The following is a 115,343-nucleotide window of genomic DNA, read 5'->3' as shown; positions in this document are numbered from 1 at the left end:
CCGGATATTGAAGTGCTTGATACGCTCGAATCCATCGAGGAAACGGTATCCTGGCTGAGCAAAAATCCCGAACCTGATTTGTTATTGCTGGATATTCATTTATCAGACGGACTTTGCTTTCGGTTGTTCGAGCGGCTAGCTGTGAAATGTCCAATTATTTTTACTACCGCTTACGATCAATACGCTTTACAGGCCTTTAAACTCAATAGCATCGATTACCTTTTAAAACCGCTGGACAAAACTGAACTTCAGAATGCGCTGATCAAATACCGGAATCTGAACGAAAGCCGCGGGGGGATTTCTCTTGCAGATATCAGACGGATTGAGGAAAACATGCTGTCTTTCAGTAAGAAATATAAACATCGTTTTTTGGTTAAATACGCCGATACCATACTTTATAAAAACATTGATGAGGTAGCTTATTTCTACGCTGACGACAAGGTGGTATATCTGGTGACGTCCGAAGGGCGTAAATATTTGGTAGACTACAATCTGGAAAGCCTTGAAGAGTTGTTAGATCCACACCTTTTTTTTAGAATAAACAGAAAAATCATTGCCAGAATACAATCCATTCAAAAGGTGAAGGCACTGCTATCGAGCCGGCTTCAGGTTTTTTTGAAACCGCCGTTTGAGCAAAATACTTACGTGAGCAGGGAAAGAAGTCCCGAGTTCAAAGTCTGGTTGGACAACTGATTAGCCGTTGCATTAATACCGCCACAACATGAAAAATTCGCTAACACTGACATTGCTATTAATCCTGTTCTTTACCACCTGCACCTTAGGACAAAAAAATCGATATGTCCGGGTTTTTCTAAAAAATGGCTCAATTATGAAAGGTGTGCTATTGGAAGAGCAGCCTACTGTCAGGCTGGAAATGTTTGACAAAAGCATACTTACTTTTCAAACAGATGAAGTTGAAAAAATTGAAAACGAAAAGTATATTAATCCCAATATTCGTTACAAACAAAAGGGGTTTGTGCATTACACAGAGCTTGGGCCGCTGGCGATGAGCAACCGTGCATCCAATGGCGTAACAACATCTGCGTTTTCTTTTCAAACAACAAACGGTTATAAATTCAATCAGTGGCTTTATACCGGACTTGGGCTTGGCGCTGACCTTTATGCAGTGCAAACTTTTGTCCCGGTCGTTTTGAGTATACGCGGTGACCTTCTGCGGACCGGAGACAAGCTGCCTTTCTATTTTATAGAAGGCGGTCACGGATTTAATGCCACTTCAAACGATGTAGACAGCGTTCGTTTTGGCGGCGGACCAACGATGGCAGCAGGGATCGGACTGAAAATTTTGTTCAGCAACAATACAGGATTTACGATCTCGGCAGGATATCGTTTTCAGCGCTCTTCTGTTCAGCAGACGGGGATTGAAACGAAAGAAGATTTCAATCGTCTGACTTTAAGGGCTGGTTTCTCATTTTAGTTTGTTTATAATCCGCTGAAATTGAACGCTATCGGAAGCAAACATAAGGGTCTGCTGGTGAAAGTTTATGTGCCGTAAGTTTGTGTGCAACATTACAATGATATTTAATCATGTGTGATAAAAACATCGTATTATTTTGATTAAGTATAAATATGTACTAATTTTTAATAAATGGTATAATATTGTTATAATTTTGAAGTGATAATTTTAATAAAAATCTAAACCTAAAAAAAATGCCACTGTGAGCGGATTGCCAAAAAATGATCCGAATGTTTTGCCGCAATCTGTTATGAAGACGATGGCGACATACAGGTGCAAACCATCGTCCGATATATCAAACCTAAAAATGAAAGAAAAATTTGATAAGCTCTCCGCCACATGCAGCAGAGAAACAACACGGCTTTACAGTACCAGTTTTTCACTTGGGATATTTTTTTTCAGCAAAGAATTACGCGACCACATCCATGCTATTTACGGTTTTGTAAGGCTGGCAGACGAGATCGTCGATAGTTTTCACGATTACCCAAAATCCATATTGCTTGCCGAGTTTTCTGCCGATTGTTTTAAGGCTATCGAGCGGGGCATCAGTACCAACCCTGTCATCAACTCATTTCAGGAGGTGGTTAATCAATTTAATATAGATCATGATCTGATCCGGCAATTTCTGAAAAGCATGGAAATGGATCTGGATGAGCAGTCTTACACGCATGACAAGTATAATGAATACATCATGGGATCTGCGCAGGTGGTCGGGCTTATGTGCCTGCATGTATTCACAAATGGTGATCAAAAGGAGTTTGACCGGTTGAAAGTTCCGGCTATGAAGTTAGGTTCCGCATTTCAAAAGGTGAATTTTCTCAGGGATTTGCAGGCGGATTACCAGCAGTTGAACCGGAGTTATTTTCCGGACATTAATTTATCTTCATTTTCTGACGAAAATAAGCGAACCATCGAACAGGAGATTATCAACGAGTTTGATGAAGCATTGAGTGGTATCCGGGAATTGCCGGCCTCCTGTCGAAAAGGGGTTTACCTGGCCTATGTTTATTACAGGCAGTTGCTGCTTAAAATAACAAGGATACCGGCGAATCAGGTCATGTCCGAACGCATAAGAGTTTCCAATGGCCAAAAATTTTGGCTGATGTTTGACTCTCTTGTCCGATATAAATTGAATGTAATGTGAAGTAACCGGGATCAATACGAAACAGGGGAAATACCTAATGAAATACCGCATGTAAGCAGATAGATTTACTTAAATTACGTACAACTTCATGTTAAATAACAAAATCATATTTGAACCGAAGATTGATAAAAATGTGCTCGAATATGAGAAAGGGCATCACAGATGGTCTTATGACACGCCCCTGAGAGCCGATGCATTTGAGCTTGACGACAATGCCAAGATAGAGCTGATCGCCGAACATTTTGCCGGTATAATGCAGGTTTTGGGTTTGGATCTGGAAGATGACAGTTTGCAGGATACGCCAAAGCGGGTAGCAAAAATGTATGTCAAAGAAATATTCAGCGGACTTAATCCGGCAAATAAACCGGAGCCTACGCTTTTTAAGAATGCCTATCATTACAATCAAATGCTTGTTGAGCGAAATATTTCGGTTTTCAGCAATTGTGAGCATCATTTCGTGCCGATCGTAGGGAAAGCGCATGTGGCTTATATCAGTAACGGACAGGTGATCGGTTTGTCAAAATTGAACAGAATTGTTCAATACTGCTCCCAAAGACCTCAGGTTCAGGAAAGACTTACGGTTCAAATTGCGAATTTGATGAAGGAAGCACTCGGTACTGAGGATGTAGCGGTAGTCATCGACGCCTATCATCACTGTGTTTCGAGCAGGGGTGTGAAAGATTCCGGCAGTACAACGCTGACCGCTGAATATTGCGGACAATTTTTAAATGCTGAAACCAAAAATGAATTTCTAAAATATATTGGATAATGAATTTTAACGGAAAAAATATACTCGTAGTGGGGGGAAGTTCAGGTATTGGTTTATCGCTTGTTAAATTTTTACACGAAAACAACGCAGTTGTTTATGTCATATCACGTTCTGAAAATGTTGATCTGCCTCAGGGCGTCAAACATCTGCAGGTTGATGTTACCGGTGAACTAGGCCCGGTCACTGAATTTTTACCTGAACAATTGCATGGTCTGGTTTATTCCGTCGGCAGCATCAACCTGAAACCATTTAACAGGCTTTCAGCAGATGACTTTGTAAGTGATTACCGTATCAATGTTCTGGGAGCAGTACAAATAATTCAACAATCGCTGAAGCAGTTGAAAAAAGCTGCTGGCGCTTCAATCGTTCTGATCAGTTCTGTGGCTGCCAAAACCGGATTGCCTTATCATGCCAGTATATCAGCGGCGAAAGGAGGGGTGGAAGGTCTGGCATTGGCACTTGCTGCTGAATTGGCAGTGCAGCAAATAAGGGTGAATGTGGTGGCTCCATCTTTGACCGATACGCCAATGGCCCAAAATTTGCTGAGCACTCCGGAAAAGCGGGAAGCATCTGCCAAAAGGCATCCTTTGGGAAAATACGGTCAGCCGGAAGATATCAGCCAGGCGATAGCATTTTTGCTTTCCGAAAATAGCGGCTGGGTTACCGGACAGGTCATCGGAATCGATGGAGGTATGGGTAAACTGAAAACAGCTTAATATCCTAAGTGTTAAAAGTTCAGGAATATCCCTATCGAATTAAACTTTTGCCTTCATGAATAATTATAAAACGGACGTGATCATTATCGGCGCAGGGCTGGCGGGATTAACGGCAGCCAAAGTGTTGAAATCAGCTGGTAAGTCTATAAAAATACTGGAGGCGTCTGATCAGGTTGGTGGCAGGGTTCGTACGGATGAGGTGGATGGTTTTTTGCTTGATCGCGGCTTCCAGGTATTGCTAACCGCCTATCCCGAGACGAAGAGATTTCTGGATTATGATGCATTGGATCTGTGCAAATTTGACCCGGGCGCTTTAATATTGAACGAAAACGGCAGCACGCGGATAGGTGATCCTTTAAGACAACCAGGTACTTTGATGAGTACTTTGCGCTCTCCCGCAGGTACGCTTGGTGATAAAATGCGGATGCTTGGGCTAAAAATAAAGCTTGCTGGAAAAAACATTGACGAGATTTTTTCGGAAGATCAAACCACTACACTGGCATATTTGGAAAATGCAGGGTTTAGTGCCCGGATGATGAATCAGTTCTTCCGTCCTTTCATGTCTGGCATTTTTCTTGAAGATAAACTGAGCACGTCAAGCCGTATGTTTGAGTTTGTGTTCAAGATGTTCAGTGAAGGTGATGCTGCGGTTCCTGCAAAAGGAATGGGAATGATTCCGGTCCAGCTGGCCCGTGACTTGTCAGCTCAGGAATTAATTTTTAATCAAAAAGTTATTGAAATTGACGGTAGCAGGGTTAGTACTTTATCGGGTTCTGTGTATGAAGCTGACACCATCCTCATGGCGACCGATCAGCTTAATTTGCCAAAACCATATCAGCAGCCGGTCAGGTCATATCATTCTGTTACAAATATGTATTTCACCACACCTGAAATACCGTTCTCAAAACCATTAATTGCCTTAAATACCCTGCCCGGAAAATTGGTAAATAATATCGCTGTAATGAATCAGATTTCGCAAGCATATTCAAAAAATGGAGATGCCTTGATTTCTCTTTCATTAATTGGAGATTATGCTGGTTATAACAGTTCTGAACTTCAAAGTAACGCAGTTCATGAAATGAAAAACTGGTTCCCGGAGCCAACTGCCTGGAAACATCTTAAAACCTATCACATTACTTACGCTTTGCCTGATGATGACCAGGTAACCAATGAGCCGGACAGTAAGGTCAAAAAGTTACATCCGAACTGCTTTGTTTGTGGTGATTATTTAATGAATGGTTCGATCAATGCTGCGATGAAAAGTGGAAGACTGGCCGCCGAAGCGATACTAAGCACAACGTTTTAACTTATGGCTGATCACAAAATATACAGTGACGAAATTTTAGACCGAAAAAGATTAATAGGAGATAAGCCGGCGGATGACTTCATAAAAGCTGTTTTTGCTGATCCCGTGAAGAAAATGCAGTTACAAAAGTGGATGAACTCGACGAGTGGAGAGCAAGCCACTGAATCACTAAGTATCATCTTTCCCGGATTTGCATTCATCGACAAAGCGCAAAAATTACCGGCATGGGCGGATCCAGAATTAATGACAGAGGGGTCTGCTTTTTTTACCCGCTATTCGGAAATAATCATGAGCTTGCTCGGGCTGCTGTCACTTCCTTATTGTTATACGGCTGCACACGGCACCATGGTTTTGTACATATCCGAATTGATCAGAAAACAAACTACGAAACGGCTTTATGATACAGCTATATTCGTCTGGGACGTGATGGCACCAGATGCTTTTGCATTAAACGGGAATGCTTATCAGCAAATCTTAAAAGTGCGGATTATGCATGCTGCTGTGCGTTATTATACTTACCAAAGTAGAAAATGGGATGATGCCTGGGGTGTTCCTATTAACCAGGAAGACATGGCGGGCACTAACCTTTCATTTTCCCTTATTGTGATACGCGGTTTACGGCTGCTTGGCTTTAGTATAAGTGAATCAGACCAGGAGGCGTTTTTGCATACCTGGGCCGTGATTGGTTATTTGACAGGTCTGGATGAGGATTTAATTCCTGAAAACCAAAAAATGGGTGATGAACTGGATGCCATAATCAAACGCCGCCAATTCTGCGCTTCACCGCATGGAAAAGAACTCACAGAATCCCTGATCGCGCACATCCTCGCTGTCAATAAAAGCAAAGCTACGGATAATGATATTCTGGGTTTGATGCGTTATTTACTGGGTACTGAAATTTCAGACTTGCTCGCTATAAAAAAGGTTAGACTGCCGCTTTATAAACTTACGCTGATCAAGACATTTAATCTGTTTAAAAGTTTTATTCCACAGCGAAATGTCAATCAAAAATTTCAGAATGCCTATACTACGTTTAAAAAGCAAAGCCTGGAAATCATGGAAAGCATGTAACTTTGAATCATTGTTAGCCGTTATCATTTAATTTGGCATGAAATCATACCAGCTCATTCATGAATTAATCTCGCTCGTAGAACAACTGGAAGAGCAAAGCCCGGGTCGTGAGGTCTCAATGCAGGACTTCGCCGGATTTCTGCTGCATACCGCCAGTGAATCCAAAGAGCACTTTGTGCCAGGGGAAGCCAGATTTGGCAAGTATGAAAATAGTGCACGGCAAATCGCTTTCCAGCTTGATAACAATATTGGAAGATTATTTATACACATGAGCCGGTATGCAAAATCCTATATCAAAAAAGCGCTGGAAGGTACGCCACTGCTGACCGCTGAGGATTTTACGGCACTTTCTATTTTACTGACCCACAAACATCTTTCCAAAAGTGAACTGATCAGTTTTAATTTACAGGAAAAAACATCAGGTATGGAGGTGATCAGAAGGCTTATTGCCACAGGATTGGTCACCCAATGGGATGACGAAAAAGATAAAAGAAGCAAGTTGATCGCGATTACGAATGAAGGAAAAGCGTTACTCTATGAAGTATTTAAGGATATGAGTAACGTTGGCAAAATGATCACCGGCAAACTGACAATTTCCGAGAAGCTGACGCTTCAATATTTACTTCAAAAGTTGGAAGATTTTCATCTTGAACATCATGAAAAAAAAACTATCACAAGCAAAGAGGACCTCAAAACGTTTGTTGCAAAAGATCTGCTTGTCGATCATGAGTAAGCCGGATATTTCAATTGTCGAATAAGGGGTAAGAGCTGATTTAATACCTATCGTACGCTTGCAGTCTTGTAGATACAGTACTAAGTGTCGATATGTAACAATATTCTAGTTCGCCTAATTTTTTTCATCCAACGGTATTATTCGAACTTTATTTATTAGTTCAACCCTCGCATAGGCAACATAGGAATTCTGCTCATGGAGCATTCGTCTTATAATCTGAAAGCCGACATTATAAAGGGACAAATATCGCTGGTGCAATGAGGCTGGATAGGATGGATTTTGAGGTGGGAAACAGCATTTCCTTCAAATGAATAAGGCTTTGGGATTACTTGAAAAAGAGCCTTGCTTTTACCAATCAACGACTTCACAGTTTACTTTTTTGCAGCACGACCTGTTCAGTTTTCAAGATTGTTTTTCCTTTTTTTGTTCTACTTTCCGTTTTTGCCAGCTTAATTACATCTCCTTGGTAACGAATAAGATAAGGTATTTTTTCTTTTTTGAATTTGCCTATATATAGATTGTTTCCTTTCAGAAGGACCGGTAGCTTTTCGGTATGTTTGCCGAAACCTTGTGAGATAGTAACAGAGCCGATTTCACTGAAATCGAAAAACTTCTCATTTGCCTTATATAATTCTTCATCCTGATCGATAAGTTTTCCATCAGCTTTTTGTACTTCAACTTTAGATAATACATCCCATTTGCCTTGCAATGGATAATTTGCAGAACTGTCGGTTGTTTGACAGACGCCGTTCAGACATTGAACCCACAAAAGCAAAACTAAAAACGATTTAATATTTTTTGACATAGTAGCTGAAAAACTTGTTGGCCGAAGCTTGGGATAAAACCGCTTAAAATATAAAAGCATGTTTTGTAAATAAGCTACTACCAGTAAAGCTCGTGCCAGTTGATGAATTGTTGAATTCTGATTCTTTGAAAATTTCTTGAAATAGACAAATTTAATCAACCATATCAGTATTGAAGACTTTTTTTAAAATTATAAAATATTGTGGTACAGATTTTTATGGTAATTAATTGGTTGATATTAAAATAACATTAAACCTTTATAAGGTTTAGCAGTCAAACATACTTAACCATTTGCGAAGCAGTCAACACTGTCCATGCCGCTGGCACAAATCTCACCCCGTTATGAAAAGCTTTCTGATTTACCTGTTTCTGTTTATTGTTCTCTGTACGTATGCAAATGCCCAGCAGCAGTCGCGCATGGCTTTCATTACCGGAAAACTGGAAGATTCAGATAAAAATCCTGTTCCTTTTGCAAATGTGGCCTTGTATCATACTAAAGATTCCACGCTCGTAGGTGGAGCAGTCTCCGATGAAACCGGTAATTTCAAAATCCAGAGCTCTGCCGGACATTATCTTTTAAAAATAACTTTTCTGACACTGAATGAGAAAATTGTTCCCGATGTGAGGCTAGCTGGAAAGGACATCAATCTTGGCGTGATCATAATGACTTCCAATGCGAAAGTTTTAAGCGAAGTAGTGGTAAAAGGTGAGAAGAGTCAGATGGAGCTTCAACTGGATAAACGGGTTTTTAATGTAGGTAAGGATATGAGCAATATTGGTAGCAATGCATCAGATATTCTAAACAATATGCCATCAGTAACAGTCGATGTCGATGGAAATGTGGCCCTACGTGGTAGTGGAAATGTCCGGATTTTAATCGATGGTAAACAGTCCGGGATGGTAGGGATGAACCCGGCAGAAGCTTTGAAGCAGATACCGGGCGATCTTATAGAAAGTATTGAGATCATTACAAATCCCTCTTCCCGCTACGATGCAGAAGGGGAAGTTGGTATACTTAATATTGTTATGAAAAAAAATATCCGGTATGGTTTAAACGGATCCTTTACCGGCACCGCGGGTTATCCCTCAAATTTTGGCGGATCTTTCAATGTCAATTACAGGAAAAAAAAGCTAAACCTGATCGCGAGTTATGGCCATTTATACCGGGAAGGGCCAGGTCGGGGAACTTCGCGGCAAGTCTACAATAGCACCGATACGAGCTTTATTTACGAACAGAAAAATACCAGAACGCGAAGTGGCTTTTCAAACAGTTTTATGGTTGGAATGGATTATTTTCTGGATAAATACAACACGCTGAACGGAACTGTGTCTTACCGCAAATCAAGAAATAAAAATACATCGCTTCTGGAATACCGGGATTTTGATCTTAATAATAACCTGACAAGAACGGTTATCCGAAGTGAACAAGAGACCGAGCCGCGGGCAAATTTTGAAGCCGCCATTAACTACAATAAAACTTTTGAGAAAAAAGGGAAAAGTCTCAGCGTCGTCGGGAAATATATTCTTAGCGATGAGATTGAATCAGCCCTGTTCAATGAAAGTTCTCAAACTGAGGTGGGGAGTCTTGTTCAGCGTTCGTTTAACACCGAAGATGAAAAGAATATTCTTTTTCAGGTCGATTATATCCAGCCGTTTGGCAAAAATGGACAAATAGAGACGGGTCTTAAAAGTTCAATTCGATTGCTGGATAATGATTTTTCAGTTCATCAGCAGAACCAGGCAATGAACTGGGTTATTCTTCCGGATTTCGACAACCGTTTTGCATACGACGAAAAAATCCATGCAGCATATCTGATGGCCAGTAACCAGCTTGGTAAAATCTTTATTCAGGCAGGTCTCCGAGGGGAGTATTCAGATATATTGACTGAATTGAAAAAGACGAATGTCGTAAACCACCGCAAGTATTTTAACTTGTTTCCGAGCCTTCACCTGTCTTACAAACTCAAAGAAAGTCAAACGCTTCAGCTAAGTTACAGCTACCGATTAAGCCGGCCTGAATTCCGAAGCCTTCTACCTTTTTCAAATTTCAGTGATTCAAGGGTATTCAGAGCAGGAAATCCGCTTTTGAATCCGGAATATACCCACTCCTTTGAGGCAGGACATTTAATGAATATGGAGAAAGGGTCGCTCCTTTCGAGTGTTTATTATCGTCACAGACTAGGAGTCGTTGAGAATATTACTTCCGTCGATTCGGCAGGATTTACCACCGTCACACCGATAAACCTTTCAACGGGAGACTCCTATGGTTTCGAATTTAATCTTACCTATGACCCCTTCGAATGGTGGAAGTGGACGGCGAATGCGAATATTTTTCGTGCTGTCAACCAGGGAGTTTATAATGACAAGATTCTCAGAAGCGATACTTACACGTGGACCAGTAGGTTATCGTCGCGATTGACGCTGCTTAAAAATATTGATTTTCAATCGTCTCTGAACTACCGCGCACCACGGAAAACCACACAAGGCAAAGAGTTATCGCAGTATTCGATTGACCTTGGTCTATCCAGGGATCTTTTAAAAGGCAGGGCTACGGTTACCGCAAGTGTCCGCGATTTGTTTAACAGCAGAAAGCGACGGAGTATCGTCGAAAACGCAGGCTATTATTCGCAGTCCGAATTCCAGTGGCGCGCCCGGCAATTTCTGGTCACTTTTTCCTACCGCCTGAACCGCTCAAAAGAGAAAGAAAAAAGAGCAGACGACAGCGACAATGGTGAAGATAGTTAATATTAAAAAGGTATCTGGAGCGCTGCCGGTCAGGAAAATATTTTTTTTCTCAACGAGCGAATAACTTATTAATAATACCGGATTTTAATTTGTCTTAAATACGCTACCTTTCGAAGCAATTTCTAGCTGCCTGTTTCAGTGATTTTCCAGCACTTTTTTGGTATAATGTTTGACAGACCTTGATTTGTACATCATTATCCTTAATTCAGCAATTGACGAGAAGTCAAAATAGTCGGACTTTTGAATATAAATTATTTCAAGATAGGCAGATGCAAATCTTGGTTATCAATAACATTATCAAAAATCCTTACTTATGCCAAAGCTTACTGTAAAAGACGGAACAGAAATTTATTATAAAGACTGGGGAACAGGACAACCCATTGTATTTCATCACGGATGGCCATTGTCTGGCGATGATTGGGATGGTCAGATGATGTTTTTCCTGAGCCAGGGCTACCGGGTTATTGCGCATGACCGCCGTGGACACGGAAGATCGACCCAAGTCTCAGAGGGACATAATATGGATACTTATGCCGCTGACGTTGCAGAACTTACCAAGGCACTAGATTTGAAAGAGGCTATCCATGTTGGCCATTCGACCGGCGGCGGGGAAGCGATACATTATGCTGCAAATTACGGACAGGGCCGTGTAGCCAAAGTGGTGTTGATCAGTGCTGTGACTCCTCTTATGGTTCAGACCGCTGAGAATCCGGATGGAGTACCAATGTCTGTTTTCGACGAAATCCGTGAGGGGACTGCCACAAAACGTGCGCAATATTTCCAGGATTTTACCATTCCCTTCTACGGATATAACCGTGAAGGCGCGGAAATATCGCAAGGAATCCGCGATAACTGGTGGCGTCAGGCAATGATGGGAGGAATCAAAGCGCATTACGACGGAATCAAGGCATTTTCAGAAACAGATTTCACCGAAGATCTTAAAAGTGTAGACTTTCCCGTGCTGGTTTTGCATGGTGAAGATGATCAGATTGTTCCATTTCCAATATCAGGTGCAAAAGCAGTGAAGCTTTTGAAAAATGGGACGTTAATTTCTTACCCCGGCTTCCCGCATGGAATGCCTGCTACGGAAGCTGCGACAATTAATAAAGATCTTTTGGCATTTTTTAAATCCTGATACGCGATAAAAGAGAACATATTGAATTGAAGTGAACGATTTAGAAATGGAAAGTTTAGCCCTGGAAATATTTTTCCAGGGCTAATTTATGATTTAATCAGAGGCACGTCAGCACTGTAAATGGTGGGAAATTCTTGTTCTTCGTATCTGTCGCCCATTAAAGCAGTTTGTATGTCAGTAGCTTTTTTATTTTGGCAGAACTTTGAATTAAACTAACGAACTCTAACCTGATATCTACATCTACCTTGTGCCAATTTGTTCTGCTAATCCAACCAGAATCCCCTCAGCTCCGCGGATGTAGCATAGCCTGTATGAATTCTCATATTGAACTATTTCTCCAACAAGACGAGCACCTTGACTGATCAGTCGCGATACTACTTCATCAATATCCTGGACAGTAAACATAATCCGTAAATATCCAAGGGCATTCACTGGTGCATTGCGATGATCTGAAATAGTTTCAGGTGTGAAGAATTGTGACAGTTCCAAACGGCTGTGTCCATCAGGAGTTACCATCATAGCGATTTCCACGCGCTGAGTACCAAGTCCGGTAACACGGCCAGCCCACTCACCTTCCACTATCATACGCCCTTCGAGCCTAAGACCTATTTCTGTGAAAAATAAAATGGCATTGTCAAGCGATTCGACAACAATGCCGACATTGACCATTCTTAGTAATTTGTTCTCTTCCATTTTATTCTAGTAAGTTCTACTAAATTGAAACCCATTTCATCGAGTCTTCTTTCAGAAAGCCACAGATATTTAGCCAATTGAGGCATTTCTAATTTGAAGTCCACAATGGGTGTTTCCATATTATTTGAGAGAATGAAAAAGGGAAAATATACCTACCATTTCCTTATAAGTCACTTAAATCTATTACTGAAAGATCTATTAACTGACTCGGCAAAAGGAATTATCTATTACTTAGCTATTTTGACCAATAGAGCGCAGAAATTGCATAGAGGGAGCAAAAAAGTATTCTCCACCTTTAAGTGTAACGAATCCATGAAATGGTTTGGCACTTACAAGAGAAGCTTTATTACCATATACAGGCGCATAGCGCTGATTGGAATTTTCAAAATCTCCCTGGCCAATCACTGGATCTTTTCCTTGCGTGTGATCATTTGCAAAAACCTCCTGCTGGTGTTGGAACTGCTGAAAAATACTGGATTGAAAGCTCATAAAAAGTAATCCGACTTCGGTTTGCCTACCTGTCTGTTGTTTATAGCTTATGCCGCGCCGCGCCATCATGTGTCTTTTTTCCTGTTCATTGCCAGCTGTTCTTGGGTTTGTTTTTCTGACATGCGCATGCAAAGGACACCGCGATCCGTCTGCGTCACGGCTGTAGTCAAAATCATTTATTTTTCCTACCGTCTCATTTCGAACAGCAATTCCATCAATTTCCTTATTAGAATTGCTCAGTGTCAAAGGAACTCCATTTTTAAACCGGCCAACAATCATGGCTCCCGCCCAATCCATATCATCGCTGGTCGGATTTGTAAAAAGTTCGCCTGCAAGCTTTATGACTGCTTCTCGAAAAGCCTGCGTGTGCTGCTGTAATTTTCTGAACACAAAATAGCTGCCATATGAAAACAGATTTTCTGAAAGAGGGTCTCTGGTGAGTACAAGGTCAAGAGGCATCAGTGGATTCCAGCGAAGGGTATCGACTCCCTGTTCTTTCAGCTCTGATAACTCTTCATTGAAAAATTTGGGCTGACTGATCCCATCCACATATCCAAAATGTTCGACGTGATCTCCATTCGCATTTTTTTGTCCATCGCCCTTTTCAATGCCAAGAACCGATGCCAGATTGTTTTTTCGTAATCGGGCTGTAATGTTATCTGTTTCAATGTCCAGTTTAGTTCTATCTTCTGCTCCCCATGCAACCAGGATCATCCCGTGAATTTCATTCTGATAGGTAGTTTCCCAAGATTGAGCCGGTCGGTCAAACATCTGGGTGCTGGACAAATTTGCATTTTTCATCCCCGATCTGAAATCCTGCTCAAAACCGGCTAGGTCCAAATTAAGGTATTGATAACCTTCAGCGCTTAGAAGAAGGCTGATGAACATCGTTTGAAGTGCTTCGAGCTTCGGGTTTCTATTTTCCTGAGTGGCAAGTTTTTTTTCCGTTGTTATTTTATCGCTGTCCTGTTTTTGCTTCCAGGCACTAGTTAGCTTTGTTACGGCAAACTCGCTTATAAATGCTTTTGCGTCTTCCTGTTTTTGTGGATTAAAGCGGAATAGAATATGTGACGAATGGTCACGACCATGCGACTTGACAATGTTGCCCTGAATTTCGGAGGCGATTCTCTGAAACGCAGAGCCATTATAACTAATGCCTTTTTGACTCAGATCGGGTGCGCCGTTGTCTTTCGGCTGCTGATTGGCCAATTCGAACGGATTAATATTAATAATGGATTGGCCCTTTGGATAAATCCCGCCCGAGCTGATGATTTTGTTGTTTTCAAATACATAAATCGGCAGGCCTTTATGCAAAAACCTTACTACATGCGGATGCTGCGCAATTAGCCTACCCAAATAACTTTTGCCATTTGCAAAGGTGACGGAGACAAAAGAGTTCAACAGGAGCGGCCCAAGTGCAGGTGTATAAAGTTCATGCGAGGTCAGCAAGGTACCAACCCGAAAAGCACCTGTGGTTTTTAATACAGCCCACGTATTCAGTGAAAAGGTATAACGGCTTTCGGAATGCACAAATCTGCATTCAAAACTTTCAGGTAGTACCTTTAAAACTTCTGCTACATATACTGTTACATCACCATGAAAAGCACAAATTAGAAAATCGTGGGTTTTCATAACAAACTAGAATTAAATGTTTTGTACACACGCATTAAAAAGCTGAAAACCGAGAGGTCAAAAATATTTCTCTCCGGGAATGGGATCAGGTAGTTTGGGGAGTTTTTTGTAAACCACCCCTAATAATAAAAAACTGTCGATGGGCTTGATTGAATTGATGGATAAGGCATTAAGATCCAGATTGCCTGTGAGCACAATATCCCTTTCCAGAATAGAATAACCCTCTTTTCTGACTGTCAAATGATAGGTCCCGGGCTTTAACGTAGGATCCAAAAACATCCCTTTTTCGTCGGTTGGCAACGTTTTGGGAATCGTAAGGGCCGCACTTAAAATATCAATCTGTGCGCCGGCTATGGGCGTGTTTTTTTCGTCAACGATTTTTCCGGAAAGGCGGAATCCAACTGGTGGATGGGCTCTTTTTCTTTCCCAGTGATCGATCACCCAGATGTATCCTTCTCTTTCGAAAGGCTTGGTTAGTCTGCCGCCAGAATTAGAGGTTGGCCGAAAGAGTCGCGGAGACTTTTCAGCATTCAGCATCAAAGAGCTTCTGGCAGAAAGAGCTTTTTGCATGCTGTTGCTATGTACTGTTTTGAGTACGCCCATGGCAGCCTTCTTTGTGCGGCGATCGTGGACGGTTATACTTTGACCGGGCACTCCGGCAAGCACTTTTAACTGCTGCGCTGTGTAATTTTGGACTTGAAGAACGTTGGGGTTTAACTGTGACGCAACCGCGTTTTTCAATAGGAAAGGGCCAAGAAATACAGCGGAACCGGCCAGGAGTTCGCTTTTAATGGTTTCATTACCAGGTGAATTTGCTGCCAGTTCCGGCGTTATATTTCGAACCAGGATAAATTCAGTTGGATAGGCGGGTATTGTCCCTTGAAAAGATTGAGTATCGCTTGTCGAAACTTGTACGCCGGGGTAATCCCAGTATTTGCTGAACAGAAGGTTTTCCTTAAACCAGGCCCGGGAAAGAACAACGCGGCATATATCAAAGGCGATGCTTTCGAGCGTTACAAAATCATCCTGATCGAAGACTGAACGCAAGGCTTCGCTTTCAGGATTATTTTCAAATTCGTCAGTTAGTGCGTCAATCTCATTCCTGTTCAGATGAACTTTTGCCCAAGGCTGCTGATTATATTGGTAGAGGTTATTGGGAATACAACCCATTGGATATATTTCTGCCCCTGAGCTAATGTTTTCTGCTTTTAATGTATTAAAGACTGTTTTCGCTTCCTGCCACTGGACTGCAAATGCGGATCTCTCAGCGTTTTCCTTGGGCTCATCAAAGGCTTTCATAGCATTTTCAATAACTGCTTTTGCACCGAGCGCTTTCCATTCAAGTTCTTTATCTCGCAGCGCATCCTCCAGCTCACTTAATTTTGCCTCCCATAATGCCCGGTCAGAAGGTTCTGATGCCTGGTGTGACTGAACATTTTGAAGTATCTGTTTATATTGTTTTTCAAAAGATTTGTAACGGACAAAAGATTCGGTTGGCAAATCGTCTGCGCCATACAGGATCTTTCGGGCGGATTGCTGCTTTTCAAGTTCGTCTTGATTGAAATCACGATCTTCAATCAGTCTGGCATTATTTAAAATTTCAGCATATCTGTCATACAGGAAGTTGTCTGAATCAATTTCCCAAACACCTGCTTTTTTGACAATAGAATTGGCCTTTTGAGAAAATTCTGATGCCTCATCGTAAAATCTGCCAGGATCCCGCTGATATACTTCTGCGTCAAGAAACAAAAAATCCTCGTTGGTAAAGGGAGTTGCCAGTGGAGCAAAGGCAATCTGCTTTTCACTATTAGTACCAACAATTTTTTTTATGTACTGGAACATCGCAGGAATTAAACTCATGGCTAAGAAATTTTTGGAGTGAACTGATCGTGTAAAAAACCGGATTCCCTGGCCTTTTCGCTTGAAGGCCAGGGAGAATATCGTTAAACCCAATTAGTAATGGAAAGATTTGGATTAGGAGAAAGTGGCATCAAATGGCATTTAAAGCCGATACACTGCAAGCCATCCACACTTATACCTTGGCTGTCACTATGAAACTGTCTTTTTGCTTCTGAAGTAGTTTTTTTCGCATTGCCCCCCATAAAAAAAGGACCAAAACTCAGAGCGCCTCCTGCATTGGCTGCCGATTCCAGGGTTTGTCCGACAGACAGCGAATTTCGAAATTTTAAATTTAGTCCCCGGATAAAGATCATGGAAGTGGCAAAAGCAGGCATAAGAGACTCAATGCTGGGAGGGCGCTTCCCATCACTTAAAAAGTCCCCTTTCGATTCGGGATTTGCTGGGTCAAAACGCCAGGTATTGCTCGTAAGGAAATTTAATTTAAACCAGTTGGAGCGCTGAATGCTCACTTGCGCAATTTCGAATGAAAGCTCAAAGTTGCTCATGTCTGCCTGGGTGTTTACTTTGGTTTTCGTACCGCCGCCCGACCCACCAATGTTGAACAAGCCAAGGCTTAATCCGCCCATACCGCTTGCAGTGGTGGTCGTTTTATTTGAATAGTAACTGTAATCGTTATTGGTAAAGGTAAACCGGGTCCATCCCCTTGATTTTACAAAACCGGCAGGCGCCAGCGAAGTATAATAAAAGTCCCCTCCGCTGGCAATGCCCGTCAGTTTGGCCTTGGCCATTGCGTCTTTGTAAAGCGCTTTTATTATGGTAAGATCCCGCGAGCTCATCTGGTCAATTCTTGCCGCAATGCCTTCGAATTCATTCTTGAAGCCATTGTTTATCCAGTCATTAAGAGCAAAATTGACCCGGCTTCTGTATATGTTGGCATTGATTGCGAAATCGTGAACGTCTCGGGGCGTTGAAGCAGTCAGTGCATTGATTCTTGAATTATTATAGATCAGAGAAGCTTCCTCCCAGGCCGCACGCTTCTCTGCATACGCTTTCACCAGAGGGCTCTCCTCCATCACCTTTATTTTTTCACCGGTCAGGATGTCTTCTTTTTCCCTTTCCACTTGTAGAAGCTGCCGGTATTTTTCAATTTTTGCCTTTTCGTCGGGAGTCAACTCCGTATTGGCGACCTGACTAAAACGCAGAACGAACTCGTAAATATCTGATAGTGTCCCTTCGTCATTTTTGATATTCATTCTGGTCAGCGCATCGTTGATACCGGACGCATCCGGTACAAAGTCAACAAATCGTGCAAAAGACTCGGCTTGCATATACATCTGAGTGGTGTTTGATGCCAGAAGCTCGGCCCGCTCTACGTCTGTCAACTCTCGTCTGGTTTCATTTCCGGCTGCATCTTTCGTTATCAACGATTCTGGTTTTATCACCCCTGTCAGTCCTTGCCGCAAAAAGTCAAATTCATTTTCGTCGAATGGAATACCCGGAGAGCACCAGGTAAAAAAAATATCCTCCGATTTGGGAACGGTCACTCCATCACCATTTGCAATAATGTCGTAGAGTTTAGCCAAAACTGAATTCATCAGGTTATCTGGCATTGGATTGTCAGCCATAAAAATGTATTTTTTAATTGGTACTGATCCTTTTCGTCGAACAGTGTCACGCCTCTGATTTTTGATTCCGGAGGTAAGAATTAAGGCAATACGTTTTCAACCCGACAATAAGTCGGGAAAATAAAAATAGGACTGATTTACAGGAGCAGGCTCAACAGAAGAACCAATACTGGATCAGCAATAAATGATGATAAGTTAAATGCGGTTTAGCTAATGGTTTAAGGTATCGATTTGGAAAGCCCTATAAGATATGCCATTTTTAAAACATATCTCGCCGTTATTCAACGAGTTGCCAGACAAAGATTTGAACGTCGAGTGTTACAGAAGAAGAGGAGATTATCTTTCGAATGACCAAATCTATAAAAATATTTTTGTTGTTCGCCTGTTTTTATGCTGAACTTATTAAGTGGTTTTTCTCTGAAAATTATGATGCATTTATCTGTAAAACAGGGCTTTCAATAAATGTTTATTCAGTGAGAAAGTAACATTTCCTGCTGCTTATTTGGCATAAAGGAAAAAATATTTTCCTGCTGTTTGTGGCATCATAGCCCACTATTTTCGGGAATTGAAATGCATTAGCTCCTTGTTGATCCAGGGCGCACTGTAGACAGGCAGGGTGTTTTCTTCCTCTCAAACAAGTTCTCTACGCCAAAACATTCCATTGTATTGCGACGCGCCTTTCTTAACAAAACATCTTCATGGCAGCTTCCTGATAAGCTATTCTTCACCTTTTCTGGACATGTTGAGCGGAAATTATAAAGGTTGCTGACTTATTTTCTTCGAGGCTGGACTATATCTTGTGGAAGATCGGGTAATCGCCCAAGAAAATAATCCGTAGAAAGATTGGCTGATACAGACCCTCTGGCCGTCACTAATCTTTTCAGCGTTTTAAATTCAATATCCTTTGATTTTGCATGAATCAGCGAATCGGCCTTTATATGGATATGTTTGGTTGCCGACCGGGAAATTGTCCATCCCAAAGGTAATCTCAGGTTTTGACGATTTTTAAAATCGCCGGTGCGATAGTCAATTTTAAAGCTTAAATAACGGACGTTCGGGTTGGTAAATGGTGTTAATGCTTTGTAAAGCGCATCTCTGGTATCGCTGCCTCTATTCCACGGATTGAAAAAACTATTGATCGGAATTCCCAGTCCACGGTTGGTTTTCTGAGCTTCGACCAGCTTTGGATAGCTCAATTCCTCAGACTGCGAATTCTTAAAAAACAAAATATAAGGTATGACTGTGATGTCATCTCTTCGCAGTGAATCAATGCCGGGCAGAAGTCCCGTTAAAAGTTGAACTGCAGTTTCCATACCAGTATTATCAAAATTTCCTCCATCGGTAACATGGCCCGACTGGATTCCGGTGGCGGATTTGCTGCGTGATTTAAAAAGACCGCCCGAGGTCACAAAAGGGAAACGGGAGCACATTGTCGCCGCTGTTTTCAAAGGCATATCGCGTTGTGTCACAGAAAGAATATCGACAACATCTTTGAAGCTTTGTTTGCCGTTAGTTTTTAAATTAGATACTACTGTTTTCTGGCCGGTTTCAGCAAGGGTGCCGTTTAGGATCAGTGAAGGAATTTCACAATTCACCGAATCGCGGAACAGCGCTAAATACTCATTGTTGAACGTATCGACGGTATCAGGTCCGTCAACCTGATTAAACTGATTTTTATAAGCCTGTGCCCAGGCATCTTCCAGTCGTTTCGTTCTGTCCAGCTGCCTAACAGCCCATGGGGAGATCAGTTGCAATGACTCGTTAAAAAAATATCCTCCGATTACTGGCGATACAAAGTCATTTTGCAGGACCGAATCCAAACCGCCTTTACCAAAAGACCGGTTGTTTTTATATTTTAAACTGTCGCTCAGATATGCTAAATAAAAGCATGCACCAACCCCGCCGCCTGAGACACCTGAAATAGCGAAGGTATATCTGTTAAATCCAGGAATCTGCTCATTAATACGAAATTGTAACTGGCTTGTCCATACCGCAGCCCGAATTCCGCCTCCTTCGGTGGCAATGATTATCATAGGTATACTATCGCCTGGGGCTACATGACGTGCTGATAACCATCTTGCAAACTGAGTTTTTATTTCAACCTGACGCGCGTGGATTGTATTAAACTGTCTTATCTGAGAGTTGTCGTTAAACGGAGAAATCAGATAAAAATATAGCGGAAACAACAACGCAATAGGTCTTGTTCTAAAATTTGAAAAATAGGCAATCAGCGTTCCCAGACCCGTATAAAATGAGAATCCTAAAAGCACGATATATATAGCTGAGAAGAATTGGCCGATTTCAACAGAACTTGTAAAAAGGGGAATAAGAAATAGAAAAAAAATTAGTGCCATTAATAGAACTCCTACGTACAAGCTGTAACGAAGCAACCGATTGCTGGTCAGTTCCAGAAAATCTGTTTTTAGCGAAGTCTTTTTCTGTCGTGCTGGAGTCTGGGTTTGTTTAGCTTTTAGATTACTCAGGTAAGTTTTGCGTACAGGTTGGTAAAATGTTGCTTTTTTTTGGCTTAATCGCTCGATCGAAATAAAAAGAATGACGGTAAAGACACTGTAACACACGATAACCAGACTATGCCACCCATGTCCATCCTGATTGAAAGCAAAAGCCAAAATCAACCCTGCGGATAATCCCAGAAGCCGGGGTAGCCATAACATCCAGAATTTACTAGCAATTTTATTCGATAGAATATCAACCTCATTGGGTGAAAGTAGCAAGATCCGTGAGCAGGCAAGGATCGTGATAGTCCATACGCACACTGAAATTGATTTAAACAGAAAATAATCTCTAAATATATTCTGTTGCCCAAACTCGTCAATCATATCCTGAGATTGATCCGGCAGAATAAGAACAGCAGCGCAGGCAGATAACATAAAATAAATAATGCCGACACTTCTGGATACCTGCCAGAGCGCCAGTAGATGCTGACGGAAAATTTTCATATTGTGACATTTTGAAACAGTAAATGAATCCAGGCATTGTCAGGACACATTTAATTGAAAATTGTGTCGTGCTTCCATTATTCTTCAAACATAAGGGATCTGTTATGTTTTTTGTATACCGTTTGATAAGATACAACACAGACTTATGTGTTTGAATTTCAGGCCGTTAAAATGTACTAAAACTGTCGAGTGTCTAGGGGAATGATCAGCTTTCGGAAACTATACATTTAATTTGTGAGCAGAATATTTAAAAGGGGGCGGCTGTTGGGAAGCAGAAAGACGGCATTAAATCTGCAGGTGCTCAGAAAATAGCTCACTATTAAATATTTTACCGGGACAAAAAAAAGCAACGGGCATAATCCAAGAAACTCCACCGAAAAGCCTGGTCGTTGAAGTTTTTTCAGCTCCATTCAATAATCGTCCGAGTTAATTATTCTGGTTTGAGAAATTGAACCGGATCCGGCGGTGCTACACGGATCGTCTGATAACTGACATTGAGTACTGTAATGAAAACCCACCAGGATATTTCAAGTCGATACTGATAGCTAGGAAGCCATCGTGCAATAGATACCAGGCGAGTGGTATAGAAACCGATGCGCAAAAAAACTTTACCAAACTCCAATTTCTTTAATGGGCTGTTCGGCTTTAAAAGAAGCAAATCGAAGAAGCCCAGGGGCAACTGATCATAACCGCCAGAGCAGCAAAAAGAAATGTCAGCCTGGCGGCTCACTTGTTTTGTTGAAAACTGGATTGCAAATTACAGATTGGCAATTTGTAGTCAAACTAGCTTCCAGGATTAATCATGAGAAACGGCTTTACCTTGCTCAGCGACACGCCCACATGTACTGCGGGGTTAAGATGTAAAGTATTACATTTTAAACATATGATTATTATCGCCCATTTAAAAAGGCAGCGGCGATTTTAGATAATTTTTAGTCTTTCTTCTTCGAGATCAATTTGATATAATTGTTGCCGTATCAGCGTTTCGTCGATCAGCGGATCTTTGTTAAGCTCGGTTAGGTACTGCCGCTGCACTTCCAGCAATTCCAGAAAAATAGCTTTCGTATTTTCGCTCATCCAGCTATCGTCGGACGCTTTGGCGCGCTCTTCCCACTGAAAAAGAAGCTTTTCTATGATTGCCTGATCACTGGATGCGGTTACATGCCTGCTTTTTAAAAACTGGTAAATATGTGCTTTCAATCCATGTTTTATTTTTCGCCTCGTGTCTTCTTCGGGTTGTTCTTCCACTACGCCTTCAAACAAACCAGACCGAGTTATTAAAACAGGTAGGGTTAAGCCCTGCAACACCAAAGTCAAAAATATGACGACAAATGTGATAAACAGAATCAGGTTTCGCTGCGGGAAGTCGGAACCATTTTCAAGTGTGATTGGTATTGCAAGGGCTGCTGCCAGCGAGACGACTCCGCGCATCCCTGTCCATCCTAGAAGCAGCGGCATCAGCCAGCGTCTGCGGTTAGATCTTGCATGAGGAATAACGGCGGGACGGAAGATATAAGTAGCCAGTAACGCTGCATAAGAACTGATGATGCGCGAGGCAATAAGCACCCCGGTAACAAGGACTCCCGAGCTGATCGCAGTCGTTAAAGGAATACCTTTCTGGCGCAGACCGTCAACAATTTCGGGAAGCTCGAGTCCTATGATGAGAAATACGATTCCATTCAGGATAAACACAAAACTTTCCCACACACTCGAGCTCTGAATACGGCTGGAACTGTTAAAAAATATCAGGCGCTTGGCTGATAAAAACAGCCCGCCGCTGACTACTGCAAGCACCCCGGAGCAGTGGAGCTGTTCAGCTAGCCAGTACATAAAATATGGTTCAATCAGCGTCAGGGCAATATTGGATGGGGCGTCCAGTGGAAGGCGTTTATGTGCTTGAATAAAAATCCATCCCAGGAACAATCCAATTCCTACGCCTCCGATGACCATCCATAAAAAACTTAGTGCTGCTTGTTGCAAGAAGAACTGGCCTGTTCCAACGGCGATTAACGCAAATCGGAAAATAATCAGTGAAGAGGCATCGTTGAGAAGACTTTCACCTTCCAGAATAGCTGATGTCGTTTTGGGGATTTTTACAAATTTGGTAATCGCGCCTGTACTGACCGCATCGGGCGGCGATACGATCCCACCCAGCAGAAAACCAAGTGCCAGAGTAAATCCGGGAAGAAAATGGTGGGCGACCACAGCAACAGACAAAGCGGAGAAAAAAACGACCAGAAATGCAAAACTTCCGATAATACGCCACCATTTCTTCATCTCTTTAAATGAAATGTTCCAGGAAGCTTCAAACAGAAGTGGAGGCAGGAAAATAAAAAAGATAAGATCCGGATCAATTTTTACCATCGGCAAACCGGGAAAAAAGCCGACTAGCAGCCCAGCTACGATCAAGACGATGGGATAGGCGATGCGAAGTTTACCGGCTAGCGTGTTCAGCAGCACGATCGCGGCAATCATGGCAAGAATAAAGGGTAGATTATTGTGCATCCAAAAGATTCAGTTCAGTTATGTAATGATACGAAAATATCTTTTTTTCAAGGCAATGTTATGGGCCAATTGCCTTTCACCTCTGCAAAATTTATACAAAAGTAATGTTCAAGAGTAACTACCTTTACAGTTTTGGATAACCGTAAATTCTCCGAAACCCGAGCAAGGAATAAGACTTACGTTATATGAAAATCAAGACATGTACTTACATAATTTTAAACGGCATCAAGGAACTTTATCAGCAGTGGTATAATGGGGAAAATATTTTTATGCGAGTCAATTGTCGTGATTTCGCCGATATACTCCCCATGCGCACCCGGAATAATGGTCAGATTGCAATGCGGGATTAATTTGGACATTTGCACGATATGCTCAGAACTCGCTACATCAGCATCTCCGTTGACCAAAAGAACAGGCGCGTTGATAGACTTGATTTTCTCATCACTGAAATCCTGAAAACCAATCATTCTGCTTGCGCACTTTTGATACATATTAAAAAGTTTTATGCTGTCAGGCGTGACCCTGAGAAAGGCATCTTTATACTGCTGAGGCATTTGATCGAAAGTGCCATTTTTCATAAATTCCCAGAATTCAGAGGAGGTACCTTCCCGTTTTAGCAGAATAGATCCGGCTATTATTTTCCTGCACATTTCAGGGTGCCTTATCGCAATCTGCAGGGCCGTATTGCCTCCATTGCTGAATCCGAAAAAATCCGCTTTCTTTACCCGGAGAATATTCAGGATCTGATGCACATCATCGGCATCCTGTTCAAAACTAAGTTCAGAATCTCGGTCGCTCGTTCTTCCGTGGGCCTGTAATTCTACACAGATCAACTGTCGGTATACTGCAAGCTTTGGGATAACACGTCCGAAAGTTGTTTGGATAGTAGAGCCGCCACCGTGGATAAGAACAAGAGGGAACCCCTCACCGTAAATTTCGTAGTACATTTTTATTCCATTCACATCGGCATAACCGCTTTTGTGTTTCATCTCATCAGAATTTGCTGCAGCTTCCATAATTTTTATTGGGCATAACGATTTAGTTGGTCCGGAAGATTTATTATTGAGCTAATAACAATACGAAATAATACCGCTCTCAAATTTTGTAATAAGGGCAAAGTTATGGGAATAACCGCATATGAGATGTGGGCATTTACGCAGATGAAGAGGGTATTTAGGACAAAATACCTTTTGACACACTTTAAGGAATTCTTAAGTCGGGATTATCGGTGCGGTTCAGGTTTTTCATCCTGTACAAAAACGGAGCCTTGTTGGCTGCGCCCGTAAACTTTTTTTCCAGCCTTTCCAAAACGTTAAGATCCAGGATCTTTTTTTGAAAATTGTTGCGGGCAAATGGTTTGTCAAAAATCGCTTCGTAAAGCTGCTGAACCTCTTTCATTGTAAAGGTTTCAGCCAGCAGGTTAAATGCCAGAAGTTTTTCATCAAGATGTTGTCTCAGACATTCAAGCGCCTTTTCCACAATTACATTGTGATCGATGATTAGAGTTGGTATGTTATTGATATCCAGCCAGCTGATGGATTTGTCAAGTTCTGTCTTTTGAGGAACTACTTTCTTTATATCAACCAGCGCATAATATCCGATCGAGATAAATCTCTTTGTAAACCAATCGTACTGCTCCTGGTTTTCCTTCGTTTGAATCTGCATATCGGGATTCTGACTAAGCAACTCATTCATAAAATGCTGGCTATTGCGGGCAGCTTTGCCAAAAACATAAAACTGATCCAGATAAATCTCGCTAAGCCCTGTGCGCTCCTGAAGAATTCTGCTAGCTGCGTCGTCTATGTCCTCAGCCTGATAAACAAAACCGCCGGGAAGAGCCAGGAAGTCCCCATTGAAATTCAGCGTTGAGACCAATACTTTAAGCTGCTTTGCTTCGTAACCGAAAATGACGCAATCGATAGAGAGTTGCTGAATGAAATTCTGTTCACTGATATTGTGCATTCCTGAGTATTTTGATAAGATTACGAAATTACAGTTTTCTGCCAAGCACTGAAAGTAAAAGTATCTGGCACCAGTTGTTGGCAAAGTTTGAAGGGAAGCAGGATATTGATTGGAACTGAGTTGTATAATGTAAATGTAAAACATAAAAATATTTATTGTCTAATTTATAGACAATATTAAAATTAATTATACTTTTGGTTATCGATAACCTAAATGATTTCCGCGATGCATGTAAAACCGATACTAATCAGGCTCATGTGCCTGGGCTTATATCTGTCAACTTCTCTTACCTACGCCCAAACGACTGCTTTCAACATCCTGGTTTTTTCCAAAACAGCGTCGTTCAGACATGCTTCGATCGATGCCGGAAAAAAAGCCTTGTCCAAATTGGCAACAGAGAAAGGTTTTACGACAAGTTTTACGGAAGATGCCGCGCAGTTCTCAGATAAAAATCTTCAAAAATATAATGCCGTTTTATTTTTGAACACAACCGGCGATGTTCTCAGCGACCAGCAGCAGATTGCATTTGAAAGATATATTCAGGCGGGAGGTGGTTATGTAGGTGTTCACGCGGCGACTGATACGGAATATGGCTGGGCATGGTATGGAAAATTGGCAGGAGCTTATTTTCTGGACCATCCGATGACACCCAGCAACGTCCAGAATGGTAAATTTATCGTCACTAAAAAAAATCATTGGGCTACACAGGGCATGCCCGATGAATTTGAACGAAAAGACGAATTTTACAGCTTCAAAGATATTTCTCCCAAAATAAATGTCGTTCTGAAAATTGATGAAAAAAGTTATACAGGCGGTAAAAATCCGGACTTTCACCCAATCAGCTGGTATCAGGAGTTTGATGGTGGAAGATCGTTTTATACAGCGATGGGGCATACAGATGAAACATTTTCAGAGCCATTGTTTTTGAACCACCTTTTCGCAGGTATAAAATACGCAGCTGGTGGTGCTGAGCCCAAACCTTTGGATTACCGGAAAGCAAGGCCGGAAGAAAATCGCTTTGCGAAGGTGATCCTGGAGGAAAAACTTGACGAGCCGATGGAACTCAGCGTTTTGAATGATGGCAGAGTTTTATTTATCCAGCGCAAGGGTGATGTGAGGCTTTATAATTTAAAAACAAAGGAACTCAAGACCATAGCGAAAATACCTGTCAGCCTGAAATACAAAAATAAGCAGGGGAAGGAGTCGATGGGCGAAGACGGGCTTTTGGGGCTGAATAAAGATCCGAATTTTAATGAGAATCACTGGATCTACCTTTATTATTCCGTTCCTGAGGAGCCGAAAAATATATTAGCCCGGTTTGAATTGCGGGGTGATGAGCTGGTAATGGAATCAAAAAAAGTGCTTTTGGACGTACCAACGCAGCGTGAAGAGTGCTGCCATACCGGCGGATCAATTGCCTGGGACAAAGCTGGAAACCTTTATCTATCTACCGGCGATAACACAAATCCACACGGCTCAAATGGTTATAGCCCGAGCGACGAGCAGGAGGGGAGAAGCGCGTGGGACGCACAAAAATCATCTGCGAATACCAACGATCTCCGTGGAAAAATAATACGGATTAAACCGCAGCCGGATGGTACCTACACGATACCCGACGGAAACCTTTTCCCGAAAGGAACAGCAGATACGCGTCCGGAAATTTACACTATGGGCCACCGCAATCCGTTCCGAATTTCGGTGGATCAAAAAACAAATTACGTATATTGGGGAGAGGTTGGACCTGATGCTGCCAAACCTGATTCGAGCAGAGGGCCGGCCGGTCACGATGAAGTGGGGCAGGCGCGGAAGGCTGGTAACTTCGGCTGGCCACATTTTGTAGGTGATAACAAAGCTTATAACAGATACGACTTTGCAAATAAAAAATCGCTGGAGAAGTGGGATGTTAATGCGCCTTCGAACACTTCTCCTAATAATACCGGACTCAAAGTGCTGCCTGCTGCTCAAAAAGCATTTATCTGGTATCCTTATGCGGCTTCTCAGGATTTTCCATTGGTGGGGACCGGCGGAAGAAATGCGATGGCCGGGCCTGTATTTTATGCGGATCATTTTAAAAAGGCGCCCGGCGTCTTTCCGGATTATTATAATGGCAAACTACTGGCTTACGACTGGATGCGTGGCTGGATAATGGCTGTATCTATGGACGGTGAAGGAAACTTTTCTTCCATGGAGCGCTTTATGCCAAGCTATAAATTCTCCAATCCTATGGATATGGAATTTGCAGAAAATGGTGACTTATATATGCTCGAATATGGGACAGGTTGGTTTTCTGCCAATAATGATGCACGCCTGATCCGGATCGAATACAATGGAGGGAACCGTAAACCGCAGCTTCAGATCAGTGCAAACCAAATGGGTGGAGCTGCCCCGATGGCGCTCAGACTTACTGCGAAGGGGACGATGGATGCAGACGATGACCTTCTGAAATATTCCTGGAAAGTTTCCTCGAAAAATGGTTTTCAAAAAGTGATCAATACACCAGATGCAAACTTGATACTTGCTAAAACGGGCGTTTACAAAGCTGTGCTGACGGTAAATGATGGTAAAGGCGGAATCAGTTCGCAGGCTATGGAAATTACGGTAGGCAATGAACCGCCTGTTCTGACGCTGGATATGCCTGGCAGTAACAAGTCGTTTTATGCGGCCAATAAACCATTTCATTACGACATAAATGTTCGGGATAAGGAAGATGGAACGCTGGGGAAAGGCATTGATCCTGAGCAGGTCGCCGTCAGCATTGACTACCTGGCCGAAGGTTTTGATAAAATCGCGATTGCTCAGGGGCACCGTTCCGCGGATGCGAGTGCTTTGTTTGCCAACGGCAAAAAGCTGATCGAAGCAAGCGATTGCAAAGCCTGCCACAGCGTCGACAAGAAGTCGATCGGACCTGCTTATCGGGAAGTGGCCGCAAAATATAAAGGGGATAATTCAGCAGCTGAAAAACTGACTAAAAAGGTGATTTCCGGCGGTGGTGGCGTTTGGGGCGAGACAGCGATGGCAGCACATCCGCAATTAACGGCAGGCGAAGCGTCGGAAATGGTTAAGTATATTTTAAATATCAGCAATGAAAAATCAAAGGTGAAGTCATTGCCTGTAAAAGGTACCTACGTGGCCAAAGTTCCTTCGGGCGATAAAGGGAAAGGGATTTTTATCGTCAGGGCCTCCTATGAAGACAGTGGCGCGAGCGGGCTTCCGTCTGTAAGATCTGAGCAGTCATTTACCCTTAGAAATTCAAAAATAGATGTACATGGTTTCGATGATTACGATAATATGATGAAGGTTTCTAACAATGGTATGAATCTGGCGATAGCTTCAAAGCCGGGCGCTTATATGGTATTGAAACAAATCGATCTGAATGCGATTTCGGAATTACAGATCCAGGCAATGGCTCCCAAGCCGCAGCTAAATGCGGCCGGTGGAAAAATTGAATTGCGAATGGATAGTCCTTCGGGAGCTTTGATTGGGGAATCTGCGCTGCTGGAACCGTCCGAAGCGCTGGACTTTAAGCCAACATTGCTTTCCGTACCCGTTAAGACCCCTTCAAAATCAGATAGCCAACTACACGATGTGTATCTTGTTTTCGTAAATCCCAAAGCAGAAGAGCATTCACTGATGATTGTTATTGGCTCGGAATTTAAACTTTTAGAAAACGCCGAGCAGTAGTTTAACGCTTACAGGCCACACTTTTTTTTAATACAAGAAGATGATAAAAAATAATACAAGCCGCCGTAATTTTCTCCGTCAGTCTACAGCTTTGGCCTTGACACTTCCTTTTTTAGGTGTTGAAACAGTTGGTGCAAAACCACCTAAGGCAGTCGGTCTGCAGCTTTATACCTTACGTAAAGAAATCAGCAAAAGTCCTGAAGAAGTATTAAAGCAGGTGGCGCAAATCGGCTACAAAGAGGTTGAGACTTTCGGGTATGCTTCCGGTAAATATTTTGGCAAAACGCCTAAAGAATTAAAGGATCTGCTTTCAGGACTTGGATTAACAAGTCCAAGCGGTCATTATATGCCCGGTAATTTAAGGAAAGATTGGGACACAATTGTCGGAGAGGCAGCTGAGTTAGGACAAAAATATATGGCTTGTGCTTACCTTTTTCCTAATGAGCGCAAAACGATAGATGACTGGAAAAAGATCGCTGAGATGTTTAACAAAGCCGGAGAAGAGACCAAAAAGTCGGGTATCCAGTTCGCATATCATAACCACGATTTTGAATTTCAACCAATTGATGGGCAGGTTCCCTACGATGTACTTCTAAAAGAAACGGATCCGGAGCTTGTGAAAATGGAACTTGATCTTTACTGGGCATATTATGCGGGAAAAGACCCGGTTGAAATGTTTTTGAATAATCCTGGAAGGTTTCCGCTGATGCATTTTAAAGATATGGCCAAAACTGAAAAAAGAGAATTTGCAGAAGTTGGCACCGGATCTATTGATTTTCAAAAAATATTGAAAAACGCTAAAACGGCCGGTTTAAAACATTTTTACGTCGAGCAGGATGAATGTAAAATTGCACCAATGGATGCCATTACGATCAGTTACCGTAATGTTCTAAAATTGCAGGCCTAATAATAAAAACGGGGATACTGCCTGACTATTCATCTGACTGAGTGAATTAAAATTAAAAAGTATAAACCAATTTAAACAACTGAAACAATGAAAAAACTTAATTTAATTTGCTTGTTTTTGATGCTGGGTATCGTTTTTAACGGCAACTCTCAAACGGCTGTACCGGCTGATTTTTTCGTGGGAAAATGGGAAGTTACCATTATCGGTACGCCAAACGGAGATTCGAAAATGATCATAGACCTGGTCAGAACGGACGGCAAGCTTTCGGGGCAAATGTCGAACCCGGCGGAACCTACTGCTGAAAAGACGCCTGTGACCGTTGATGAAAACGCGGATTTGCTCGATCTGGCATTCAATGCGCAGGGCTATGATGTAACGATCAACCTGAAAAAAGTTGACGAGGATAATTTAAAGGGAAGTTTGATGGGTATGTTCGATACGACTGCGAAACGGGTGAAGTAGAATCGTCCAGCAGTCTGATTTTATAATTTGTTCCCTGTTAAATGGTTTTTTAGAAAAACGATTTGACAGGGAACAAATCAATTTGTCGGATTATTTGGAAAATGTCCAAGCGGCCGCAGGAAATATCGCTGATTAATGCTAACCTGGCAGCGAAGTTAATCTTCTGTAGTTTGATATTGACCGTTAATAAAAAAACTAGTAAGCTCCCGGGCGATACTTTTTAGGTCCTGATAATGTATAGGTTTCGTGTAAAAAGTATTTACACCTGCTCTGTAAGCCGATTCAATCAAAGTGAAATCATTGGTTGTAGACAACATCACAACAGGGATATGGTCAAAACAACGGCTTGATCGAATGTATTGCAGCGTTTCCATTCCATTCATTTTGGGCATATTCATGTCCAGTAAGATTAGGGATGGTTGGTCGCCAGGCGTAAGCTCTATTTTTTCAATCAGTTCCGCACCATTTTCACATGAAATGATTTTTATATCTCGATCAACGGATTTAACAGCTTCTGAAATCAAAAGCATGTCATCAATATCGTCTTCGACAATATAAATTATTTTTTCAATTTTCATAGTCAGAGTGGGTTATTCAACTGCAAAACTACAAAGATTTTGGATTGTGTTCAAATCTAGTTTGACAGCCATTACTATAAGCTGACGGGTCAAATTCTATTTCAAACCAGTGAAGATTCGGGGTGCTGAAACCTCAATGAATGACTCAGCCATTTTTCGAGTCAATATTATTAAGATAAATTGGGAACAAAAATTGTAGTGTGTTGAGCAGAAAATGCTATTTTGCGAGCTGAATGCTTTAAACCAATTTATTTTCACAACAAATATCAAAACCAGTTTATGGAAAAGTACGCACAAATTAAGCAGCTTGTAACTGAAGCAGAGGGAGATTTCAAAGCGTTTTATGAAAAAGGCAACAAAGCTGCCGGAACCCGGGTTCGCGGTGTTATGCAGCAATTAAAAGGACTGGCTCAGGAAATCAGAGCCGAGGTTACCGAGAAAAAAGGAGAAGTGAAATAAGCAGAAAACTTATAGGTTTAAGAGAGGCCGCTGGAAACAGACGGCCTCTTTTGCATTTCATTGGATCTGGTCGGTTATAATTACGCTGTTGCCTGAACAAATTTGCATGGTGTGTAGGTGCAGGCAAAAGTCTACGGCGTCACCCTTTGGAGTGATCTCTTTTACCAAATTTTTTGGTTAGCATAGCCGATACCTGTATGGAATTTAGAATAAAGTTTTTATTAATATGGATCTTGGTCTTCGACGTATCCAGTGCAGTTTATGGACAATACGGACCATCTGATACCGCGAACTCCGTCAATATTCCACCGCTGTTTGATGTCAGAAAGTTCGGTGCGAAAGGGGATTCAGTTACCCTGAATACTAAATCTATACAAAAAGCAATTGATCAGTGTGCCCGCAAAGGGGGAGGCGTTGTCCTTATTTCTGGCGGTGTCTATTCCTCAGGTGCCATTTTTTTAAAAGAAAATGTCCGAATAAGAATAGAAAAGAATGCAAAACTTAGGGCAGTTGACGGAATCGGGAACTACCCTATTATCAAAAACACGCGTATCGCTGGCATTGAAATGGACTGGCCGTCGGCCTTCATCAATGCGGTTAACGTTAAAAACGTGGGCCTTGATGGCGAGGGAATAATCGATGGGTCAGGTTATTATTGGTGGGAACCATACTGGATTAAACGAGATAGTTTGTCAAAAACCGTTCTGCCGGATTTGATTGACTGGTATGTTCCAAGGCCCAGGCTAATATTATTTGATAAGGTGTCTGACGCCCGAATAACGGGTTTGAAGCTTAGGAATTCAGGTTTTTGGACCGTGCATATCTGTTATAGTAAAAGGGTGGAGTTACTCGGGCTGGATATATATAACCCGGTTTTAGAAGACGGCAAGCGGGCCGCGAGCACAGACGGCATTGATCTTGATTCCAGCAGTGATATTATCATTAGAAATTGCAAAATTTCGGTGGACGACGATTGTATCGCAATAAAATCCGGACGAGGTTCAGACGGGCTTCGGGTAAATATTCCCACTCAAAATGTACTTATTGAACATTGTTCATTTTTAAAGGGCCACGGCGGTGTTTCCATAGGCACCGAGACTGCCGGTGGAATTAACAACATTATGATCCGTAACTGCAAAGCTGATGGAAATAACGCGGCAATCAAGTTTAAACCAAGGCCGGGAAGGGGCGGAGTGATTGAAAATATAACCTACCAGGGCTGGGAGATAAAAAACGGAGCTGTTGCTGTGGACTATTCGCTTCGTAAAGTCGATGGCAAGGATTATGTCGATGAGTGGCAAATGATACAGGTGCCGTTTGAAAAAGCAACGCCAAAATATCGTAATATAACGATCCGCGATATCAAGGCAACAAATATGAAAAAAGCAGTTAGTTTTCTTGGCTGGCCCAAAGCGCATGCTGAAAATGTGCTCTTTCAGGATGTTTATCTGCAAGCAGAGCAGGCCGGAATTTTTCAGTACATCGACAATCTTGTGCTAAAAAACGTGACGATAGAATCACCTGGAAATTCTGTTCAGTTTTTAGATATAGTGAATCTGATGCGCTGATGTAACAGGCTGGACTTTTTTATCTGCAAAAAAAGAAATTTCTTAATTTAAAGGGTGGTATAGTTGACCATAAAGTTTCCGTTTTCCCCGATCGCGCACATAGAAATCCTGCTATAAAGATCTCCCGCAGCTGCACATAGATTTAAAGTAGGTTGCACTTTTACCTTTCTCTTTTTATACCAATTTATTATATCCTCAGAACAGAATCCGGCTTTTCGAAGGCGGAAATTCGAATATCCCGTGACGAAGATCAATTTTTCCTGGCCAATACAAGTTATTTAGTTCCATATGCTGTGTTAACTCTTTTTTGAAGATTTTCTGATGTTTTTCAATTCCGGCAATTTTTTTTTGATAAATATTTCGTTTTGTAACAGACTGATATATAGCCACGAATTCAATATTATTTCAAAATCTTATATCATTTCGGAAGGCGTCAGTTGCATTAAAGTAAATTTTTATACCCTACTAAGTCTATATACTTTATAAAAATTTATACATTTGTGCCCATACAAACAAAACATCATTTTATGAAGTCAACTTTCCCATTCAGAATGCTTGGTTGTTGGAAAATCCAGTTACGCAGTCCCCAAGCATATTCAGAAGTTCAATAGGCCAAAAGATGCGCATTTGAGCTTCTATTGGCCCTATTACGATAATAAAACACAGATACCACCAAAAAAAGTAGCATGAAACAATTTTTAAAGTCAGCCACCCTCTTAGTTGCGATCTTTTTCCCTTTATTTTTAGCTGCACAAGACCCAACCATAAACGCAACAGTTTCTGGTAAGATTCTGGATGCGCGTACTGACGAGGCACTCATCGGAGCGACCGTTACAATTAAAGGAACAACAAATGGTGATGTGACCGACGCAAACGGAGAATTCAGTTTGGTGACAGGTCAAAAATTACCATTTACATTGATCGTATCTTACATTGGATATTTGAAGAAAGAAGTACAGATTACCGGCAGTAAGGTTGAAATTAAACTTGAGCCTAATAATACACAGCTAGAAGACGTCGTGATTTCTTCGCGCCGTCGTCAGGAATCTGCTCAGGAAGTACCTATTCCGATTTCCGTTATTGGTGGAACAAGAGCAGAAGATGCAGGTGCATTCAACGTAAATCGCCTTAAAGAATTAGTGCCGACCGTTCAGTTGTATGCTTCAAATGCAAGAAACACGACATTGAATATCCGAGGGTTGGGATCGACTTTCGGTCTGACTAACGACGGTGTTGACCCAGGCGTAGGTTTCTATGTGGACGGGGTTTATTATGCACGTCCTGCCGCTACTGCTCTTGATTTTATTGATATCGAGCGGGTGGAAATACTACGCGGACCGCAAGGGACTCTGTTCGGAAAAAACACAACTGCTGGAGCTTTCAATATCACAACAAGATCGGCCAGCTTTACTCCGGGAGCAAACTTTGAAATGAGCTATGGCAATTTAGGATTTATTCAGGCGAAAGCGTCGGTGACCGGCCCGATCAGCAAGAAATTAGCAGCGCGTGTTTCGTTCACAGGGACACAGCGAAACGGCACATTTTTTAATGTACATACGCAGTTACCAATCAACGATATCAATAATATTGGTGTCAGGGGCCAAATACTTTATACGCCAAACGAAAATGTGAATATTACTGTGATCGGTGATATTTCGGATCAAAAACCTACGGGTTATGGGTGGCCGGTTGCGGGTGTAGTTCCAACCAAAAGAGCTGCTTACCGTCAATTTGATGCCATTATTGCTGATCTGGGTTACACGCTTCCTTACAAAAGTGCATTTGAGCGTAAGCTGGATTTGGACACCCCGTCAAAAGCGGACAACCAGCTGGGCGGTGTCTCCGTTAATGCAGACATTAAAATTGGCAGAGGAACGTTGACCTCAACTTCCGCTTGGCGCTACTGGAAATGGACTCCTCTGAACGATCGAGATTACATCGGATTGCCGGTATTTACGATTTCTTCGGGTAATTCAAAACACGACCAGTGGTCTCAGGAGATACGTTATTCAGGTAAGATATCTCCTAAGTTAAGTGGCGTTGTCGGTGTTTTTGGCCTTTGGCAAGACTTAACCTCGGATCCGGTTCAAACAGAGGAGGCGGGTTCTGCGCAATGGAGATTCGCACAAAGTTCAACGAGTGCTCTATGGAAGACGCCTGGTCTTTTCGACAATTTTGGTATTCGTACAACAAACCGGATCAAGAGTACCAGCTTAGCGGTATTCGCTCAGGCTGACTGGGTTATTACCAATAAATTACACCTTTTACCGGGTATCCGTTACAACTACGACAAGAAGGTTGTTGATTATGACCGGGTTGCTTATGGTGGATTACAGACGACGGACCCAGCTTTGCTTGCGTTAAAAAATGGAGTGTATAGTAATCAGGCATTTAATACTGATTATTCGGAAGGGAATTTCTCAGGGCAGTTGTCGTTACAGTACAAAGCTGCAAGCAATTTAAATGCTTATGCGACCTACTCGATTGGCTATAAGCCAATTGGTGTGAATGTAGGTGGTCTGCCAACTGCCAACGGTCAGGTGCTGATTGATCTTGCTAATGTGAAACCTGAATACGTGGACCACAAAGAAATCGGTTTAAAAACTAAACCTTCAACTAATTCAGTCTTGAATCTTACTGTTTACCGTTCCGATATAAAAGATTATCAAACACAGGTACAAACGCCAGAACCGGGCGTGAACCGCGGTTACCTTGCAAACGCCGAAAAAGTACGCGTACAAGGTGCCGAATTAGACGGAAATATCCGTTTTTCAAATCTGACCTTGAATGCAGCTGTTGCATACACAGACGGTAAATATGTGCGTTTTGAAAATGCACCTGTACCTTTGGAGGAAGTAGGAGGGGCCCAGGCGTTTAAGGATGTATCCGGAGGAAGACTTCCAGGTATTTCGAAATGGTCTGGTTCGATTGGTGGCGAAGTTGTTGTAAAGGGAAGTTTTGTTGGACTAAAAGGAAATTACTTTGCAGCGGTTGATGAGTTCTTGCGTTCGGAATTCTCATCAAGTCCATCTCCGTCGGAATATTTAAATATTGGGGGATATGGCCTTACAAATGCCAGGATAGGTTTTAGAGCCTCTAATGGCCTCTCTTTTTTCCTTTGGGGAAGAAACCTTTTCAACAAAAATTATTACGAACAACTTTTAGCTGCTCCCGGAAGTTACGGACAGTATGCAGGGATTGTAGGAGATCAGCGTACTTATGGCGTAACAGTAAGATTTACTTACTAGCAGCAAACTATATAAAAAGCGGTAGCAAATTTTATTTTTTGCTACCGTTTTTTTTGCGAGGTGCTCTTTAAGTTTTCCCTTGCAATGATTGTGCTGTAAAAAGATTCGGGTACTCTATGCTGCTACATCCAGATAGGTTTTATCCTGATTATTCGCACACCCAGATTATTTATTTTTTACCCTCTTTCGCAGGATCCTGGTTTTTGCACCCGGATGGAAACTGCCCGCGATCCAACGAACGAAGTTCTCGGTATTTTTTATGTAAATTTTCTTCGTCAAGGGCTTTGTCGGTGATGATTCAACTTCTTGTCGGTAGCTGTCCAGCAGGCTTTCAATGACTAACATCATTTCAGGGTTTGTTTTCATATTGGAGGGTTTGATAATTTGAGGGTTTGTTTTGTTGTCAGACCAGGCCAGATGCTGAGCGGACCAGACTAATAAATGCCGCGGGTTCTGAGTGTTTAGATAAAAAAAAGTCTGCGCCTGCCGCCAGTATATCCCTGATACTTTCAGAGTCGTCTCTGCCTGAAAATGCGATAATTTTGGTTAAAGGCCAGTTTTTTTTAAGGATAACAGCAGCTTGAAAGCCGGTCATTATGGGCATTTCCATGTCCAGAACAATAATGTCCGGTTTTTGGGAGGATTGTTGCATTTTCTCGATGCAATCCTGACCATTTTCAGCTTCGAAAGCAATGTTGATATTATTATTGGACAACATGTACCGGGTAGCATGCCGCACCAAGGCGTTGTCGTCTACAATAGCAACTTCAAAAGGAGGAATTTTCATGGGATCGTTGAATTTATATTTCATTGGGGAGTTTGCCTGTGTATCGCTTAAACCATATTGAGAATGTACTTGATTTTTTAAAGCCCAATACGATAGCAAGTTCTTTGATTGTCATCTCCTTACGGTTTAGGACATCATAAGCATATATCATTTGAAGCTTTCTAAAATATACCAATGGCGTGGTATGGTAAATCGTTTTGAAAGTATTTTTCAATTTGCTTGGCGAAATATAAAATGTCGCTGCCAGCGCATTAATACCAGGAAATTTTTCCTGTAAATGGGCTTCAAGTTCATGGATTACCCTGGCTACAAGCTCTTCATCTGCCTTTGGAATTTTTAAAACAGCCGAAACCGGTGCAGATGCTTTGAAAAACAAATTAGTGATTTCAAAAGCGCTCGCTGTAATTGAAAGGAGACTGTTAAAATCCTCCCGTGCATATTTTAACAGGTAATGCAGCTTTTGGATTGCCATGGTTTCAGACTCCGACGTGATGCGAATAATGGGATCGTTGACGTTACCGTCTTCTATCAGAAAAAAAGGAGTGTTATCTGCGGCAAAATTTAGTAGCCTGTTTAGGTAGGTAATAGAAAAAACCAGCCTGTAACATACTACAGGGACCTTTTTCCGGACATATATCTGATAGGTAGTTGATGGTCCACTAAATACGGCAATGTTTTTGGCCCATTTTATTTCATGGTTTATTTGATAGCCAATCGAACTTCGCGTCTCATAATAATTGATGGAATAATAAGAACTCTTGGCAGTTTTTGGTTGGTAAACATAGGAAGAATCAATCTTTTCCTCCGTTTTTAAGGACAGCACCCAGAAGCCACTGTTAATCTGCTCAAAATAAATTTCGGACTGACCATATCGCGTGTCAGACAGGTATAATTTCCTGGCAGAATTGTTATTTACAGGATCATTCTGTAAGCACTTGATATATTGCAAAGGCTCCATCCTCCGGAGGATTACCTCTTGAAATCGTTCTTTCATGAAAAATGTAATGCTTTTAGGAGTGATTTAAAACCAATCCAGGCACTACGTTGACTTTTTTTACAACGCTGAGTTTTAAGACTGGCAATTTTAGTGAATTAAATGGCTTTAAAAAGACTTAAATTGTACCTGATAAGCCAAGATTAAATATCTTACCGCAATTGCGTCCAAAGCCCTCCGGGTTTGGGATAGTTTAGGTGATTTAAATTTGTAAAGCTGAATATTTTCAAGTCGCTGAATCAGAGCTTAGAATAGCATAGATATAGATTAGTTGTTATTTTAGCCATTTAAATTGTTTCTTTTTTTGAGAATGTTATGTAACTTTTTTGAAAAGATCAGTAGACCTGTTAGCAAGCGGGTATGTGTCATGGCCTTAACTTCTAAATGATGCCGATCATTGCAAATTTGCTATTTTTTACAATAACGGAAATTGCACTCAGGCAATTGACCTTTTTTTATTAAACGTATCTGCTTACAGTTTGATGGATGACCAAACCGTCTGTATCTTATTAGTGAATTGAAAAATAGTATCAGCAGAGTTTCAGATATTTTATTTTGCTTTATGATTACACGCAAGAGCCCACCAGGGCGAGAACGCTGCTATGCTCAGGCCTGATCAAAAATATAAGTCCTGGTTGCCTGGTGCTGATTGATGGTTTGTTCGAAGAATAAGTGCGGCGAAAATTAATTGGTTTCAAAACTCTGCCGGGACGCGTCGTTCTCCGATTTGTTGTCGCCACATGGCATAATACAATCCCTTCTGGGCAAGCAGATCTGTGTGTGACCCGTGCTCTACGATTTTGCCTTTTTCAAGGACATAGATCACATCAGCGTGCAGGATTGTGGACAGTCTGTGCGCAATCAGGATTGTCATCTGCTGCCGGTTGGTCGAAATGTCCCGGATAGTTGTTGTAATGTCCTGTTCTGTCAGTGAGTCAAGTGCTGAGGTAGCCTCATCAAAAATAAGTAGTCTGGGTTTTCGTAAAAGTGCTCTTGCGATTGAGATTCTCTGTTTTTCTCCTCCTGATAGTTTCATGCCGTTTTCGCCAAGTACCGTTTGAATTCCCATGGACGCTTTTTCAATCAGCGCTGTTGCAGAAGCTTTGTCAAGCGCTTCGGAAATTTCCCGATCTGTCGCCGAAGGATTAGCATACAGCAAATTTTCTCTGATCGTTCCCGCAAATAACTGGGTATCCTGCGTCACAAAACCGATTTGTCTTCGTAACGGATTATATCTGACTTTTGACGAATCATCATTGTTGAAATAAATTTTTCCATCAATTGGAAGGTACAGGCCAATAAGCAATTTGACGAGCGTTGATTTTCCCGATCCGGATGGTCCGACGAAAGCAATGGTCTGCCCCGATTTTACACTGAATGAAATATTGTCAATAGCATTGAAGTCCGCAGACTGATGTTTAAAAATGACTTGATTGAATTCCAGATTGGTTAAAGGACCTACTTCAACGGAATTTTCCGGGCGTTGTTCAATTGTCTTATGCATCAACTGATCAAAAATCCTGACCGAAGCATCTACCTCTCTATACTGCAAAATCAGATTTCCCAGATCTTGCAAAGGTCCGAAGATGGCCGTTGAGATAAACTGCATCGCAATCAGCTCACCGGTGGTAAGTACCTTTCTAAAAATCAGCCATAGCAAAATAAAAAGTATAGATTGTTTTAAAAGATTAAGGGTTACACCTTGCAGAAAGGTGAGCATACCGACTTTTCTTGCCTTAAACATTTCCAGTTCAAAAATTTCCAATGTCTGTTTGTTGAGTCTTCTGATTTCAGAAAATGTGAGACCAAGGCTTTTTACAAGTTCAATGTTGCGTAGGCTTTCTGTAATGATTCCTGCCTGAGCGTTGGTCTGCTTGTTGATACTTCGCTGGATACTTTTTATTTTTTTTGATAATAATCCTGTCAGCGAACCCAATACCAGCACTCCCACTAGAAAAACTGGAATTAACATTCCGTTTTTGTTAATACTATACCAAAGCAGAAATCCAACGCCGACAATCGAGGAAAAAAGAATGTTGATGAAAGAATTAATAAAACGCTCCGTATCTGTTTTTACCTTTTGAAGAATTGATAAGGTTGTGCCGCTTCGATTTTCTTCAAATTCCTGAAAAGACAGCCGGAGTGTTTGTTTCAGACCGTCGTTGAATATACTCATACCGAAACTTGCCACAGCTTTTCTTGTAAGATATTCCTGGTAAGCTTTTGTAAGCTTGGCAACAATCGCTAACCCTACGGCAATCAGAAGCCAGTATAGAACGCTGTTGACCAGTTCAGATTCTGACAAGTTTTTTGGATTTCCGGCATAGTCATCTACGATGCGCCCAAAGATCAATGGATCCAGCAGTGTTAATAATTGCGCAGTGCCTGCAAGAAACAAGGAGATGCCAATCAGTTTTTGTTGTGGTCTGAGATATTTCCAAAGTGTTTTCATGAAAAATAATAAGGAGATACATTATGCAAAGGTGGTTACAAATGATATTCCAAGAGTCTACCTGTGTTTAAAGATAAAATCACCGCACGTCTGGGCGAACCGCTTCGGGTCACTGAACCACGGATCATGCCCTGCCACCTCGAAGGTATGCAGCTCAGCTGCTGGGAACAGTGCCAAATAATGATCGACCCAATCGAATTTCCGGCTCATTGGTCCATTGAAAAGTATGATTGGCATTCGGATTCTGCTAAGACTGTCTGAAATAGGCGCTGAAATCAAACTCATCATCGTTTCAGTATTTGGGGCACCGGACTGCACTTCAACCAACTTCGAGATACTGATCGTATCCATTCTGGTAGCTCCATCTGCTCCGGAATTTTTGACAAGGCTTTTTTCGTGCATAAGTTGTGTGCGTGGTATTTTATATTTGACCTCACCTTGCCTCGTAAAGGGTATACCTTGCCCGGGCCACCGCACGGTGCCACTTAAAATAAGGCCTTTTACCGCATCAGGATAGGTATAGGAATAAAGTATCGCAAGGAGGCTCCCCCAAGAAGAGCCTGCAAGGAATATTTTCTTTTTGGGGGAAAGCGTATGAATAATTCTTCGTAAATCTTCGACATGGTCTTGCCAGGTATAAGAGTCTGCCCTTTCACTTTTCCCGCAGCCTCTCTGGTCATAATAAATGACAGTCGCGAATTTATCCAATCCGTCAAGCTCGGGACGCAAATACTGGTGATCCACACCCGGCCCGCCATGCAGAACAATCAAAACGTCACTGTGATTGCCAAGTTTCCAATAGGCTAGCTGCGGATGGGATTTCAAAAAACTGGCCTGACTTAGGCAGCATGAACAACTTGCGAAAACAAGAAGAAGAGTGTACTTGAATTTCATAATTCGTTAATTTCTTTATCAGCAGTGTTTGAGGGAGGCATTTACTACGGAAAGATAAACATATTCTGCTAACAGCAGTTTACACTCGGGTTAGTGTTAAAAGTGTGCGGGAAATTATAGAGGCTGGCGATAAATAAAAATGGATTTGTGTTGGAAATTATATTTTAATTTGATTTACTTTGTAATGCAAAGTACTTTTAATCAAAATAACATTTGTAAATGCTTTATGCTATGAAAGAAGAAATTTTATCGAATCTCGCAAACCCGGCGAAGCTTGAACGTTTGTATCGGGCAGACAAGACGACCTTTAAACGAACGTTTAGATCACTTTATCCGGAATTAACGAACAGTAATCTTGCCGATTTTTGGAATGAACGGTTGAGTTTTGCCGGTGAGGATGTATTCTGGGGAAGCAATCGTGAATTACTATTTGTAATCGCCGTTTCACTGTTTGCCGGATTGATAGCCAAGCTACCTGTATTAATACCAGTTAACGAAGATTTTTTCTATCCAAGAAATATTGGATTTGTTGTTTTTCCGGCGTTATGTGCATATTTCGTTTGGAGGAATAATCTCTCGAAAACCAAGATCGCTTTTATCGCTGGAATTATATTGTTTGGTGCGGTATACATTAACCTGCTTCCAGATCTAAAAACCAGCGCTACTTTGATTTTATCATGCATTCACTTGCCGTTAGTTTTATGGGCGACGCTGGGCTTTGCTTTTGTTGGAGAAAAGGGCAATAACACCGCGAGAAGACTAGGGTTTTTACGGTATAGTGGAGACTTGGTTGTTATGACGGCACTTATATTGTTGGCGGGCGCATTGATGAGCGTTATTACCGTCGGTCTTTTTGAATTGATAGGCGTTGATCTTAAAAAGTATTACTTCGATTACGTGGCCATTTTCGGTCTTTCAGCGGCGCCGATTGTCGGCACGCACCTTACACAGACTAACCCACAGTTGGTTGGCAAAGTTTCGCCGGTCATTGCGAAAATATTTAGCCCGCTTGTCTTGATTATGTTAGTTATCTATTTAATAGCGATTGCCTACTCAGGTAAAAATCCTTATAGCGACAGAGAATTCCTGATGGTTTTTAACGCACTGCTGGTTGGAGTTATGGCCATTATATTTTTTTCAGTCGCGGAGACTTCCGAAACAGAGTCCCACCGAGCCGGGGTATGGGTTCTCTTTTTGCTGTCGATTATCACTGCATTAGTTAACGGCATTGCACTTTCAGCGATTTTGTTCAGGATTTCCGCATGGGGAATAACCCCGAACAGAGCAGCGGTACTTGGTGGAAATGTTTTTATTCTGATAAACTTGATTCTGGTCACTGGTCAACTTTACAAAGTATTGTCAAAAAGTGCACCAATATCCGGGGTAGGGAAAGTTATATCGCAGTATCTGCCCGTCTATTTTGTCTGGGCCCTGATCGTCACATTTTTATTTCCGCTTTTGTTCTGGTTTAAATAAAAAACGAAGGCCACTTGGCTGACGTTTTGAAAGCTAAGTGACCTTTGTTATGTCAGAAGTTAATTCAGAAATCCGCTTCCAAACTCAGCAGATGAATAAGCAAAAAGTGATATAAATTGCAATAATCGAAATAGCGCAGATCAGCGCAGAAAAGATTGCTTCCGCTGATCTTTTCCCCTGTTTTATTAGTGCTTTTTTATACATAACTATGCTGTTTTGATTGCAAAAGCTAATGCTATTACCAAACGATTTACACGCATCTATTCCTGACTCTGGATCACATCAAGTATTTCAAATTTTTTCATACCTGCCGGCATTTTCCATTCTACGGTTTCTCCTTTACAAAGACCGATTAAGGCTGCTCCCATCGGGGTCAGAACCGAAATTTTCTTTTGTTTGAAATCGGCAAATGCAGGCATGACAATTGAAAATTCCATTTCCTTATCGGTTGTCAGCTCCCTTACCCTTACGTAGGAATTTAAACGAATACTATCTGCGGGCAATTCATTATTCTCGACGACGATTGCTCTGTTCAGTTCGTAGGAAAGTGACATTTCATTGTCCTTGGAACTGCGCGAAAAACTCTCTGCGTACTGTTTTAGCATGCGAAAATCGTCTTCTCCTAATATGACATTGTTTTTCAGGTTGTTCATAATCAGTTAAATTTAATCTAAACTTGATCAGGCTACTGGTCGCCGCTTGCATTGAATTATGTAAGCCGGCATCATTCTAAATGTGAGCAGGGTACGACAAAGGAAATATCTTGAAGGGCAGGGCCATCTTTTAAATTTTTTGAAAAGCCGACCAGAACTGATAGACAAATAGGCGTTCCTGCCTTGATACTCCTTCATTTCCGTTCGCAACGCGAGACAGGATTTTTAAAAATCGGTTTGTTGCTGCATCGTCAATCAGCAGAGCTTTCGCTGCCTTATCTGAACTTTGGTAGATCCGGGAAATTTGACCTAGTAAATCTGTGTTTTCCAAAATAAAAGTCACATAGACATCGGTTTCTTCAGCAGTTGAATTAATTTTTTTTCTTCCTGATTTCTGGAATACGTTTTCTACTTTTAACAATGCCTTGTGAATGGTGGTCGATTCTGTGGACATGTTGATGCAAGATGGTTTTTAGTTGATGATGATTTATTTTTTTTATGCAAAAGAGCTGGCCGCGATTTGATGAAAAACGCGCTCGTCCAGTTTGTAGCGGTCGTTCAGCGTCAAGCTGCTGCGTGCATTGAAAAGCGCGTGATTGACGGCATTATACATAAGCCAATAAGAAGGATCGGTACCCAACAGCCGCTGCTCTAATCTTAGTCGCTCATGGGCCTGCTTGGCCAACTGAACTGGTATGGGCAATGCCTTTAAAATCTTTTCGTCCGTCTTTTCAACTGTTCGCTGCTGCAAGTGCTCATATATTGTTTCAGTAAGTGTAGAACTCTTCGGGACTTGACTGGCCAGCATCTGATATAATTGCTCTTGAAACAGCTCAGGGCTCAGCCTGCTGTGCTGAATCTTCCGAAGCTGTCCCTTCGCTTGGTGCACTTTTTCAACTGGTTGACCTTTAAGTTTTTTGGGTTTTTCCTTTCCGGATATGTCACGGCTCAGCCAGTTGCGGTAAGAGGACAGCTCTCCAAATGAGTCTGCCCAGCCCATCAGGGCATTCTTACATATATCCCTGTACATACTGCTGCCGACAGCAATGTTGTTATCCATCATAGATGTGAGCGTCTGTCCCTGAATTGTAAACGGCGTTTTTCCATTGTAACTATTGGTCAGAATGATGCTACGCTGAACATTCTCGCCGCCAATGGAAATACTCTGAGGGAAAATTATGCTGATACTAAATTCACCTGTGGATGTATATTTAATTTGAAGCGCGTAGTTCGTGAACAGTTTTTCGACCACCTGTTTAATCAGGGCGTTTGGGATAATGGCGTAGTCGGCGCTTTGGATGCCGAACACCGTTTTTCTGCCTCCGATCGGCTCTCCAACGATGAGCTGCTGACGATCCGTAGCTATAATGTCGTAATCTGGAAGTATATCCGATAGCCATACAGGATTGACAGGATAACAGATATCATTCCAGGAGTCAGTGATATAAGGTTGAGCACTTAAATACGTCATAAACCATTTTTTTTACAGTTGTAAATTTACAATTGTATTTTGTAAAAACAAAATTTTGATTTGACTACATGTTTACATGATCGTTAAAAGCGAGGAAAATACAGATGGTTATATTCCGCGGCAAGCGGCCGGCCTCTGGTTAAAATAATACTTTTACAAAACGTCGATAAAGCAAGATCAACGCACATTCTTCGAACAAAGGTAGCTTATAAATTAACGTTAATTCTTCAAAAAATTCAATTGTCAATTTTACACATGTGATCATTTTTAGGGCAGAAATGTAAATTTAATATAAAAAAGTACTCTAAAATTTAGATTTTTCAGAATTGATAACGTTCCCGATAACGGTTGCATAGAAAAACTTGGTAAGCATCTTGTTTATAGTTCAAAAGCTGTTTTACTTACTTTTAGGCCAATAAAGATGATCGATACTGTTCTGGGAATAGTTCAATTGTTGATCACTTTCTAATTTCACCTCGCAAAGCAAATGAGCATTTTACAATCTTCTGATGAAGTTTTGGTTGAGCGTCTTCGGAAAGGTGATCAGCTTGCCTTTAAGGAGATATATTCCAGATTTTGGAAAAAACTTTTTTCCATTGCCCTCAAAAAGGTCAATGACCGTGCCGTGGTTGAGGGAATCGTTCAGGATATATTTTTGAAACTTTGGGAGCGTAAAGAACTGCTCAATGTTGATAATCTCGAAGCATACCTGGTAACCGCCGTGCGGTATGGTTGCATCAATCACATCCGTCTGTCGATGCTGCATGAAAAGTTTGAGATGCATGTTCACCAATACTATCGACATGAAATCAGCTGCACCGAAGAGCAGGTCGAATTTACCGATTTGATGGCCAGTGTAGAAAAAGTCCTGTGCTCATTTCCGGAAAGCTCGCAGCAAATTTTCCGGATGCACAGAATAGAATGTCACTCCGCGAAAGAAATTTCATGTAAGCTCGGAATTCCCCAGCGAACGGTAGAGCTTCGTTTAAGCAAAGTAGTTCAGACTCTTCGGATCTATCTGGACGATTATCTATAAATTTCCTTATTCTACATCTTGTCCCCTGATAAACTTTTTCGATGTCAAAATAGTAATAATCGAAGAATATTTTAAATCAGTGTGCTTTTTGTTATAAATATTTATTGAATTTATAAAATTATTGCGGTGCATTGACGAATTGTTTGACTGTATAGTTAGAACAAAAATTTCATAGCCAGAACGAATGAGCCGCAAACAGTTTTCAGACCTGCTTCAAAAATACAACAGGGGAGAATGTACTCCGCAGGAAAAACAGTTTGTTGAAAATTGGTTTGGCCTGCTTGGTGATGAACCGCTGGGCAATGAGCAGGAACCAGACTGGCATATGCTGGAAGAGAAAATGTGGGATCAGCTTCACATGAAGATACAGGAATCTGTGAAGCCTTCGCAGGGAGGCGGATCTTCGGGAAATATACGATTGCTATGGATCGGGCTTGCTGCCTCGATCGTAGCAATTGCCACAATCAGTATCTTGTACCGTCATCAGCTGATGTCTGCGTTTTTTGATCAGCAAACAGTGGCTTCCACCTGGCTTGAACGCGAAAATAATTCCACCCAGAATGAAACCATTAACCTTGAAGATGGTAGTGTCGTTAATCTTTCGCCGGGAGGTTGGGTGAAATATCCTGCTCATTTCAGCCAGGGTAAACGGATGGTATTTTTGAAAGGGAAAGCTTTTTTTGATGTAGCCAGAAATCCGGAAAAACCATTTTTTGTTTATTCCGATCATATGATCACCAGAGTTTTGGGAACGCAGTTTTATGTTGAAGAACAAAAAGGTGCTCAAACCCCGCAGGTCGAAGTCGTGTCGGGTGCAGTGGCGGTTTACGAAAATTCAAAGGACCAAAGGGCACCCGCTAACAATGTGGTTTTAAAGCCAAATCAGCAGACTAAATTTTTTCCAGGCGCACACAAATTTGTAACCAGCCTTGTTGAAACGCCCCGAATGATTGCCGACGCAGGAAGCAGCGATCGTTTTAAATTTTACAACACGCCGCTTTCAAAAGTTTTGGAAAATCTGCACACTTCATATGGTATTGAAATTATTCTGCAAAACAGACAAATGGCTGCATGTCCGCTGACAGCGAACCTTACCGGACAGCCACTCTATACGCAGCTGGATATTATCTGTGCGGCGCTAAATGCGAGCTACAAAATAAAGGGAACTTCGATTCTGGTCGCCGGTAAGGGCTGTAAGGATCACCACATTACAACTAAAACTTAACCAGCAAATCTATGTAAGCGCAATTCATCTGAAAAAAAGCTGGCCATGCAGCGAACATGGACCAGCGGTTGAAAACGCTCTGCGAAAGACAGCGAATCGGAACGCAGAGACAAGCTCATTTTATCAAAAAACCATTTAATAAAACTTTTTAAAGGTATGAAAAAAACAGAACCTTTACTTTTGGGAATTTGCCGCAATATTATGCCGCTAAGAAAAGCCTTTGGCATTCTATTTAGTCTGGCAGTTTTGTGCTGCTGTTTGGGCAGCATACAGGCACAGGCGTTTTCCCGGCAGGAAGTTACTGATCGTCTGGTGACGATTAAGGCAGAAAAACAACGTTTCGAGCAGATTTTAAACAGTATCGAAAGTCAGACCGGCGCGAGAATCGTGTACAGTTCTAAAAGAATCAATGTGGATCAGCCCGTTTCTATTTCAGTTGCCGGTAAGAAATTAGGGCAGGTACTCGCGGAGCTTCTCTCTCCCCTGAATCTTACCTATCGTTTAGTAGGAGGCCAGATTGTGCTGGATAACGTTGCTGGTCAAAACCAGGGCGCAGAAAGTGCTCCGAAAGCTTCGGCAGTGAGAAAGGTTTCTGGTGTAGTTACCGATGAAAAGGATGCCACATTACCCGGCGTCAGCGTAGTGATAAAAGGTACACAAAAAGGAACACTTACTGACGTGAACGGTAAATATGAAATTGAAATCGGTGATGATCAGACTACGCTTGTTTTTAGCTTCGTTGGCTATGTTTCGCAGGAAATCGTTGCAGCAAACCAAAGCGAAATTCAGGTAAAACTGCAACCGGAAGATAAATCGCTTGAAGAAGTTGTGGTAGTCGGTTACGGAACGCAGCGTAAGACCGAAGTGGCAACGGCCGTTGGAAGTATCGAAGGAGCTTCTATTGCCGAAAGAGGAACGGTCAGTCCGCTTCAAGGCGCGCAGGGGCAAATTGCCGGGGTGGATATATCGGCAGGTTCAGGCCGCGCCGGGTCTGGATTTGCAGTGCAGATTCGCGGACAGAATTCGCTTGCGGGCGGTCAGCCTTTATTTGTTGTTGATGGAGTAATTGTTTCGGATATCAATTTTTTGAATCCACAGGATATTTCTAAAATGGACGTGCTTAAAGATGCGGCTTCAACGGCGATCTATGGTTCCAGAGGTTCGAACGGGGTAATTTTGATTACTACTAAAAATGGAAAATCTATTAAAGGGGGCGGTGCAACGATTTCGTATGACGGATATATGGGTGTAAAGAAAATCGCCCGATTGCCAAATTTTATGACCGGACCGGAATTTTGGGAGTACCGGCAGAATACGTTCATTTCCCCGGAAATTATTGCGGGACGCGAGAATTATGACAACACAATCGGATCGCTGGGAAATCCGGTGGTGTTGGAAAGAATCAATACGAACAACTACACAGATTGGCCAGCTCTTGTGCTGAAAGACGGTAAGCAGTCCAATCATTGGCTGACAGTTTCCGGAATGAGCGACAACGGATCGATTCAGTATTTGATCGGAGCCGGCTATCAGGGTGAAGACGGTAATTTGTTGAACGAAACGATGGACCGTTACAATTTTAAAGCGAGCGTCGACGGAAAAATCAGCAAAAACTGGTCTGCCGGAATGAGCTTTAATTTTTCATTGACAGATACCGAAAGAGGGAGTGATGATGCGGTAAGAAACGCATTTAATATGGCGCCTTTTTTCAGTCCATACAACCCGGATGGCTCTCTGATGTTCCGTCCCGGACAAATCCCAGTTCCCAATTCAACGGTTGTTTCCAGTTATACAAGTACTGTAAATCCGCTTTTGGAAATCCCTAACTCTGAAAACAATACACGCCGTAGTTTCGGTGTAGGAAATATTTTCCTACAGTATTCTCCGGTAAGCTGGATTGATATCCGTTCGACTTTCTCGCCGAGTTTGAATTTTCAACGCAACGGCCGTTACTGGGGTTCGCTAACAGGTGTAGGCGCAGGACTTCTGGCCGATGCCGAAAGAGGCAATGAGCAGTCTATGAGTTATATTTTTGATAACATCGCAACTATCCGTAAAACGTTTGGTGATCATAATTTTACATTCACTGGCCTTTACAGTATGCAGAAAAACCGGTACGAAAGCGATGGGATGCGTGTGAACGATCTTCCGTTTAATTCATCTTATTATAATCTTGGATCCTCTACGAATCGTCAGTCTGCAACAAGTTCTTTTAGCCAGTTTTCAATTCTTTCATACATGGCAAGGTTGAATTATGTGCTTAAAAACAAGTATTATGTTACAGTGGCAACACGGTGGGATGGATCTTCCAAACTGGCGGAAGGTCAAAAATGGTCAACGTTCCCATCGGCAGCAATCGGATGGCAATTGTCGGAAGAAGATTTCCTGAAACAGGTAAACCAGTTATCAGATCTGAAACTTCGTTTCAGTGCAGGGGTTGCAGGTAATAATAACAATATCAGTGCCTACGAAAGTAACATGACATTGGCTGACCCTTCATTTTATGATTTTGGCGGAAATACAGCATTAGGATACGGTCCAAGCCGCCTTCCCAATCCGGGCCTTACATGGGAGCGGACAACAGAGTTTGACCTTGGGCTTGACTACGGCTTTTTCCGTAACCGAATAAGTGGAACGATTGATATTTACAACAAACTGTCAAAAGGCATTTTGATGAACCGTAACATCCCGCTGGAAACGGGCTGGTCTTCTATTAAAGATAACGTCGGTTCAGTTCGTAACCGCGGGATCGAATTTTCGATCCGGACGCTGAATGTCAGAGCAAAAGATTTCAGCTGGACGACTTCTTTGAATTTTTCAAGAAACCAGAACTCGATCGTCAACCTGCTCGATAAAAAAGAAGATCTGGTAGGGAACTGGTGGTTTATCGGTCAGCCGATCAACGTAAACTACACCTATGTTTTTGATGGAATCTGGCAGGAAAGTGAACGCGCAGACGCTGTAAAATACGGTCAGCTTCCAGGACAGGCAAAAGTGAAGGATTTAAATAATGATGGAAAGATAAGCAGTTCAGATGATCGTCAGATTATCGGGCAAAAAGATCCAAAATGGACTGGTGGATTTTCAACGCAGGTTACTTTTAAAAGTTTTGATCTGTCCGCTTCACTTTTTGCGCGTCAGGGTATGCAGGTGTACAGCGCCTTTCATAGCAACTTCATTAATTACAGTGACCGCGGAACAAACAAAATCTACAACGACTACTACATGCCTGTGAACAAGGTCACACCGGCAAGAAGCTCAAATACTTACCCGCAGCCCAATAACGTCGGGCCATACTGGGCTGGTGTGAATGGCGTAGGATACTACAGGGACATTTCGTTCGTAAAAGTGCAGAACATATCGCTGGGTTACACGCTTCCGTCGGGTATTGTCAAAAAAATTGGTATAAAGGATTTGAGAGCTTATGTCAATGTTCTCAACCCGTTCGTCTGGACAAAATTTGATGGTTTTGATCCTGAATCAGCCAGCGGTATTGATGCATCGAGCAGCACGAACGTAAGTAACACGACAACAGGAAACATCAACAATACAGGCCCATCGACAATAACTTATCAGTTTGGTCTGAATCTTAAATTTTAACCGTTGAGATAAAAATGAAAATATCAAACGTAACCGCATTTGTGCTAGCGCTGTTTTTTCTGAGCGGCTGCAGCGATTTTCTTAAAGAGGAAAATAAATCTAATATCATATCTGATGAATATTATGCGACGGCAGAAGGCTATGAAAAGCTGATCAACGCTGCCTATTCGTCCCTGCGATCTGTTTATGCGGATCCGTGGGTATTTTGTGCAGGAACTGATATGTACGTAGAAGGACGCACGCAGCAGCCGGTTGGTCTGAGCGAATACCGAAATCTGATTGCTGATGACAACGAAGTATTGACTTTTTACACGAGTCTTTACAAAGGAATTCAGTTGATCAATACCGCTATTTATTTCAACGATAAAACGGCTCAGACGGCCACGTTGAATGCAAGGAGAGGTGAAATGAAATTTCTCCGTGCTTACTACTATTTTCTGGCGGTACAGACTTTCGGCGGGGTTGGGATTGTAACAGATCGTTTTACAGAGCCTGTGGATGTATTTAAAAGAGATGAAGCTTCGGTAGTCTATGAATTTGTGATTAATGAAATGAAAGAGGCCATTGACCTGGTTCCCGAAACCGTTTCCAATGCTGAATTCGGACGCGTGACAAAAAGAGCTGTGCGCCATATGCTGGCAAAAGTGTATCTGACGCGTGGCTATGAAGCTTATGCCGGCGCGGATGACTTTAAAACGGCGGCAGCACTTGCTGATGCTGCAATTAATGGGCAGGGACTTACAATATCCTTTGAAGATCTTTTCTATCCCGGAAAAGATATTAATAACGAAGTCTTGTTTTCGATCCAGTTTGCGCCAGGATCTTTGCCGACTGAAACAAGTGGAGGTAATACGCAGGCAGCCTATTTCGGACCATATTTCGGAGGGCAGGGTGCTGTTCTCGGTTATCCTTACCGTACTTATGCGCTGACTCCGACGATGTATACTTTTGATCTTTTCACCAAAGAAGATGCACGTTTTGATGCAACTTTTATGATCAATTTTTATGCGCGTTATTACGATTATTATACAAAAAGCACCGAGCGTAATTCACTTGTTGTTCAGTACTATTACGCACCGAAATGGGTAAACAGCCCCGCTGATATCGCTGCATGGCGAGCAGCAGATCCTGCGCGAAGGGAAAAAACGATCGTGTATCCTTACTCTGGTGAATGGGAGGCCAGTCGCACTGTAGTGCTTGATAATTACACGCCTTCGGTGAAAAAATTTGATGATCCGAATTCTCAGTTTGGAGCTAATACAAGCACACGGGATTTCTTTCTTGCCAGGTTAGGGGAGACGTATCTGATTGCTGCGGAAGCATATTTCAAATCTGGCAACAGTGCTTTAGCTGCCGAGCGAATCAATACGGTAAGAAAACGTGCGGCAAAGCCAGGGGTTGATTTAAGTATTCAGCCAAGCGCGGTTAGTATTAATTTTATTCTGGATGAACGGGGCCGCGAGCTGGTCGGCGAATATCACCGCTGGTTTGACTTGAAAAGAACCGGAACGCTTGTCGAGCGCAGCAAAGTATATAACAAAGATGTAAAAAAGTGGTTTACTTCTGGTATTGATCCTTTTGCAGGAGTTGGCGGCGCACTTAAAATACTCAGGCCTATTCCAAACCGGGCGCTGGATCTGAACCAGGGCGAATTCGGTCAAAATCCAGGTTATTAAGTTTCATGTGCCGGTGCAGTTTTATTTCTGCTCCGGCACATTTTCTTTCCGTTTTTTCTTAAACATGAATTTACTTCGATGAATTATAAACAGAAGATACTTTGGGCCGGTTTGTTTAGCTTTTATGCTTTTGGCGTTAGCGCACAAAATACGGCATATAGCTGGACAAATCTTCCCAAAATCCAGCAGCCGGTTTTCAAAAAAGACACAACCAGTATCGTTTCGTTGGGTGCAAAAGCTGACGGCATAACATTGAATACCAAGGCTATAAATGACGCAATTGAAAAGGTAAGCAAAAAAGGTGGCGGAGTGGTTTTGGTTCCGGCGGGTCTTTGGTTGACCGGGCCAATAGAGATGAAAAGCAACGTAAACCTTCATTTAAAGGAATCGGCAACTTTGCTTTTTACACCAGACAAATCCCAGTATGGACTAACAGAAGGGGTTTATGAAGGTAAAACGGCAGCGAGAAATCAGTCTCCGGTTTCGGGAGTAAATCTTGAAAATATTGCAATCACAGGAAAAGGAGTGCTGGACGGGAATGGAGACGTTTGGCGGGCTGTCAACAAAGGTCAGCTGACCGAAAGCCAGTGGAAGGAAAAAGTGGCCAGCGGTGGTGTATTAAAGGATGACGGAACGGTCTGGTATCCATCCGAACAGTTTAAGACGGCCAGTGTGACGGGCAAAAGTATGCTGATCACGCCAGGAAAAACACCACAGGATTTTGCCGATATGAAAGATTTTCTGCGTCCTAATCTGGTGGTTTTTACCAATTGTAAAAAGATATTACTCGAAGGAGTGACTTTTCAGAATTCTCCTGCATGGTGTCTTCACCCGCTGATGTGCCAGGATTTGACGCTGAAAAATGTTAGAGTGAAAAATCCGGAATATGCCCATAACGGCGATGGAATGGATATCGAATCCTGCAAAAATTTTCTGATCGAAGGCTGCGTGCTGGATGTAGGTGATGATGCGATCTGCATTAAATCAGGTAAAGATGAGGAAGGCAGAAAGCGTGGAATACCAACCGAGAATGGCATTATCCGAAACAATATCGTCTACAACGGGCACGGTGGCTTTGTCGTTGGAAGTGAAATGAGCGGAGGCGCAAGAAATATTTTTGTTGAAAACTGCACGTTCATGGGAACTGACAAGGGGCTTCGTTTCAAATCGGTACGAGGCCGTGGCGGCGTGGTGGAAAACATCTTTGCGCGGAATATTTTTATGAAAGACATCGCGCAGGAAGCCATTTTCTTCGATCTGTATTATTTCGTCAAATTTGCAACTGATGGAGTGCGCGACCAAAGTCCGGTTGTAAGCGAAAGTACGCCGGTTTTTAGAAATATGCGTTTTGAAAACATTGTTTGCAATGGCGCTAAAAAAGGCATTTTTGTTCGCGGCCTTCCTGAAATGCGGGTCAAAAACATTCATATGGAAAATATGGTACTCAAAGCCGATAAGGGAGCCGAGCTTATTGACTCAGACGGCATTGTAGTTAAAAATATAAAATTTATTACCGAAAAGACCAATCCGGTGATTCTTGTCGATAACAGCAGCGCGCTTACCTTAAGTGGCATTGAATATAATTCTGACAGCGAATTATTGGTATCTGTTTCCGGTGATAAAACAGGTACTATTAAAATGGAGCATACCGATGTATCCAAAGCCAGAAAAAAATCTGAATTCAGCAAAGGGGCTGCTGAAAAGAGCCTGGTGATCTCCAAATAGAAAATGCAGTAAATTCATTGACAGTTATCAAAGCATATGAAACAAATAATTCTGGCGGTAATTCTGTTAGCTCCGTCAGTGGCTGTTCTGGCTCAGAATATATCAAAAGTATGGGTAGCCGATCAGGGCGACGGAACTTATAAAAATCCGGTTTTACATGCGGATTATTCAGATCCTGATGTTTGTAGGGTGGGTGATGATTTTTATATGACAGCGTCAAGCTTCGACGCTGTTCCCGGACTTCCTATACTTCATTCAAAAGATCTTGTCAATTGGGAACTGATAGGCCATGCGTTGAAAAGACAAATTCCGATCGAGCATTTCGAAAAAACACAGCACGGTAATGGAGTTTGGGCACCGGCGATCCGTTATCATAAAAATGAGTTTTACATCTACTATCCGGATCCTGATTTTGGAATTTATCTTACAAAAGCCAGCAGCCCGACAGGGCCTTGGAGTTTGCCGGTATTGGTAGAAGAGGGTAAAGGGCTTATTGATCCGTGTCCGCTGTGGGATTCTGATGGAAATGTATATCTCATTCATGGATGGGCAGGCAGCCGCGCCGGAATCAAGAGCATTCTCACCGTGAAAAAGATGAACGATGCAGGTGATAAAGTTCTGGACGAAGGAACGTTGGTTTATGACGGGCACCTGACAGATCCGACAGTAGAGGGGCCAAAGTTTTACAAACGCAATGGTTATTACTACATTTTCGCACCGGCGGGTGGCGTGTCCACCGGCTGGCAATTGGTTTTAAGATCGAAAAATGTATATGGTCCTTACGAGCGCCGCGTGGTCATGGATCAGGGTTCCTCACCAATCAACGGTCCGCATCAGGGGGCATGGGTAGATACCAAAACAGCAGGTGGAAAATCTCAGGACTGGTTTTTGCACTTTCAGGATAAAAATGAATACGGCAGAGTCGTACATCTGCAGCCAATGAAATGGGTCAACGACTGGCCCGTGATTGGCGAAGATAAAGATGGAGATGGTAAAGGCCAGCCGGTGCTTTCCTATAAAAAGCCAGATATCGGAGTGTCGCTGGGTTTAAAGACGCCGGAGGAAACCGACGAATTTAATTCTCTGACCTTAGCGAAACAGTGGCAATGGCAGGCAAATCCGAAGGGAATTTGGTTTACCACGAGCATTAAGGGCTTTCTGAGGTTGTATTCATATAAGCCAGCCTGGGAAACAAAAAATTTATGGAGTACGCCTAATATCCTATTGCAGAAATTTCCTGCCGAAGAATTTGTGGCAACAACGAAGTTGCTGTTTACACCAAATCCAAAGCTTGAAAATGAAAAAACGGGCTTGGTGATCATGGGTCTTGGTTATGCAGGATTGTATATCAAAAGCACAAAAAATGGACCTGAGCTTACGCAGGCTCTTTGTTTGAAAGCATCTGAAGATAAGCCAGAAAAAGAGACAGCAATTGCGAAGCTAAAAACCGGAGAGCCGATTTTTCTTCGTGTGCAGGTCAGCAAAAACGGAATTTGCCAATTCAGTTATAGTACCGATGGGCAGGATTACAAAATAACCGGCGATACTTTCAAAGCAGAGCCCGGCCGGTGGATCGGCGCAAAAGTAGGTATTTTCTGTTCGCGCGATACCCAGACAAACGATTCTGGTTATGCTGATTATGATTGGTTCAGAGTCGAAGCGTCGAAATGATTTTCTGACATTTTAAAACAAGTAAGGATGAAACAGGGCATATGGATTGCGGTTTTAATAGGTCTGAAAAGCGCGTCTGGTTTTAGTCAGATCAAGCCAACCGGGCTTAGCGATACCAGCTTCTCTGTACAAAGCGCTTACCGGAATGATACAAAATATTTTCCGGAGCTGACACTGGCCGATTCTTCGATGCCGCAGAGCGTTAGGGTCTTTAAAAACATTATTTATAAAAAACTGTCGACTGAAAACCTTGCACTGGACGTTTATGCGCCAGCATTAAAACCGAAAAATCCTGTTGGGGCCGTTTTGATGGTGCATGGCGGTGGATGGCGTTCGGGGCACAGGTCGCATAATAATACATTGGCAAGAAGGCTTGCAGCAAAAGGATTTGTCGCCATACCTGTCAGTTACAGTTTGTCTACCCACGCTTTGTATCCGCAAGCTGTTTATGATCTGAAAACCGCGGTAAGATGGATGAGGGCTAACGCGGACAAATTTGATATTGATACTTCGAAAATTGCTATCCTTGGTTTTTCTGCGGGGGGGCAACTTGCCGCTTTAATTGGAACGACCAGCGGAAACAAAATCTTAGATAAACCTGATGAGTTTAACGGTGTTTCCAGCCATGTACAGGCAGTCATTGATATCGATGGCACTCTGGCTTTCATTCATCCTGAATCCGGAGAGGGCGACGATTCAAAGTCAATATCTGCGGCAACATACTGGTTTGGGTATTCTAAAAAAGAAAAACCCGAGCTGTGGCAACAGGCTTCGCCGCTTAATTACGCAGGGAAAAATACGCCACCTTTTCTTTTCATCAATAGCTCAGTCAGCAGAATGCATGCGGGCCGGGATGATATGATCAAAAAGATGGATGCGTTTAATATTTATTCAGAAGTACATTCTTTTCCTCAGGCACCGCATTGTTTTATGTTTTATACCCCCTGGTTCGGGGCGACGCTCGATTATGTAGATTGTTTTTTGAATAAGGTGTTTTACAACAAACAAGTCTTGAAATAGCATGTCTTATATTTCAGGACTTGTTCGTTGTAAATCGTTTCCGTAAAGTTATCGGTAGCTGATTCGTTACCTGACTATCATAATTCTTTGCGTCACAAAAGTGTTATCCTGTTTCTTCAATTTGAAAATGTAACTACCATTTTTGAAAGCCCTAACGTCAATTTTTTCGGAAAGAGTTTTTCCGGATTCGTAGTGAATAACACCATCGGAGCTAAGTAAAGCTATACTGATTACATCAGACCACTTTCCCAGACGGATATTTAGCGTTTCCGCCACGGGGTTCGGATATATTTCCAGTCTAATATTTTGAAAATTCGCCTGACACATATTACTATGTGTAAAAGACTGGTCTTTGTCAACCATTTTCAGCCGGTAATAATTTGTGCCATCTTTAGGACTGGAATCTGTAAAACGATAATTTTGTTTTTCGCTGCTTTCAAAAGCCGAACTTACTGAACCGATTTGTTCCCACTGTTTTCCATCTTGGCTGCGCTCAATGTCAAATCGTTCACTATTTTTTTCCTGGGTTGTCGTCCAGAAAAGATTTGCTTTTAAGTTTTCCGAATATACTTTGAAAGATGACAGTATGACTGGAAGGGGAGAAACCACAACGACCGGTGCAGATGCCAGATCGTTTGTCGGAAGCATATTTCCGGATGGTGGATAACTCAGATTAAAATCAGTCTTCACTGTCGCATAAAGGATCTCGGCACTACCGGAAACTGCCACGACCGGAATGATCACCGTCCCATTGGCCCCTTTGGGAATTCCCTTTGGAGCTGTTAGCACAATGATCGTAGAGCCAAAGGCATTCATCATCTGGCTGACAAGAATTACCGGAAATGGCACAGCTTTCAAGTCGATCTCTCCGGTTACACTGAAAAGCGACGGTATTGTAATTGTAAATATAGCATCATAGGGTTTTAACGCAGTTCCTGAAGAAATCCCTTCCGTATAATTACCGATAAGCACACGGAGCGATCCTTGTTCTTTTACCTGAAATACAGACTTGGAAAATGTGATTCCGGCAGAGCCCGGGTCGGCCTGAGCGGCTGCTTTTGTAAAAGCAAGTATGCAGAAAAGCAACACTAAAAAAGTAGATTTTAATTGCATGGAACGAAATATATGAGGAGGGTGATTGGTATTATTCTGACTTTTGATGGCTTTGACATCGAGGCCCTGGTCAGGACACTATTTTTAACAGTGCAGCAAGTACGCTTCGCCACCGTCACATGAGATGCTCGGAGGAAGTAGTTGAAAATATGCAACAGCTAAAATGAAATGATCCTTACCTCGCCAAAGTACCAGGCGAAAGAGGCAAATGTTCTAAACCTGCTATAAATGAGCCTTTTTAAGGGCACAAATTAATTTCGGTATCTGAAACTTTTTGAGCCAGGAGCGGCAATGGCGTGAGAATATCCGGACAGGCAGTCGAATGACTCGGTAATGATTGATTCAAAGACGTTAAATAATATTTCATATCGTTGAGGAGGATGTTGTACGTTACAAATCAACTTTACATTGATTTATCTACGAAACTAGCGAACACAATTATCATCTGAAAAGAAAACTTATTTAACGGTTTTTAAATCGTTTTTGACCGGAAAGTTTTCCTTTTTCGAACCTGGTATTGGGATGCTGTTATAAATTTTACCGTAAATGCCGTAAATTGTGCGGGCTATACAAAACACCATTTACAATGCATAACGACCTTGCTGGAGAAAACGAGAGTGGAAGATTAGAGGCAATTAAAAGTTATGATATTCTGGACTCTTTACCTGAGCAGGAATACGACGATATTACAAGACTTGCGTCGGAGATCTGTCAAACACCCATTTCACTAATCAGTCTACTGGACGATACCCGGCAGTGGTTTAAGTCAAATCGTGGCTTGCAGGTAAGAGAAACGCCAATTGAATATGCCTTTTGCTCCCATGCGATTTCAAATCCAAACGAGATATTTATAGTCCCCGATTCCAGAAAGGATCCTCGTTTTTCGGAAAATCCTCTTGTGACAGGTGAGCCATATGTCATATTTTATGCCGGCGTTCCATTAGTAGACAGGAATGGATTTCCTCTGGGATCACTTTGTGTTATCGACAATGATACCAAAGAGTTAACAGAAGAACAATTATTGGCACTTCGTGTATTGGCCCGTCATGTTGTAAACCTGCTCGAAATGAGAAAATCCAACAAAGCGTTGAACACAGTCAAATGTCTTTTGGAAAGACATAATGAAGAATTGATTCTCTCAACAAAACAGTTAAGACCTTCATTTATCTCGGTTGCGGACGACTTACGAAATGTCAAAGATCAGCTGTTACTTTATCAAAAAAGCAGAAACGAGGCTTTACTCGAAGAACTTATCTCCAATATCGATTCTTTGCAAATTCGTGTCGAACATGCTTCCAATGCTGCTTGTTAAGTGGCTTTTTTGACAGGATTACGCGTCGAAATTGGCGTCTTTTACCTGGCTCACAAATTCATCAGATGGTTTGAAATAAGGAATAATCTGAGCCGGTACAAGCACCGTAGCCTTGAGTTTAATATTTCTGGCAGTTTTGGCAGCTCTTTGTTTATTAACGAAACTTCCAAAGCCGCGGAAATAAATGTTATCTCCATTACTCATAGAATCTTTTATCGTCAGAAAAAGTGATTCTATAATTTTTTCAACTTCTTCTCGTCTTATGCCTGTCTTTTCTGAAACGCGGGATATAAGCTCTGCTTTTGTCATTGTGATATAAATTTTATGAACCGTTGAACTTAATAAGGTGTGCAGGGTGTATTATTACCATTCGAATTTTTTGGAAATATAACTAATTATCAACGTTTATGGATAACACTTTTGAACTGGATGTAGATTTTAATGGCGAAACTTTTGAATTTCCGGGACAGCTGATAATCAGCGGTTACGTGCACAAAATTGAGCTCGACATTAATGGGGCAAAGGTTTTGTTTGAGCCTGACGAGGAGAGAAAGTATAGAGCATTGCTCTCAATGCAGGACTTAACCGACAATCAAATAGAAATGGGTTTGATTAAAGCGATCGTGTTGCGACTTGATTCACTTCTGTCATAATTTTTAGAAGATAATACAGAAGGCCGGAAGAAAACGTTTCAATTTTATAATAAACAGTTACGAAGGTCAATTCTTGCAGCCCGGATTACTGTGAGGCAAATGCGGTATCCAGGCAGGATTTAATAACAGATCCTGAAAAAAATGGGACCGTATGGCTCCGGGCTACGTTCGGTTTTGTAAAAGTTTTTAGATACCAGCTACGTAATGTATTTTCTAGTAGAAGGGCCCGGCAAATCATACTTATTTCTTTCAATTTTATACATGTATTTCTACAATACGATAATTCATTGGCATGATATTTGTAGTATAAATTTGATTGATTAAATTTTAGCTCCTCTCTTTTTCGCTGCCAGATGCTTCTATTGAATTAGTTCTTCATTATTTCCATACACAGAGCATTCATCTGACTGACTCCTGTCAATGTTAGTTAATTTTTTGGTTTCTCGGTTAGGCTTTTGCGCTAAAGACCGTGATGTCGAGCCATAGTATCCACTGAATTCTCTAAGCGTCGTGTGTTGCTTAAAGGCATCCTGTTACCGCAATATTTTCTTTTACTCAAGCAAATTCAATCCTTTCATTATGAAAAACTTTTCAAAACAAGTTTTATTTATTCTCATTCTGGCTCTGGTAATCAGCAGAAGCCAAGCGCAAACAATCCCTACTATCGGCACTACAGCAGGATCTTTTGTGCTATTTACCAATGCTGGCGCGCTGACTAACGTCGGAGCATCGAAAGTTACAGGAAACATTGGCACAAATGCCGGCGCTTATTCTGGTTTTAATCCAACCATATTATTTGGAGAATCGGAAGTGGCAAATGGTGTCTCAGCTGCCGCAGTTCCTGAAGTTTCCGCAGCTTATGATTCTTTTAATGCCATCACTTGCACGTCTACCTTGACGAGTCCGTTGGGCGCTGGTCAGATTTTGTCTCCGGGTGTGTATTGTTTAGGAGGTGAAACAGCTTTAACAGGCGATTTGATACTGGACGCAGCGTTGGATCCGAATGCTATTTTTATTATTAAAATTAACGGTGCACTTTCTACTGCTGGCCTTTCAAACATCGTTCTCATTAATGGAGCCCAGGTTTCCAATGTCTATTGGCAAATCGGTGGTGCATTTACGACAGGAGCTTCATCATCTTTTCTAGGGACTGTTGTAGCGGCAGGCGCGATCGAATTCTTAGAAGCCTCCATTTTTCAGGGAAAGGCTCTGACGACTGCAGGTGCGATAACGTTGCACAATAATATAGTCAATACGGACGAGACTCCGCTTCCGGTTACGCTGACAAAATTCAACGTCGAAAAGGTTGAAGACAAATTTGTATCAGTAGCTTGGAGTACAGTTTCAGAAGAAAACAGTGAGCGCTTCGAGGTTGAACGTAGTGCTACGGGCAAAGAATGGAATTCTATCGGTACCCTGGCGGCAAAAGGAGAAAGTTCTGTGTTGACCAACTATGTGTTTACAGATCAGAATGCATTAGCGGGAGTCAATTATTATCGTCTGAAAATGATTGACAAGGATCAGACCTTCGCTTACAGTCGCATACGAAGCATTGAGTTGAAGCCGTTAATTTCTTTTGTTATGTATCCAAATCCGACTGTTAGCAGCGTAACGATACGGGTAGATAACATTGAGCAGATTAAACGTATACAACTTATCGATTTTTCAGGACGCTCAGTATACGACATGCAAAAGCTGGATTTTCTAAGTTTAGATAGCTACATAGATATGAAAAACTATCCATCGGGACCGTATGTAGCACGCATTACAGGCCTTAACGGTGTCATTTCAATGATGAGAGTTGTGAAACTGTAATTGTGATCAGGCAATTAGGCATCATAACCAGTTTACCAGGAAACCTGACGGAAACGACTTGTACGTTTTCGATCAGGTTTTCCGTGTTTCAGAATTATTATTGTAGCAGTAAGCCATACTATTGAATCTAAAAATAAAGAGCCCGGAAGCCCAGGCCTTTATCTAAATATTTCTCACAGCCCGAAGGCTTGTAGTAAAAGTACGACAAAAAATCAAATTATATTCTACAAACTTCAATCCTAATATTTTCCGAATATGGTGCAGCGAAGTTATCTGGGCTTAGAACTGCCCTTCACCTTAAAACTGGCATATACTTTCTAGTAATCGGTGTTTTACTGAAGAAATTAAAGATTGTCGCATTATCTCATGTTTGATGCAGAGAAAACTCACTTTTTCAACTATACATCGTTCAAGGGATGTGCGGAGATTTTCAGGACTGGAATCAGTATCAGACGGACCAACAATGCACTTTTTAGGAACTGGAACAATTATATTTTAAAAAAGCGATTTATTATCTTTTCGTTACGATAAGGCTCAAAAGACTGCGGACAAAAATCCCGGGATCGGCTGCAAGGACTCTGTTGTGATAGTAAACAACTACGATACAGAATGGTATTATATTAATAAATTTTATACCTTTATCGACTTAAACGAGTTTCGTAGTAACTTTTAGTATGAAAAACACATATAAATTAAAAATCACATATCCCAAAATATTAAGTCTGCATCAGATAACATCACTGGTTAAGTCAGTGCATGGAGTTCATATTCAAGGAATTAACCTGGTGAGTACAGAGCGTGCTGTTGTGGGAATATTAACATTAGAAAGCCCCGATCAGGTTCGATTTAATTCCGTAGTTTCATTGATTCGGTCCTGGAACGAAATCATAGTTGATGTGAATGAGTTTTAGTCCTAGTCTATTGCTGAGTGAATTTAAGACGTCTCCTTTTTTTTACTGAATTGCTGGTATATGAAATTTTACTGGCGGTCGTTTTTTTGAGATTACGAGAATAATGCTCGCCCCGGTATTTTGCCTTCCCAGGCTTCTAAAAGCCAAAATCAAAAAGGTAATTCTGAGAATGATTTTGGTATGTGTGCTATTAATCGATGCGTTTGCACCGGCCAACCTGTGACTATATTGCATCTTTTTTGTTTTCCTCAGACAGTATTGGTATGATATTTTACTTGTGTAAAAAAGCTGGCAATCAGTCTTCAGCTGGGCACATACGAACAGCGTTTACTTTTTTAAAGCTGACTAAAAACTATCATTTACTAATTTTCAGACTCATGAAAAAATTGCTATTTTCCGCCGCATTTCTATTGTGCGCGCAACTTTCCTTCGCTCAGTCTTTCAGTATAGGTCCAAAAGCTGGTCTTAATATCAGCAACTATACGGGTGGTAATATCGAATCAGACGCCTTAGTTGGGTATCACCTGGGAGGGCTTTTGAATTATGGATTCGGAGAAGTTTTCTCGATTCAACCAGAGGTTCTGTTCTCTACGCAAGGGGCAAAGGTTGAGAATAACGGCAGTAAAGCTGACTTTAAGATTAGTTACGTCACGATTCCTGTTATGCTGAAGTTTAAGGCAAAAGGTGGCTTTTTTGTCGAATTTGGCCCTCAGGTTGGTTTCCGTACTTCGTCCGATATACCAAACCAGACCATCAACAACTTTGCAAAAAATCTTGATCTTGCCGCTGGTGGTGGAATTGGCTATCAGTCTCCGATCGGCTTGGGCGTAAGCGCCCGTTATATCGCCGGTTTATCTAAGGTAGGCGACTTTTCGGGACAGAATATCGATCCGGACTTCAAAAACAGTGTGATTCAAGCCAGTATTTTTTGGGCGATTCCACTGGTTAAGTAAATTCGATAAAGTTGAAAATCGCACAGGTGAAAGCACCTGTGCGATTTGTTTTTACACTTGATAGTAAATTTTCTGAGATGTGCCAATCTTACGGGTGTAGGCTATCAGATTGGCCCGCTGATTACAGTTGAAGCTTGATTTGCTATGGCAAATCAGGCATTTTTTTTATATTTATATTTGACCTCAGCAACTAATTAAAAGCTTCAAAATGATACGCGTCACACCGTTTTACACAAGATGGCACACATTCTTATTTGCATAATCTGCTTGTTTTATATTGCAATTATTGGGAGAACCCTGCTCGCACCACTTATCTTTGCCCTGCTGTTTTCACTTCTGCTTTTACCACTTTCGGTTTTTTTGGAGACTCGTTTTAAGATGGGCAGAGCGCTGTCTTCCTTTTTTGCTCTAATATCCTTGATTCTGGCAATAGGAGGCATTATGACCGTTTTAGGTTCACAACTGACCGCACTTGCGCAGGACTGGCCTGCTTTCAAGCAACAGGTTCTGGAAGCTACCACAGCATTACAGCATTGGATATCGGTAAGATTCCATGTGGATAGTGATCAGCAGGTAAGCTACATCACAGACTCTGCGACAGAGGCTTTAAACACTGGAACTACCTTGCTGGGGCATACATTATTATCAGTATCTTCGATTGTTTTCTTTTTGTTGTTTATTTTTCTTTACACGTTTTTTATTCTCCTTCATCGCCGGTTATTACTTCGGTTTTTAGTGTCACTGTTTGACGAAAAAGACAGTATGATCGTCTACGACGTAGTTAGTCAGATCCAGTATATTGTAAAAAAATACATAGCGGGGCTGTTCCTCCAGATGCTTATCGTAACAACGCTGGCATGTATTGCATTTTGGGCAATAGGCATAAAGTACGGATTCCTGTTGGGACTGATCACTGGTATTTTCAACCTTATACCGTACGTAGGGATTTTAACCGCGTTACTTTTAGCGGTATTGATCACTTTCGCTACGGCAAGTTCTACTCACATATTGTTGGTCGTAGTGGCAATATTTCTAATACACCTTGTCGACGGCAATTATATTATGCCGAAAATTGTGGGGTCAAAGGTGAAAATAAATACTTTGATCGCTCTGATCGGTTTGGTGCTGGGTGAAATGATATGGGGTATCACAGGCATGTTCCTTTCAATTCCGGTAATTGCCATTGTAAAGGTTATTTTTGACCGTGTCGACGGGTTAAAGTCCTGGGGGATGGTTCTTGGAGATGATGACAGTAAACCCGGATCCAAGCCAGCTATCCAGGAAATTAAACAGGATGAAATCGATAACGGGAATGAAAATCCATCAGCCTGATTAACTCTTCCTGATTCTTCGTCATGCGGCGATTACTTTCCGGACATCAGTTCATATCAATCAGACCTAAGCAATATCAGTAAAGAATTGATTAAATCCCGAAATGTTTGCACAGATAGAATTGGCTATTTTTGACTCTATCCAATGATACAAGTTGTATAATTCAAATTCCTAAATCCAATTTTATGATCAGACAGTGCTTTCTGTGTACACTTTTATCTGTTACGTTTTGCTTTGCCGGTGCATTAGCAACCGCTCAGTCCGAAAAACGTGACTTCAACCTTTACGAACAAACCAGTGAAGTTGCTGGCCTGATCATCGAGTATGGCCAGGATATTAAGGCCATCCAACACTTTTATTCTCCATTGGTCCAGGGAAGAGGATTTGGACAGAATATCGAAGCGCTTAATTCTCCCGAGCAGCGTCAGAGGCTTATGGCTGTTGATAAAAAATATCTTCAAAGCCTTTCCTCTATGAATTTTAGTGCGATGAGCATCTATGGAAAAGTGGATTATTTATTGTTAAAAGGCAACGTTGAGAATCATCTGCTGACACTTGATCAGGAGGAGAAAGAGTATGCGTTGATTGAAAAATATATTCCTTTTGCAGATAAAATTTATAAACTTGAAAAGATCCGAAGACGTGGTGCCACCATGGACGGACAGCAAGTAGCGGTAACCCTAAATCAGGTTTTGGAAGATGTAAAATCCAGTCTCGAGAATATTGAAAAATCCGGATCTGTTGACATGACACTGGCTTTGCGTGGACAGCAGGCAATTTCAGGTTTGCAGGCCAGGCTGAAGGGAACGTTTGATTTTTATAATGGCTATGATCCTCAATTTTCATGGTGGGTCCCAAAGCCGTATCAATCGCTGGATAGTACATTGACAGCCTATGCGAAAGCTGTGAAAGCAAAAGGTAAGCTTAATACCACCCAGAAAGCGGATGTCAGTGGAATTAAGGGTGTTCCCATTGGTAGCCAGGAACTTTTAAGACAGTTGAAAGAAGAAATGATCAATTATTCGCCTGAGGAGCTGATCGAGCTGGCTAACAGAGAATTTGCATGGTGCGACAAAGAACTTTTGAAAGCTTCCACTGAAATGGGATTCGGTAATGATTGGAAAAAGGCGCAGGAAAAGGTAAAAAACAGTTATGTGCCGGCTGGAACCCAGCCAGAACTGATCATGAAACTTTACAACGAATCGAAGGATTTTATTTTAAAAAACAAATTGATCGAATATCCGGAAATCGCCGATGAAACCTGGGGAATGCAAATGATGACTCCTGAGCGTCAGTTGGTTAATCCCTTCTTTCTGGGAGGTAGGGATATCATAATCTCGTACCCAACCAACACTATGGCGCATGCCGATAAGCTGATGAGCATGCGAGGTAATAATCCTTATTTCTCGCGCTCGACTGTGCATCATGAACTTGTTCCCGGACATCATTTGCAATATTACATGAGCAGCCGCTACAAAACTTACCGCAGTGAATTCCGGACGCCATTCTGGACCGAAGGATGGGCACTTTATTGGGAATTGCTTTTGTATGACAAAGGATTTGCCAAAACTCCGGAGGAAAGAATTGGAATGCTATTTTGGCGTATGCATCGTTGCGCACGAATTATTTTCTCATTGAATTACCACTTAGGTAAATGGACTCCACAGCAATGCATTGACTTTTTGGTAGATCGGGTAGGGCATGAACGTGCTAATGCCGAAGGTGAGGTGAGAAGATCCTTTGAGGGAGGTTATAGTCCACTTTATCAGGTTGCCTATCTGATCGGTGGTTTACAAATTTTTAGTTTGAAAACAGAATTGGTTGATTCGGGTAAGATGACTTATAACCAATTTCACCAGGCAGTTCTCAGGGAAAATAATATACCTGTTGAAATGGTTCGAGCCATATTAGTAAATCAGCCTCTGAAGCCGGATTTCAAAACCCAGTGGAAATTTTATAATTTCAAATAAAAAAAAATCTTGCTCGTTAACATCGAGTCTGACGAGCAAGATTACACTACTACCTATCTTAATTCTAATTTTTAGTATCCCGGATTCTGTTTGAGGTTCGTATTTTTATCAAGCTCGTTCTGAGGAATCGGAAATAACGCCCGCTGCGATGTTTGGGGACGGTGATTAAACCATTTTTTTGTTTCGTATACGCCGAACCGTATCATGTCCTGACGGCGGTGTGCTTCGGCAGCAAATTCCCAGCCGAGCTCATCGAAAAACCTTCCGAACTTAATATCTTCGCCCCCTTGCCTTTCAGTGATACTTCCATCTGCTGCCTGATAACCGTAGTTGTAGCTGCTGCCTTTTGCCAGGTCTGCGCCGGTGACAATCGCTTTTGCCGGGTTATTTTTAAAGGCTCTTTTGCGCACCTCTGTTACAATAACTGCGGCATCGTCCGCTTTTCCTGTCCTAAGTAATGCTTCTGCTTTGATCATTAAAACATCCGCGTAACGCAGCAACGGAAAGTCATTATCAAGACTACCAGTGGCGTTAGGTTTTATTTTATATTTTCCAATGCGGTAGCCGTCAGCGGACGCTGTCTTTTCGATTCCCGGTACCAGTTTCGAATAGGTTATAACAACTGCGCCGGTAGCTGCACTTTTTTGTTCGCCCATAATCCATGTATCTGTCAGACGGCTGTCAGCAGTGTCGTAACTGTCGATAAACTGAGGTACAGCGCAGTTTCCTCCCCATGGGCCGGCGTTCATCGGATACACGCTGCGGCTCAAAGGGTCCAGCGTTTTCATATGGATCTGATTACCGGTTCCATAGATTTCATCGTAAGGAATTGCAAAAATAATCTCCTTGGAATTGAAATTAGTCCAGGTGAAAATGTCAGAATAATTCGCATCCAGCACATACTTTCCGCTTTTGATCACCTCGTCAGCCTGCTCAATCGCTTTCTCCCATTGCGGGGTGCCTGTGTAAACCTGAGCATTCAGGTAAATTTTTGCAAGAAGAGCTTTGGCGCCCCATTTGTTTAGCTGACCATAGGTCGTGGTCGCATTTTCGCTCAGATATGGCATTGCATCGATCAGCTCTTTTACCACAAAATCATAAACCTCTTTTCTGGTACTTTGCTTGGGCAGGTTCACATCCTTGAAATCGGTGACAATCGGAACATTTCCGTGATTATCTAAAAGCAGATAATAGGCCAGTGCGCGAACCGCTTTGAGCTCCGCTTCAATTTCCTGTCTGCCAGTGGTTAACGGGATTTCGCCATCTGCGATTTGGGATAAAACGCGGTTAGCCGTCGTTATACTTCTGAACGAGCTTTGCCAGGCATTCTCGGGCTGCCACTGAAGCGATGTCCAGGTATGCTGGTGCATCCTTCGGTAAGTCCCGCCGTCATCCCATCCATTTGGGCGTACGGGCGTGACGATCGCATCCGCGGATTCTTCCTGTAAATCGAAGTAGCCTTGCCACCCTAGCATCAGTCCACGCAGCGAAGAATAGACCGGAGCCACAATGGCAGGAAGATCTTTTTCTGTAGGCTGATAATTGCTGGCCAAAACTTCGGAGTATACTTCTTCATCCAGGTTGGTACAAGAATAAAAGGCTGCAGCGCTAAGTATCGAGGCCAATATGATTTTTTTTGTATTACTAGTTTTCATAGGTCTAATGATTTAAAGATCAGAAAGTCACGCTAAGTCCGGCTGTGAATGTGCGGGTTGTTGGATACTTGTCACGCTGGTCGCTGCCGGGAAAAAAGCCGGTCATCGAAACGCCCTCAGGATCTATTCCAGTGTAACCTGTCAGTGTTACCAGGTTCAATCCTGAGACAAAAACACGTGCATTTTTCAACCCTTTGATCAGATTTGTCGGAAGTGTATAACCAAAAGTGACGTTGTCAATTTTCCAGTAATTTCCATTTTCGATATAATGAGAAACGTAAACCAGATCATTGTTTAAAACCTTCCCGTCTATCGGATCATAGGCCGTGTTCAGCATGTTATAGGCTTTGTTTTTTGGGTTGTTGTAAAACATGCTCTGAAAATTAAGAATGTCATAACCGAATGCCCCGCGCATATTGACTGCCAGATCAAAGTTTTTATAGCGCACTGCGTTGTTCCAGCCTACATTATGTTTAGGAATTCCGTTTCCATAATACTGGCGGTCTTCTGGTTTTGCGTCTGCAATCGGTATAATTTCTCCGTCTTTATTTTCTACCAGCCATGCGCCCTTGTCGTCCAGGCCAACACTTTTCAATACAAAAAAACGTCCTATCGGTTCGCCCACCTTTACCCGGTGGGTACTTACCTGAATAGGTTCCCCGGTATATCCTGCGTCGAAAAAGTCGTTAGCCGCTTCGAACTGATCGTTGGAAAGACTCACCAGTTTGTTTTTGTTGGTCGAGTAGGTGAAACCTGTGTTCCATTGCAAATTTGGCGTTTGGACCGGGACGATATTTAGCAAAACTTCCAGCCCAGAATTTTGCATTGTTCCCGCGTTGATCAGCATCGAACTGGTCAAATAAGGAGGAACCGGCACCGGGAAATTATATAACAGATCTTTTACCTTACGGCTATAATAATCCACTGAACCATTGATCCGGTTTTTCAGGAAGCCAAAATCTACACCTGCATTAACCTCCTCTTTCTTCTCCCAGCGAAGGTCGGGGTTAAAATTACGCGCCGGGATAAACCCTGGCACCCATTTGCCGCCGATAAATGCGCCCTGGCCGCGGTCAAAATTGTAGCTGATCTGAGATAAATATGGGTTACTGGCAATGGTTCCCGTCACACCGATACCTGCACGAAGCTTGATCTCCGAAACGCCGGCAAGCCCTTGCATGAACTTTTCTTTACTGATTCTCCATCCAACAGAAGCGGCCGGAAATGTTCCCCACTGATTATTGACGCCAAAACGGGAAGATCCTTCACGGCGAACGCTCGCCATCAAGAGATATTTTTCATCCCAGCTGTATGTCACACGGCCGAAGAAACCGGCTAGCTGCCATTTGTTTTTTGTGCTTCCCATCGCGGCCTGTCCTTTTTGAAGCGCACCGCCGGCGCCCAGATTGTTCCAATCGTAAGCGTCGGTTGGAAAATCCCAGTTGCTTGCTGAAAACGCTTCGTAAGTAGCATCCTGCCAGCTGTATCCTCCCAATAGAGTAAACCGGTTTTTCCCGAAGGATTTGGCATAATTTCCAGTAAATTCCAAAAGATTTTCGTTGTTGGCATACGTGTTTCTGTACGCTGTCGCGTTTTGGTTGCTCAGAATTGTGTTGGTATGATTAAAAGTCGTCGAGCCGCCTTCAAGATTGCTGTTCTGAACATTTGACACCAGAAGTTTGAAATTAAGGTCATTGATCGGTGCATAATCCAGACTTCCGCTCATACGCATTTCCTTGAAAGAAGCGTCATAGTTAGACTCATAGATTCTCGAAACAGGATTCTCATAGAAGTAACCGTCTCTTTCCTGCCATTTTCCATCTTCCGTTTTAACACGGTCTGTCGGGTTTCTGATCATGGCCTGACGGTAGATATATCCATATGCTGCGTCATTGTTTTCCGGAGATACCGCGCCTGTCGACTTGGTAATGCGGTTTATGATCTGCAAATTGGTTTTTAGCTTGTTGTTAAACATCGCGTGGTTCAGATCAGCCCGGCCGGTGAAGCGGTTTTGCCCTGATCTGAGAAAAATCCCTTCCCAATTTCTGTAATTGACCGAACCCGTAAAATTCGTTGTGCTGTTGCCGCCAAAGAAAGTCAGATTATGGTTATGGCTTACTGGTTTTTGCATAATTTCCGAAAGCCAGTCCGTATTGCCTCCGTAATCCTTATAGTCGATTCCTTCTGAAATTTTTTGACGATAATCATCACCAGTCAAAAGCTTTGGGCGGCTGGCAATGGTTTGAATGTTGACATAATTTGAATATTCTACGGTCGATCGCGAACCTGCACGGTTTTTACGTGTTGTGATCAGAATTACACCACCCGTAGCTCTGGTTCCATAAATCGCAGCAGCGGACCCGTCTTTTAACACATCGACAGATTCTATATCTTCGGGAGCCACAGTATTTAAACCACCCGGAATACCGTCAATTAGAATCAAAGGATCGGAAGTTCCATTAATTGAATTAATCCCGCGAAGGTTGATCTGGGTATTTGCAGTGGGCGAGCCGCTCGGCGTCGTGATTCTTAAACCAGCCACTTTTCCCTGCACGAGCTGCGCTGCATCGCGAACCGTTCCTTTAATGAAATCTTCACGTTTGATGCTGGCAACAGAACTGGTTACGTCTGCTTTACGCTGTGTTCCATATCCCACAACGACAACTTCTTCCAGTTGCTTTTGGTCAGGTGAAAGTGCAACGTTCAGGTTACTTTGCGCGCCGATTTCGATTTCCTGACTTACATAACCAATGTAGCTAAGGATCAGAGTAGCGTTCTCAGGAACGGTCATTTTAAATTTCCCTTCGGCATCCGTCGAGGTGCCGTTAGTGTTGTTGCCTTTCACAATGATCGTCACACCCGGCAAAGGAGTTTTGTCTTCGGTGGATGTGACAGTACCCGTTATTTGGCGGTCAGCTGCCAGCACAGATACGTTCACAGAGAGAAAAAGCAGAAGCGTGAAGCTGGCAAAAATGCTTCGCACTCGGTGGGTAAACTGGGATAATTTTCCTTTCATGTTGTTCATGTTAGATGGTGGTAGTAATTCTTCAAATGCTTATTCTGTAATTTTAGGCGTAGGTATTCGTTTTGGACAAGTAATTCGGTTGTTTTTTACATAGGCTTTTTGTTTACGTGTTATTGAACTTTCATCATCCCGTTCATAATTCTCCAATGACCCGGAACTGTGCATAGGAACGGGTAATCACCGGGTTTTTCAGGAGCTATAAGTTCAAGTGTTGCATTTCCCTCCGGACTGACAAGCTCTGTGGCATAGAGTACTTCCGGTATTTTTGGGACGTAATTCATCGCAATGGCATTCGCTTCACGAGCCAGAAGATCGGCGGCTGCACCCACTTTTTCAAGACTCCCTGGCGAGGCGATCAGCAGGTTATGCTGCATGAAATCCGGGTTGGTAAAACGCAGTGTAACTTTTTGACCCGCCTTAACCGTAAAAGTGTTTTTGTCAAACTTCATTTCATGCTCTATTACTTTCAAATTGATGATAACCGGCTGGCCCACACCTTTTTTGACAGATGGCGTTTTGTCAGAAGATAAGGAAAGAGCAAGCTTCTTTTCACCTTCTACTACCTTGTTAACCTCCATCGTACTTTTTATATCCAACCACCCTTTCAGGTTAAAATTTGAAGAATAATTCCCCACCCGGTTATCGTCTCTCAAGTCGCGGCCCAGACGGATGTCATCCGGCGAAAACGACCTGCTGAAAAGTTCCTTCGCCTGAGCAGTTATGGGCGTTTCACCATTAACAGAAAGTGTCATTAATCCATTCTCTTTCAGCGTCGATGCGATAAGGAAGCGATCTTCCGGTAATTTCTGTTCTGATGTCAAAATATAAGCCTTGCCATCCTGTTTTATAAGCCAGTTGATTTTGCTGTTTTCAATAAAAAGGCTATATCCGTTTTCCTTATTTCCCTGCGAAACAATCACTCCGGATAAGGATTGGTCTGCCTTGGTAACCAGTGCATTGATTCTAATTTCCTTTCCCGTTACATCAGGAGGATAGATTGGAGGAGACCAAAGATTGAGAACATAGGTTTCCTTAAGAAGGCCGCGTTCAATGCGCGCAGTCAAAGTGGAATCTTTCAGATTCGCTGCCGCGTTTTTAAATCCTTTTTCATGTTTGATTACGCCAGAGAATATAGCCTGAGCAACGTATTCGTCGGCGGCATTTTGTGAATCCTGTCCTGCCAGATACAGTATCCTGCCAATTTCCTCGGACTCTGGAAGATCGGTGAGCGCCTGAATTGCAGCTAATCTCACTTTCAGGTCAGGGTCCTCAACTGATCTGGTCCACTTTAATGCCGAAAGTGTTTTTTCATTTCTTGGGAGAAGTTTTATCGCATTCTTTCGAACAGAAGAAGACGGGTGTCTCATCGCCCGGACGATCGTATGATAGGCTTCCTCATTTTCTCCTTCCAAAGCACCTAGCCCCTGCAAGGTCCACAGCGCATGAACCGCAGAAACATTCAATCCGATTTCATCAACCGCCTGGTCGTTGACTAAGTCCAAAAGCCCGGGAATCAGCTCCTTGTTTTGTGATTCCACGATGAGCCGCTGAGCCGTAGTGCGCCAGAACATGTTATCATTTTTCAATGCCGCCAGAAGACTTTTAGGATCTTGTTTATCGAGTTTTAAAGGGTTATATAAAGGCGCATTCTTATAAACGACCCGGTATATACGTCCATGTTTGTTGTCACGAAGTGGGTTGATGTAAGCATTCCCTTTGCCGTTTTCAAAACCGCGAGGCGTAGGGTTGTGCTGGATGATAAAATTATACCAATCCGCAACCCAAACTGCTCCGTCCGGTCCTACCTCAGCCTGAACGGGAGCAAACCATTCATCAGAACTGGCCAGGAGATTGAATCCGTTTTTTTCCGTATATCCGGCACCTTTTGGTTTCAACCTGGCCTGATATAAAAGTCGTCCGGTGGGTTCGCAAACAAAAGCAGTTGAATTCCAGTATGATTTTGGAAAACTTCGTGCTGTATAAAGATTGTGTCCTGCTGCTGCTGTAAATCCGCCATGGAAATCTACCTGACGAAGTGCTGGCGTCAGATAACTCATTTCATAATGAGAGTCGAGTTTGTATACGGTATTGCCCGATCCCTCAGCCACCGAACGTTTTGCATACTTTAACGGCATAGCAAAATGTCCGCTGTAATTTCCATTTGCGGTCGAAATGAATACTTCAAAATCCTCCGAGAAACCAAGCCCCCATGTGTTGTTTGAAGTCCTTCCGATATATTCCAGATTTTTCCCATCCGTATCAAACCGGTAGATTCCCTGGCTGAAACTGACCGGTTTATCATTGATGGTTCCCCGAAAACCCGCATAACCAAGCACGCCCCACACCTTATTATCCAGGCCGTATTTTAAACTCGAAGGCCCGGCGTGCGTATCGCTTTTTCCCCAGCCGCTGATTATATTCTCACGGATGTCTGCCTTATCATCGCCGTTAGTATCTTTCAGAAAAATAAAATGCGGAGCCTGGGCAACGATCAAGCCGCCATTGGCAAAGGTTAGGCTGGTTGGAATATTTAAGTTTTCGGCAAAAACGGTGAATTTGTCCGCTTTACCGTCTCGGTCTGTATCTTCACAAATTTTTATCCTGTCCTTGCCACCTCCATCCTGCGTTCTTATTTCATTGGGGTAATCTTCTGTCTCAATTACAAAGAGCCGCCCTTTTTCGTCCCAGGCCATTGCGATCGGATTTACCACATCTGGTTCAGAGGCGAAAAGCCGCAGTTCAAAATCGACAGGGACCTGAATAAGTTTTTGTGACTGCTCAGGTGAAAGCGGCAACTGGAACTGGGGAGCCGGATCGCGTTTCTCATAATTGGGAACATCAGCGTCCTGAAACACCGGTTTTGGAAGTTGCAGCCTGCTGTACTGCGCTTTGGACTTCTCATCCACAGCCCACAAAATTCCATTCATCACCAACTGGTGAAAGCCTGTCTGTTTCCAAGTACGCTCGTCGTGTCCGTAAGCAGTGTAAAAAACTTTACCCTTTCCCTGTGTTCTAACCCAAGTCCATGGTTCATGATGATCGCCTTCGATACGCTCTTGTAATATGGTGATGTCTGGATTTAATTTGCGGTGTACATAGGTTTCGTCCCAGGTTTCAAACTCCTGTAAACCAGTCATAACCGGATGTTCTTTTTTGACTATGGGTGCTGTGAAAGTACCATATTTATGGGTATAGAATTGTCCGCCTACTGTTTTGATGTACCATTCTGAATTCTGAAAACAAAAGGAGGCAGCGTGTAGAGGGATTAGAGCCTTGCCTTCTTCTACGAAGTCTTTCAATGCTGCTTCCTGGCTGGCAGATATCGTATTATGATTGGCGTAAATGATCAGTCCGTCATACTTGGCTAGCGTCTCAGTATTCAGTGAATTCAGGTCAGACGTATAAGTCAGGTTAATTCCCTTTTGAAAAAGTGGCAAAGCCAGCATCGGGAAAAATTTTTCAGAATTATGATGTTTGCTATCGTGGCCAAGAAATAATATTTCCAGTCTTCGTGATCCGGATAGCTGCGTTTTCTGGCCTGAACCTGCTTTTTTACTGCAATTTAAAAGCAGCCCAAGCACCGTAAGCGTGAGGAGTATTCGTTTCATTGTCTTTGTGAGTAGTATAAAAAATGCCGTAAAGCGATATTTTTGAACGTATTTTTCCCTTCTGGAAATTACTTGGCTGTAATCCATTGAAGCTGTCTCCAGCCTGACCATTTATGTTTATTTTCCGGGGGAGCTATCAGATGCCCTTGTTCCGGTTCGGAGGATTCACGCCTAACAATTTGTGTACAAAAAAATCCCGTTTTTTTCTTCGTCCATAGGGTCCTCCGTCACTATGGCCCATACCCGGTACGACCAACAGCTCAAAATCTTTGTTGGATTTGATTAGTGCGTCGGCAACGCGGTAGGTAGATTCCGGTGGTACGTTCGTATCAGCTTCTCCAACGATCAACAGCAGATCACCCCGGAGTTTAGCCGCGTTAGTAATGTTGGACTGCTCATCATAGTGCTTTCCCACAGGATAACCCATCCACTGCTCATTCCACCATTGTTTGTCCACGCGGTTATCATGGCAACCGCAGGCCGAAACAGCAACATCGTAAAATCCCGGGTGGAATAACAGCGCTCCTAGTGAATTCTGGCCGCCGGCAGAAGTTCCGTAAACACCCACACGGCTTGTATCGGCATACGCGTATTTACTGGCTAAGGCTTTCATCCATAAAATCCTGTCTGCAAAACCGGCATCTGCAAGATTCTTCCAGCAAACGTCATGGAAAGCCTTGGAGCGGTTTGCCGTACCCATGCCGTCCATCTGCACAACGATGAAGCCAAGCTCAGCTATGCTCTGCATTTCTCCATAATGACGGAATGATTTTGGAACAAATGAATCCTGCGGACCTGCATAAATATTCTCTATAATAGGATATTTCTTTTTCGGATCAAACTTGCTGGGCCGGTAGACAATACCCCAGATATCGGTTGTTCTGTCACGTCCTTTTGCTTTGAAAATCTCCGGAAGTTTAAATCCAAGCGAAAGATAAGCTGAAATGTCTGCCTGTTCCAATGCTGATACAAGCGTTGCGTCGTCAGTTTTGCGTAGTTCGCTCACCGGCGGCTTTTCCATCGTCGAGTAGGTGTCGATGTAGTATTTTCTATCGGGTGAGAAAGTCAGCGAATGCATCGCTTCCGCATGACCGGTCAATTTTACCAGTCCGGTCCCATCAAACTTAATCCGGTAATAGTGCAGGTGATAAGGGTCTTCACCCGGGTTCATCCCGTTTGCTCTGAACCAGATTTCACGCTTTTCAGTATCGATGCTGTCAATGTCTCGGACCACCCATTCTCCTTTTGTGATCTGGTTTTTGATTTTTCCGGTGAGTTCATCCACCAGGTACAAATGCCGCCATCCATCTTTTTCTGATGACCAGATTATTTCGTGGGTTTTGGGTTGGTAATTTGTGTAAATCAGGTTTTGATAAATAAATGTTTCTGTTTTTTCATCAATCACATTCCTTGTTTCACCGTTGGAAGCATCGACGTCGATTACCCGGAAACGCTGGTGACCACGGTCTACTTTTTCGTAGGTAAAATGTTTGTTGTCGCCATTTCTCCAACGAATGACCGGCGCCTCAAAAAAATCTATAATCTCTGATTTAACTTTGACCGATTCTTTGGATTTTACATTGATGACATGCATTTCATAACTGGTAAATTCGTCTCCGGGCTGTGCATAACCACGCGTTTTCACTTCCGCGCGTGTTGTATTCGGTATAGAAGAAAGTAGTATACTGACCTGTTTTTCTTCCTGCGGCGATATGCGGTAACAGACAAGATATGTTCCATCAGGCGACCAGCTCAGTTCCCCGTAAGGTTTCAGTGAATTTCCGTCATAGGTAAGTTGCCTGCCATCTTTATTGCCTGGTGCGCTCAGATAGATATTTCCGTTTCTAACGTAGGCTTTTTGTTTTTTGTCCGGCGAAAGGCTGTCCGCCCGAAAGGGGCGCCATCTGCTTACCTGATGCGTCCAGCCTATACTTTTGGGAGGTTCTATACCTGGCTTATCGACTTTGGCTGCAGTTTGTTTTTCTGTGTTATAGTCAAACCATTTATCTTTTATCTTGACAAATATTTTTTTTCCGGTCAGATCGAACCGTAGGTCCTGGATCATGAGTTTACTGGCAGAAAATGCCGTGTCGGCCGCAGAGGAAAGTGCCTTTGCGATTATTTCATTGTCAAATGCTTTGGTCTTTTTTCCTTCAGAAGGGTTTACGTAGAAGTATTCGCTGATGCTGTCTTTTAGAATATTTTTATACCAGAAGGAATTTCCATCTGCCTGCCAGCCCGGTTGAATGGTTGCTTTCAGGACAGTTCCCCGTGTCAAAGAATCCATCCGTTCCATGCGCTTATATGCTGCATTTATTTCAACGGGCGAAGGTTTGTATGCGGGCAATACAGCCTTTTGGGCCCAGGAACTATGATCACTAAATGCTGATAATAACGCAGAAACAAACAGTGTTTTAATGCAAAATGTTAAGGGCTTCATGACCTGATTCGATATTTTTAAGATTTAGAAATTGGCAATAAAATAGTGTGCTGCCATTTGGGTGGCAGTAACTAGCTTCTTGGACCGCTTATTTTGGGAGGGTATGTAATCCCTTCAAGTTTTTTGAAAAAACTGCAAACCCGGTAAAGTCAATGTTAAATTATAACGGTTTAGGTTTAAAAGGTTACTTGCTTCGTAACTAATTATTAGTGATATAATTGCGAATATATCTTTTAAGTTTTTTTCTTGTATATTCTACGGTATTATAACTAAACGGAGTTTTTATTATCCTTTTGTAAAATTACTGTTAAGCACAAACACTAACTTTATTAGAATTAGCGACTGATTTACCGATTTTAACCTAAGTCTTGATGGGATTTTGTATTTAGCAGGATATGCCTTCTAATCTTCTGTGTTTTCTTGAATCGAAAAAATAATAATTGTAGAAATCTGATGCAGTGGCAGCCGGGGAGAAAATGATGCTATGCAATGCAGAAGGCGCCGACTCTACGGGTAGCCTGACTAATGTAAGATCTTGACAGAAGAAGTTTCTTATTTTTTGTCGTTGTCTTTCACAAAAAAGTTTGAGATAATCGATAATGGCCAGAATATCGTAGAGTTTACCGCTCTTGCCCAATTTGGTTTCGCTTTCCGGGCTTCTTTCATACAATAGTAGAGCAGAATTATTCCCGATAAAATCCAGGCTTTTGTCATTATAATTTAGAGATAAATTGTAGATAACGCATACATCCTTAGAAAAAAATCGAAAGCAAGCCATGAAGAAGTTCCAGAAAAATACCACCTTTTTTCGCCCTTTTCCAAAATCGATTTCTATTATAATTTGTTGTATCGTGATTGTTCATATAGAAGATCGTTAAAATATCAAAAGAGAGAGTTCTGAGATGGCTAAAATAACAACAACGGCAAAAATTAAGGCAGAAAACCAGGAAATCTGAGATTCCCTAACCGGCTTTATGGACGATGAATTTTTTAGTGGTTTGGGCTGATATTTTCCAGTGTATGGTTTGTGATTGGCCTGCCCACTTTCATTTCGAATGATTTGCCGGCATGATTCGATCACGCCGTTCGACGCTGAGTATACATTACTGGCTCTATTTCTCATTATTTTAGCGCGCTCACCGGTATTAGGTTCCGGTTCAAAAAAACTGTCGAATGCCTTCGTATTTGTTTTGCCGCTTAAAAATTCCGCAGGGGTAGCGTCCGGACTATCATTTTTTTGTGAATCTTTCATGAACACAGATCTTTGTTGATGAGAAATAAACTGCTGAAAATTAACAATTTGTGACCGATATGCAAATAGTGTATAGTGCATTTTTTACAGGCGGCATATCCAGCTGACCTGTGGCAATATCTAAAAAACGGTAGAAAGTCCGTAAATGGCTCACATCCGGCTATATTTGTTTTTTATAAGGATTTAAAATACCTCTTCATTGTTACTGACTAATCTTCAAAATAAAACGGTTCGGATATGGAATTATCTGAAAGGCGATAAATCCTTTTCTTTACAAAGCCGGATTTACAATTCTGTCTGCGTGGTCACGATTGCCGTCATGGTTTATAATGTACCATTTTCTCTGGCATTGGGTTTGTATGACTCCGTACTGGCGACCTTGGTACTGATTCCATTGCAATTTTATTTGTATTATCTCTCGCGGTTCAAAGGAAAGACAGCGCTTAGTTCTGTTTTTTTGATCCTTATCGTAAATCTGTTTTTCGCCGTTTCATATAGCCTGAATTCTGGGATACAGGGCTCTTCGTTGCTTTCATTTTCAATTTCCTATTTCGTAATAATCGCTATCGTTCCACGTCGGCAATACTGGTTCTGGACGATAGTGAATATTTCACTTGTGATGGGACTTATCATTTGGGAGTATTATCACCCGGAGTTGGTCAGTGAAAGGTATCCTACAAGAGCAGACCGCTTCATCGATATCGCCTCAACTTATATCATGAATATCATTTTAACGTTTTCGTGTCTGTCTTATATCATCAACAATTATAGTCTGGAACGCGTTACCGCAGAGGCAAGTGCTGCCGGGCTGGCACAGCTGAATCAGCAAAAAAATAAACTCATCACCATCATATCTCATGACTTTAATGCTCCGCTCAACAATATCAATAGCTATCTGTATGTATTAAGCAATCGTGATTTAAACCTTGAAGACAAAAAAAAGTATGAGAATGAACTGAAACGGATCACTTTTGATACTCAAAATTTGCTTTTAAACTTATTAAACTGGTCAAAAAGCAACATGGAGGGAATCAGTTATGTATTGGAGGAAGTGAATTTGAATGATGCGATGAACGACACGCTGAATGTATACCAGAGTATCGCGGTGGAAAAAGAAATCAGGCTTGCCTATGAAATTTCTGCCGATACTGATGTCATTGCCAACTTTGAGCTGGTTGAAATTATATTCCGGAATCTGATAAGCAACGCGATAAAATTCACGCCAAGAAACGGAATTGTTCGTGTTTTTTCTTCTATGTCTGATGGCTTTCATATTATTTCTGTTTCGGACACCGGACCGGGAATTCCGTCCGAAAAACAAATTGATATTTTCACAACCGACATCTCGCCAACATTTGGAACTGCACGGGAAAGAGGGGCGGGGTTGGGGCTTAAAATATGTGACGAATTTGTGCAGTATTTGGGAGGTGAGATCTGGTTTGATACAATTGCGGGCTTAGGGACTACTTTTTCGGTTAAACTTCCGGCAGCTTAACGCGTCAGTGTCAATATTTAAAGAGTGCTATTTTTTTCGATAATTCTATTTCATTAGCGACATTTAATTTGACATATAAACGATTTTTATAGGTGCTGACCGTTGAAGCTTTGAGTTTCATAATATCAGCAATTTCGTTAGTGAATTTCCCTTCGCCAATTAGCTGCATTACTTGCATTTCACGTGGCGAAAGGTTAAGAAACGAAGATTCTGTATTCGCAGGAGCATTGTTGATCATGTTATTGAGCATGACCTGCTGGATGGCAGGACTCAGATATTTTTTTTCTGAATGCAGCGTCAGGATTGAAAGCTTAAATTCGTCTCTGGAGGCCTGTTTTGAGATAAATCCGTCTGCTCCGGCGGAGATATAAGACAATGCATAAATTTTTTCATCGTAGCCGGAATTGATAAGAATTTTGACTTGATTTTGAATAATCTTGATTTGGCTGACCATACGAATCCCCTCGCCCTCGGGTAAATCAATATCCAAAATGATATAATCAAAAGGTTCATTGGCAAGATGTTCAAGACCTTCTGAAAAAGAGCCCGCAGATTTTACTTTCGCGTTTGAAAAGACCTGCTTAATCATTACTTCAATGCCAAGCGCTGTCAGGGAATGGTCCTCAAATATCAAAAAGTTCATTAGCTAATTTATTTTTTATGACACTGCGCAAGTCTTAGGTATTCTTCGATAACCAAGCAGAATTTGAATTGAAGACATTAAAATTTTTCTACAAATATGTTAAAAATTCGCTACAAATCTTTGGCATTAAAAATGCAAGATTTGTCCCCGGAAAGTTGATATGAATTTGCTTTCAAAACATTTTGATCAGCTATTATTTTAAATTAAAAGTTAAGCAGTTGCTAAGTAGCTAATTAGCTTCTTGTTAATGTGAATTATTGAAAGTTTGTGAATGCGGGCATATGGGAAATACCTGGCGGATACTGAAAATCATTTGAATTAATTTCAAATATATGTTGAGTAAAAAATATGCTCCATGGGTTATACCTATGGAGCATTTTGTTGTACGCGCAGAAGAGCAATTGGGAAAAGCAGTCAGTATTCGCCACTGCGTACTTTTACTTTTCCATGCGAACGGTGATTTTGTATAGTGAAACAAGGTTTGACAAAGGTCGGCTATTACCTAAGGTCGTTTTGTAGTAAATCGAGTCAGAGTTTGTAGAAAAATTTTGATTATCAACCGGGCATGTAGGATTTATATCTTCATTATCTTTTGAAATACAAATCAGCAGTTTTTACAAATTGCTCCCAGTCGTAAGCTGTCAGATCATGAATCCCTTTGCGGATGTGATATGACAGAGGAGGTTTTAATGATGGCGTATTCATTGGCGGTGGAGCGTCCGGCAAGCTTGATTTCAGATTATAAAGCTTATATATTTTTTCAGCCTCTTTCTCTGCCATAAAAGTCCCTTTCGGATCAGCCCACAAGTCTTCAGAAGCATTGGTTACATATACGGCCCTTGGCGCGACCGCTGCAATCAACATATGCTGGTCAATCGGTAGAGCCTTCTCATTACTATTGTAATTTTTATAATTTTCGTTAAACCAATGAGGAAAAGTTGTATTGATCCGTTCAATGGTTTCACCATAACGACGGCGAGAAAGTGCGGCACCGGTATTTCCTGAACAATTTGTTACACACATGGCAAAACGCTGGTCCTGGGCAGCCGCCCAAAGAGAAGCCTTGCCGCCTCGAGAATGACCAACAATGGTGACTTTTGAGGCGTCAATTGCGCTATCCTTTTCAAAATAATCCATCACCCGGCTAGCTGCCCACGCCCAGGCGCCGACCGCTTTCATTCCGTTATCGCTGCCGAGCTGCTCCGGATACAGCCTTAGTACACCGTTTTGGAAACTATTTTTATTATCAGGGGCTGCATCGCCATAATAAAACGCTGCAATGGCATATCCAGCCTTGATCACCTGCTCCGCAGGCCAGAATCCACTGATTGTATCCCGCGTGACGGACGTATTTTTTTCGCTGCGATTGTTTATTAGAAGAAATACGGGAGCAGGCTTTCGGGTTTGATTCGGGGTGAAAAGTATCAGATTAATAATAACTGATTGCTGGTGATTTTTAACTGAAATTTCAACTTCTTTCAGATGCGCTTTTCTATTCATCGCGTTTGGATTTTCTGCTTTGATCTTAAAAGAAATCTCGTCAAATTTTTTAGGCATTGTACCATAAACATGCTCTTCGAAAAGCGAGATGATTTCGGGCCTTCTAATATCTTCCCATTGCTTTGCAGTGTTTATTCTTTGGTTATTGATGGATAACAGAAGGTCGGGTAAGGTATAGGCAGGAACCTTTGCCTCGTCGTAATTCTGGGCTGCGAGCAGGTGACAGGTCAGGAGAAAGGAAAATAGGATAACAGCAATTTTGATCATCTTCGGACCAGAGTATGTCAGGATTAAAGTCTTAGACTATGTGGTAAAGAAGAATTCAGCTGATTTTTACTTAAAGTAATTTATCACTCCGCTATTGTTAAGCAAAATAGAAATGGTTTGATACACTACATATCGTTGTGCTGAAAGCAATTTTCAGGAGGGTAATTTAGTTTTTCAAAAGATAAAAAATTGCATAGATCATTCCCAGATTAAATGCGGAATGACAAATGATAGATCCTAATATGGAGCCTGAATATTTTTTGAAGAGAGAGAAGAGTATGCTGACAAAAAACATAGAGATTATCCAAATGATTGTGGGTAAGGGAAGCAGGGTCCATTGGCCATCAAGAAATATCAATCCAAAATGTGAAATATGTGTGAGTGCGAAAGCGGTGCTGTCCACCAGAGACGCGTTGGTATTACCGATGGATTTAGCAAAACTGGAATGAACAATTCCTCTAAAAAACAATTCTTCGCCAACCGGGCTGAAGGTCATTCCGGTAACAGCCATGACGGTAAACAAAATGGATTTAGTTTTCTCATCGATATGATCCGGAATTCTGTATGATTTTCCGATATAGATATACCAGTTTTCATAAGAATTTCCATAACAAATTTTTCCTGCTACATACAGTAAAAGGCTAATCAATAAGCCGCAAACAAATGCCGTCAGCAGCCATCCGTAATTTCCGGATGAAACGATGCCAATATCACGGCGGCCGGATTGGGTCAGGAATAGGAAAGGTGCCATGGCGGAAACCAGCATTATAATTCCAATGTAACCATAGTTACCTGTTGCATTTGCTTCCAGAACCAGCAGAAAACGTGGCACGCAAATTAAAATGATCAGAAAAACGCCGAATTTCCAGTTAAATTCGAAAAAACGTTGCCAGAAGGCTCTTAGTTCGGTATCCATGTTTTAGTTATGATGCCCGAAACTAACACTTTGTAACGTTTTTCTGTTAAACTATGTCCGTTAATCAAGTATTGATCCTTACCCGAATTTTCGAAGAACCGGTAAGGATCAAAAATGATTTCCTATAACAGGTCGTCCAGATTGGAAAGCGCGGAAATAAACCCTTCTTTAAAACCCATCTCAACAGTGGCTTCCAGATCGGAAAGACTGTCGTATTGAATGGCCACGGACACGATCGTCAAATCGTCTTTCTCCCTAAAAGTATTAGTCCATTTCGATCTTGGAAATGACTCATTGATTTTTCCATCCTGATCGCAAAACGCATCCAATGCAGAAAAACTCTTTAACGAATCAATAAACTCGTAATCTGCTCTTGCCCAGTGTTCCTCCCCCTCAGGCCCAACCATTGCGTACAGCCAGTGTCCTCCAACAGTAAAGTCCAGTGACTTGGTTTTTGCTTTCCAGGGTTTTGGTGCCCACCACTGATCCAGAATTTTAGGCTCAGTCCAGGCAGACTAAACTTTATGGACAGGTGCTGCGAAGGCTCTTTCTACGTTAATCACTTTACTTTCCTTGTCTACGGAAAAATTCATAAGCAGGTTACTTTTCATTTTTATCTGAATTTAGGTTGATTAATACTTGATCCAATTGGTCAAAGCGATCTTCCCAATGCTTCTTGAATTGGGCTAGCCAGTGATCCACTTCTTTCATTTTAACAGGGTTGAAGTGATAAGTAATTTCCCGGCCAAGTTTATTTTGTGTCAGAAGCTGACATTCCGTAAGGATCTGAATATGTTTGGAAACAGCCTGTCTGGTTGTGTCAAAATGGTCGGCCAGGGCATTTGGTGTCATAGGTTGGGCTGCGAGCAAAACTAAAATTGCTCTTCTGGTCGGGTCGGCAATGGCCTGAAATATATCTCTTTTCATGTTCTGATTCGAATAATTGGCAATCGATCGGTTGCAAATATATATGCAACTTTTTGGCTGCGCAATATTTTTGATGGATTTTTTCAGTTTTGTTGGCTTGTAAAAGATAGAAAAACTAAGGAGTAGAATAATACATACTTGATAGCAGACGCGGTTCGGACATGAAAATTAGTAGAAAACCTATATTTGTACTGTCCCCTGAGCCGATTCACCGGCAGAAACCTTGACATCGCAAGAATTGTCAGGTAGTTTTCATTCCCAGTATTCTTCTGCTTTGTACCATTGAAATCTGTATGAATATCATCCACATACATGTGCATAATAGTTGCAAGAAGATTACCTGCGGGAGTTGAGCGTTTAGGCCATTACCACGCGTTGTTACCCCAACAAGATGGTCGGCAGGAGTGGAATCAGAATGTTTGTGCCGACCTCATTTTAAGATTTTTATCTTGGATTTGCAAATGGCTGACCAAAGTCTATCCATCAGCTAAAACTCTTCGCTTTTTACTTTTCCCATCAAATCATGAAAGTTTTTGCTGCTTTGGTCTAATCGGCTGAACGAGCCTTCATCGATTATTCGGCCGTCTTTTAGTATGTATATGTAGTCGAATTTCGGAAGCAAGTGGAGCCTGTGAAGAGCAGATAGCACCGCTTTGTCTTTGAATTCTTCAAACATATTATCATAAATCATGGCTTCTGTTTTAGGATCGACACTGCTTGTTGGTTCATCCAGAAGAACTATTTGACTACTTCTGGCAGCTAGAACACCTCTTGCTAGCGCCAGGCGTTGTTTTTGACCTCCTGAAAGATTTACGCCCTTTTCTTGTATATTAGATTCCAGACCTTTCGGCAATTTTTCAAGAACACTTGCGAACTGTGTGGTTTTACAAACTTCGTTTATATCCCTGGTATCAAAAGGAAGTCCAAGTGTTATATTGTATTCAATTGTATTCTCAAATATTTCAGGATCTTGCGGAAAAAGAGTAACTGCTTCTGCCAAGGTATCAAGCGGAAGATTTCCTGTATCGTCAACATTTACTATCGCACCTTTTTCAGCATCGTACAGACCCCTGAGCAATGCCAGAAGTGTACTTTTTCCGCTTCCGCTTTCTCCAATAAATGCAATCCTTTCTCCGCGCCGAATCCGAAGGTTCAGCCCGTGCAAGCTATGAGCTTTTTTATTTTCGTCATAAGTTTCTGAATGTGAGAAACTTATATTTTTTATTGTAATTATTTCCCAGTTTTCAGACAGTGCATTTGTACTCTCGGGACGATGTTGATCATGATAAGCCTGTCCAATCACACGGGCAGTTTGTACTTCGGTGTTGTATCGGATAATCTCGGTGTATTGCCAGGCGACATCCTGGAAAACACTGGTGAATTGATTTACATAACCAAGAAGCGTTACCAGGCCGCCAACCAGAAATATGGTGCCGGGTGCATAATTCTGATAGATATAACCAATTGTAACAACTACATAAATTAACCCTATGAAAAGGCTTGCCACAAACCATTTCCATTCATTGATAAGTACGGTTTTTCTGAATGGAGGGAAAACATCTAAAACTTTACTCATCAGACTGCTTTCCATCCTTTTTTCAAGCCGTAGTGTAATTACTGTGATAATATTTGACAAACTATCGAACAGCGTAGAGGAAACAATATGTTCTTTTTCGTTTGTTTCATCCAAGGCTTTGATAAAGGGTTTGTCGAACTTAAAAATTACCCAAACGGTCAAAATGCCGATTAAAACGCCAATTGATCCAAAAAGCGGAGAAAAATAGACGATCGCGACAAATGAAAATACGAATTTAGAAAATGCATGAAGGAACATGAATCCGTTTTGAAAAAAGTCTTTCAATGCCTCGTAAGCTTTCCGGATTCGGTTTATGGTAGCTCCACTGTGGTGATCCTGATGCCAGCGAATTGGTAAATGAAGTGATTGATGGTAAAGCTCATCTAAAAAGTTCTTGCTGAGATCGAACGCTAATTTACGTTCCATAACCCTTGCCGGACCGTGAAATGCCCATTCCAGAAGCGTCAGGCCTATATAGGCGCCTGCATACCACCAGACATTTCTTAGCACTGCATCACTGTCTTTTTGCACAGATTCAACAAACCAACCATATAATAAAGGGTGAAGGGCCAGCACTACATTGGCCATCACAAACATTCCGTAAACTAATAAGTAACGCTTTTTCTGTTGACGGGCATAGCGCCAGGCGGTAGACAAGAGAGAAATGTAGGGATTCTGCATTCGAAAGATTGTTGTAATAATACAAAGATAGTTTGGTTTTGAATTGGAGCGTTAACAAATTGAATTTTGTCAAAACAGTAGTTTTCCATATTCATTGTGCTTTTTGCAGTGTAGGAATAAATATTCATTTTTCGGTTATCTCGGAATCATTATGAAAAGAACAATAAACATATTAGCCGCATTTGCGCTGCTGACAGTCATGGGAAGTGCTGTTTCTGATACAAAACAGGACGGCTGGATCTCAATTTTCGATGGTAAATCATTAAAAGGCTGGAAGGTAGGAAATAATGCGAGCTCCTTCTCGGTAGTAGATGGCGCTATTCAGGTTGCCGGTCCGACTGCTCATTTATTTTATGAAGGTCCTGTTAAAAATCATATGTTTAAAAACTTTGAGTTCAAGGCTCAGGTCATGACCAAACCAGGTGCGAATTCTGGCATTTATATACATACAGCCTACCAGGAATCGGGTTGGCCTTCCAAAGGTTATGAGGTTCAGGTTAACAATTCTCACACGGACTGGAAACGGACCGGTAGTCTTTATAATATTCAAGACGTAAAAGAAACCTACGTAAAAGATAACGAGTGGTATACGGAATATATCAAAGTTGAAGGCAAACATATCACCATCAAAATCAATGATAAAACGGTTGTTGATTACGAAGAATCAGACACTGATAAAAGATCTGGCGGAGAAAAAGACCGTATTCTAAGCAGCGGAACTTTTGCGTTACAGGCACATGACCCTAAAAGTGTCGTCCTTTTTAAGGATATACAGGTCAAACCACTGACTGAGTAATTTTTGATCGAAAGCCTTTCCTTATGCAATAATTCATTTATCGGGAAAGGCTTTTTTATGCCTTAAAAATTATTAATATTTTGGCAGATTCAGTTAAATTCGAATCAATTCTGGAAAGGATGCCAGGAAAAGGAGGACTTTTCTATATGCCTGTTCCCCAAGAAGCAGCCCTTCAGTTCATGCCCGACAGAAAGCCGGTTCGAGTGGTCTGTATGCTGAATAATAGCGTCGAATTTCAATGCGCCATCAGGCCAAAGGGCGACGGTGGCTTTTTTATTAATGTCGGTCCGTCAATTAGAGCGGAAGCGAAATTGGCATTAGGATGCAAACTCTTCGTGAAGATTTGGCCGGATGAAAGCACATATGGGCGTGATTTGCCAGAGGAGCTTTCAGAACTTCTGGCTATTGACCCGGAAGGGAACAGGCTGTTTCACCAATTATTACCAGGTCTTCAACGTGGCATCATTCACTATGTCGCCTCTTCCAGAATTGTCCAGACAAGAATTGACCGAGCCATTAAAATGATAGATCGTTTGAAGATCAATCATTAAATGCTGCTGGAATAGTTTTGGTAACCATATAAATTGGTCAAAAGTATTCACAAAAGGATTAATTTAAATGGAACAAAACCTGGAACCCGGCGATCTTGTGGAATCTTCTTTCGATGGTATCTGGAATGTTCAGTCTGTTGAAAGTACGTCTGTGAAATGTTTTCGGTATGATGATGACTGGGAAAGGCATGAAAAAGAATTCAAAACAGAGGAGTTAAAGACTTTATACAATAGTCCGGATAACATCATTATTGAAAACGGAGATGTGCGACTTTCTTCGGGAGGTCCTGTCTGGACGGTTTCGACAATTTTACAGACGACTGCGAGTTGCAAAATGCCTCAGGAATTTGATTTCATGGAGGTGGAATTGCCGCTAAAATCATTGATGAATGTTACCAATGAGGAGCAGAACAACATCGATTTGTAAAATGCAATAAAAACGTTTTTAAACAGAGTACCTGCCGCAGCATTCTTGACCTGGAAAATTTCTTATTCTTTCCGTTCATGGTGACTGCGGCAGTTTTTTTTGCTGAAATGCTTTGCCGTTTTAACTAGATCCATTACTCCAAGGAATGCTAATTGATTTAATATCAGCCCGAAAATTATAATTTTGACAATTGCGAAAGGATAATGTAGCATGTATCTTTTACTGATTGACTATTGTTGCAGTAAAAATTCTAGTATTTAAATTCGATAGAAAATTTTCTATATTAGTGTTGCAGTTCAGTGATTTTCAGCTTGAATATGCCCGTTGAGTGGCGGTGTATTTGTCATTCTGACGGGAATTTTCTTTGAAATTCTTAGGCGCATTTTAACCCATACTTGATCATTATTTTGGAATATCCCGAGCTTGTAAAAACCAAGCCGCACGACTGTATTGCAGTTTGTGGTAAGGTGCATAATGTCGCTATTGCCAACTCTTCTTTACCGAGGCAGGTTACGGGTTTTTTTACCGATATTTTCAATACAAGTTCCTGGCCTGCGAGATGGCACTGCGGCGAATGGACGGACTTTCATGGATGGTTGTATATTCTTTCTGATCTGGGTATCTGGGCTGCCTATTTCGCAATTCCTCTTTTACTGCTACGACTCGTAGGGAAAATCAAAGACACTCCTTTTTATAAAGTTATTCTGCTTTTTATGGCATTTATCATGATGTGCGGTTTGACACATTTAATAGATGCCATTATTTTCTGGTGGCCAGCTTATCGGCTAAGTGCGTTGATCAGATTTATTACCGCAATTATTTCGATCACGACTGTATATAAACTCTATCAAAACTTACCATTAATTCTTTCTTTGCGTACCGTCAGAGAATTAGAAGCTGAGATAAAAAAACGACGGATAGTAGAGGAAAGACTGGCAGGGAGTGAGTTTCTTTTGGCGGAAGCAGAAAGAATAAGCCGGGTTGGGGGTTGGGAGCAGGATTTGCTCTCAAACAAATTTACGTGGTCTAAAACTGCACTGGATATTATTGAGCTTCCGGCTGTTGCAAAAGTGGACAATATCAGTTTACTGGATTATTTTGATGAGCAGGACAAGCCACTTTTATCAGCAGCATTTGAAGGCGGCCGGAAAGATGGTGTCAAATGGGATATTGAGTTGTTGTTGAATACATACACAGACAGGAAAATATGGGTGCGGATTTCTGGTGAACCTCTTTATAACAGGGGAGGAAAAGTGGTTAAAGTCCGGGGGATCTTAATGGACATCGATCGGTACAAAACAACAGAACTGGCGTTAAATAAATCACTGGAAATTACCAGTAAAAATAATGGCCAGCTTAAAAATTTCACGCATATTCTTTCTCACAACATACGGAATCACGCGAGTAATTTGCAGCTGATTTCATCGCTGGTCAATAATGAGAAGCTTGACGCCGAAAATGCAGAACTTTTCGGAATGATAAAAAATGTATCCCAAGGGCTGGATGCGACACTCGAAGACCTATCGCAGGCGTTAAAAATAAAGGAGAGTGTAATGGTGTCCGAGTTGCTTGATTTTAGAAAGATTACTGACAAGACACTCGGAATTCTAGAATCGGATATCAATGTTAAGCATGCTGAAATCGTTTGTACTTTTGAGGTGGAGAAAGTACTTTTTCCACGTATTTATCTTGAAAGCATTCTATTGAATCTAATATCAAATGCTATTAAATACAGAAAGCCGCTTGTAAATCCTTCCATCCACTTACTTTCTTACAAGAACGAAGACGGATGTACAGTTCTTGAATGCAGAGACAATGGATTAGGGATTGATTTGAACTTACACGGACAGAAGATTTTTGGTCTATACAAAACATTTCACGATCATAAGGATGCACATGGGGTGGGATTGTTTCTGGTGAAAACGCAGATAGAATCCCAGGGAGGAAGGATTGAATTGGAAAGCGCCTTGGGTGAAGGTTCAACTTTTAAAATAATCTTTAATGAATAAACTCAATACAGTTTGTGTTATCGACGATGACTTGATTTACAGCATCGCCATTAAACACATCATCAACCGTTCCGAAATATCTACGGATACACAGTTTTTTAAGAATGGCCAGCCCGCACTTGAATACTTCAAACAAAACCTTACAAATATTGCTTCACTTCCCGATGTGATTTTGCTGGATCTGAATATGCCGATATTGGATGGCTGGCAATTTTTAGATAAGTACGAACCTCTTGTTAATCAGATTTCTAAAACAATTCCGGTCTACATTGTCAGTTCGTCTGTGGACGAAGAGGAATATAAAAAAGCGAAAACCTTTCAGACGGTGAAAGATTTTATTGTTAAGCCGATAACTGTTGAAAGATTACAGCAAATTGCACAGGAAATCTAGCTTGCCTGACTGCTCAGTTCGCTGTCGACTGTTATTTCTTTTTGCGTCCATTGCGTCCGCTTTAACATAGGAAGTTCTATTAAATGCCAGGAAAAGCAGGCTATCGGGAGCCTCAGCAACAATGTGAAAATTAAAAATAAACAATCGGCAGGTTTGGATAATCGTGTATCAGAAGTTGCAGTATAGGGAAGGCGTAAAGATATATGCCATATGAGAAGTCTCCGTATGTTCCGGCCCTGTTGATTTTGCTTTTCATTCGGCAAAAAAGGAAAATTACGTACGAGAGCAGCAAATATAGCAAGATCCGGCTGAGTGGGAAACTAGAAAAGTTTATAAACAACCCCAGAGCGGTGGCCGCAAGAAAGCCTAAAAGTCTTGAAAAAGGAACCTCGGTTTGATCAAGGAAAAAAAGTGCTCCGCTGGAAAAAAAGATAAAAAATTCGATCAAGTGACCCACTGACATGTTCACCGGGGGATAGTGGGCTTGCAAGATGGGATTTTCAAGCCGTAGTGCTCTGATAAAACGACAACCGCCTACTGATCAATAGAAAAAATCGCTTTTTTAATAGCCCTAGTTTGAAAATTAAATAAATACCAAAATAAAAAGTAAACTTATAAGTCAACCTAAAATAATCTCTCAGGCTTAGCTTAGTATCTAGTGGCCCGAGAATAAAAATACTCATCAGGACAGTAGTAATAAGAGCAGGGAAAATTCTTAAAGCTCTTTTCGAAAAAAACGAAGATGCGGAAACACTGTTTTGTGCGCTCTTACCAATTAAGAAACTACTTATTTTAAGAACACTCTAACGGCATAAAAACTTAAAGAATTGGCATCTAATAATCGCAAGGGTTCTTGATCCGCTTTATCAAGATAAATTAAAACAATGGGTGGACAGAACACCCAGAGCTGCCGCTAATCCTGGAAAATCAAAATTGTTGCTGGTTTTGTCAGGGAGGTAAAATTTATTCATGCCTGGGCAGTTAAATCAGGCGGCAAATCTTTTATTAGTAATGGTAAAAGAAACGTATCCGAATTCAAAGGCCGATTTATTCAACGCTATAAATAATTGATAACCTGATTGATAGGAAGTGTATTCCTTTGAGAGCTGAACCGAAATATGCGCATAAAATGCAAAACGAATTACGGTTACTGTTTAGTAACAATCCTCGCTTTGTAGACTTGACTAAGCATTTTTAAATGATAACTCGAAGCAAAAGTTTTCTTCAGCGTGAAAGCTGCTTTTACCATTTAGCATCCTGACGACAGTTTCAATAAGGCTGTTGCAGTGCGGCGATAGGTTTTTAAATAATGGGTCTGTATCACCGACGATACCATAAAGAAATTCTAGTTTCCCATATTGAAAGCGGCATTGAATTTTGATTTGAGGTTCCTTACCAAAACCATTACCCTTTGGGATCTCTGCTAAAAGGCAGTCCAGCAAGATTGCCAGAAGTATTGCCTTATTCTTCTGTAACCAGATATCATCGAAATCATAGGTAATAGAGCCGGGACAAATTTCAAGCAAATGGCTGATTTCTTGCAGAATGTCCCGCAGAAAGGTAAGCAGCTGAATTTCTTCCAGATGTTCTTCCTGATAGAACCGCCGGAACGTATTCGCGCGTTGTTCCGTCCTACGCAAGATTTCTATAAAGGAATCTGAAAATTCAATTCCATTTAATTGTAACAATAGCTGGTCGGACACCGATTCCGGGGCGTAATCCTGCCCAAATAGGTTCTTTTCCATAAAGATCTGTGTGTCGTTAATTTGCAGAGGTATAATCAACGGTAAAATTAATTATAAATACGTAGCTAAAATTATTCTATAAGACCGTTCACTAACTATTCGAGCAATTTTGTAGCGTACGTGCCCGGTGTATTTCCTGAAATGACACTTTTTATCCCTTTCAAATAACTGGCATAATTGTAATAAAGGAAAAATATAACCAGACTAAAATCCAGAATACTTATGAAAATGAAAGGTAGAAGCGTCATTACCTACAATGTTTACGCGCCAACAAATGTGATTTGCATGCTGCGTCCGCGACGCCAAAATGGGCAATCCATTATAGAGGAGGGATTTAATATTGAACCTTCAGTCCCTTTTTCGGAATATACCGATTTATACGGTAATGCCTGTCAGCGTTTCGTTTTACCTAATGGTCAGGTTACGATCACAACGGAGGTACAGGCCCAGGTCAATCCAACAAAGCAGATTCCATCACCGGTTCCGGGTTATATTCTGGTAGGTGATCTTCCCGATGAAGTGATGTACTATATTCTTCCAAGCCGTTACTGCCAGTCTGATCTGCAGGAGCTCAGTAACCTGGCTTTCCAGATCGCAGGCAATTTTGTGCCGGGATATGATCAGGTCGAAGAAATAAGAAAATGGATTCATCAGAATATTAAATATCAATACGGAGTTTCGGATTCCACTACTACTGCGCTTGATACCGCCAGGAATCGTATAGGTGTATGCCGTGATTTTACACATCTGGCGATTTCACTTTGCAGAGCGCTCAGCATCCCGGCAAGAATGACTGTTGGATACTTGGATAAATTACAGGAAATGGATCTTCACGCATGGTTTGAAGTCTATATAGGCGGAGAATGGTATACATTTGACGCTGTGCAGGAAGTGACAGAAGGGTATCGTATAGAAATTGCGCATGGCCGTGACGCTGCAGACGTGGCGATGATTACACAGTTTGGGAATGCAACTTTGCAATCGCTTCATGTAGAAGTTAATCTGCTGGAAAATGAGCCTGTAAGTCAAAATTAGCAGTAACCTTGAACTTAAAAAATCGTAGTTGCCGGTATTGCAACGAATCCATACGCTAATAATTAATGAGTAATATTTTCAGGGGTAGATCCACCGGCCAGGACGGTGCTGAATTGCATGGAGAAGTCCGTTATCCTTTTTACATTAAAACGCCGATTATTATCATCGGCCTTTATTTATTGTTCTACATTGCGTGGCTTTTGCAGGATGTTATTGTCCCGTTCGCCTTTGCAGGTCTGCTGGCAATTTTGCTTAATCCGGTTTTTAACTTTTTTGTGACCAGGAAAATTAACAAAATCGTTTCCATTGTGCTGACCATACTGCTGGCCGTTTTAGTATTGGGAGTGGTTATGTTTTTTCTGTCAGCACAGATTGCACAGTTTGGACAAATGTTGCCGCAACTCGAGCAAAAGTCACTGTCGCTTATTCATGATCTTCAGGAATGGCTGACTACTCAATTTGGTATCTCAACCGAAAAACAGATGAGTATGGCCAAAGATGCTATGAATGGAAGCAAGGCTTACATCGGCAAGACTCTCGATACGCTTGTCGGCATGCTTACGTTCTTCGTTCTGATCCCTTTGTATATCTTTTTGCTGCTTCTTTACAAGCCGCTCATACTGAATTTTATCTATGAGGTGTTTGAAGAAGACAACGAGGAGCAGGTGGCTGAAATTTTGCAGGAAACCAAGAGCGCTGTGCAGAGCTACATCGTTGGCCTTTTAATTGAAACCTTAATTATTGCTGTTCTGAATTCGGCAGCACTTTTGCTTTTAGGTGTAAAATACGCGGTATTGCTTGGCGTGATCGGTGCAATATTAAATCTGATTCCCTACATAGGCGGAATTGTTGCGATAGGCTTACCAGTCTTAATGTCATTGATCACCGGCGATAGTTTGACTACGCCACTGCTTATTGTCGCAGCTTACACGCTGATACAATTTGCTGATAATAACATTATCGTCCCGCGGGTGGTTTCTTCCAAAGTATCAGTTAATGCCCTGATTTCTATCCTTATAGTGCTTCTCGGTGGACGTCTATGGGGTGTGAGCGGTATGTTTTTATCGATTCCTTTCGTTGCGGTTTTGAAAATTATTTTTGACAGAATAGAGGGTTTGAAGCCCTGGGGGAAACTGCTTGGTGATAAGATGCCGGAAGATGCCCCAAAGGAAGTTGTGAATTAGTATAACGGCAAAAATTTTCTCAATTTTTTATAGCACGATTGTTTTAGGCCAGTCAGAAATTGTAAAAAAACAATTCGGCTGGCCTGATTTATAATACTTGAATATGCATTTAACTAATATTACCATTATTGGAGGAGGTGCCTGCGGCATATCACTTTTCATTGAGCTTTTTCTCCAACTTAGAATCGCCAATTCTCATAAGAAAGTTTCCATAACTATTATCGAAGAAAATGAGGAAGTCGGAAAAGGGCTCGCATTTGGTACCAAACAGCCCGGGCACATTCTCAATACACAGGCTGACCTTATGGGAATTCATTTTGCCGAACCTGCACATTTTAGTGAATGGCTAAAAAAACATGATTCCAGAGTCGGGAAAGAGATTGTCGATAACCAAGGGGAGGATCAGGCATTTACAACCCGCAGATTGTATGGTGATTACCTGAAAGAGCAATTTGATTTATATTTCGAGTTGGCAGAAAAAGAGGGAATGTCCGTCGATTTAATCAAGGCAAGTGCCACCGATATCGAAAAGCAGAAAAATGGTTATTCGATTCAACTATCATCCGGACAAAGAAAATTGTGCGACTTTGCCGTCCTGGCAACAGGAACCCCGGTTGCTAATATGTATGAAGAACTGAGTGACAAAAAGAATTATTTCGACTCTCCGTGGCCTTCCTCGAAAATTCTTGATCGCGTTCCCAGAAATGAAAACGTTGGCATCTTGGGATCTAGTTTAAGTGCAATCGATGCGCTGATGACGTTAGCCGATAATGATCACCAGGGGAAAATCACCTTTTATTCTCTGGACGGATTAATGCCCAGAGTCCAGGTGGAAAAACCTGAATCTTACAATTGCCAGCATTTGACGGTGAGCAATTTACATAAAATTCAACGCGAAGAGTTGAGAAGCCCGACGATTTTTGAAATATTCCGCTTATTTAAGAAGGAGGCGGAAAACTTTAAAGGCAAGAAAATAAACTGGAAAAAGACAAAACGAACAGGAGTTAAGGCCGATAAACTTCTAAAAAAAGATATAGCGATCGCTGAACAAGGCGGCGATGCGCTGATGAATATCCCTTACGCGCTTCGCTATGAAAGTTCTCAGATGTGGAAACTTTTGGACGAAAACGACAAGCTCCGGTTTAAGAGCTGGCTCGGTGGTTACTGGGCTGTGAACAGGCACTGTATGCCCTTGGTAAACGCCAAAAGAATTGAAAAACTATTTGAAGCAGGCCAGCTTGAGGTGATTCCCAAGCTTGAAGATGTTGCTTTTGACGAAAGTGATGAGCGCTTTGTTCTGACTTGTCAGGATAAAAAAAGGAAAGAAAAATTCCTGATTAACGCAACTGGGCCAGCTTCTGCCGTAAAAGATATGAAATCTGAACTGGTTAAAAATCTTGCAACACGAAAACTTATTGAGCCGGAAAAGGCGGGCGGAATTAAGATTAATACGCAGACGATGCAGGTAATAAATCGGGGAAAATCGTGCCCGGATTTTTATGCTCTTGGCCATATTACCAATGGACTATTACTGGATGTGAATGCGGTTTGGTTCAATGTTAAAACAATTGGTAATCTTAGCCAGCATCTTATAAACAGCATCACGGGTGAAAATTCTCTTTAAATTATACTCCGAGCTTTTACCGGTTATGGCTTTTATTCCGGTAGGCTATTTCGTTAAAAAATGGATTAATGTCAAACCGGAATATGTCAGCGGACCACTTATAAAAGTTTTGCTGCCACTTCTTGTGTTTTTTAATGTACTGGATGCTGAAGCGGAAAAACTTTACATTCTTCCGGTTTTTACGTTTTTGCTGGCACTGGCCATGATTCCAGCTGCCAACCTTGCGCATAAAAAGTTTGCAAAAAACTCAAATCCACTTCTCCTTAGAAGTTCATTTTCTTTCTTTAACATCGCTTTTTTTGGTATTCCCACCGTTACAGCGCTTTATGGACAGGAAAAAGTCAGTGCCCTTATTTGTATTTACCTGGGTTCGGCTCTTTATGGAGACACAATCGGTTATTATCAGGTTGCAAAAACAAAACATTCTCCGAAGGAAGCGCTTGCAGAAGTTCTTAAAATTCCTTTTTTATATGTTCTGATTGCGGCTGTGATCAGTAAAATATTTGACGCAAAAACACCAGATTTCATTGAGCCTATCTTAAAAGTGATCAGCTTCATCGTATCCAGTGCCGGTATGCTCATTGTTGGATTTCAGCTGTCAGATGTAAAGTTCAGAAATTTAAAATTAGGTTATTTTGGAAAAATTCTTGGTTTCCGCACACTGGCTGCGGTCTTGATTCTTGGCGTGCTTATGACTGCTGAATATTTTATTTTTCAGATTCTTGATGATACGGATTACAAAATGCTTTTTCTTGTTTCGCTTTTTCCTGTCGCCGCCAACGTCACAGTTTTCGCTTCTTTCCTGAAAACAGAAGAAGAACAATCTTCGCTGCTTGTGTTTCTTTCTGCATTGTTGTCCCTTGTTCTGGTTTCAATTGCTGCGTTGTTTCTTAATTGAAATATATTGGCCACGTCCTTGAAGCTTGTAGCTTTGGGGGCATAGCCAGATGAAATTATGGAAAAATTGAAATGGATAAAGGTATGCGGACAGTCGCCTTATTTTGAGGATGAGGACGGCCGGAGCTGGACACCCATAGGTCAGAACGACGCGCTTACCTGGCCGGAACTGCAAGGGTTATTTCTTAGGAAAAACTTCAGTGAAGCAGAAGAATACCTGGCATATCTCTCAGCAAGTGGTGTAACCTGTCTTAGGATTATGCTGGAATATTGCCAGACCGAGAATCGTTATCTTGAACGTCCCGCAGGAAATTTTCAAAGAAACATGATTCATTTTTGGGACGATCTTTTCACGCTCTGTGAAAAATACAAGCTTAGACTTATGCTGACTCCGTTTGATACATTCTGGATGTCGCGGCGCTGGAATTTTCACCCTTACAATGCCAGAAACGGTGGCCCGTGCAAAAGCAAATGGCAATGGCTCAGCTCAGATGAAACCCGGGATGCAATTAAAAACCGTTTGTCCTTCGTGATCAGGCGGTGGGGCGGAAGCGGGGTGATTTTTGGCTGGGATCTTTGGAATGAGCTACACCCCCGGCATAACAAGAAAAGAATTGAAGGGTTATCTGATTTTATCACAGACGTGAGCGATTACGTTAAAAATCTGGAATTAGAACTGTTTGGCAAAACTCACCCACAAACCGTTTCTGTATTCGCCCCCGACCTGGATCATTATGCCATGCATGATATCGTTTTCAGACATCCTGCGCTGGATTTTACGAGTATCCATTTATACAAAAAACCTCAGATCGACAGCCCGCGGAATAGTTTTGACGCGGCGTTTGTAACAGGAGAAATGATCAAAGAAGCATTGATACATACACCGGAATTCAAACCGTTTTTAGACAGTGAACACGGGCCAATTGATTTTTTCAGACGCAATCGGAAGAATCTGCCTGATGACTTTGATGACAACTACTTTCTTACTATCCAGTGGGCGCACATAGCCTCTGGTGCTGCGGGTGGCGGTATGCGTTGGCCTTACCGTCATCCGCACACTCTGACGCATGGTATGCGCTGCGCTCAAAAAAATCTTTCGGAATTCGTTGAGCTAATCCGCTGGAACAAGTTTAACCGAAAAAATCTTGCCGATGTGATCCGAATAAATGATCCGACCATTGCTGTATTTGCCTGCGGGGATTTTTCACAAGTAATCGTCTGGCTTTTGCAACGTCCGTTGAGAAAATTAAAAACAAAGAATAAAAACTATTCTATTGTTTCAATCCCTGATCTTGCCAATGGAAATTATCGTATTTCTCTTTGGGACACTAAAAAAGGTTTGATTGAAGATCGTTTGATGTCAAAAACTGAAACTACATTAAATATTTCACTGCAGATGAGCTCAGACAACGTCGCCATAGCGATTACGGCAGTTTGCTGACCATTTGTACTGCCCAGAGCTTCCGGGTATCGGGCTGTTTAAAGACAAAATCACCTATGGAGACAAGAGAAGCATCAGGAGCTGGCTGGCGAAGATAAGTTATTAAATCTCTGTGAATTCTTTCAAGATTTCCCGGCCGCAGAAGGCCGCGGGCGCCAACAGATCGTTCGGATAAAGTCATGCAGCGCAGACATATTTCCTCGATCATGCAACGAGCCATGTTAATGTAGGCAATAATATGTTCACTCCCGTATTGACCGGATTCCAACTTATGCGCTGTCTGGCTGATCCATAAATTCCCTGTTTCAACCAGGAAGGACATTTCTGCGATACGGGATTTCTGGAAAGGATCTTCTGTTCGGCTGATAGACTTCAATAAATGATGAGTCTCTTCCAGAACTGCTTCCGCGCCGCCAAGTTGAACAGAACAAAACCGAATTGCTCCGGATGAAAAATGGGGTTGTTTATAATAATCGTTTGGTGCGCCAAGAAAATCCTCTTTACTAATGATTATTCCTGTAAAATCCATTCTGAAACTGGCTGATGCACGCATGCCCAGGGGCTGCCAGAATGACTTGTCCTGTTTTATTGCAGCAACTTTTTCTGTGGGAATAATACACATCTGCCACCCTTTAATGCTTGGCGATTTAAGCTCGGCAGTAATAAGCGGCCGCTGGATCTGATCACCACCGGAGCAAAAAGTCTTTGACCCTTTTAAAAGAAAATTGCCATCAGCACGCTCGTGAGCAAAAACACCATCCTGATCTTGTGTATTCCAGACACCAAAAAGTTTTTGTCCCGAGGTCACTTCTTCAAACCAACGTTTCTTTTGCGACGCTGTTCCGTAAATATTTACCAGTTGAAGTGCATTCATATGCCCTTCGAAAATTCTGCCAACCGGAAGGCTCGCCCTTCCGAGCGATTTTAGCAAGTTAAGATTGTTGATCAGATTGTCTGAGTTAAAAGTCATACTTGACCTTTTAATCGGGAATGACAAAAGCTCCGACTGGCGAATCTCTTTAAATTCGTCCGTCGGGAAATTTCCATCTGCATCACTCAGAGCGGCATGTTGCTTAATGCAGTGAAAAATTGGGTCAAAATCAGAATGGTTTGAGAACATATCATTAAGCTGGCGAAAGCAGAATTAACTTTTTAGCCATAGCCTAATAGAATCGTACCCGGCCTGATCGTGTCTCGGCAGAGCTTATTTACAAAGAACTTTGGATAAGACAAGTCCGTCAAAACGAACTTGTTCAGGTTTGGCAAAAACAATTTTCCCATTTTGTTCGATATGTTCACCAGAACCCTGGATCAGCAAAGTATCCTGTCGAAGAAAAATAAGCTGCTGGACGCTTTCTGAAGTCGCTGTTTTAAAAGTGCATACCGCTTTAAGGGTATCGCCAAACATTTTTCCAAAGAAAGATCCGTTATTCTCATCCTTTTCATAAAGTTTATAACCCAGACTGCCCTTAATACTGTCGCCATACATAAGCGCGTTCATCAAAACTGTATCTTTTTTAAAAACAGAGGAATAGCAGACGTTAAAAGTACTGTCTTCATCAGATCTTTTTGTGTTCAGCGCCGAATGCTGTGTCGGGTTTGAATTGCATGATGAAAGCAAGAAATTAGCTATAACGGATATTGTAAACAATGATTTTTTCATAGGGTATCAGTTGGTGATCGTAACCTAGTCAGGACTTGTGGTCTGTTGAAAGATAAAGCTTTGCAAAATTGCCTGAACGCTCTGGGAGAAAGTATGATCGTACCGCTACTGAATTATGATTAATGTCAGGTCTTCCAACTATAAGTTACGAGTACAGGCATTGTATTCTTGGGAACAAAGAGCAGTAAATGACTGTATGGTAAATAGAAATCAGCTGGATCCCGGGTCGGGACGAAGGACACATTTTTATAAACAAGATGAAAAACGCTTTACTGATCTGTTACACTCTTTGCTTCTTTTCGGTGAAGGCGCAAACTGGTGTTGATAAATTTGATCTGCGCATTCTGAAAAAAATAGAAGCTGCCAGAACGGAAAGACAAACAAAAATATTAAGAAGCATTTCAGACGCGAATAACTACGTAAATATTGCCATTCCGGCCGGACTATTGGTTGGTGGAATTATTGATAATAACAAAGGCATGCGGCAAAATGCTTTATACGTCGCAAGCAGCACAGCGTCGACAGCAGTGCTGAATTTTGCCTTGAAGAAAATTTTTAAAAGGCCAAGACCCTTTCTGGTACACGTCAGCCTGACACCGGTTTATAAACCGTCTCAGTATTCGTTTCCGTCAGGCCACACATCATCGTCTTTTAGCACTGCAACGGCTCTGACGATGGCTTATCCAAAGTGGTATGTCGCCGCGCCTTCCTTCATTTGGGCGGGCGCCGTAGGTTATTCTCGCGTGTACTTAGGAGTCCACAACCCCTCCGATGTGGCGGCAGGTGCTGTGCTGGGTGCCGGAACGGCGCTAGGTCTGGGATTTATCAGACCCTGATTTTCGGCGTTGATATTGATATGCCAACGCCGAAAGGTTCGTTTAAACAACCGGCTTCCAGCCGTTTTCATAGTCTCGTGACCATAATTTCTGCGCATCTTTATCGCCCAGGATATGTCCGTTTTTAGGATCAATTTTTAGGTCTCTTCCCACACGCCAGGCGATATTTCCAAGCTGCATCGCGACAACACTTTTGAATCCAAGTTCAACATCGCAGTTTGGCAGGCGGCCGTTTTTAATCGCATCCAGAAAATCCATCACATGGAGATTATCCATACCTAAACTCGGGCTGGCCGTATTCCTTCCCTGCACAGCGCCTTCATCTTTTGAACTCACTTCTTTCAAGAGTTTTCCATCCAGATCATAGACCTTGTAGCTGTCGCCCCCGGTATCCAGACTTCCGTTCTCTCCGTAAAAAATAATTCCGCGATCCAGACCCTCGACTTTTCTTCCGTTCGAACTCCTTGACTCCCAGATAAGAGAAATACGTCCGGGGTAATCCATGGCTATGATTTGTGTATCAGGAGTTTCCCAGTCATCCTTAAATTCATAGCGGCCGCCGACGGAACTGACACGTGTAGGAAAGTCAACACCCAGCCCCCAGCGTGCAACATCCACCTCATGCGTTCCATTATTCAATGCCTCGCCGGTTCCCCAATGCCAGAACCAATGCCAGTCATAATGAATTAATCCGTCTTTATAAGGCATGCGCGGCGCGGGGCCCTGCCATAATTCGTAGTCCAGCCAGGAAGGAACGGTTCCCGGTTTCAAAATAGTTGCCTTGCGTTTGTTTGTATACCAGGTTTTTGCCAGATAAACCCGGCCTATAATTCCCTTATGTAACTCTTCAATACCTTTGGTTAAAATAGGAGCAGACCTGCGCTGCGCACCCATCTGAACCACCCTTTTATATTTGCGGGCTGCTTCAACTGCCAGCTCGCCCTCGCGCGGATTATGGCTTAAAGGTTTCTCAACGTAGACGTGCTTTCCTGCCTGACAGCCCATAATGGTAAGCGGTGCATGCCAGTGATCAGGCGTAGCGATATAAATAGCGTCGATGGATTTGTCTTCCAAAACCTTACGGCAATCTTTTTCTGATTTTGGTGTCTGAACCTGTCTGGTTTCCATAATTGTCTTGATCGCCTTGGGAATAGCTCTTTCATCTACGTCGCAAACAGTTCCTACTTCGGCATTCTTTTGCGCGGCAAATGTGCCTCCCATACTATTTCCGCGGCTGTTGACACCAATTGTTGCCACGCGGATCAGGTCATTCGCACCGACAATTCGGTTGTAACTTTTAGCACTGAACCCAACGGCAGATCCTCCAATTGTGACACCAACCGAAGCAGCTGTAATGGTCTTCAAAAAATCTCGTCTATCCCGCATAAATAAAGTGAAATGAATTTCTTTTTTATAAAGCTGAACCGAGCCCTGATTCTACCTGATTTTTCCTTTTAAATGAGAGCCTGAATCATTTTGACAACGTAAAGTTTACAATTTCATCATCCTGGTATGTAATAAATAAAGCAACTTGCGTCGTCTGTTATTATTTATCCCGCATATGAATTTAAAAAAAGAATCATTGGAAACTGTAATCGACAGGGCGATTGAATCGGGGCTTAGTTCATCTCATGTTCTGTCAGATAAAGCCCGGAAAAGAATTGAAAAATCGGCGGAGAAACTAGGGGAGAAGCTTGCTGAACTATTTGAAAAAGAAGAGAAGAGAACTCTTGAAAAATCAGAAGGGCAAGTAAAAGAGAGAAAAAAAACGAAAAAAAAATCTGCCGGGGTTTCTGATCAGGACATACAGGATCAGTAGGAGGTGATTAGATTCAATCTGCATCCGGGTCAGGCCTGAAAACCGACCGGATGCAGCGATTTTGCATCTTGTGCAAATTAGAAACGCTAAATTTGAAAGTATTGGCGAAAGCATCCTTATTAATTTGGTAACGGAATTTTAAGCGGATGGAACTAACTTGCGCCCAGATTTAACCGTTGCTGACATTTTTATGGATTACGCGGCCTCGCAATATTTTAAAAAGTATCAAAATTATTTTCTCTGCGTATTTATTTTTCTCTTCGGCGTTTTGGTTGGCGAATCATCCATAGCTCAGATTGCCGACGCTGAAAATTCAAGGGAGAATAGTGAGCAGATTCGAAATAATTTTAGCCGGCCGGATTCTGTTTTATTAGTCTTGAAGGAACAATATAACATGGTTGTTAAGGATGATCAGGTAAAGGCAGCTCAATATCTTCATCAAATCGGTAAACTTCTTTTTAGCTCAGGCCATTATCCCCAATCACTGGATTACCTCTTACAAGCCGACAACATTTATCGCAAGCAGAAACAGATAAAATTGCTGGCTGAAAATCTGGGTACACTGGGAGAACTTTATTACCGCACAACCCAGACAGTGCTTGCCAGAAAACAGTTTGATGAAGCGCTTTTGCACTATAAAAATTTAAAGGATGAATCGGGGAAAGCCAGTATTTACGGCCATATCGGCCATCTATATGAAAAAAGACAGCTTTACGATAGCTCTTTCTATTTTCAGCGGAAGGCCCTGCAAGTCTATGAGCAAATCAACCAAAAAGAAAGCGCAGCGAAAATCTATGAGAATATAGGAAGCATCTACGAAGATCAGGAAAAATACGATTCGGCTTACTGGTATTTTAACAGGGCGTTCGTTCTCAATAAAGAGCAGGGAAATGAAAGGGCTCAGATTGAAGTGCTCAATAATCTGGGAGACGTACTTCGGAAAACCGGACGATATCGGGAAGGATTGAATTTTAGTATGCGTGCCCTGGCAATGGCGGAAAAAACCGGCGAATATTATCAGCTTTCCGGTGCTTATAATGACATAGGAAAGGGGTATAACTTTGTTAATAGAAATGATAGTGCGTTTTACTATTTGTCGTTGAGTCGCAGATATTTAAATGATATTTATTCGGAGGAGAGTAACAAGCAGCTCGCGCTTTTGCAGACATTATATGAGATTGAAAAAAAAGATAAAGAGATCGAAGGTTTGACATTGGCCAGAAAAACAGATCTTCTCATCAGCATCGCGACAGGCATAGTGGTTGTTTTGGTTATACTTATTGCCGGACTTATCATTAGCCGGCAGCGTTTGAAGATTAAAAATGAGCAGAAACTGCATGAGCAAAATAAGCAAGTTTACAGAACTCAAAATCAGCTCATGGAAGCTGAGCTTGAAAATAAAAAACTTCAGGAAGAAAATCTTAGACAGGAACTTGAAATCAAGACAAAAGTATTGAGCAGTTATACTTTACATGTCATCCGGAAAAACCAGCAGCTTGAAGACTTGCAGTCGCAGCTGGATGCGTTGGCAAAGGATGATAAACGAGATCAAAAAAAGCAGATCAGACAACTTTCCGAGCAAATCGGTGCCGGACTGAGCGATGATCAGCATTGGGAAGAATTTCGCGGTATTTTTGAACAGGTTCATCAGTCTTTTTTTGACCGGCTGCAGCAGCAATCCGGTCCGCTTACCTCAAATGACCTTCGGTTGATCGCTCTTATTAAAATGAATCATACTTCGGCGGATATTTCCACCTTGTTAGGCGTGTCTACGGATAGTCTTCGCGTGATGCGGCACAGGCTCAGAAAAAAGCTGAATCTGGCACAGGGCGAGAACCTTTCAAACTTCATACAGTCTGTTTGATATCACTTAACAATTCGGTAATACTAACATAACACAAAGATAATGGATGAAATTAAAGTTTTAAATACTTGATAGTCAACTAATTGATTTGTGATTACCGCTACTGTTGCTTTCTTGTAACGCTATAATTCACGCTGTTTCCCTTTTGTTAACGGGGTAGATTTGCATCCCGGAGATTTCTATGCCCACCTTCGTATCGTTGTTTTAAAAAGGCTCAAATATCTGCCTTCATACTTTAACCGATTCGAATTTTTAAAGATGCGTTATAGCTTTTACTTGTGTCTGGCTGCATTTATTATTACGTCTTCTTTCGTTGTTGCAGGAACATTAAAAGGGAAATTGACCGAAGCGGCAAGCGGCGACCCAGCTCTTGGTGTTGTGGTCATGCTCGAAGGTACAGGTTTTCAGGACATCTCCGGATTAGATGGTAGTTTTACCATCCGTAACGTGAAGAAAGGAACCTATAAACTGATCGTTCGCCACATTTCCTATGCAATCGTTCAGAGAGAATTCTCCATTTCAGAAGAAGAGGTTATCAACTTTGAAATGGCTTTGGAAATGGCCGAAGATTTAAAATTGAACGAAGTTTCGGTTATAGGAACACGCGATGGGGCGGCAGATCAGACTGCGCGTTCGATGGAGCGAAATGCTAATCAGGTCATGAATATTGTTTCGGGAAAGACAATTCAGATTTCTCCGGATTTGACAGTGGCCAACGTTATTCAGCGTGTTTCAGGTGTTACACTTGAGCGCAACAGCAACGGCGACGGCCAGTATGCTATTCTTCGGGGAATGGATAAACGGTACAATTACACGCTGGTCAACGGAGTGAAAATCCCTAGCCCTGATAATAAATACCGTTATGTTCCTTTGGATATTTTTCCTTCCGACCTTCTCGACCGTCTTGAAGTGTACAAAGCTTTGACACCCTCGATGGAAGGCGACGCGATTGGCGGAGCTGTAAATATGGTGATGAAAGATGCACCTGACCGATTTACATTATCAGCAAACATTTCAAGCGGGTACAACGAATTGTTCATGCAGCGTAATTTTTTGAGTTATGATTTTAAAAACATTCAGTCGAAATCGCCTTATGAAAAAAATGGTAATCAGTATAACGCGACAGCTGCTGATTTCTCAAAAGCTGCCGTTGATTATACTTCAAAAAGACCAATGCCAAACTTACTTGGAAGCCTGGCTATTGGAAACCGTTATCTAAATGGAAAACTTGGCGTTCTGCTGGCCGGAAGTTATCAGAATACTTACCGCGGAAGCAATAGTTTGTTTTATGATTCAGAAACAGTCGATACGCTGCGTGGAGAAACGTTAACAAAAATGAACGAACGTCAGTATTCTGAGCAGCAGACGCGTTATGGGCTTCATTCTAAAATTGATTTTAGGTTTAACGACAGAAATAAGATCCAGTTTTACAATGCTTTTATGAATTTGACCAACGTTCAGGTCAGAGATGTTAAATCAACACAGCTGACGATCGGAGGCTATGATCCGGTTCTGGGAAATGCAACCCTGAATTATTCCACCAGATCACGGCTGACGCGTCAGCAGATTTTTAACAGCACTTTGCAGGGAAGACATCAGCTTACAGAAAGATTCGGGTTACAATGGTCGGCTGTATACTCGAAAGCAACGAACGAGGTACCTGATAACGTGACTGTGCCTTTAATAGGAATTCGTAAAAATTTCATTGACACAAAAACAACGGTGGGCGACGCGTCAAGACGGTGGGAACATAACTCAGACCGGGATATCTCAGCCTATTTGAATTTTACCTATTTGCAGCCGGTCGGAACTATGCAGTTTGAATATATGGCGGGTGGGCTGTTCAGAGATAAGTCGAGAACCAATTTCTATAATAACTATCAGTTGAGGCCGTCAAATCCATTTGCTCAGTTCGGAACGGATTTTACGACGTATTCACAAATTCAATGGACGATCCAGAATCCGAGAGGAGCTGTCGCGACGGCACTGAATTATAATGCAACTGAGCAAATCAAAGCTGGTTATTTTCAGCTTAAAGCCGAATCGGAAAAACTGGAAGTGTTGGGTGGCGTTCGTATAGAGGCTACCGATCAGGGATACAGTATGCTTTTTCCTATTGGCGAAGACCGCCCGGTTGGAAGTCAGGTTTATACTGATTTTTTACCAAGCCTTCATTTTAAGTATAAAACCAAAGAAAATGTCAACTTGCGGGCTTCTTATTTTCGGTCTGTCAACCGCCCTGGATTCTTCGAAATCGTCCCGTACCGTATTGTCCAGGAAGAATATCAGGAGCGGGGAAATGCCGATTTAAAAAGGGCAGTAGCAGACAATATAGATCTTCGTTACGAAATTTTCCCGAACTCATCGGACCAGTTCATGGCAGGTCTTTTTTACAAACACATTAAAGATCCCATCGAATATACCTTACAGCGGGATGCTGTACGCGGTCAGGATATTTTTTACGCACCGGGGAATTTTGGAAATGCCAATAATTATGGAATTGAGGTTGACTACATCCGTTATTTCAAAATGTTTGGCGTGAAGGCAAATTATACGTACACGCATTCGCAGATTACAACGCCTAAATCCAAAAGGATCAGAAACGAAAGTGGTGATCTTGAAACGATTAATGTAGATCAATCAAGACCACTTTATGGGCAGTCGGCCCACGTGGCTAACCTATCGCTTTTGTATAAAAATGCAAAAAGGGGGATTGATGCTCAGTTGGCCGCAGGTTATACAGGCGACAGGATCAATACAGTTTCTCAGTTTCTTGACAATGACTTGTGGCAAAAGGGTTTTGTCCAGATGGATGCTTCCATTGAAAAAACTTTTTCCAACGGCCTGGGAATATTCGCGAAAGCAAATAATCTTCTGAATACACCGATGGAGGTTTATATGAAAAATGTAAGCGCAGCCAATCATAATGTTGCTGAACAAAGCAGTTTGAAGAGAACGCTGATACGCCGCGACTATTACCAGCGCTCTTATCTTCTGGGAGTCCGTTATAAGTTCTAAACACAATATTTATCTAAAACAATTATCTCATGTACGAATTCAAAATGAAAAATTTACTTGCTTTTGCTTCATTAGCTCTATTCACGCTGGCAGGCTGCGATAGTGACAAGTCAGAACCGACTCCCTCGGTAGAAATTCCGGTTGTCCAGGAGTCTGTATCCGGCGAGGTTTCCGGTACGTGGACAAAAGGTGGTACTTATAAAATCACAGGTCATATTCAAATTCCCGAGGGAAAATCACTAACGATCCAGGAAGGTGTGACCGTCCTTTTCAGTGATTCCGTTATAAAACCGGAAGTAGTAGTAAAAGGCAATTTATATAGTCTGGGTACGGCCGAAGCACCAGTCAAGTTTACAGTTCCTGATAGCTGGAAAACTGCGAAAAACCAATTTGGTAATCTTTGGGGAGGACTTATCGCAGGACCAAAATCAAGCGAATTTGTTTTGACTAATACAATACTTGAATATGGCGGTGCTGTTACCACCGAAGAGTCACCATCTGTCAAAGCAGGACTATACAAGGCTGCAGCTGGTGAACATGTACCTGTTCTTTACTACCCAAACGTAAGTGGGAAGCTGATCGTGACGAACAGCACAATACGTAATTTCAATGAAGACGGGTTTTATATTGAAGGTGGTCAGGTTATTATTGCCAATAATTATTTCTATACAACTGGTGTTTCCGGTGGTGATGCTATCAACATTAAATCGGGTGTTCAGGCTGACGTTGCTTTTAATGTAGTATATAGTCCTAATACTAATGCCTTGAAGTTATCGAATTCAGGCGACCGTACTCCTCAGGCGTATGTGGTTGGCTACAACAACACGATCATCAATGCGGGATGGAGAAGGCCTACTACAAAAGGAGGATCGATCTGGCTGGAGAAATCGGTAAGGGCGGATCTTTATAACAATCTCTTAGCTAACGATCGTTATGGAATTAAAAGAGATAAAGGTGCTCCCGAAGATTCCCGTTCAGTGATCAGCAATACTTTTTATTACGGGCATAATCAGACTACCGCAGATCAGTTCCAGCCATCGGATGAGATTGTAAAAGGTGTGAACGATATTATTTCAGCCAAAGCAGCTGAGAACGATCCTAAGTTTGTAAGTTACCCCTTGACAACAGACATGCAGAATGCGACTTTCAATACCAGCTGGGATTTTCATCTGCAAGCGGGTTCTCCAGCACTTGCGAAAGGGAAAACTGATTTTACCCGCTTATTTGCCAATGGAATTGTTGTTAATGGTATAACATACAAATCGCCGGCTCCGGCCAGCTTCATCGGTGCTTTCGGAACAAAATAAGCTAATGTTTGATTTATTTTAAATACTTCTGTGAAACTACTGATTAGCTCTCTAAGTGTTCTGAGCATATTTATTGTGTCATGTCAGGAGAAAAAGCAAGTCGCTGATTCTGCCGAAACGGACGCTGTGAAAATTGTTGAACCATTATATATTTCGGATACTGTTGCCCATGATTCGGACGATCCGGCGGTTTGGATAGATCCCCGGGATCCGTCGCAAAGTCTAATTCTGGGTACTGACAAGGATGCAGACGGCGGATTATATGTTTTTGATCTTAAAGGCAAAATTGTCAAAGACAAGGTGATTCGCGGACTGAAACGACCCAATAATGTCGACATCGCGTATGGGATCATGCTGGCAGGAAAACCTACGGACATAGTTGTGGTTAGTGAGCGTTTTACGCATAAGCTCAGAATTTACTCGCTTCCTGATATGAAACCTGTTGATGGCGGCGGAATCGAAGTCTACCAGGGAGAGACAGCCGACGGAGCCAGAGATTTAATGGGCATTGCGCTATACAAAAATAAGGCAGGTAAGATCTATGCAATTGCCGGCCGGAAAACCGGCCCTACCGATGGTACATATCTTTGGCAATATCTGTTAGAAGATAGTGGTTCAGGCAAAATCAAAGCGACTTTGGTCAGGAAATTCGGCACGTACAGCGGTATGAAAGAAATTGAATCAATTGTCGTGGATGAAGAGCTTGGCTATGTTTATTATTCAGATGAAGGAAAAGGGGTGCATAAATATTACGCAGATCCGGAAAAAGGAAATAAAGAGCTTGCTCTTTTTGCAACGACGGGTTTCACAGAAGATCATGAAGGTCTTTCCATTTATAAACTTACCAGTTCTACAGGATATATTCTGGTTTCAGATCAGGGCGCTAACCAGTTTCAGATTTTCAGCCGGGAGGGAGAAGTAGGTAATGCTCACAGCCATCCCCATTTGAAAACAGTCAAAGTGAAAGCGTCTCACAGTGACGGTTCGGAGATGGTTTCCATTCCATTAAACACTGATTTCAAAAACGGATTATTCATCGCCATGAGCGATGACAAGACCTTTCACTTATACCGCTGGGAAGACATCGCAGGAAGTAGTCTTAAATCTATCGGAAATAGAAAGGATTGAATCGAAATTTCCGCCGCCTGATTTTAAAGCACAAATGGGACTATTTTTTGCCCCGTTTGTGCTTTTTCAGGTAGTTTAAACTTTTTAAAGTATAGCCAGAACTCCTATATCGGAATTCTTCAAAATTAATTGTTCTACAACTGCTGTTTGTTGCAGAAAAATATGCTCCGCATTGGATTGTCCATCGTCAGTGGGATAAGCGAAATGCGAATAGAATGATACGTTGGTGTCTTGCGTAAAATGATGCGCTCAATATTAATGTTTTTGCTAAGTACTGCCACGCATTTCATTACCCTTGATGAGATAACCGAATAATCTACTGAAATCAGAATCGTTTTCACTTTCACAAATGTTTAATTTAACGAAATAGAAAAACGAAATTATCTTGCGCCTACTGGTTATTTAAAAATGTGAAACTCTTTTCAAAGCCGAATTAGTGAGCCGTTAAAGCTCATAAGGTTACAATTTTTTCAGTTAATATTGAACGTATCGGTTTAGGATCGGTGATAAGCTTGGCTGCATTGCGTAACGGCAACGACTACGCATTGCATATTGGGTCTTGGCTGGCTTGATTTTTTAATCTAGTTTTAATGTCTAAACTTAATACAAACCAATCTCTTGAATTCAAGATATTTTTGCCTGCTTCTCTTATTACTCGCTCCGCTCGATGCCGCTTTTTCTCAGGAAAAACCCGGGTGGATTAAACGAGCAATCCAAAAGGCGATTTCCGATACAACCTCGCCAGGAAAACCCAGTTTCCGGATTTACCCAACGCTGGCTTACTCGCCGGAAACAAGTTTTGAATTTGGGTTCTCTTCGCTGCTTCTTTTCCAGGCAAAAAACGATACTTTGAACCGTCTCAGTGAAATACAGGCGTTTACCTTCATAACACTGGAAGCACAATATGGAATATGGCTGGATAATGCTATATATGGGGATCAGGACAAATGGTTTTTTCTGGGAAGGACCAGATTTCAGCGCTTTCCACTTCTATACTATGGGATAGGACCGGAAACCTCAGGCCATGAGCCCGCACTTATTGACGCAAATTATCTGCTTTTACGACAGCGTGTGCTCCGGAAAATCGTGCCTAATCTTTTCGTAGGGCCGGAAGTTGATTATCAGCAATTGTATAATACCAGTTTTAATCAGCCCGAAGGAAATCATGAGTATGAGGCTCCGCTTGGCAGTGATGGTACCCGTAATCTTGGGCTCGGTGCTGCGCTTGTCTACGATAACCGGCATAATGTACTGAATGTTCGCAAAGGCCTCTTCGGAGAAATTTCGTTTTTGCAATATGCTCCGAAACTTGGCAGTGATTATAAGTTCTACGGAGTTAATCTCGATATTCGTTCTTCCCATCCTACCAATGCCCGAAATGTACTTGCATGGCAATTGTATGGAAATTTTCTTTCAGGTAATGTTCCTTTTAATCAGCTTGCGCTAATGGGCGGCGAAATGATTATGCGCGGATATTATTCTGGGCGGTACCGTGATAAAAATATGCTTGCTTTTCAAACCGAACATCGCTGGCTTCCTTTCCGTTTCAGCAAAAGAATCGGAGGGACAGTGTTTGCCGCCGCTGCGGTAGTGGCTCCGAAGCTTAATGAATTTAGCTGGAAGCATATCCGTCCTTCTGGTGGTGTAGGACTTCGGTACCTGCTTTTCCCTAAAAAAGATATTTTCCTGCGTCTGGACGTTGGCTTTACAAAAGAAGGTCCCGGATTTTATCTTTTTACCGGCGAAGCCTTCTGAAAACCTGGTTTTCGGCAGCTTTATGCGAATTTGGAACAGTATTTTACGATGTCCATGCGTCGCCTTTACGGGAATCTTTTACCCCGCAATTACTTCATCACGAATTAAATAAGCTTGATAATGAAAATTTTAGTGTATCTGGATTTTGACAAACAATGTCAAAAAGAATTAATAGAACGGCTCCCCAAAAAAGTAGAAGTAGTTTATGCTTCAGGATTTTCGGAATCACAGCTGAACGATGCACTGCAAGATGCTGAAATTCTGGTTGGTAACCCGCCGGTTAAGTCCTTAAAAACGATACCGGAATCTTTGAAATTCTGGCAGTTGGAACATGTGGGCTTTGAACAATACAAAGATCTGGACTTCAAAGGGAAAGTAGCCAATGTTGGTGACATGTCCGCAAAGCCTGTCGCAGAAACAATTGTCAGTGGAATTTTAGCTTTTTACCGCGGAGTGCATAACATGGTGAGAAATCAGATTGAAAAGGAATGGGTAGGAGAGAAGGCAGAGCAGAACCTTCATATACTTGGTGAAAAACGAGTGATCATCCTGGGTTCCGGCGCGATTGCCGAACACGTCAGGAAAATTTTGAAGGCCTTCGGCTGCGAGGTGCTTACTACGGCTAAGAGTGATCCTGATGCGGACATCCATTCATTTAAGGATCTACTGAAAGAACTGCCTGAGACTGATCTTGTAATTAATACATTACCCGGGAATTTGGAAGACTATGTCTCGAAAGATTTTTTTGATGAAATGAAGAAAGATAGCCTTTATGCAAGCGTTGGCCGAGGTAATACTACCAATGAACCGGAAATGATCAAAGCGCTTCAAGATGGTCGCCTGCTCGGAGCGGTCCTGGATGTTACCGAAGTTGAACCTTTGCCTAAGGGCAGCAAGCTTTGGACTATGCGTAACGTTATTTTGACGCAACATACAGGCGCTGCACACAAGGATCGCAACCGTGATAAAATTGACGTTTTTGTCAAGAATATAAAAAAATACCTGAGCGGTAAAAAGATTGAAGATGAGGTAGCGCTTAACGAGGGATATTAAATCGGGTAAAAGCCGAGCCGCACATCATGGAAGAAAAAGACTCAAATTCTTGGGTCTTTTTCTTCCATGTCCGTATGTTCTTGTAATCCGGGAAGAGGCGTTGTAGCTTAGCTTTGATTTGTGTATTTTCTGTAAAATCTTTGAAGTATTCTAACAAAACCCAAATGAACTTTAAACTCAATAAAAAATCTGACATAAGAACATCGATGATGCTTATGATGATTTTGCTTTTCACAAGTGGTTCTTATGCATCAGCCTTTCGTGAACATCTTACCCAAAGTGATACCCTGAGATTATTTCTGATAGGTAACAGCTTTTCACAAAACGCAACGCGGTATTTGCCTCAACTTGCTCAGGAAGGGGGGCATCTGTTAAAGATCGGCCGTGCGGAATTGGGGGGCTGCTCGCTGCAGCGGCACTGGGAAATTGCCGAAGCGGCGGACAAAAATCCAGCAGATCCGAAAGGAAAGGCTTACAATGGAAAGTCACTCAGAGAATTATTGTCTTCAGGTACCTGGGACATCGTCACAATTCAGCAGAATTCGATGAATTCCGGCGATGCAACGACATACTCGCCTTACGCAAAAAAACTTTTCGACCTGATAAAATCGATACAGCCCAAGGCCAAAATCCTAATGCATCAAACATGGGCATACCGGGTTGACGCGAAGCAATTCACACAGATTGCAGATAAACAAAATGCTTCCAGTGCCGAAGAAATGTGGAAAAAATCGCGGGCAGCCTACCACGCAGTCGCAAAATCGCTGGGAGTCGAGTTAATTCCAGTTGGAGATGCATTTTGGAAGATTAATTCGGAACCTGAAACAACTTACAAACCTGACGTGAATTTTAACTTTGACGCGGCGAAATCGCCTGACTTACCAGACCAAACCAATTCGCTACATGCAGGATACAGGTGGGATAACAGTGGTAAAATTGCTTTCGATGCAAATCATGCCAATGAAGCCGGGTGCTTTTTAGGAGGCCTGGTTTGGTATGGAGTTCTCTTCAATCAATCACCCGCCAAACTAAAATATCTTCCGGAAAAAGTGGAAGAACGTTTTGCGGAAAATCTCAGGAAAGTTGCAGCTGATGTAACAACCAATACCAAAAAATAAAGTGTTTCCAACCTATAACAGCAAGCGACCCGGCAAAATTTGCCGGGTCGCTTGCTGTTATAAAATCTGTTTTTGAGGAGCAATCAATTGGATCCGTTTTTCTTTTTCTTCGAGCGGTCAACCAAGGCTCCTGTCCCGGCTCCTACACCCGCGCCGATCAAACTTCCAACAATTGCGCCCTCGGCGCGGTTCTTATTTATTATTGCGCCAGTGACAGCTCCTGTTCCGGCTCCAACAACCGCACCTTTTGCCGTATGATTCCATCCTTTCTTCCTTGCAGCAACGGGAGCAGCGTTGTTATTTGCAACAACTTGTCTGTCCTTTTCCTCATTTTGCGCTTTCAATTTTTCTTCCCTATCCGCCATCACAGCGTTCATAGAGTCTACAACTGCCTTTTTAGCTATTACTGCCTGCATTGAATCAATTGTAGCC

The 115,343-nt window shown here is 42.0% G+C and carries 86 protein-coding genes and 1 pseudogene (2 of these 87 cut by a window edge); 50 read left to right on the top strand and 37 right to left on the bottom strand.

Going from position 1 to position 115,343, the window contains the following annotated elements; all coding sequences use genetic code 11:
• The 8 genes from BMY70_RS00960 to BMY70_RS00925 all read left to right on the top strand — a co-directional run.
• Positions 1 to 693: the 3' portion of a LytR/AlgR family response regulator transcription factor gene (locus BMY70_RS00960; protein ID WP_090330909.1), read on the top strand. Its footprint begins 72 nt before the window's first position; 693 of the gene's 765 nt are visible here — the last part of the coding sequence; the start codon falls outside the window, past its left edge; the stop codon is at positions 691 to 693.
• Between the two features lie 28 nt (positions 694 to 721).
• The gene (locus tag BMY70_RS00955; protein WP_090330906.1) at positions 722 to 1,435 is read left to right on the top strand and encodes a hypothetical protein; all 714 of its coding nucleotides are present in this window, start codon (positions 722 to 724) and stop codon (positions 1,433 to 1,435) included.
• Between the two features lie 346 nt (positions 1,436 to 1,781).
• A complete protein-coding gene (locus tag BMY70_RS00950) occupies positions 1,782 to 2,618 on the top strand; it encodes a phytoene/squalene synthase family protein (RefSeq protein ID WP_090330903.1) in 837 nt (278 codons plus the stop codon).
• Between the two features lie 88 nt (positions 2,619 to 2,706).
• On the top strand, positions 2,707 to 3,387 hold the full coding sequence (folE, locus tag BMY70_RS00945; RefSeq protein ID WP_090330900.1) for a GTP cyclohydrolase I FolE: 681 nt from the start codon (positions 2,707 to 2,709) through the stop codon (positions 3,385 to 3,387).
• On the top strand, positions 3,387 to 4,103 hold the full coding sequence (locus BMY70_RS00940; protein WP_090330897.1) for an SDR family NAD(P)-dependent oxidoreductase: 717 nt from the start codon (positions 3,387 to 3,389) through the stop codon (positions 4,101 to 4,103). The genes folE and BMY70_RS00940 overlap by 1 nt, the downstream gene beginning before the upstream one ends.
• A 55-nt stretch (positions 4,104 to 4,158) precedes the next feature.
• Positions 4,159 to 5,409 (top strand): NAD(P)/FAD-dependent oxidoreductase, encoded by a 1,251-nt coding sequence (locus BMY70_RS00935; protein ID WP_090330894.1) that lies wholly within the window; start codon positions 4,159 to 4,161, stop codon positions 5,407 to 5,409.
• 3 nt (positions 5,410 to 5,412) lie between these two features.
• Positions 5,413 to 6,480 (top strand): oxygenase MpaB family protein, encoded by a 1,068-nt coding sequence (locus BMY70_RS00930; RefSeq protein ID WP_090330891.1) that lies wholly within the window; start codon positions 5,413 to 5,415, stop codon positions 6,478 to 6,480.
• Positions 6,481 to 6,517: 37 nt separating this feature from the next.
• A complete protein-coding gene (locus BMY70_RS00925; RefSeq protein ID WP_090330888.1) occupies positions 6,518 to 7,213 on the top strand; it encodes a MarR family winged helix-turn-helix transcriptional regulator in 696 nt (231 codons plus the stop codon).
• 364 nt (positions 7,214 to 7,577) lie between these two features.
• Here the strand turns inward: BMY70_RS00925 and BMY70_RS00920 are convergent, their stop codons facing one another.
• Positions 7,578 to 8,018, bottom strand: a complete 441-nt coding sequence (locus BMY70_RS00920; protein ID WP_143072024.1) for a hypothetical protein — start codon at positions 8,016 to 8,018, stop codon at positions 7,578 to 7,580.
• A gap of 341 nt (positions 8,019 to 8,359) precedes the next feature.
• Between BMY70_RS00920 and BMY70_RS00915 the strand changes: the two genes are divergently transcribed.
• Together BMY70_RS00915 and BMY70_RS00910 are read left to right on the top strand one after the other, a co-directional pair.
• Positions 8,360 to 10,762, top strand: a complete 2,403-nt coding sequence (locus BMY70_RS00915; RefSeq protein WP_090330882.1) for a TonB-dependent receptor — start codon at positions 8,360 to 8,362, stop codon at positions 10,760 to 10,762.
• A 313-nt stretch (positions 10,763 to 11,075) separates the two neighbouring features.
• Complete coding sequence (locus BMY70_RS00910; protein ID WP_090330879.1) at positions 11,076 to 11,897, top strand: alpha/beta fold hydrolase; 822 nt, start codon at positions 11,076 to 11,078, stop codon at positions 11,895 to 11,897.
• Between the two features lie 240 nt (positions 11,898 to 12,137).
• Here the strand turns inward: BMY70_RS00910 and BMY70_RS00905 are convergent, their stop codons facing one another.
• From BMY70_RS00905 to BMY70_RS00860, 9 genes are all read right to left on the bottom strand, one after another.
• Positions 12,138 to 12,590, bottom strand: coding sequence for a VOC family protein (locus BMY70_RS00905; protein WP_090330876.1), 453 nt, complete (start codon positions 12,588 to 12,590; stop codon positions 12,138 to 12,140).
• A 231-nt stretch (positions 12,591 to 12,821) separates the two neighbouring features.
• Positions 12,822 to 14,711: a Dyp-type peroxidase gene (locus BMY70_RS00900; RefSeq protein ID WP_090330874.1), complete on the bottom strand. Its 1,890-nt coding sequence runs from the start codon at positions 14,709 to 14,711 to the stop codon at positions 12,822 to 12,824.
• Positions 14,712 to 14,768: 57 nt separating this feature from the next.
• On the bottom strand, positions 14,769 to 16,571 hold the full coding sequence (locus tag BMY70_RS00895) for a carboxypeptidase-like regulatory domain-containing protein (RefSeq protein WP_090330872.1): 1,803 nt from the start codon (positions 16,569 to 16,571) through the stop codon (positions 14,769 to 14,771).
• A gap of 83 nt (positions 16,572 to 16,654) precedes the next feature.
• Entirely contained in the window at positions 16,655 to 18,196 is a 1,542-nt protein-coding gene (locus BMY70_RS00890) for a hypothetical protein (RefSeq protein WP_090330869.1), read from the bottom strand.
• Positions 18,197 to 18,966: 770 nt separating this feature from the next.
• The gene (locus BMY70_RS00885; protein WP_090330866.1) at positions 18,967 to 21,156 is read right to left on the bottom strand and encodes a hypothetical protein; all 2,190 of its coding nucleotides are present in this window, start codon (positions 21,154 to 21,156) and stop codon (positions 18,967 to 18,969) included.
• A 430-nt stretch (positions 21,157 to 21,586) separates the two neighbouring features.
• Positions 21,587 to 21,886 (bottom strand): hypothetical protein, encoded by a 300-nt coding sequence (locus BMY70_RS00875; RefSeq protein ID WP_090330858.1) that lies wholly within the window; start codon positions 21,884 to 21,886, stop codon positions 21,587 to 21,589.
• A gap of 191 nt (positions 21,887 to 22,077) precedes the next feature.
• On the bottom strand, positions 22,078 to 23,661 hold the full coding sequence (locus BMY70_RS00870; protein WP_090330856.1) for a Na+/H+ antiporter: 1,584 nt from the start codon (positions 23,659 to 23,661) through the stop codon (positions 22,078 to 22,080).
• 215 nt (positions 23,662 to 23,876) lie between these two features.
• Positions 23,877 to 24,677, bottom strand: coding sequence for an alpha/beta fold hydrolase (locus BMY70_RS00865; protein ID WP_090330852.1), 801 nt, complete (start codon positions 24,675 to 24,677; stop codon positions 23,877 to 23,879).
• Positions 24,678 to 24,861: 184 nt separating this feature from the next.
• Complete coding sequence (locus BMY70_RS00860; RefSeq protein WP_090332544.1) at positions 24,862 to 25,623, bottom strand: NrtR DNA-binding winged helix domain-containing protein; 762 nt, start codon at positions 25,621 to 25,623, stop codon at positions 24,862 to 24,864.
• Between the two features lie 255 nt (positions 25,624 to 25,878).
• Between BMY70_RS00860 and BMY70_RS00855 the strand changes: the two genes are divergently transcribed.
• From BMY70_RS00855 to BMY70_RS00845, 3 genes are all read left to right on the top strand, one after another.
• Positions 25,879 to 29,304: a ThuA domain-containing protein gene (locus tag BMY70_RS00855; RefSeq protein ID WP_229209480.1), complete on the top strand. Its 3,426-nt coding sequence runs from the start codon at positions 25,879 to 25,881 to the stop codon at positions 29,302 to 29,304.
• Positions 29,305 to 29,344: 40 nt separating this feature from the next.
• On the top strand, positions 29,345 to 30,211 hold the full coding sequence (locus tag BMY70_RS00850) for a sugar phosphate isomerase/epimerase family protein (protein ID WP_090330849.1): 867 nt from the start codon (positions 29,345 to 29,347) through the stop codon (positions 30,209 to 30,211).
• A gap of 87 nt (positions 30,212 to 30,298) precedes the next feature.
• Positions 30,299 to 30,673 carry a hypothetical protein gene (locus BMY70_RS00845; protein WP_090330846.1) on the top strand — a complete coding sequence of 125 codons (375 nt, stop codon included), beginning with the start codon at positions 30,299 to 30,301 and terminating at the stop codon, positions 30,671 to 30,673.
• Between the two features lie 155 nt (positions 30,674 to 30,828).
• Here the strand turns inward: BMY70_RS00845 and BMY70_RS00840 are convergent, their stop codons facing one another.
• Entirely contained in the window at positions 30,829 to 31,251 is a 423-nt protein-coding gene (locus BMY70_RS00840) for a response regulator (RefSeq protein WP_090330844.1), read from the bottom strand.
• A 279-nt stretch (positions 31,252 to 31,530) separates the two neighbouring features.
• On the opposite strand from BMY70_RS00840, the gene BMY70_RS00835 reads away from it, so the two are divergent.
• The 3 genes from BMY70_RS00835 (at position 31,531) to BMY70_RS00820 (ending at position 36,526) form a co-directional block, all read left to right on the top strand.
• Positions 31,531 to 31,710 (top strand): BF3379 family histone-like protein, encoded by a 180-nt coding sequence (locus BMY70_RS00835; RefSeq protein ID WP_090330841.1) that lies wholly within the window; start codon positions 31,531 to 31,533, stop codon positions 31,708 to 31,710.
• 197 nt (positions 31,711 to 31,907) lie between these two features.
• Complete coding sequence (locus BMY70_RS00830; RefSeq protein ID WP_090330838.1) at positions 31,908 to 33,278, top strand: glycoside hydrolase family 28 protein; 1,371 nt, start codon at positions 31,908 to 31,910, stop codon at positions 33,276 to 33,278.
• Positions 33,279 to 33,964: 686 nt separating this feature from the next.
• Positions 33,965 to 36,526, top strand: a complete 2,562-nt coding sequence (locus BMY70_RS00820) for a TonB-dependent receptor (RefSeq protein ID WP_090330832.1) — start codon at positions 33,965 to 33,967, stop codon at positions 36,524 to 36,526.
• 165 nt (positions 36,527 to 36,691) lie between these two features.
• Here the strand turns inward: BMY70_RS00820 and BMY70_RS00815 are convergent, their stop codons facing one another.
• The 5 genes from BMY70_RS00815 to BMY70_RS00795 form a co-directional block, all read right to left on the bottom strand.
• Positions 36,692 to 36,892, bottom strand: a complete 201-nt coding sequence (locus BMY70_RS00815) for a hypothetical protein (RefSeq protein WP_090330829.1) — start codon at positions 36,890 to 36,892, stop codon at positions 36,692 to 36,694.
• A gap of 37 nt (positions 36,893 to 36,929) precedes the next feature.
• Entirely contained in the window at positions 36,930 to 37,337 is a 408-nt protein-coding gene (locus tag BMY70_RS00810) for a response regulator (protein ID WP_090330827.1), read from the bottom strand.
• Positions 37,327 to 38,307, bottom strand: coding sequence for a helix-turn-helix domain-containing protein (locus tag BMY70_RS00805; RefSeq protein WP_090330824.1), 981 nt, complete (start codon positions 38,305 to 38,307; stop codon positions 37,327 to 37,329). Before BMY70_RS00805 ends, BMY70_RS00810 begins: the two co-directional genes overlap by 11 nt.
• A gap of 694 nt (positions 38,308 to 39,001) precedes the next feature.
• Positions 39,002 to 40,759, bottom strand: a complete 1,758-nt coding sequence (locus BMY70_RS00800) for an ABC transporter ATP-binding protein (protein ID WP_090330821.1) — start codon at positions 40,757 to 40,759, stop codon at positions 39,002 to 39,004.
• Between the two features lie 57 nt (positions 40,760 to 40,816).
• Positions 40,817 to 41,653, bottom strand: coding sequence for an alpha/beta fold hydrolase (locus BMY70_RS00795; RefSeq protein WP_090330819.1), 837 nt, complete (start codon positions 41,651 to 41,653; stop codon positions 40,817 to 40,819).
• Positions 41,654 to 41,884: 231 nt separating this feature from the next.
• On the opposite strand from BMY70_RS00795, the gene BMY70_RS00790 reads away from it, so the two are divergent.
• Positions 41,885 to 43,129, top strand: a complete 1,245-nt coding sequence (locus BMY70_RS00790) for a DUF4153 domain-containing protein (RefSeq protein WP_090332539.1) — start codon at positions 41,885 to 41,887, stop codon at positions 43,127 to 43,129.
• Between the two features lie 260 nt (positions 43,130 to 43,389).
• On the opposite strand, the gene BMY70_RS00785 is transcribed toward BMY70_RS00790, so the two are convergent.
• The 3 genes from BMY70_RS00785 to BMY70_RS00775 form a co-directional block, all read right to left on the bottom strand.
• Positions 43,390 to 43,782 (bottom strand): GreA/GreB family elongation factor, encoded by a 393-nt coding sequence (locus tag BMY70_RS00785; RefSeq protein WP_090330816.1) that lies wholly within the window; start codon positions 43,780 to 43,782, stop codon positions 43,390 to 43,392.
• A 130-nt stretch (positions 43,783 to 43,912) separates the two neighbouring features.
• Positions 43,913 to 44,236: a hypothetical protein gene (locus BMY70_RS00780; protein ID WP_090330814.1), complete on the bottom strand. Its 324-nt coding sequence runs from the start codon at positions 44,234 to 44,236 to the stop codon at positions 43,913 to 43,915.
• Between the two features lie 42 nt (positions 44,237 to 44,278).
• Complete coding sequence (locus BMY70_RS00775; RefSeq protein WP_090330811.1) at positions 44,279 to 45,253, bottom strand: hypothetical protein; 975 nt, start codon at positions 45,251 to 45,253, stop codon at positions 44,279 to 44,281.
• Positions 45,254 to 45,740: 487 nt separating this feature from the next.
• Between BMY70_RS00775 and BMY70_RS00770 the strand changes: the two genes are divergently transcribed.
• The 7 genes from BMY70_RS00770 to BMY70_RS00740 all read left to right on the top strand — a co-directional run bounded on the left by BMY70_RS00770 (position 45,741) and on the right by BMY70_RS00740 (position 57,206).
• Positions 45,741 to 46,289, top strand: a complete 549-nt coding sequence (locus BMY70_RS00770) for a sigma-70 family RNA polymerase sigma factor (RefSeq protein WP_090330809.1) — start codon at positions 45,741 to 45,743, stop codon at positions 46,287 to 46,289.
• A 184-nt stretch (positions 46,290 to 46,473) separates the two neighbouring features.
• Positions 46,474 to 47,514 carry a FecR family protein gene (locus BMY70_RS00765; protein WP_090330806.1) on the top strand — a complete coding sequence of 347 codons (1,041 nt, stop codon included), beginning with the start codon at positions 46,474 to 46,476 and terminating at the stop codon, positions 47,512 to 47,514.
• Between the two features lie 156 nt (positions 47,515 to 47,670).
• A complete protein-coding gene (locus BMY70_RS00760; RefSeq protein WP_090330803.1) occupies positions 47,671 to 51,114 on the top strand; it encodes a TonB-dependent receptor in 3,444 nt (1,147 codons plus the stop codon).
• A 14-nt stretch (positions 51,115 to 51,128) separates the two neighbouring features.
• Positions 51,129 to 52,790: a RagB/SusD family nutrient uptake outer membrane protein gene (locus tag BMY70_RS00755; RefSeq protein ID WP_090330801.1), complete on the top strand. Its 1,662-nt coding sequence runs from the start codon at positions 51,129 to 51,131 to the stop codon at positions 52,788 to 52,790.
• Between the two features lie 78 nt (positions 52,791 to 52,868).
• The gene (locus BMY70_RS00750; protein WP_090330798.1) at positions 52,869 to 54,515 is read left to right on the top strand and encodes a glycoside hydrolase family 28 protein; all 1,647 of its coding nucleotides are present in this window, start codon (positions 52,869 to 52,871) and stop codon (positions 54,513 to 54,515) included.
• A gap of 36 nt (positions 54,516 to 54,551) precedes the next feature.
• Positions 54,552 to 56,186 (top strand): glycoside hydrolase family 43 protein, encoded by a 1,635-nt coding sequence (locus BMY70_RS00745; RefSeq protein ID WP_090330796.1) that lies wholly within the window; start codon positions 54,552 to 54,554, stop codon positions 56,184 to 56,186.
• A gap of 27 nt (positions 56,187 to 56,213) precedes the next feature.
• A complete protein-coding gene (locus tag BMY70_RS00740) occupies positions 56,214 to 57,206 on the top strand; it encodes an alpha/beta hydrolase (protein ID WP_090330792.1) in 993 nt (330 codons plus the stop codon).
• 66 nt (positions 57,207 to 57,272) lie between these two features.
• Here the strand turns inward: BMY70_RS00740 and BMY70_RS00735 are convergent, their stop codons facing one another.
• Positions 57,273 to 58,319: a T9SS type A sorting domain-containing protein gene (locus BMY70_RS00735; RefSeq protein ID WP_090330789.1), complete on the bottom strand. Its 1,047-nt coding sequence runs from the start codon at positions 58,317 to 58,319 to the stop codon at positions 57,273 to 57,275.
• Between the two features lie 586 nt (positions 58,320 to 58,905).
• On the opposite strand from BMY70_RS00735, the gene BMY70_RS00730 reads away from it, so the two are divergent.
• Positions 58,906 to 59,631 carry a GAF domain-containing protein gene (locus BMY70_RS00730; protein WP_090330786.1) on the top strand — a complete coding sequence of 242 codons (726 nt, stop codon included), beginning with the start codon at positions 58,906 to 58,908 and terminating at the stop codon, positions 59,629 to 59,631.
• Positions 59,632 to 59,649: 18 nt separating this feature from the next.
• Here BMY70_RS00730 and BMY70_RS00725 read toward each other — a convergent pair whose 3' ends face one another.
• Entirely contained in the window at positions 59,650 to 59,940 is a 291-nt protein-coding gene (locus BMY70_RS00725; RefSeq protein ID WP_090330784.1) for an HU family DNA-binding protein, read from the bottom strand.
• A gap of 98 nt (positions 59,941 to 60,038) precedes the next feature.
• Between BMY70_RS00725 and BMY70_RS00720 the strand changes: the two genes are divergently transcribed.
• The 5 genes from BMY70_RS00720 to BMY70_RS00695 all read left to right on the top strand — a co-directional run bounded on the left by BMY70_RS00720 (position 60,039) and on the right by BMY70_RS00695 (position 67,265).
• Positions 60,039 to 60,284: a hypothetical protein gene (locus BMY70_RS00720; protein WP_090330783.1), complete on the top strand. Its 246-nt coding sequence runs from the start codon at positions 60,039 to 60,041 to the stop codon at positions 60,282 to 60,284.
• A gap of 579 nt (positions 60,285 to 60,863) precedes the next feature.
• Positions 60,864 to 62,099 carry an ice-binding family protein gene (locus tag BMY70_RS00715; RefSeq protein ID WP_090330780.1) on the top strand — a complete coding sequence of 412 codons (1,236 nt, stop codon included), beginning with the start codon at positions 60,864 to 60,866 and terminating at the stop codon, positions 62,097 to 62,099.
• A 1,288-nt stretch (positions 62,100 to 63,387) separates the two neighbouring features.
• On the top strand, positions 63,388 to 63,963 hold the full coding sequence (locus BMY70_RS00705; protein WP_090332536.1) for a porin family protein: 576 nt from the start codon (positions 63,388 to 63,390) through the stop codon (positions 63,961 to 63,963).
• A 237-nt stretch (positions 63,964 to 64,200) separates the two neighbouring features.
• A complete protein-coding gene (locus BMY70_RS00700) occupies positions 64,201 to 65,295 on the top strand; it encodes an AI-2E family transporter (protein WP_090330774.1) in 1,095 nt (364 codons plus the stop codon).
• A 185-nt stretch (positions 65,296 to 65,480) separates the two neighbouring features.
• Positions 65,481 to 67,265: a DUF885 family protein gene (locus BMY70_RS00695; protein ID WP_090330772.1), complete on the top strand. Its 1,785-nt coding sequence runs from the start codon at positions 65,481 to 65,483 to the stop codon at positions 67,263 to 67,265.
• 71 nt (positions 67,266 to 67,336) lie between these two features.
• Here the strand turns inward: BMY70_RS00695 and BMY70_RS00690 are convergent, their stop codons facing one another.
• The 5 genes from BMY70_RS00690 to BMY70_RS00670 form a co-directional block, all read right to left on the bottom strand.
• Complete coding sequence (locus tag BMY70_RS00690) at positions 67,337 to 68,920, bottom strand: RagB/SusD family nutrient uptake outer membrane protein (protein WP_090330770.1); 1,584 nt, start codon at positions 68,918 to 68,920, stop codon at positions 67,337 to 67,339.
• A 19-nt stretch (positions 68,921 to 68,939) separates the two neighbouring features.
• A complete protein-coding gene (locus tag BMY70_RS00685; RefSeq protein ID WP_229209434.1) occupies positions 68,940 to 71,936 on the bottom strand; it encodes a SusC/RagA family TonB-linked outer membrane protein in 2,997 nt (998 codons plus the stop codon).
• A gap of 119 nt (positions 71,937 to 72,055) precedes the next feature.
• Positions 72,056 to 75,553 carry a PVC-type heme-binding CxxCH protein gene (locus BMY70_RS00680; RefSeq protein ID WP_090332534.1) on the bottom strand — a complete coding sequence of 1,166 codons (3,498 nt, stop codon included), beginning with the start codon at positions 75,551 to 75,553 and terminating at the stop codon, positions 72,056 to 72,058.
• Positions 75,554 to 75,689: 136 nt separating this feature from the next.
• Complete coding sequence (locus BMY70_RS00675) at positions 75,690 to 77,993, bottom strand: S9 family peptidase (protein ID WP_090330765.1); 2,304 nt, start codon at positions 77,991 to 77,993, stop codon at positions 75,690 to 75,692.
• Positions 77,994 to 78,867: 874 nt separating this feature from the next.
• Positions 78,868 to 79,245, bottom strand: a complete 378-nt coding sequence (locus BMY70_RS00670; RefSeq protein WP_090330763.1) for a hypothetical protein — start codon at positions 79,243 to 79,245, stop codon at positions 78,868 to 78,870.
• Positions 79,246 to 79,444: 199 nt separating this feature from the next.
• On the opposite strand from BMY70_RS00670, the gene BMY70_RS00665 reads away from it, so the two are divergent.
• Positions 79,445 to 80,740 carry a sensor histidine kinase gene (locus BMY70_RS00665; protein WP_090330761.1) on the top strand — a complete coding sequence of 432 codons (1,296 nt, stop codon included), beginning with the start codon at positions 79,445 to 79,447 and terminating at the stop codon, positions 80,738 to 80,740.
• A gap of 10 nt (positions 80,741 to 80,750) precedes the next feature.
• Here BMY70_RS00665 and BMY70_RS00660 read toward each other — a convergent pair whose 3' ends face one another.
• The 6 genes and pseudogenes from BMY70_RS00660 to BMY70_RS00635 form a co-directional block, all read right to left on the bottom strand.
• Positions 80,751 to 81,383, bottom strand: coding sequence for a response regulator (locus BMY70_RS00660; RefSeq protein WP_090330759.1), 633 nt, complete (start codon positions 81,381 to 81,383; stop codon positions 80,751 to 80,753).
• Between the two features lie 585 nt (positions 81,384 to 81,968).
• Positions 81,969 to 83,150, bottom strand: a complete 1,182-nt coding sequence (locus BMY70_RS00655; RefSeq protein ID WP_090330756.1) for a glucuronyl esterase domain-containing protein — start codon at positions 83,148 to 83,150, stop codon at positions 81,969 to 81,971.
• Positions 83,151 to 83,316: 166 nt separating this feature from the next.
• Positions 83,317 to 84,066 carry a CPBP family intramembrane glutamic endopeptidase gene (locus tag BMY70_RS00650; protein ID WP_090330753.1) on the bottom strand — a complete coding sequence of 250 codons (750 nt, stop codon included), beginning with the start codon at positions 84,064 to 84,066 and terminating at the stop codon, positions 83,317 to 83,319.
• A gap of 122 nt (positions 84,067 to 84,188) precedes the next feature.
• Positions 84,189 to 84,566 (bottom strand): annotated as a pseudogene (locus tag BMY70_RS00645) (SRPBCC family protein); the annotation flags it as partial.
• Between the two features lie 100 nt (positions 84,567 to 84,666).
• Positions 84,667 to 84,993, bottom strand: a complete 327-nt coding sequence (locus tag BMY70_RS00640; RefSeq protein ID WP_090330751.1) for an ArsR/SmtB family transcription factor — start codon at positions 84,991 to 84,993, stop codon at positions 84,667 to 84,669.
• Positions 84,994 to 85,480: 487 nt separating this feature from the next.
• The gene (locus BMY70_RS00635; protein WP_090330748.1) at positions 85,481 to 87,250 is read right to left on the bottom strand and encodes an ABC transporter ATP-binding protein; all 1,770 of its coding nucleotides are present in this window, start codon (positions 87,248 to 87,250) and stop codon (positions 85,481 to 85,483) included.
• A 151-nt stretch (positions 87,251 to 87,401) separates the two neighbouring features.
• On the opposite strand from BMY70_RS00635, the gene BMY70_RS00630 reads away from it, so the two are divergent.
• The 5 genes from BMY70_RS00630 to BMY70_RS00610 all read left to right on the top strand — a co-directional run bounded on the left by BMY70_RS00630 (position 87,402) and on the right by BMY70_RS00610 (position 91,424).
• The gene (locus tag BMY70_RS00630) at positions 87,402 to 88,046 is read left to right on the top strand and encodes a 3-keto-disaccharide hydrolase (protein WP_090330745.1); all 645 of its coding nucleotides are present in this window, start codon (positions 87,402 to 87,404) and stop codon (positions 88,044 to 88,046) included.
• An 80-nt stretch (positions 88,047 to 88,126) separates the two neighbouring features.
• The gene (locus BMY70_RS00625; RefSeq protein WP_090330742.1) at positions 88,127 to 88,597 is read left to right on the top strand and encodes a YdeI/OmpD-associated family protein; all 471 of its coding nucleotides are present in this window, start codon (positions 88,127 to 88,129) and stop codon (positions 88,595 to 88,597) included.
• A 67-nt stretch (positions 88,598 to 88,664) separates the two neighbouring features.
• Positions 88,665 to 89,024, top strand: coding sequence for a hypothetical protein (locus tag BMY70_RS00620; RefSeq protein ID WP_090330738.1), 360 nt, complete (start codon positions 88,665 to 88,667; stop codon positions 89,022 to 89,024).
• Between the two features lie 395 nt (positions 89,025 to 89,419).
• The gene (locus BMY70_RS00615; RefSeq protein WP_090330736.1) at positions 89,420 to 91,033 is read left to right on the top strand and encodes a sensor histidine kinase; all 1,614 of its coding nucleotides are present in this window, start codon (positions 89,420 to 89,422) and stop codon (positions 91,031 to 91,033) included.
• Positions 91,026 to 91,424 carry a response regulator gene (locus BMY70_RS00610; RefSeq protein WP_090330733.1) on the top strand — a complete coding sequence of 133 codons (399 nt, stop codon included), beginning with the start codon at positions 91,026 to 91,028 and terminating at the stop codon, positions 91,422 to 91,424. Before BMY70_RS00615 ends, BMY70_RS00610 begins: the two co-directional genes overlap by 8 nt.
• Positions 91,425 to 92,608: 1,184 nt before the next feature.
• Here the strand turns inward: BMY70_RS00610 and BMY70_RS00600 are convergent.
• Complete coding sequence (locus tag BMY70_RS00600; RefSeq protein WP_090330726.1) at positions 92,609 to 93,169, bottom strand: sensor histidine kinase family protein; 561 nt, start codon at positions 93,167 to 93,169, stop codon at positions 92,609 to 92,611.
• Between the two features lie 228 nt (positions 93,170 to 93,397).
• On the opposite strand from BMY70_RS00600, the gene BMY70_RS00595 reads away from it, so the two are divergent.
• The 5 genes from BMY70_RS00595 (at position 93,398) to BMY70_RS00575 (ending at position 99,350) form a co-directional block, all read left to right on the top strand.
• On the top strand, positions 93,398 to 94,204 hold the full coding sequence (locus BMY70_RS00595) for a transglutaminase domain-containing protein (protein ID WP_229209433.1): 807 nt from the start codon (positions 93,398 to 93,400) through the stop codon (positions 94,202 to 94,204).
• Between the two features lie 65 nt (positions 94,205 to 94,269).
• Complete coding sequence (locus BMY70_RS00590; protein ID WP_090330720.1) at positions 94,270 to 95,388, top strand: AI-2E family transporter; 1,119 nt, start codon at positions 94,270 to 94,272, stop codon at positions 95,386 to 95,388.
• 103 nt (positions 95,389 to 95,491) lie between these two features.
• Positions 95,492 to 97,012, top strand: coding sequence for an FAD/NAD(P)-binding protein (locus tag BMY70_RS00585; RefSeq protein ID WP_090330717.1), 1,521 nt, complete (start codon positions 95,492 to 95,494; stop codon positions 97,010 to 97,012).
• Positions 96,996 to 97,910 carry an AEC family transporter gene (locus BMY70_RS00580; protein WP_143072023.1) on the top strand — a complete coding sequence of 305 codons (915 nt, stop codon included), beginning with the start codon at positions 96,996 to 96,998 and terminating at the stop codon, positions 97,908 to 97,910. Before BMY70_RS00585 ends, BMY70_RS00580 begins: the two co-directional genes overlap by 17 nt.
• Positions 97,911 to 97,967: 57 nt before the next feature.
• On the top strand, positions 97,968 to 99,350 hold the full coding sequence (locus tag BMY70_RS00575; RefSeq protein ID WP_090330711.1) for a glycoside hydrolase 5 family protein: 1,383 nt from the start codon (positions 97,968 to 97,970) through the stop codon (positions 99,348 to 99,350).
• On the opposite strand, the gene BMY70_RS00570 is transcribed toward BMY70_RS00575, so the two are convergent.
• Positions 99,334 to 100,470, bottom strand: coding sequence for an acyl-CoA dehydrogenase family protein (locus tag BMY70_RS00570; protein WP_090330708.1), 1,137 nt, complete (start codon positions 100,468 to 100,470; stop codon positions 99,334 to 99,336). The genes BMY70_RS00575 and BMY70_RS00570 overlap by 17 nt on opposite strands.
• Before the next feature lie 84 nt (positions 100,471 to 100,554).
• Entirely contained in the window at positions 100,555 to 101,013 is a 459-nt protein-coding gene (locus BMY70_RS00565) for a hypothetical protein (RefSeq protein WP_090330706.1), read from the bottom strand.
• Between the two features lie 257 nt (positions 101,014 to 101,270).
• Between BMY70_RS00565 and BMY70_RS00560 the strand changes: the two genes are divergently transcribed.
• Positions 101,271 to 101,849 (top strand): phosphatase PAP2 family protein, encoded by a 579-nt coding sequence (locus tag BMY70_RS00560; RefSeq protein ID WP_090330703.1) that lies wholly within the window; start codon positions 101,271 to 101,273, stop codon positions 101,847 to 101,849.
• Between the two features lie 42 nt (positions 101,850 to 101,891).
• Here the strand turns inward: BMY70_RS00560 and BMY70_RS00555 are convergent, their stop codons facing one another.
• Positions 101,892 to 103,235: a Gfo/Idh/MocA family protein gene (locus BMY70_RS00555; RefSeq protein WP_090330700.1), complete on the bottom strand. Its 1,344-nt coding sequence runs from the start codon at positions 103,233 to 103,235 to the stop codon at positions 101,892 to 101,894.
• A gap of 175 nt (positions 103,236 to 103,410) precedes the next feature.
• Between BMY70_RS00555 and BMY70_RS00550 the strand changes: the two genes are divergently transcribed.
• The 8 genes from BMY70_RS00550 (at position 103,411) to BMY70_RS00510 (ending at position 114,911) form a co-directional block, all read left to right on the top strand.
• The gene (locus tag BMY70_RS00550) at positions 103,411 to 103,668 is read left to right on the top strand and encodes a hypothetical protein (protein ID WP_090330697.1); all 258 of its coding nucleotides are present in this window, start codon (positions 103,411 to 103,413) and stop codon (positions 103,666 to 103,668) included.
• A 157-nt stretch (positions 103,669 to 103,825) separates the two neighbouring features.
• Positions 103,826 to 105,532 (top strand): tetratricopeptide repeat protein, encoded by a 1,707-nt coding sequence (locus BMY70_RS00545; protein ID WP_229209432.1) that lies wholly within the window; start codon positions 103,826 to 103,828, stop codon positions 105,530 to 105,532.
• A 258-nt stretch (positions 105,533 to 105,790) separates the two neighbouring features.
• Positions 105,791 to 108,550: a TonB-dependent receptor gene (locus BMY70_RS00540; protein WP_090330694.1), complete on the top strand. Its 2,760-nt coding sequence runs from the start codon at positions 105,791 to 105,793 to the stop codon at positions 108,548 to 108,550.
• Positions 108,551 to 108,579: 29 nt separating this feature from the next.
• Positions 108,580 to 109,857 (top strand): right-handed parallel beta-helix repeat-containing protein, encoded by a 1,278-nt coding sequence (locus BMY70_RS00535; protein WP_090330691.1) that lies wholly within the window; start codon positions 108,580 to 108,582, stop codon positions 109,855 to 109,857.
• Positions 109,858 to 109,887: 30 nt separating this feature from the next.
• The gene (locus tag BMY70_RS00530; protein WP_090330688.1) at positions 109,888 to 110,985 is read left to right on the top strand and encodes a phytase; all 1,098 of its coding nucleotides are present in this window, start codon (positions 109,888 to 109,890) and stop codon (positions 110,983 to 110,985) included.
• 618 nt (positions 110,986 to 111,603) lie between these two features.
• Positions 111,604 to 112,740, top strand: a complete 1,137-nt coding sequence (locus BMY70_RS00525; RefSeq protein WP_229209431.1) for a BamA/TamA family outer membrane protein — start codon at positions 111,604 to 111,606, stop codon at positions 112,738 to 112,740.
• 120 nt (positions 112,741 to 112,860) lie between these two features.
• Positions 112,861 to 113,793 (top strand): NAD(P)-dependent oxidoreductase, encoded by a 933-nt coding sequence (locus BMY70_RS00520; RefSeq protein ID WP_090330685.1) that lies wholly within the window; start codon positions 112,861 to 112,863, stop codon positions 113,791 to 113,793.
• A 164-nt stretch (positions 113,794 to 113,957) separates the two neighbouring features.
• Positions 113,958 to 114,911, top strand: a complete 954-nt coding sequence (locus tag BMY70_RS00510) for a DUF4886 domain-containing protein (RefSeq protein WP_090330679.1) — start codon at positions 113,958 to 113,960, stop codon at positions 114,909 to 114,911.
• A gap of 83 nt (positions 114,912 to 114,994) precedes the next feature.
• Here the strand turns inward: BMY70_RS00510 and BMY70_RS00505 are convergent, their stop codons facing one another.
• A protein-coding gene (locus BMY70_RS00505) for a YMGG-like glycine zipper-containing protein (RefSeq protein WP_090330676.1) crosses the window boundary here: on the bottom strand, positions 114,995 to 115,343 show its 3' portion. 95 nt of this gene lie beyond the right edge of the window; only the last 349 of its 444 coding nucleotides appear in the window; the start codon falls outside the window, past its right edge; its stop codon occupies positions 114,995 to 114,997.

The sequence above is a fragment of the Dyadobacter koreensis genome (genome assembly GCF_900108855.1).
Lineage (GTDB): Bacteria > Bacteroidota > Bacteroidia > Cytophagales > Spirosomataceae > Dyadobacter > Dyadobacter koreensis.
The sequence above is the reverse complement of the archived record's forward strand: the minus strand, read 5'-3'. Positions and strand labels throughout refer to the sequence as shown.

Coding starts and splice junctions, on each gene's coding strand:
- BMY70_RS00955 (WP_090330906.1), top strand. CDS start 722: ATGAAAAATTCGCTAACACTGACATTGCTATTAATCCTGTTCTTTACC.
- BMY70_RS00950 (WP_090330903.1), top strand. CDS start 1,782: ATGAAAGAAAAATTTGATAAGCTCTCCGCCACATGCAGCAGAGAAACA.
- folE (WP_090330900.1), top strand. CDS start 2,707: ATGTTAAATAACAAAATCATATTTGAACCGAAGATTGATAAAAATGTG.
- BMY70_RS00940 (WP_090330897.1), top strand. CDS start 3,387: ATGAATTTTAACGGAAAAAATATACTCGTAGTGGGGGGAAGTTCAGGT.
- BMY70_RS00935 (WP_090330894.1), top strand. CDS start 4,159: ATGAATAATTATAAAACGGACGTGATCATTATCGGCGCAGGGCTGGCG.
- BMY70_RS00930 (WP_090330891.1), top strand. CDS start 5,413: ATGGCTGATCACAAAATATACAGTGACGAAATTTTAGACCGAAAAAGA.
- BMY70_RS00925 (WP_090330888.1), top strand. CDS start 6,518: ATGAAATCATACCAGCTCATTCATGAATTAATCTCGCTCGTAGAACAA.
- BMY70_RS00920 (WP_143072024.1), bottom strand. CDS start 8,018: ATGTCAAAAAATATTAAATCGTTTTTAGTTTTGCTTTTGTGGGTTCAA.
- BMY70_RS00915 (WP_090330882.1), top strand. CDS start 8,360: ATGAAAAGCTTTCTGATTTACCTGTTTCTGTTTATTGTTCTCTGTACG.
- BMY70_RS00910 (WP_090330879.1), top strand. CDS start 11,076: ATGCCAAAGCTTACTGTAAAAGACGGAACAGAAATTTATTATAAAGAC.
- BMY70_RS00905 (WP_090330876.1), bottom strand. CDS start 12,590: ATGGAAGAGAACAAATTACTAAGAATGGTCAATGTCGGCATTGTTGTC.
- BMY70_RS00900 (WP_090330874.1), bottom strand. CDS start 14,711: ATGAAAACCCACGATTTTCTAATTTGTGCTTTTCATGGTGATGTAACA.
- BMY70_RS00895 (WP_090330872.1), bottom strand. CDS start 16,571: ATGAGTTTAATTCCTGCGATGTTCCAGTACATAAAAAAAATTGTTGGT.
- BMY70_RS00890 (WP_090330869.1), bottom strand. CDS start 18,196: ATGGCTGACAATCCAATGCCAGATAACCTGATGAATTCAGTTTTGGCT.
- BMY70_RS00885 (WP_090330866.1), bottom strand. CDS start 21,156: ATGAAAATTTTCCGTCAGCATCTACTGGCGCTCTGGCAGGTATCCAGA.
- BMY70_RS00870 (WP_090330856.1), bottom strand. CDS start 23,661: ATGCACAATAATCTACCCTTTATTCTTGCCATGATTGCCGCGATCGTG.
- BMY70_RS00865 (WP_090330852.1), bottom strand. CDS start 24,677: ATGGAAGCTGCAGCAAATTCTGATGAGATGAAACACAAAAGCGGTTAT.
- BMY70_RS00860 (WP_090332544.1), bottom strand. CDS start 25,623: ATGCACAATATCAGTGAACAGAATTTCATTCAGCAACTCTCTATCGAT.
- BMY70_RS00855 (WP_229209480.1), top strand. CDS start 25,879: ATGTGCCTGGGCTTATATCTGTCAACTTCTCTTACCTACGCCCAAACG.
- BMY70_RS00850 (WP_090330849.1), top strand. CDS start 29,345: ATGATAAAAAATAATACAAGCCGCCGTAATTTTCTCCGTCAGTCTACA.
- BMY70_RS00845 (WP_090330846.1), top strand. CDS start 30,299: ATGAAAAAACTTAATTTAATTTGCTTGTTTTTGATGCTGGGTATCGTT.
- BMY70_RS00840 (WP_090330844.1), bottom strand. CDS start 31,251: ATGAAAATTGAAAAAATAATTTATATTGTCGAAGACGATATTGATGAC.
- BMY70_RS00835 (WP_090330841.1), top strand. CDS start 31,531: ATGGAAAAGTACGCACAAATTAAGCAGCTTGTAACTGAAGCAGAGGGA.
- BMY70_RS00830 (WP_090330838.1), top strand. CDS start 31,908: ATGGAATTTAGAATAAAGTTTTTATTAATATGGATCTTGGTCTTCGAC.
- BMY70_RS00820 (WP_090330832.1), top strand. CDS start 33,965: ATGAAACAATTTTTAAAGTCAGCCACCCTCTTAGTTGCGATCTTTTTC.
- BMY70_RS00815 (WP_090330829.1), bottom strand. CDS start 36,892: ATGAAAACAAACCCTGAAATGATGTTAGTCATTGAAAGCCTGCTGGAC.
- BMY70_RS00810 (WP_090330827.1), bottom strand. CDS start 37,337: ATGAAATATAAATTCAACGATCCCATGAAAATTCCTCCTTTTGAAGTT.
- BMY70_RS00805 (WP_090330824.1), bottom strand. CDS start 38,307: ATGAAAGAACGATTTCAAGAGGTAATCCTCCGGAGGATGGAGCCTTTG.
- BMY70_RS00800 (WP_090330821.1), bottom strand. CDS start 40,759: ATGAAAACACTTTGGAAATATCTCAGACCACAACAAAAACTGATTGGC.
- BMY70_RS00795 (WP_090330819.1), bottom strand. CDS start 41,653: ATGAAATTCAAGTACACTCTTCTTCTTGTTTTCGCAAGTTGTTCATGC.
- BMY70_RS00790 (WP_090332539.1), top strand. CDS start 41,885: ATGAAAGAAGAAATTTTATCGAATCTCGCAAACCCGGCGAAGCTTGAA.
- BMY70_RS00785 (WP_090330816.1), bottom strand. CDS start 43,782: ATGAACAACCTGAAAAACAATGTCATATTAGGAGAAGACGATTTTCGC.
- BMY70_RS00780 (WP_090330814.1), bottom strand. CDS start 44,236: ATGTCCACAGAATCGACCACCATTCACAAGGCATTGTTAAAAGTAGAA.
- BMY70_RS00775 (WP_090330811.1), bottom strand. CDS start 45,253: ATGACGTATTTAAGTGCTCAACCTTATATCACTGACTCCTGGAATGAT.
- BMY70_RS00770 (WP_090330809.1), top strand. CDS start 45,741: ATGAGCATTTTACAATCTTCTGATGAAGTTTTGGTTGAGCGTCTTCGG.
- BMY70_RS00765 (WP_090330806.1), top strand. CDS start 46,474: ATGAGCCGCAAACAGTTTTCAGACCTGCTTCAAAAATACAACAGGGGA.
- BMY70_RS00760 (WP_090330803.1), top strand. CDS start 47,671: ATGAAAAAAACAGAACCTTTACTTTTGGGAATTTGCCGCAATATTATG.
- BMY70_RS00755 (WP_090330801.1), top strand. CDS start 51,129: ATGAAAATATCAAACGTAACCGCATTTGTGCTAGCGCTGTTTTTTCTG.
- BMY70_RS00750 (WP_090330798.1), top strand. CDS start 52,869: ATGAATTATAAACAGAAGATACTTTGGGCCGGTTTGTTTAGCTTTTAT.
- BMY70_RS00745 (WP_090330796.1), top strand. CDS start 54,552: ATGAAACAAATAATTCTGGCGGTAATTCTGTTAGCTCCGTCAGTGGCT.
- BMY70_RS00740 (WP_090330792.1), top strand. CDS start 56,214: ATGAAACAGGGCATATGGATTGCGGTTTTAATAGGTCTGAAAAGCGCG.
- BMY70_RS00735 (WP_090330789.1), bottom strand. CDS start 58,319: ATGCAATTAAAATCTACTTTTTTAGTGTTGCTTTTCTGCATACTTGCT.
- BMY70_RS00730 (WP_090330786.1), top strand. CDS start 58,906: ATGCATAACGACCTTGCTGGAGAAAACGAGAGTGGAAGATTAGAGGCA.
- BMY70_RS00725 (WP_090330784.1), bottom strand. CDS start 59,940: ATGACAAAAGCAGAGCTTATATCCCGCGTTTCAGAAAAGACAGGCATA.
- BMY70_RS00720 (WP_090330783.1), top strand. CDS start 60,039: ATGGATAACACTTTTGAACTGGATGTAGATTTTAATGGCGAAACTTTT.
- BMY70_RS00715 (WP_090330780.1), top strand. CDS start 60,864: ATGAAAAACTTTTCAAAACAAGTTTTATTTATTCTCATTCTGGCTCTG.
- BMY70_RS00705 (WP_090332536.1), top strand. CDS start 63,388: ATGAAAAAATTGCTATTTTCCGCCGCATTTCTATTGTGCGCGCAACTT.
- BMY70_RS00700 (WP_090330774.1), top strand. CDS start 64,201: ATGGCACACATTCTTATTTGCATAATCTGCTTGTTTTATATTGCAATT.
- BMY70_RS00695 (WP_090330772.1), top strand. CDS start 65,481: ATGATCAGACAGTGCTTTCTGTGTACACTTTTATCTGTTACGTTTTGC.
- BMY70_RS00690 (WP_090330770.1), bottom strand. CDS start 68,920: ATGAAAACTAGTAATACAAAAAAAATCATATTGGCCTCGATACTTAGC.
- BMY70_RS00685 (WP_229209434.1), bottom strand. CDS start 71,936: ATGAAAGGAAAATTATCCCAGTTTACCCACCGAGTGCGAAGCATTTTT.
- BMY70_RS00680 (WP_090332534.1), bottom strand. CDS start 75,553: ATGAAACGAATACTCCTCACGCTTACGGTGCTTGGGCTGCTTTTAAAT.
- BMY70_RS00675 (WP_090330765.1), bottom strand. CDS start 77,993: ATGAAGCCCTTAACATTTTGCATTAAAACACTGTTTGTTTCTGCGTTA.
- BMY70_RS00670 (WP_090330763.1), bottom strand. CDS start 79,245: ATGAAAGATTCACAAAAAAATGATAGTCCGGACGCTACCCCTGCGGAA.
- BMY70_RS00660 (WP_090330759.1), bottom strand. CDS start 81,383: ATGAACTTTTTGATATTTGAGGACCATTCCCTGACAGCGCTTGGCATT.
- BMY70_RS00655 (WP_090330756.1), bottom strand. CDS start 83,150: ATGATCAAAATTGCTGTTATCCTATTTTCCTTTCTCCTGACCTGTCAC.
- BMY70_RS00650 (WP_090330753.1), bottom strand. CDS start 84,066: ATGGATACCGAACTAAGAGCCTTCTGGCAACGTTTTTTCGAATTTAAC.
- BMY70_RS00640 (WP_090330751.1), bottom strand. CDS start 84,993: ATGAAAAGAGATATATTTCAGGCCATTGCCGACCCGACCAGAAGAGCA.
- BMY70_RS00635 (WP_090330748.1), bottom strand. CDS start 87,250: ATGCAGAATCCCTACATTTCTCTCTTGTCTACCGCCTGGCGCTATGCC.
- BMY70_RS00630 (WP_090330745.1), top strand. CDS start 87,402: ATGAAAAGAACAATAAACATATTAGCCGCATTTGCGCTGCTGACAGTC.
- BMY70_RS00620 (WP_090330738.1), top strand. CDS start 88,665: ATGGAACAAAACCTGGAACCCGGCGATCTTGTGGAATCTTCTTTCGAT.
- BMY70_RS00610 (WP_090330733.1), top strand. CDS start 91,026: ATGAATAAACTCAATACAGTTTGTGTTATCGACGATGACTTGATTTAC.
- BMY70_RS00600 (WP_090330726.1), bottom strand. CDS start 93,169: ATGGAAAAGAACCTATTTGGGCAGGATTACGCCCCGGAATCGGTGTCC.
- BMY70_RS00595 (WP_229209433.1), top strand. CDS start 93,398: ATGAAAGGTAGAAGCGTCATTACCTACAATGTTTACGCGCCAACAAAT.
- BMY70_RS00590 (WP_090330720.1), top strand. CDS start 94,270: ATGAGTAATATTTTCAGGGGTAGATCCACCGGCCAGGACGGTGCTGAA.
- BMY70_RS00585 (WP_090330717.1), top strand. CDS start 95,492: ATGCATTTAACTAATATTACCATTATTGGAGGAGGTGCCTGCGGCATA.
- BMY70_RS00575 (WP_090330711.1), top strand. CDS start 97,968: ATGGAAAAATTGAAATGGATAAAGGTATGCGGACAGTCGCCTTATTTT.
- BMY70_RS00570 (WP_090330708.1), bottom strand. CDS start 100,470: ATGTTCTCAAACCATTCTGATTTTGACCCAATTTTTCACTGCATTAAG.
- BMY70_RS00565 (WP_090330706.1), bottom strand. CDS start 101,013: ATGAAAAAATCATTGTTTACAATATCCGTTATAGCTAATTTCTTGCTT.
- BMY70_RS00560 (WP_090330703.1), top strand. CDS start 101,271: ATGAAAAACGCTTTACTGATCTGTTACACTCTTTGCTTCTTTTCGGTG.
- BMY70_RS00555 (WP_090330700.1), bottom strand. CDS start 103,235: ATGCGGGATAGACGAGATTTTTTGAAGACCATTACAGCTGCTTCGGTT.
- BMY70_RS00550 (WP_090330697.1), top strand. CDS start 103,411: ATGAATTTAAAAAAAGAATCATTGGAAACTGTAATCGACAGGGCGATT.
- BMY70_RS00540 (WP_090330694.1), top strand. CDS start 105,791: ATGCGTTATAGCTTTTACTTGTGTCTGGCTGCATTTATTATTACGTCT.
- BMY70_RS00535 (WP_090330691.1), top strand. CDS start 108,580: ATGTACGAATTCAAAATGAAAAATTTACTTGCTTTTGCTTCATTAGCT.
- BMY70_RS00520 (WP_090330685.1), top strand. CDS start 112,861: ATGAAAATTTTAGTGTATCTGGATTTTGACAAACAATGTCAAAAAGAA.
- BMY70_RS00510 (WP_090330679.1), top strand. CDS start 113,958: ATGAACTTTAAACTCAATAAAAAATCTGACATAAGAACATCGATGATG.